This window comes from Microbacterium sp. KUDC0406, from assembly GCF_021582875.1.
GTDB lineage: Bacteria > Actinomycetota > Actinomycetes > Actinomycetales > Microbacteriaceae > Microbacterium.
On record NZ_CP091138.1, the window covers coordinates 1,253,329 to 1,368,671 of the forward strand.

Below are 115,343 nucleotides of genomic sequence, written 5' to 3' on the forward strand. Positions count from 1 at the left end.
GGCTTCGGACTCTTCGACGCCGAACGGTCGCCAGAAGGTGCCGAGATCATCGAAAGCGGACACCAGTTGCGCACGGATGCCCGCACGCTGCTGCGTCGCGGGATCCCGCTCCCACCGACGCTGTCCGCGCAGCAGTTCTGCGCGCACGACGTACGACGCCGCGAACTGGTCGACTCTGCTGATCACGTCGTCAGGGATCACGCCGATGAGCGCGCTCGTGTCGACCATCGCTCTCACGGTGCCGGCTCCTGCCTGTCGCGATCCCGATCACGCGCGAGTTCCTCTCGCTCCTCTTTCACGGCGTCGGAGTCGATGAGTGCATTCAGCAGTCGAAGACGCGCCTTGACCGCCGCGAGTTCCGGATCAGAGGCACTCACGATGGGCACCACTCGCATGCGCGGGCGGTTGTGCACCAGCACCACGGCCCCCGTGTCCGCGTACGCCACGGGGTTCGCCTTGAACACGCTGATCGGCACCCGCGGCTCGTGCACTGCTGCGTCTGACATCGGAGACCCTTCCTCCTGCTTCAGCCCTATTGTCCCATGAATGGTTCTGAATCTGCATGACAGTGCGATTCGAAGCGCAGGATCTCGCCGTGAGGATGCCGCAAAGCCAGCGCCTCGTCGGGTGTGAGTCCAAGCAGCTCGGCGCGCAGCATCCGGCCGATCATCTCGTGTGCGACCACCAGGACAGGTGTGCAGTCGTCGAGCGCTGCAAGGAAGGCCCGCGCGCGCAGGCGTGCGGTCGCGTAGCTCTCGCCACCGGGGAACGTCCAGTTGTATCGATCAGCGCCGCGCGAGGCACGGATCTCGGGATGCTTCTGATCGATCTCGTCCCAGGTCAGCCCAGCGAGCTCCCCGTGGTGCACCTCGGCGAGGTCCTCGGCGTACTCGATCGGAAGGCCGAGTCGATCGCCGATGATCGTCGCTGTCACGGATGCCCGTCCCAGCGGGCTGGAGACGATACGGCCGATGTCGAGACCGTCGAGCTCCGTGGCCATCGCCCGCGCCTGCTCAACGCCCTGGGCCGTCAACGGCGAATCGAGTTGTCCCTGCAGCCGGCCGAGCGTGTTCCACTCGGTCTGTCCGTGCCGTACGACGGAGAGGTTCAGGAGGTGACGCTAGCAGAGCCGTCGCACGCGATCAGCGTGCGCGCTCCCAGTCCGCGGTGCCGCCGGGTACCACGACGAACAGCGGATGCGGATCGGGCGTCCGCACGTCCGCGAGCAGCGCGAGACGTTCGGGGCTGCGCTGCGCGAGTTTGACCATCAGATGACGCCACTCCGCAACGAGCTGGCCCGAGGTCACCTCGATGCTTCCGTCCGGCCGCCCCGGCACGTCTATCCGAGCCCGGTCGAAGCGGTAGCCGCGCGCATCGGCCTCGTCCGCGACCCCGGTCAGGAACATCCCGACGGCGCCGAGCGGGTCCGGCCGATCGCGGAACCGCAGGAGCTGCGGATGGTTCCGATAGCCGGTGGTCCTTTCAGCGAGCACGGCCTGTGCCAGAAGGGCCTCCCGCCAGCAGGCGACGAGCGCCTGACGGTCCAGGTACCGCGGATGCGGCGACCAGAGCCTCACGAGGCCCGGTAGACGTAGACGTCGGTGATCTGCGGCAGGTCGAACTCGTCGCGTCCGGCCGTGTCGGGATCGGCGTCGAGGATGCGCTCGACCTCGGCGACCATCCGGGCGCACTCGTCGTCGGATGCCGCGAGGAACGAACTCACGGTGAGCCAGCGCGCGATGTAGTCGGCGCGTGTGATCCGCTCTGACCAGGCGACCTCGGTGTGTGCGACGAACGTGAAGCCGGGGAGCTCGTCGGCGGCCGAGCTGGTCGTCTCGTCGGTCTCCGACACCGCGGGATGTGCGACACGATGACAGGCGCGATCCCAGGTGCAGCGCGCGTCGGAGTGGTTCCAGAGCAGTCCGAGCGTGCCGCCGGGCACGAGCACGCGTCGGATCTCGGCGCACGCAGGGGCGCGGTCGAACCAGTGGAAGGCCTGCGCGACCGTGACGACGTCGACCGAGGCATCCGCGACCGGGATCCCCTCGGCGGTGCCGACGTGCGACTCCACCGCTGGCAGCTTCGACCGCAGCACGGCGAGCATCTGCTCCGAGGGCTCCACGGCGATCACGCGCGACGCGCGGGAGACCAGACGTTCGGTGAACTTCCCCGTTCCCGCGCCGAGATCGAGCGCCGCCTCCACGGCTGCGGAAATGATCGCATCCGCGGCAGCCACGGGGAACCCGGGCCGATACCGGTCGTATTCCTCGCCCACGTTGAGAAAGGACTTCGCCAGCGTCTCATCGACCATGCTTCGACGCTACCAACGATGCGAGGAGGAACACGCCGGCGGATTGGCCGCCTCAGGTGCAAAAAGCTCCTTGCACCGACGCGGGCAGACGTGCGGCTGCATTGACGCGGAAGGAGGATCAGCCCAGCAGGTCAGGACGCCGGGTGCGGGTGCGTTCCACCTGCTGCTCACGTCGCCAGGCGGCGATCGCGCCGTGGTTGCCGCTGAGCAGGACGTCGGGCACCGCACGATCGCGCCAGATGGACGGCTTGGTGTAGGACGGGTACTCGAGCAGCCCGTCCTCGTGCGACTCCTCCACGAGGCTCTCGGGGTTGCCGACGACGCCGGGGATGAGCCGGCCGATCGCCTCGGTCATCGCCATGACCGCGACTTCGCCCCCGTTGAGCACGTAGTCGCCGAGGCTGATCAGCCGCACCTCGCCGAGCGAGGCGGCGTAGTCGAAGACCCGTTCGTCGATGCCCTCATAGCGACCGCAGCCGAAGATGAGGTGCTCCCGTGTCGCGAGATCACGGGCGGTCGCCTGGGTGAAGACTTCGCCGGCGGGCGAGGGGAAGATGACGGTGGGTCCTTCGACGGGCTCGGGAACCGAGGAGGAGGCCAGTTCATCGAGCGCGAGGCCCCAGGGCTCCGGCTTCATGACCATGCCCGCTCCCCGCCGTACGGGGTGTCGTCGACGGTGCGGTGCCGGTCGTGCGTCCAGTCACGCAGGTCGTGCACGTGCAGGTCGAGGATGCCGGCATCCTGCGCCTTGCCGAGCAGCGACAGCGTCAGGCCGTCGAAGTACGACGGGAAGATCGAGACGACGTCGATGCGCATGATCGCGTCACTCCGCGGCGGAGCCGCCGTCTGCGTCCTTCTCGGGTGAAGCATCCGCCGTCGGGAGCTCCTCGAAGAGCCCGGGCGGCGGGGTGACGACGATGCGACCCGCGGCGACGTCGACCGTCGGCACGATGGCCTTCACGAACGGGACCATGACCTCGCGGTCGCCGGCCCTCACGATCACAAGGTCCTGCGCGGGCATGTGCTCGATGCGCACGACGCGGCCGATGACCTCGTCGTCGCGCACGACGTCGAGACCGGCGAGCTGATGGTCGTACCAGGCGTCGTCCTCGACCTCGTCGACGTCCTGGTCGATCCAGAGGATGGCGCGCACGAGCGACTCGGCGGCGGTGCGGTCCTCGACGTCGTCGAAGAAGACGACGGAGCTGCCGTTCATCACCCGGTACTCGCGGACGGTGATGGTCCTGCCGTGCCAGACGGATGCCTCGGGGACCTGCAGCGTGAACTCGGCACCGGGCACGAAGCGGCGGCCCGGATCATCGGTGTAGAGCTCGAGCTTGAGCCCGCCCTTGAGGCCGTGGGCCTTCAGCAGGCGACCGACGCGAAGCTGATTGCGTTCCTGGGCCACGTCAGTCGTCCGCGACGTCGACGCGCACACGGCGACCGTCGGCGAGGGCTGCGATCAGCGTACGCAGCGCCTTGGCGGTGCGGCCGCCGCGCCCGATCACGCGACCACGGTCATCCGGGTGCACGTGCACCTCGAGGAGGTCGCCACGAGACGACGCGGATGCGGTGATGCGGACGTCGTCCGGGTGATCGACGATCCCCTTGACGACGTGTTCGAGCGCGGCGGCGAGCACAGCGGATTACTCTGCGTCGGCAGCGGCCTCGGCCGCGTCCTCGGCGGGTGCTTCGGCAGGCTCAGCAACCGTCGCAGCGGACTCCTCGGCCTTCTTCTCGACCTTGGGCTTGATGACCGACTTCTTGGCGGAGTCGACCTCGAAGGCCTTCTTCTCGTCGGCGACCTTGAGGGTGGACTTCGCGTCCTTGTCGCCCTTGAACTTGCCCCAGTCACCCGTGATCTTGAGGATGGCGGTGACCTGCTCGGTCGGCTGGGCGCCGACGGAGAGCCAGTACTGGGCCCGCTCGGAGTCGACCTCGATGAACGAGGGCTCCTCGGTGGGGTGGTACTTGCCGATCTCCTCGATCACGCGACCGTCGCGCTTGGTGCGCGAGTCGGCGACGACGATGCGGTAGTACGGCGCACGGATCTTGCCGAAGCGCTTGAGACGAATCTTGACAGACACGATTCTCCTGAATGGTGTGGAAGGAAGACGAACTGATCACCTGGAGCGTGGGGTGCACACCCGGTGGAAGCTCTGCAGGGGGACGGCGCGCTGGATAGAGGGTCGAGCACGACGTCCGACCCACCATTCTGCCAGATCCGGGTTCGACTAGCGAACCGCGCCCGCCCGTCGCGTGTCGCGACGGGCATCGGAACGACCGGCCGTCAGCGCGCATCGAGATCTCTCGCGAGGCCGGCACGGGAGCGCAGACCGCGTTTGTGCAGGATGCGCGACACATGGCTCTCCACCGTCCGGATGCTGAGGTGGAGCCGATCCGCGATCTCGCGGTTGCTCAGACCCTCTGCCGCCAGCTCGGCGACGTCGAGTTCTCTGCGTGTGAGCGACTCCCCCGGTGCGGGCGCCGCCGGGACCCGCGGCGTCGCCGAGTCCAGTCGCCGCAGCCAGGTCTCGGCGCTGCGCGCGTACAGCGGCGCTCTCGCCTCGGCGAACAGCAGCGCCGCCCGGCGGGCGGCGTCGCGCGCATCTCCGATGCTGCCGATGGCGCGGAGCACCTCCGCACGGAACAGCTCGGCCTGGCCGGACAGATAGGGCACTCCGAATCGCGCGCCGAGCGCGCTCGCGCCGTCCGCATGCAGCCGGGCCGTGCGGATGTCGCCGTGCGCGAGAGCGAGCTCGCCGAGCCCGATGTGCTTCTGGATGCCGAAGACATCGCTGCCGTCGACGGCGAGCGCCGAGACGTCCGCCGGGATGCCGAGGCGGATCTCGACTCTGGCACGGAACAGCGCGGTCACCTCTCGCCACCACCAGGTGCGCGGCAGCTCGAGCTGGGCGACACGCCGATACCACGTCTCCGTGGCCGCCCGGTCCGGCGCGGCGACGAGCGCGGCGGTCGTCGCGAGCGGAATCACATCGGGCCAGTCGTATCGCTCCGCGGCGTCGAGTGCCTTCTCGACGAGCTCCTGGATCTCCTCCGGCCTGTCGAGAGGGATGCACAGGAAGGCGAGGATCGAATACAGATGGGGCAGGGCGTGGACTCGCCCGTTGCGCTCGGCGAGCTGGATCGCACGACGCACCAGGGACGCCCCGCCCTCGAAGTCGCCGACCATGTGCGCGCTCCATCCGGCGGCGGTCACCGCCCCGATCACGGGCAGCAGCCCGGAGGCGGGGATCGATGAGAAGCCGTCCCGCGCGGCCGCGTAGTGCACCCGCGCGCTCGGCACGTCTCCGTGTCTCAGATGCGCGAGCGCGGTGAGGGCCGACAGGGCGGCCGCGACTCCCGGCTCCGAGGACGAGCGCGCCGCCTTCTCGATGAGATCCGCGTCCTGGGTGTCCTCGTGCATGACCATCAGGGTCGCCGCCTCGATCGCGACTTCGGGGTGCAGCTCCCAGTCGCTCACCTCCCGCGCCAACTCGACCGCCTCGTCCGGACGTCCCTGGATCCGCAGCGCCTGGATCAGCAGAGCGGTCGCCTCCTTCGAGGAGTCGTCGTCCCCGATCAGCGCGCGCAGCAGCTCTTCGGCCTGACGCGGCCTCCCATCGAGCAGCAGTGCCCTCGCGAGCAGCAGATCGCGCCCGCGATGAGGGATGCGCCTGCTGGGCTGCAGCAGCCTCAACGCGCTCCGCGGTGCGGTCGCGATGACCATCGCTGCCCCCTCCAGCAGGGCATCGACCTCGGCGTCCGAGAGATGCGCGCCGAGATGGCGCAGATGGGCGGCTCGGTCGACCGGACTCGACATCCGATCAGCCGCGATCCTGTGCAGACGTGTCCGGGTCGCGGAATCCATGTCGCGATGGGCCGCAGCTGCGATCAGCGGATGCAGGATCTCGAGCTGAAGCGGATCGCTGAGCCCGCGCGCGGCGAGCAGCTCGGAGGCGTCGAGCAGAGCGTTCTCATCGAGTCCGGTCAGCGCGGACAGCGCCGAAGGCGGCGGGGGCGGGACGAGTGACAGCGCGTGCAGGACACGGCGCGCGGAGAACGGCAGCGCGGCGATCTCCACCCGCAGCGTGTCATCGAGGCCGGCGGATACGTCGAGGGGCATCGGATCAGCCCGATCCGCGACGGGGTTGCCCTCCGCGAGCAGACGGAGGTAAAGGGGATTGCCGCCGCCCAATCGCAGGATCGCAGGACTCACCGCGCCCCAGCGTTCGAGGAGCCGGACGGACTGCTCGTCGTCGAGTGGCGCGAGGGAGATGCGGCAGACTGCGTGCCCTCCCCGCGTCGCCGCACGGGAGAGCTCGCCTGGGGCGAAGGAGCTGCGATGAACGAAGACGAAGCGAAGGTCTCCCCCTGACGGCGTCGACAGGAGCTCGACGAGCAGATCCACCGAGTCCTGGTCCAGCCACTGGACATCGTCCACGACGATCATGGCCTTCTCGGGGATCGCCTCCCGGACGCGGCGCCGCAGGCTGCGCATGGAGGATCCTGCTGCGAGCAGCTCGGGAAGCTCCTCGTCGAGTGCCGCCTCCACGATCCCGCCGACCCCGGCCAGCGGTATGTGCGCAGGCGACTCCGTGGCGCGCGCGAAGAGCAGACGAGTCGGCCTCGATCCGGCGAGGTAGCCGCTGAGAAGCGCCGTCTTGCCGATCCCGATCGGACCGTCGATGAAGACCACCCGGTGCGTCGCCACCGGTGCGCTCTCGTCGAGCAACGCCGTCAGACGCCCGATCTCGGGGTCTCTGCCTATGAGCATTCCTCCCCCTTGAAGCTCGGAAGCAGTACCTGCACCCTAGCGCTCGAGATTCCGTGGTACCACGGATGCCCGGTCCGTGACGGCCCCGTAGCTTCGAAGACGGAAGAGGACGGCGCGGGACGCGGGAGGATGTCCCGGTCCGCACTGTCGATCAGAAGGGGGACGATCATGAAGAGACTGACCAGGGGGCCCGCGGTGCTTCTCGCCGCGGCTTTCGCATCCACCGCGGCGCTCGGCGTCGCAGCGCCGGCGATGGCGAGTTCGCCATCGTCGCAGGTGCCGGCCGCCACCGCCTGCCCGGACAAGGCGTCGTCGACCTTCGGCGAGTTCGAGTACGCGAGGAGCCATGGAACGTCGGTCGACGAGTACTACGCCGGCAACGGAACGGCCATGCAGGTCTTCCGGGTCGACGGGCACTACGAGGTCTACGGCACGAACGGGGCCGCGATCGGACGCATCTGCTACGACAAGCAGCCGCCGCGGCTCGACAACATCAAGCCGGCCGAGCAGCAGCTCGTCGGCGGCGGTGGCGGCGGCAGCGCCATCGGCCACGTCGTGCACGGGGTCAACGCGAACCTGCTGATCACCACGAAGTGGGTCAAGTGGACGGTGCGGGTCGGCTGACACGTCCCGCAGGTCGGGGAGGCTGAACCGCGATGCGCGCCCGATGCATTCGGGCGCGCATCGCGTGTCAGACTGTGCTCGTGACGATCGCCTTCGCCGATTCCGCACGCTCGACCGTCGGAGTCGAGTGGGAGGTCATGCTCGCCGATCCGCAGACCGGCGACCTGGTCGGCCGCGCGCCCGAGCTCCTCGAGGCGCTCGAGGCCGCCAGCGCCGACAGCCGGCACACCGTCACCGGCGAGCTGCTCACGAACACCGTCGAAGTGACCAGCGGTGTCGGCGCCACCGTCGCCGAGGCGATCGGCGACATCTCGTCAGCGATCCGTGAGGTTCGGGCCGCGACCGACCCCGCCGGGATCGAGCTGCTCTCGGCCGGCAGCCATCCGTTCGCGCAGTGGTACGACCAGCGCGTCACCGACAAGACCAGATACCGCGCGCTCATCGATCGCACCCAGTGGTGGGGGCGGAACATGATGATCTGGGGCATCCACGTGCACATCGGGGTGGAGGATCGCGAGAAGGTGCTCCCGATCGTGGGGGCGCTGTCCGCCTATCTGCCGCACCTGCAGGCCCTCGCTGCCTCCAGCCCGTTCTGGGCGGGCGAGCGCACCGGCTACGCGTCCAATCGGGCGCTGGTCTTCCAGCAGCTGCCCACGGCGGGGCTGCCCTGGCCGCTGCGCACCTGGGCCGAGTACGAGGGCTACCTCGACGACATGGTGCGCACCGGCGTCATGTCCGACGCGACCGAGGTGCGCTGGGACATCCGGCCGGCCCCGCGCTGGGGCACCATCGAGGTGCGGGCGTGCGACGGCATGTCGACGCTGCGGGAGCTCGCCGCGATCGCGGCGCTCACCCAGGTGCTCGTCGAGCACCTCTCGCGCCGCCTCGACGAGGGCGAGGAGTTGCCCGTCCTGCAGCCGTGGTATCACCGCGAGAACAAGTGGCGCACGGCACGCTACGGGCTGGATGCCACGATCATCGTCGACTCCTCCGGCATCCAGCGTCCGGTGCGCGAGCACCTGCTCGAGCTGCTGGAGACGCTCGCACCGGTCGCCGTGGACCTGCGCTGCGGCGCGGAGTTCACGCGGGTCGGGTCTATCCTCGACACCGGCGCGAGCTACGAGCGCCAGCTCGCTGTCGCCGACGCGACCGGCGGCGACCTGCGGAAGGTGGTGCAGCACCTCATCGACGAGTTCCGCACCGGGCCGCACCATCATCTGAGCTGAGCCGGACGCTCAGGCCCAGTCGAAGGTGCGCTCCACCGCCTTGCGCCAATGAGCGACGATGCGCTCCCGTTCCTCGTCGTCGATGGCCGGCTCCCAGCGTCCGTCCTCGCGCCACATCGCACGCAGCTCGTCGGGGCCGGACCAGACTCCGACCGCCAGTCCCGCTGCGTAGGCGGCGCCCAGCGCCGTGGTCTCGACGATCGCCGGGCGGATGACGGGGACTCCGAGCACGTCGGTCTGGAAGCGCATCAGCGTGTCGTTGCCCACCATGCCGCCGTCCACACGCAGCTCCTGCACCGGCCGCCCGGTGTCGGCGACCACTGCGTCGAGCACGTCACGCGACTGCAGCGCGACGGCTTCCAGGGCGGCGCGGGCGATGTGTCCCTTGTTCGCGAAGCGGGTGAGCCCGAGGATCGCGCCACGGGCGTCCGGTCGCCAGTAGGGGGCGAACAGTCCGGAGAACGCGGGGACGATGGTCACTCCCCCGTTGTCGTCGACGGTGAGGGCGAGCTCCTCCACCTCCGGCGACTGCGAGATGATGCCGAGGTTGTCGCGCAGCCACTGCACGAGCGACCCGCTCACCGCGATCGAGCCCTCCAGCGCGTAGCGCGGGGCGTCCGTGCCGATCCGGTAGGCGACGGTGGTGATCAGTCCGTTCGAGCTGTCGACGATCTCCTCCCCGGTGTTCACGATGAGGAAGTTGCCGGTGCCGTAGGTGTTCTTGGACTCGCCGGCGTCGAACGCGGTCTGCCCGAAGGTCGCCGCCTGCTGGTCGCCGAGGATCGCGGCGATGGGAACGCCGTCGAGCACCGTCCCCGCAGCAGTCCCGTACACCTCGGCGGACGAGCGTATCTCCGGCAGCATCGCCCGCGGCACCCCGAACTCGCGCAACAGGTCGTCATCCCACTGCAGCGTGCGCAGGTCCATCAGCAGGGTTCGGCTCGCATTCGTGACATCGGTGGCGTGCACGCCGCCCTCGGCTCCCCCGGTGAGGTTCCAGAGCAGCCAGGTGTCCGGCGTGCCGAAGAGCAGCTCCCCTGCCTCCGCACGCACCCGCGCACCGTCGACGTTGTCGAGGATCCAGCGGATCTTGGATGCCGAGAAATAGGTGGCCAGCGGGAGCCCGGTCTTCGCGGCGAAACGTCGCACGCCGCCGTCCGCCGCGAGGGAGTCGACGAAATCCTGGGTCCGGGTGTCCTGCCACACGATGGCGTTCGCGATGGGCTCGCCGGTCGCCCGGTCCCAGACCATGACCGTCTCGCGCTGGTTGGTGATGCCGATGGCAGCGACGTCGGAGGCCGTCACCTGCGCCTGCTCGAGCGCGAGACGGAGCACGTCCTGGACGTTGGTCCAGATCTCCTTCGGATCGTGCTCCACCCAGCCCGGACGAGGGAGGACCTGCTCGTGCTCGCGCTGCCCGACTCCGGCGATACGCCCCTCATCGTCGAAGACGATCGCTCGTGTGCTCGTGGTTCCCTGGTCGATGGCGACGATGTGCATCGGCTCTCCTGTGACGCCCGTGTCCGGGCATCCGGGGCCCGCTGTCCTGCCAGCTTAGGAGGAACCGGCGTGCGCCCCCGACTCCGCGCACGAACGTGCAGCGTCAGCCGACCAGCACCTCGGCGAGGCTCTCGTCGAGGACGAGGTCGGTGATCAGGCCGGCACGGATCGCGCCCTGCAGGCTCGGCAGCTTCTGCAGCCCGGATGCCACGGCGATCCTGCGCGCGACCCGCTTGAGCATGGGCAGCGCCGGTCCTGATGCCCGCTCGTTCAGGCCGATGCCGTCCCACGTGCCGTCCTCCCGGTAGAACACCGTCGCGATGTCGCCGATCACCCTGTCCTCGCGCAGTGTCCGGTAGTCGTCCCTGTCGAGGTACCCGCCGGCGTACACGCGGCTCGGCGCGTCGCCGAACGGCGATCCGAGCCCGAACAGCACCAGGTCCGCGCGATGGTGCAGATCGAGGATGCGGCGGGTGCTGCGCTCCTGCCACATCGCCTGCTTCGTCTCGGCGCGGTCGAAGATCGCCGGCACCGGGAACTGCTGCACGCCCGCGTCGAACGCCCGGCCGAATCGCTGCAGGATCTCACTCGCGTAGTCCACTCCGGAGGTGAACGTGTTGCCTGCGCCGTTCAACTGCACGAACACGGTGTTGTGCGTCTCCTTGTGCACCAGATGACGGCTGATCGCGTCGAGGGTGGTGCCCCAGGCGATCCCCACGATCATGTTGGAGTCGACGTACTGCGGCAGGATCCGCGCGGCGGTCATCGCGATGCGTTCGAACCGCTCCACGTCGCTGAGGTTCTGCGGTGTGGCGACGACGTGCGCGGCGATGCCGTAGCGGTGGCGGATGGTCTCCTCGAGCCTGTTCTGCTGCTCCTGCGGAGCGCGGATGCTGATCTCGACGAGACCGGTGCTCCTGGCACTGCTGAGCAGCCGCGACACCGACGACCGGGAGGTGCGCAGCTCTCGCGCGATGGCGTCCATGGTCATGTCCTGCAGGTAGTACATCTGGGCTGCCCGCAGCACGACCGCCCCCTTCGGGTCCCGCACGTCGTCTGTCATGCCGACATCTTTGCACGTTCGTGCACGCCTGTTGCGCGTGTGTGCCGGCAGAGCGGAGGATGGAGACACGAAGCCGGGGAGGAACTGAGATGAGCACGATCGAGCGCGCTGACGTCCGAGAAGCACGAGAGGTCGGACGTGCCGCCGTCCTGATCATCGGCGGAGGGATCAACGGGATCTCCGCCTTCCGCGATCTGGCGATGCAGGGCGTCGACGTCCTGCTCGTCGAGCGCGAGGACTTCGCCTCCGGCGCATCCTCGGCGTCCAGCCACATGATCCACGGCGGCATCCGTTATCTCGAGAACGGCGAGTTCCGTCTGGTGAAGGAGTCGGTGCAGGAACGCAACGACCTGCTCCGGACCGCGCCGCACTACGTGAAGCCGCTCGAGACGACGATCCCGATCTACTCGACCTTCTCAGGCATCCTCACCGCGCCGTTCCGCTTCGTGTTCCACGGGTCGGGAAAACCGCGCGAGCGCGGTGCTCTCCTGATCAAGACCGGCCTCACGATCTACGACACCTTCTCGCGCGACGGCGGAACCGTGCCTCGGCATCGCTTCCGCGGGCGGAGGAAGTCGCTCGAGGATCTCCCCCGCCTGAACCCCCGGGTGAAGTACACCGCGACCTATTACGACGCCTCGGCCCACGATCCTGAGCGCCTTGCACTCGATGTGCTGCGCGACGGCGAGAAGGCCGGCGGCCGCGTGCTCAACTACGTCGACGCGATCGGGCTGGATCCCGCGGGCGTGCTGCTGCGCGACCGCGAGTCCGGCGAGGAGTTCCGCATAGCCGCCGATGTGGTCGTGAACGCCTCTGGCCCGTGGACGGACCTCACCAACGCGTCGCTCGGCACGCGCACCGCCTTCATGGGCGGGACCAAGGGTTCGCACATCGTGCTCGACCACCCCGAGCTCATGGCGGCGACCGGTGGCCGGGAGATCTTCTTCGAGCACTCCGACGGACGCATCGTGCTGATCTATCCGCTGAAGGGCAAGGTGCTCGTCGGCACCACCGATCTCGAGGCCGACCCGCGCGAGCCCGCCGTGTGCACCGAGGAGGAGATCGACTACTTCTTCGACCTCATCGGACATGTCTTCCCCTCGATCCCCGTGGATCGCTCCCAGATCGTGTACCGGTTCTCCGGCATCCGTCCGCTGCCGCACCACGACGACACCGCACCCGGCTTCGTGTCGCGCGACTACCGGATCGAACGGCGGAAGGATGCCGGGCTGCCGCCGGTGCTCAGCCTGGTCGGCGGCAAGTGGACCACGTTCCGCGCCCTCGGCGAGTCCCTGTCCGACCGCGTGCTCGCCGAGCTCGGTCGCCCGCGCATGACCAGGACGAAGGGGGTGCGCATCGGCGGCGGCCAGGGTTACCCGCGCACTCCCCGACGCACAGTGGAGTGGCTGCGGCAGAACGTGGGCGACTCCGCGCGCGGCCGTGTGCTGTTCGTGCGGTACGGGACGCGCGCGGCGCATGTCGCCGAGTTCCTCGCCGAGGAAGAGGACCGGCCGCTGCTGGGCGACCAGCTGTCCACCCGCGAGCTGCTCTGGATGATCGAGCGGGAGCACGCGCGCCGCGTCTCCGACATCCTGTTCCGGCGCACCAACCTCGTGTTCACCGGCGATGCGGATGCCGCAACCGTGCGCACCGTCGCGGATGCCATGGCAGTGCTGATGGGCTGGGACAGCGTGAAGACGGATGCCGAGGTGGAGGACACCCTCCGCTCGCTGCGCGAGCGACACGGTGTCGAACTCTCGGAGGACGCGCCGCTTCCCGGTCGTTGAGCGAGGGAGCGCAGCGAGTGAGACGAAACGCGCTGCGCTGGCGTCGGGCGCTTCGTCGCTTCGCCTCGCTCAACGGCCGGAAGAGCTCAGCCCTTGCCGAACAGCTTCTGGATCTCGGCCATGTCGGCCTCGCTCGGCGCCTTCTGACCGCCGAGGCCGAAGCCCGAGCCGGTGGCCTCCGCGGGTCCGGTGGCGATCCCGGCGTTCTCGGCGGCGCGCTTGGCCGGGTTGCCCGATCGCGAGCCGCTCTTGCCCTTGGCGCCCTTCTTGCCGCGCTTGGCGGACGCACCCGGCTTGCCCATCGGGCCCATGCCGGGAATCTGCGGGGTGCCGCCGCGGGCGACGGTCTTCATCATCTTCGCCGCCTGCTCGAAGCGCTGCACGAGCTGGTTGACGTCGGTCACGGTCATGCCGGAACCACGCGCGATGCGCAGCCGGCGTGAGCCGTTCAGGAGCTTCGTGTTGCGGCGCTCGGCCGGGGTCATCGAGCGGATGATCGCCTCGGTGCGGTCGATCTCGCGTTCGTCGAAGTCGTCGAGCTGCTGCTTCATCTGGCCCATGCCCGGCAGCATGCCGAGCATCTTCTTCATCGAGCCCATCTTGCGCATCTGCTGCATCTGCTCGAGGAAGTCCTCGAGCGTGAAGGCCTCGTTCGCGAGCTTCTCGGCGACCTTCATGGCCTCGGCCTCGTCGAACGCGGACTGCGCCTGCTCGATCAGGGTGAGGATGTCACCGAGATCGAGGATGCGGCTCGCCATGCGGTCGGGGTGGAACGGCTCGAGGTCGTCGAGGTCCTCACCCGTGGACGCGAAGATGATCGGGCGGCCGGTGATCGAGGCCACCGAGAGTGCGGCACCGCCTCGGGCGTCGCCGTCGAGCTTGGAGAGCACGACGCCGGTGAAGTCGACGCCGTCCTGGAACGCCTTCGCGGTGTTGACGGCGTCCTGACCGATCATCGCGTCGATGACGAACAGCACCTCGTCCGGGTTCGTCGCCCTGCGGATGTCGCCGGCCTGCTTCATCAGCTCGGCGTCGACGCCGAGGCGGCCGGCCGTGTCGATGATGACGACGTCGTGCTGCGTGCGACGGGCATGCTCCACGCCGTCCTTGGCGACCTTGACCGGGTCGCCGATGCCGTTGCCGGGCTCGGGCGCGTAGATGGCGGCTCCGGCCTGCTCGGCGACGACGGTCAGCTGGGTGACGGCGTTCGGGCGCTGCAGGTCACAGGCGACGAGCAGCGGGGTGTGCCCCTCGCCCTCGAGCTGCTTGGCCAACTTTCCGGCGAACGTCGTCTTGCCGGAACCCTGCAGGCCGGCGAGCATGATCACCGTCGGCGGGGTCTTGGCGAACTCCAGGCGGCGCTGTTCGCCGCCGAGGATCGCGACGAGCTCCTCGTTGACGATCTGCACCACCTGCTGCGCGGGGTTCAGCGCCTTGTTCACCTCGTCGCCGAGCGCACGCTCGCGCACCTTGGCGGTGAAGTCCTTGACGACGGGGAGCGCGACGTCGGCGTCGAGCAGGGCGCGACGGATCTCGCGGACGGTGCCGTCGACGTCGGCCGGGCTGAGCTTGCCCTTCGTGCGCAGGTTGCGGAAGGTCTCGGTCAGCCGATCGGAGAGCGTGCCAAAGGTAGCCATGATGCGCTCAAGTTTACGGGAGAGGAGCCGTACGCTTCGCCGTCATGCGCTCATGCCCAGGGAAGATCGTGGATGCAGCGCAGGGCAGCGTCGAACTGCGCCTCGAGCGAGGCCTGTACGGCGCCCTGCTCGGCCCAGACGCGGATCGACGAGAGCACGGCGGCCGCGCAGGCAGCACCGAGGATGTCGGCCGGGATCTCGTCGACGCCGGACGCCCGCGCCGCCGATGCCACCGCCGAGGCGAGTCGTCCGTGCCGCACTCCCCGATCCCGCTGCAGCTCGGCCTCAAGGCCCATCGCCGCTTCGTTGCGGATGGCGAGTGCCAGCGGATCGGGCGCAAAGTCCTTGATCACGTGGGTCAGCGCCGCGCGGACGCCCGGCCCCGTGGCATCCGTGCCCAGTGCGGCCAGCGCGACGAGGGCATCGTCGATGCGAGCATCCAACCCCGACCACAGCACATCGCTCTTCGACGAGAAGTAGTTGAAGAAGCTGGAACGGCTCACGCCGGCGCGCTGCGTGATGTCCGCCACGGACGTCGCGTCGTACCCCTTCTCGAGGAACAGCTCGCACGCGGCCTCGGCGAGCGTCTCCCGCGAGGATGCCCGCGGACGACCTGCTCGCGACCCTGAATCCATGTGCCACAGCGTATCGGTGCCGCGTGATCGCGGAACAGAGGTATTCTTGGACGCGATCCAATAACCGTGACCCGATGGAGTGCGCACATGCTCGACATCCAGATCGCCGGACTCGACCCCGAGTTCGTCCCGTACCTCGACGGCTGGGACCTGCAGCGCAGCGTGCACCGCGACGTCGTCGCCGGCAGCCGCCCAGACACGCTCCTGCTGCTCGAACACGAGGCGGTCTACACCGCCGGCAAGCGCACCGAGCCTCAGGAGCGCCCGCAGGACGGGACGCCCGTGGTCGACGTGGACCGGGGCGGCAAGATCACCTGGCACGGGCCGGGACAGCTGGTCGGATACCCGATCGTGCGCCTCCCCGAGCCGATGGACGTCGTCGCGCACGTGCGGCGCATGGAGCGGCTGCTCATCGGCATCCTGCAGCCCTTCGGCGTGGACGGCTACCAGGTCGATGGTCGCAGCGGCGTCTGGGTGCGCCGACCGCTCAGCGAGGACAAGGTCGCCGCGATCGGCGTGCGCGTGCAGCAGGGCGTGACCATGCACGGTTTCGCGATCAACTGCGACAACACGCTCGCCGGCTTCCGCGGCATCATTCCGTGCGGGATCATGGATGCCGGGGTCACCACGGTCAGCGAGGTCACGGGCCGCGACGTGTCGCCGGTCGACCTCGTGCGGGCCGTCTCCGAGGCGTTCACCGCCGAGTACGCGGAGGTGGTCGCATGAGCGCCGCACCCGAGGGCCGCAGGCTGCTGCGTCTGGAGGTCCGCAACGCCGAGACCCCGATCGAGCGCAAGCCGGAGTGGATCCGCACCAAGGCGAAGATGGGCCCCGAGTACCAGGCGCTGCAGTCGCTGGTGAAGACCGAGGACCTGCACACGGTGTGCCAGGAGGCCGGTTGCCCGAACATCTTCGAGTGCTGGGAGGATCGCGAGGCCACCTTCCTCATCGGCGGTTCGCAGTGCACCCGCCGCTGCGACTTCTGCCAGATCGACACCGGCAAGCCCGACGCCTACGACACCGACGAGCCCCGGCGCGTCGCCGAGAGCGTGCAGCGGATGGGCCTGCGCTACGCCACCGTCACCAGCGTCGCGCGCGATGATCTGCCCGACACCGGCGCCTGGCTCAACGCCGAGAGCGTACGGCAGATCCACGCCATGAACCCGAACACCGGCGTCGAACTGCTCGCCAACGAGCACAACGCCGACCCGGCGTTCCTCGGCGAGATCTTCGACGCCCGGCCCGAGGTGTTCGCGCACAACGTCGAGACCGTACCGCGGATCTTCAAGCGCATCCGGCCGGCCTTCAAGTACGAGCGCTCGCTGAACGTCATCACGCAGGGCCACGAGGCCGGCCTGATCACGAAGTCCAACCTCATCCTCGGCATGGGCGAGGAACCCGAGGAGGTCGTGCAGGCGCTGCAGGACCTGCACGACGCCGGATGCGACATCATCACGATCACGCAGTACCTGCGCCCCTCGCCCCGCCACCTGCCGGTCGCACGGTGGGTGAAGCCGGACGAGTTCGTCGGCTTCAAGGAGGAGGCCGAGCGGATCGGATTCCTCGGCGTGCTCGCGGGCCCCCTGGTGCGGTCGTCGTACCGCGCCGGTCGCCTGTGGGCGCAGTCGATGATCTCGAAGGGCCGCGAGATCCCGCCGCACCTCGCCCACATCGCCGAGAGCGCCGACCTGGGCTTCGCTCAGGCGGTCTGACCCAGCCGGGTGGCGAACCCGACGCCGACCCGTAGAATGACGCGCATGGCGAGCCCTGGGGACAGCCGGACGCGCGAGAACGACGCCGTCTTCGCCTCGGTCGACGCGCCCGCCGACGTCGCACGGGAGTGGCTGACCGCGCAGTTCGATGCCCAGGCCACCCGCGGCGACGCCGATGCTCTCTCCCCTGCGCAGCGCCTCGACCTCACCGAACTGCTCAGCAGCACCTGGTGGCGCGCGGTGTTCGAGGACGAGCGCGACGACGACGCCGAAGCACCCGACCACCTGCTGCGGCGCGCGCTGCCGCCGGCGGTCCGTGCCGCGGCTCGGCTGCCGCTGGGCGGCGTCATCCTCGCCCTCTACATGCGCAACCTGGTCAACGACGCCTGGGCGATGGCCTGGGACCACGAACTGCTCGTCGTCGCCATCGAGACGGCATGTGACGCAGCGGTCGCGGCCCGCGGCGGGGATCGTGCCCCGGAGGATGATCTCGGCGCACTGGCCTGGGCGCTGCTGCGCTTCATGCTCTGCGAGTTCCGGGTCGAGACGGCTCTGCTCACCGGGCGGCTCGACGTCGTCGTCGACGCGTCGGACGCCGCCGTGGCGGCCGTGGCCCCGCTCGTCGAGGCCGTCCGCGCGCAGCCGTCGGGTGCGGCCCGTCACGCGCTGCTCCGCGAGGCCTCGAACGAGGAGACCTATTACCGGAGCGTGCGCGACAGCGCACGGATCGGGCGGCGGATGCTCCGGCGGAGACCGTCGCTCCGCCGCCCGCGACCTCGCTCGCATCCGCTCCGACATCGCCTCCGCCTCGTTCAACCACATGGATGCCAGCGAGCTGCGCGGCCACCTCGCGGCCATCGAGCGGCTCGAGGCGGTGCGGGAGCGGGAGTGGCTGCACGTCGACGACGGACGGGTGCGGATCGTCTACTCGTTCGGCATCCGCACCGGCGTCTGGGACGACCCGATCGGCCTTGTCGCCGCCCTCCACGAGGACGCCGTCGCCATGCGCGACGCTGGCCGGACGATCGGCGGCCTCGACATCGTCGAGGCGCGCGGCCGGCTGGATCTGAGCGACGTCTGGCAGGGCACCGACAACTTCGGGCGCGGCTACCGCGGCGCGACGATCCGCCTCGCCGACATCCGGCTCGAGCGCTCCGATGACGGGACGCCGCTGGAGACCGTGCACACGCGCATCCAGCTTTCGCAGCTGGGCAACCACTCCATCGTCTTCGACATCGACCTGCACGACGCACCCGCCTATCGCGTCGCGGAGGCCGTGCATCTGGCCACACCCGTGTTCGGAGATCTGACCGAGATCGACGGGATGCTCCGGATGCGAGTCTCCGGAGACCGGACGGTCTCCGGTCTGCCGGAGGTCGTCGACGACCTGCTCGAGGGCCTGCGGAGCATGCTCGACGGCATCGCCGGAGCAGTGGACGGCACGCGCCTGGCAGCACGCGAAGGATCGTTCGGCATCGTCGCGACGATCGTGGCGGCGTCGCGGATCGGCCCCCATGGCAGTACCGCACTCACCGACACGCGAGGTCTGCTCGATCTCTGGGGCGTGCAGCCGCTCGTGCATCCGCTGCCCAGCGGCGCGGCGAGCATCGCGGACTGGGCCCTGTACGACCTCGACGCGGTCGAGACCTGGTCCCTGCTGCATCTGAACAGCGAGCTGCTGGCGTCCAACAGCAACGTCACCCTGCTCGCCGCGTTCGGTTCCCCCGACTTCGCTGTGCAGGAGATGGAGAGCTACATCGAGTTCGCGCACAGCATGCACGGCATGTACCAGGGCTGGCAGGACGGCGTCCGGTACTTCGCTGAGCGGATCGCGCGCCTGCTCAGCGAGGCGGAGATCGTGCTGCGCCGCACCGACGAGCTGGACGATCGACGCGAGTACGCGCTCTCGACGCAGCGCGCCGAGGCCATCGCCGACCTCGACCGCCTCGTGCGCGAGGTGGAGCGTACCGAGCTGTCGCTGCAGGCCTTCGTGCAATCGAACGAGGCGATCATGCTCTTCATAGAGTCGCCCTCGATGGTGACATCGCCGCCGCTGCGCACCGACCTCGACACGATCCTGGACTCCAACGGGTACCAGCATCTGCGCGATGGGTTCACCCGAGCCGTGCGCGACGTCCTCGGCACGCGGCTGCAGCCCCTGCTCGAGGTGGTGCATCGCCGGATGGAGCACGCCTACGCCGCAGAGCGCGCACTCATCGAGCAGCAGCGTCGCGACCTCGAGGAGCAGGCGGAACGTCAACGCGAAGACCGCGACCGACGCAACGGACGCGTCTTCGAAGTGCTCGGGATCGTGTTCGCCGTCGTCGGCTTCTCCGGGATCGCCTCCGTGCTGCAGACGGGATATCCCGACTGGGGCGGTCCGGTCGCGTGGTGGCTGGTCGCGATCGTCCTCGCGCTGGCCGCCGCCACCGGGGTGGCACTGGCGGTGCTCTCGGGCCGCCGTATCCTCCGACGCCCAGCGCCCGACGCGGAGCGACCGGAAGAGAGCGATCCATGATCAGGACCGCTGCCGACGCCGAGCTGCTGGGGCTCACCTACGATCGCGTCCTGGCCGCAAGCTTCCCGGAGACCGAGCTCGTGACCCGGGAGGACTTCCTCGACGCCGGGATGCGCGGCGAGCTCGACGTCCTCGTCGCACGCGAAGGCGAGCAGATCGCCGGCACCATCGTCGGCGAGCGGCACGGTTCGGCCGTGCTCGTGGACTGGCTCGCCGTGGCGAGCACCTTCCGGTGCTCGGGAACGGGCACGGCGCTCGTCGAAGCCGGCAACGCGCGCTGGACGGCGTGGGACGGCATACGGCTGGTTGTCGCCGAGGTCGAGCGGCCCGATGTCTTCGCCCCGCACCCGCGGTTCGGCGACCCGGCACGGCGCCTGAGGTTCTACGAGCGCCTCGGCGCAGCCGTGCTGGATCTGCCCTACTATCAGCCCCCGGTCCGCGAGGGCATGCCACGCGTGCGCGGGCTGCTGCTGACGGTGCTCGCAGCCGGCACGTCGTCGGCGCCGCGCATCCTCTCGGCAGAGGAGACCGCCGCCGTCCGAGGCCTGCTGCTGGCGACGATGGGAGCCGCGGACGACGACGAGACCGCCCGGATCTACGACGCGGTGGACGCCCCCGGCGGGCTGGGCCTGCTGCCGCCCGCCGACTACCGCCAGGTACCGCTCTCCGCCCCCTAGCGACTCAGTCGCCGCTCATCACCGACAGCACCGAGCCGTCGGAGGCGAGGTTCACCAGCAGCACGTCGTCGGCGCCGCCCGCGTCGAGGGTGTACTCCAGCACGGCGAAGGGATCGTCGCCGCCGTGCTCGTCCACCAGGATCGTCATGCTGATCAGCGTCAGCGAACGGATGATGTCGACCGCGTCGTCGCCGGAGACGTCGACGAGCACGTCGGCGAGCTGGTCGCCGAACTCCTCCTGCTGCTGCAGGATGAACTCGGTCACCTCGCTGGTGCGGTCGTCGAGCTCGGAGAGCATGGCGCGGCGCGACGTCCCATCCACGTCCTCGAGTCCGCTGATGAGCGCCGCGGCGATGTCGAGCGCGTCGATCGACACGTCGTCCTGGTCCGGCGCCGTGAGGTCGACCGTGACCGACTGGTCGCCGAGGTCGACGCGCTCCGACCAGAAGATCGACCCGTCCGGCCCTGAGGACAGCAGTCCGAAGTAGTCGTGTTCGATCGCCATATCGCTATGCAACCAGCCTTGTGCGCGTTGCGCCAGCCCGACGCGCCAGCGTTACCGGCGAGATCGGATCAGGCGCCGACGAGGGACTGCACGAACACGTGCGGCGTGAAGCCGGTGAGGTCGTCGATGCCCTCGCCCTGGCCGAGCAGCTTCACCGGGATGCCGGTGCGCTCCTGCACCGCGAGGACGAAGCCGCCCTTCGCCGAGCCGTCCAGCTTGGTGATCACGAGCCCGGTGACGCCGGCGTGCTGAAGGAACGACTCCGCCTGCATGACCCCGTTCTGGCCGGTCGTGGCATCGAGCACGAGCAGCACCTCGCTGATCGGCGCCTGCTTCTCGACCACGCGCTTGATCTTGCCGAGCTCGTCCATCAGCCCGCCCTTGGTGTGCAGGCGGCCGGCGGTGTCGATGATCGCGATCTCGATGCCGTTCTGCTTCGCGTAGTCGACGGTCTGATAGGCGACGGATGCCGGGTCCTGTCCCTGCTGCTCCGGCCTGACGATCGCCGCACCGGCGCGCTGGGCCCAGGTCGCGAGCTGATCGACGGCCGCCGCCCGGAAGGTGTCGGCGGCGCCGACGACCACGCTGCGCTGGTAGCCGCGCAGGAACTTGGTGAACTTGCCGATGGTGGTGGTCTTGCCGACGCCGTTCACGCCCACGACGAGCACGACGGCCGGCCGCTCCGAGAGCTTCAGCGTCGTGTCGAACTTCGCGAAGTGCTCCTCGAGCGTCTCGCGCAGCATCCTCTGCAGATCCTTCGGGTCGGTCGTCCGATAGCGCTCGACCTTCTCGCGGAGCTCGTCGACGACGCGCTCGGTGATGTCGGGCCCGAAGTCCGCACCGATCAGCGCGGTCTCGAGGTCGTCCCACGTCGTCTCGTCGATCGTGGGCTTGACGAACATGCCGCGCAGCGCGCGACCGAGGGACCAGGACTTCTCCGCCATGGCTCCAGCCTACGGTGACGGGCGGGCGCGATCCGTCGTGTTCGCCGACGGCTCAGGCGGATGCCGCGGCACGGTCGCCCACGCGCTGGCCGACCACCGCCGAGACGCCGTCCTGCCGCATCGAGACGCCGTAGAGGGCGTCGGCGATCTCCATGGTGCGCTTCTGGTGCGTGATCACGAGCAGCTGCGAACTCTCGCGCAGCTGCTCGAACACCGTCAGCAGCCGTCCGAGATTGGCGTCGTCGAGCGCCGCCTCCACCTCGTCGAGGATGTAGAACGGGCTCGGCCGGGCCTTGAAGATCGCCACCAGCAGCGCCACGGCCGCCAGCGAGCGCTCCCCGCCGGAGAGCAGCGAGAGCCGCTCGATCTTCTTGCCGACCGGGCGCACCGCGACCTCGATGCCGGTGGTCAGCATGTCGTCCGGATTCGTCAGCGAGATGCTGCCGGCGCCGCCGGGGAACAGGAGCGGGAACACCTCTGTGAACGCCTGCTTCGTGTCCTCGAACGCGGCCGCGAAGATCGTCTGCATCCTCTCGTCGAGTTCCGCGATGATGGTCAGCAGATCCTGCCGCGTCCTGGTCAGATCGGAGAGCTGCTCGGTGAGGAACGCGTGCCGCTGCTCCAGCGCGGCGAACTCCTCGAGCGCCAGCGGGTTGACCCGGCCGAGCTGTGCGAGCTTGCGCTCCGCGTCCTTCAGCCGGCGCTCCTGGATGCGGCGATCGAACGGGATCGCGGCGTCCTCGTCCTGGTCCTCTGCACCTGGTTCACGAGGAACCGGCTGGTCCGGACCATATTCCGCAACGAGAATGTCTTCGTCGAGAGCCAGCTCGGACGACACCCGCTCCAGAAGGCTGCTCAGGTGAAGCTTCTTCTCGTGGATCTGCAGCTCGAGACCGTGCACGCTCTCGGTGAGACCGGCGAGGCGCTCGCGCAGCGAGCCCTCCTGAGCGCGCAGCGCGGTGAGCTCCTCGTTCTGCGCCGAGCGCTCGGCCTCGGCCGCGGCCAGTGACATCCGCGCCTCGGTGACGGATCGATCGATCGAGTCCAGCACCCTCGGAAGCTCATCGGCCACGCCGCTCGCGGCCTCGCGCTGGGCACGACGGATGACGGCACGACGAGCGGCGTCCTCGGCCGCGGCGCGTTCCGCCTCGCGCTGGCGCTCGAGAGTCGCGACCCGTGTCTGTGCCGCCCGCACACGCTCGCGGAGCGTCTCGATCTCGAGGCGCGCCCTGACCTCGTTCTCGCGAGCCGTCTCGAGCGACTCGAGCAGTCCGTCGCGTGCGGAGGCGTCGAGCACGGGCCGTGGCTCGCCCTCGGCACCCTCGAGCTCCGCCCTCGCCCTCGCGGTCGCGGTCTCCGCGTCCGCGACCGGCGGACTGCGCCTGCCCGAACCCGGACTCCAGCCGCTCGCACTCCGCGACGGCTGCCTCGTGGCGCACGGTCACGCGGTTCAGATGCTCGGCGTGCGTCGCCAGCGCGGCGTCGTGCTGGCGCAGCCGCTGCAGCGCCTCCCGGGCCTCACGCCTGGTCGTCTCGACTCGTTCAGTCGCCTCGGCGCGCTCCGCGCGCAGGGCGTCGACCGTGCGGCGGACCTCGTCCAGCCGTTCCGTCGCGGCGTCCCGCTCGGCGGCGAGTTCCAGTCTGGAGCGCTCTCCCGAGCCCGCCCGCAGGGTGTGTGCGGTGAGCACCTCGCCGTCGCGGGTGACGATCGTCGTCGTGTCGTCATCGAGCGCATCCAGGGCCGCCCGTGCGATCCGTGCGGTATCGAGGTCGTCCGCGATGAGTACGTGCGCGAGGATGCCGAGCACACCGGGAGGCGCCGTCGCCACCTCGGCGGCCGGCACGGCCCCCGAGACGGCCGGCGCCGCTCCCGCTGCGGACGTCGCTGCGATCACGATGTCGATCGCACCGCGTCCCTGAGCTCGCGGGACGAGCGCGAACGCGTCGTCCGCAGCATCCACCAGCACGCCCTCGGCGAGCGGGCCGAGCACCGCGGAGATGGCGGCCTCGAATCCGACCTTCACCTGCACGGCGTCGCCGACGAGCCCCTGCAGCCCGGGCGCGCCCTCTGCCACGAGATCGGCTGCGCCGCCCGAGAATGAGAGCGCGCTCGTCAGCGCCGCCGCCTTCGCCGTCAGCGCGTCCGCCTCGCGTTCCGCTTCGTGCAGGCTCTCGCGCAGCCGGTCGCGCTCCGTCTCGGCGGCCGCCGCGCTCTGCTGCGCGGTCTCGTAGGCCGCCGCGTGCTCCGCGGCGGAGCCCTCCGGCGCCTCGCCCTCCTCGAAGGCTTCGAGGGCCTCGGCGGCCTCACGACGACGGGTCTGCGCGGCCTCCAGCGCGTTCTCCTGGCGCAGCACCGCGCCGCGGACCGCGGCGAGGGCGGATGCCGTCGGCATCCGCGTTCCCGCGCAACGTGTTCAGCCTCATGTCGTATGCCGACACGAGCGCGCTCTGCTCGGCGATGTCCACGTCGAGCGTGTCGAGCTCGCCTCGGGCGAGCACGACCTCGCGGCTCGCGGCTGCCGCGGCATCCTGCGCGTCGCCGAGTCCCTCCGAGATGCGGGTGATCTCGTCCGCTGCCTCATCGATGGTGTCCTGCGTGACCGTGATCGCCGTCACCGCGTCGTCATCCTCACTGCCCAGCAGCGCGAGACGCTGGTTCGCGAGCGTGAAGAGCCCGCGCATGCGCTCCTGCACCTGCTCCAGGCCGAAGGCCACCCGCCGCGCCTCGTCGACGGCGGCGGAGTTCTGCTCGGCCTCCAGCCGGATGATGCCGGCGTGCACAGCGTCGACCTGTTCCGAGAGCACGAGGCGCTCCGTGTGGCGCTCGTTCTCGGTGCGCGTGTGATCGGCGAGCGTGGTGCGCAGCGCGACGACGTCGTCGGCGAACAGCCGGGCCTTCGCGTCGCGCACGACAGCGGCGATGGTCTGCGCCTCTCGCGCGATCTCGGCCTGCCGGCCCAGCGGCTTCAGCTGCCGACGGATCTCACCGGCGAGATCGCTGAGCCGGGTGAGGTTCGTCTCCATGGCATCGAGCTTGCGGAGCGTCTTCTCCTTGCGCCGCCGGTGCTTGAGGATGCCGGCGGCCTCCTCGATGAACCCTCGTCGGTCCTCGGGAGAGGCCTGCAGCACGGTGTCCAGCCGGCCCTGGCCGACGATCACATGCATCTCGCGGCCCAGCCCGGAATCGCTGAGCAGCTCCTGGACGTCGAGCAGACGGCATCCGGTGCCGTTGATCGCGTACTCGCTGGAGCCGTTGCGGAACAGCGTTCGGCTTATCGTGACCTCGGCGTACTCGATCGGGAGTGCGCCGTCGGCGTTGTCGATCGTGAGCTGCACCTCCGCGCGGCCGAGCGGGCCGCGGGTCGACGTGCCGGCGAAGATGACGTCCTCCATCTTGCCGCCGCGCAGCGTCTTCGCGCCCTGCTCCCCCATCACCCAGGCGAGAGCGTCCACGACGTTGGACTTGCCCGACCCGTTCGGGCCGACGATGCAGGTGACCCCTGGCTCGAACACGAACGTCGTCGGCTGGGCGAACGACTTGAAGCCCTTGAGCGTGAGGCTCTTCAGATGCATGCCGGGGCTTTCGGGGTCGAGGGGATCACGCCCATACGCTACCGGAATCCCGCGGCTCTTCAGGGGATTCCGCGCCGACGGGCAGCCTATCCGCCGAACGCGACACGCCGAGGACACACCCGGATGCTTGACTCGGCTGTGAACTTCCCGCTAGCGTGACTCACCGATCGCTTGAAGGAAAGGAGAGACCGATGATGATCACGAAGTTCGACGCCCGCCTCAATGGCCCAGCCGTGCGTTCGTTCGCATGCTTCGCGCACTCGGTTTCTCCCGTCGGAGCCACCGGGCTGAGTTAACAGGCGCCCCGCCCTCCTCGATCCTCCCGGCACCTCGGTGCCGGTCTTCGATCGCCGCGTCCCTGTCGTCGTACTGATACCAGTCGCACTGACACCACAGGTCTGACGCCTCCCGCGCATCTCGCCGACCATCGGCAGCGCACCCCCGGCATCCGTCGGCCGCCCCGGCCCGCAGACCGCCGTCCTCCGTGGATCCGTCCGCCGCTGAGTGCGCGACGACCGCCCCAGATCGTCCTGTCGATCGACCTTTAAGGAATCAACCATCGTGAACACCTCATTGCTCACCCCCGGCACCCTGCAGCGACAGGGACACCCGCCGGATACCGAGGATCGTCAGATCCTCACCATCCCCGACGCCGACCAGCGTCAGCACCTCACCCCGGCCGACCGCCTGAGGCTGGCCCTCGGCCTGTGGCTGCTGGAACGGACCCTGCGCTCCGACGACGACATCGTCGGCGAGCAGGAACAGCGAGAGCAGATCACGCTCGAGCGCAGCCGACCGACCATCGCAGACGCCCAGGCGCCCATCTACGACCTGCAGCTCCGGCTGCGCTGAGACGAGATCACCATGACCGTCACTCCCCCTGTGCACGCGCTCCCCGCCGGCGCGACCCTGCGTCCGCTCGTTCTCCCCGAACGGGCGGACGCGGGGCCGACCCCGCTGATCCGCGAGTACGCGGAGGCGCGGAACCGGAACATCCTCGAGAGCACCGGTCGCGACGACGACGCCCTCAGCGCGGAGTCGCTGCTGCCGATGCTGCGCAGCACCCCCGACCGGATCCGCCGGCAGTGGTACGTCGAGCAGGACGGCCGGATCGTCGGATGCCGTGCACTCGACGTCCTGCAGGACGACGACGGCCGCACGGCGTTCGTCATCGTCGCCCTGCTCCAGCGGGCGCAGGGCAGGGGCATCGGACGCCAGGCGTACGCCCATCTGGAGTCGGTCGCGCGAGCGGAAGGCGTGCGCAAGCTCGTGCACTTCGCCGAGCATCACGACGACGGCTCCGGGCTCGCCCCCGTCCCATCGCCCACCGGATTCGGCTCCGTGCCCGCCGATCGGGCCGCACGCTTCCTGTCCCGCAACGGCTTCACGCTCGAGACCGTGGAGCGCGGCAGCGAGTTCGCCTGGACCGACGGGAGCCTCACCGAGCTGGAGTCCCGGCGGGCGGACGCCGCCGCCCATGCCTCCGCCTACCGGCTCGTGCAGTGGATGCTGCCGACACCGGCCGAGTACGTCGACGGCTACGCCTGGATGAAGTCGCGCATGTCGACCGACGTGCCCGAGGGCGAACTGGGTCTCCCCGAGGAGGCCTGGGACGCCGCCCGCGTCGCGCAGCAGGACGAACGCACCGCCGCGCGTGGCTACCACCAGTTCGTCACAGCCGCTCAGCACATCGAGACCGGTGAGCTGTGCGCCTTCAACGAGCTCGCCATCGGCCCCGACCCTGCGGGCACCACGCATCAGTACGACACCCTCGTGCTCGCGGACCACCGCGGGCACCGTCTCGGGATGCTCGTGAAGACGGCGGGCCTGATCGCCTGGCGCGAGCGCTACCCGGACTCGCACCGTGTCATCACCTACAACTCGGAGCAGAACCGCCCGATGCTCTCGATCAACGAGGATCTCGGGTTCACCGCCTTCGCCTACGAGGGCGCCTGGAAGAAGGAACTCACATGAGCACAGCGCTCGCCATCGAACAACTCGCGCTTCCGGCATCCGCCGACGGGCCCGACGCGGCCGATCTCATCGCGCTGACCGAGCTGAACAACGCGATCTGCCGCGAGGACGCAGACCTCGCCGACCTCGACTTCACTCCCGCCGAGATGCTGTCCGGTCTGCGCGACGACGCGGACCGCGCGCATCGGGCCTACGTGATCCGCGAGGGAGGGCGCCTCGTCGGCGCCTGCATTCTCAACTACGGCCTCGCCGAGCCCACGGCCGTCGACTTCGACCTGATGGTGCTCGCAGCCGACCGCGGACACGGCGTCGAGGACGCCCTGCTCGCCCGCATCGAGGAGGAGACCAGGTCGCTCGGGCGCACCGTCATGCAGGCCTGGACGCTCCACCGTGGCAGGACATCCGGCCCGACGATCGTGCCGGCGACGGACTGGGGCGTCGTCGAGCGCACGCCCCTGTCCGATCAGTTCCTCACGAACGGGTTCGTCCTCGAGCAGGTCGAGCGCAACAGCACCTTCGACCTGCGCGGTCCGGTCGATACCGTGCAGCACCGGCTCGACGAGTCTCTCGCCGCCGCAGGGCCGGACTACCGCCTCGTGGAGTGGACGATCCCGACGCCGCCCGAGCTGCGTGAGGGCTACGCCTGGGCGCTGTCGCGGATGTCGACGGACGCCCCGTCGGCGGCTCTCGAGATCGACGAGGAGAAGTGGGATGCGGGACGCGTCGAACGCCGGGAGAAGCGGATCCTCGACGGTGGTCAGACGATGTCGGTGTCGGCGGTGCTGCACGTGCCCACCGGCCGCCTCGCCGCCTTCAACGAGCTCGTCATCGGAACAGAGCCCGACGATGTGACACATCAGTACAGCACCCTCGTCCTGAGGGAGCACCGCGGTCATCGCCTGGGGATGCTCGTCAAGTGCGCGAACATCCTGCGCTGGCGCGGGATCGCGCCCCGGTCGCCGAAGATCAGCACGTTCAACGCCGAGGAGAACCGGCCCATGCTCGACATCAACGAGGCGATCGGCTTCGCGCCTGTCTCGTACGCCGGGGTCTGGCAGAAGAAGCTGGTCTGACGACCGGTCATCCCAGCGGATGATCCCTCGTGTGCGGGATCATCCGCTGGGCCGACGATTGTCATGCACGATCCGCGGATGCTGGAATCATGACCGCACCGATCCTGCACGCGAACGCCCTCCAGAAGTCCTATGGCCCCACCCGCGCCCTCGCCGGCGTCGATATCGCCGTGGACCGCGGCGAGTCCGTCGCGATCATGGGCGCCTCGGGGTCGGGCAAGACGACGCTGCTGCACGTGCTCGCCGGGATCATCACCCCCGACAGCGGCTCCGTGCGCTTCACGCCGTCATCGGGCGAGACGATCGAGGTGACCGCGCTCGGCGAGTCCGCACGGTCCAGGCTGCGTCGCGAGCGGTTCGGCTTCGTCTTCCAGCAGGGCCTGCTGATCCCGGAGCTCACGGCGATCGAGAACGTCGCACTCGCTCTCATGATCAATGGGACGAAGCGCTCCGACGCACTGCCGCACGCCGCGGCCTGGCTGCAGTCCCTGGGACTCTCCGGCATGGAGGACCGCCGCATCGGCGAGCTCTCCGGTGGTCAGGCGCAGCGCGTCGCCATCGCCCGCTCCCAGGTCACCGGTGCCGAGCTGATCTTCGCCGACGAGCCCACCGGCGCACTCGATTCCCGCACCTCGTCCGAGGTGATGGACGCGCTGCTGTGGTCGACCACCGGACAGGGCCGCACGCTGGTCGTGGTCACGCACGACCCCGGTGTGGCCGCCCGCTGCTCGCGCACGGTCGCGATGCGCGACGGCAGGATCGTGCCGGCGGAGGTGTCGGCGTGAACGCCGGAGTACTGCGCATGCTGATGCGCCCCGCGCCGGGATCACTCGGCGTGATCGCGATCCCCGCCGTCGCCTTCGGGATCGTCACGGCGCTCGTGCTCACCGTGCTCGGTGGCGCGCAGTCGTTCTGGACATGGGACGACGACTTCGGCTTCATCTACCAGGGGCTCGCCGCGATCGCCCTGGTGCTCCTCGTGGTGCCGATGATGACGCTCGGGGGCGCCGCCGGCACGGCTGTCCGCCCGGCGGCGCGACGAGCGCCTGTCGACGCTGCGCCTGCTCGGGGTGACGCCCGCGGGCGTCTCGTTCGCGACCGTCGTCGAGTCCGCGGTGATCGCCGCGGTCGGGGCGATCGGCGGCATCCTGCTGTATCTCGCGATCACCCCTCTGATCGGGATGATCCCGTTCCGCGGATCCGCCCTCGGCGTGCTCGCGGTGATCCTTCCTGCCTGGCAGATCCTCGCCGTGTTCGGTGGGGTCGTCCTGCTTGCGGTCGTCAGCGCCGCGGTCGGCCTGCGCCGGGTGAACATCTCGCCGCTCGGCGTGCGGATGCGTGCCGATGCTCCCCGGATGGGCGCGATGCGCGCCGTCGTCGTCGTGCTGGTGGTCATCGCCGGTTTCGTCGCAGTGAAGCTCCTGCCGATGATCGCGGGCGCCGTGTACCTCATCGGGGGTCTCGCCGCCGTGTTCGGGATCGTGCTCGCCGTCCTGAACCTCCTCGGCCCGTGGGTTCTGGGCGTGCGCGCCCGCCGGCAGCTGCGGAAGGCCGAGACTCCCGAGCGCATGCTCGCCGCCCGCATGGTGCTGGACGCGCCGAAGGCCGCCTGGCGTCAGGTCAGCGGCATCGCGATGGCGAGCTTCATGGCGGTCTTCGCCGGCACCGGCGTCGCGCTGATGGACGTGATGGGCACGGACGACGCCAGGCCGGAGGATCTCGCCCTCGTCACCGACATGCGCACCGGGCTCATCATCACGCTGATCGGGTCGTTCCTCATGGTCGCGGCATCGGTCGGTGTGAACCAGGCATCCGCGATCGCAGATCAACGCGACCTGCACGCGAGCCTGCACCGGCTCGGCGTGCCGCTGGAGACGGTGGACACCGCCCGCACGCGCGCCATCATGTCACCGCTGATGGTCACCGCGATCGGCTCTGCGCTCTGCGCCGCGATCATGATCTTCCCTCTCCTCGGGATCACGCTGATCGTCGCGCCGCTGTCCCTGGTGACCATCGCGAGCGTGCTCGCCATCGGGATCCTCACCGTGTGGGCGGCGACCCGGGTGACGAGGCTGCTGCTGGCGAAGTCGTTCGTCCTTGCTGCGTGATCGGGCTCAGGGCCGGCGCTGACACCTCGGGCAGAAATGGCTCGAGCGGTTCATGAACGCCTCGCGGAGGATCGGCGTACCGCACCGCGGGCACGCCGATCCCCGCGGCCGTACGCGTTCAGCGAGTGCGCAAAATAACCGGCCTGCCCGTTCACATTGACGTACTGGGCGTCGAAGCTCGTCCCGCCCTCGGCGAGGGCCTTCTCGAGCACGAGACGCACCTCGCCGAGCAGGCGCCGCAGTGCCAGCGCCGAGAGCGCGCGTCCCTCGGTCTCAGGATGGATGCGCGCGGCCCAGAGCGACTCGTCCGCGTAGATGTTGCCGATGCCGCTGATGAGGCTCTGATCGAGCAGGATGCGCTTGATCGCGCTCGACCTCCGCCCGACCGCGGCGATGAAGGCGGCGTCGTCGAAAGCGGGGTCGAGTGCGTCTCTGGCGATGTGCGCGACCTGCGACGGCACCAGCGGAAGGTCGCTGCCCAGCCCCGCGGCACGGGCATCCGGGGTGTCCAGCAGCTCGTCGACGGCGAGCGATCCGAAGGTGCGCTGGTCCGAGAAGACCACGGCCAGACGGCCGTGCGCAGGATGCTCGATGTGCAGCCGCACGCGCTCGTGGCGCTCCGGCGCGGCATCCGGCGTGCGCAGCAGCATCTGCCCGCTCATCCCGAGATGTGCCACCAGGGCCTGCCGGCGATCGGCGATCGGCAGCCAGAGGAACTTGCCGCGCCGCACCGCGGCGACGATGTCCGCACCTTCGAGTTGCGCCACGAAGTCGGCCGCACCGGGAGCGTGGCGCGTCAGTGCACGGTCGTCGAGCACCGAGACGGACGTCACGGTCGCGCCGACCACCGCAGGCGCGAGGCCGGCGCGAACGACCTCGACCTCGGGCAGTTCAGGCATCGACGTGCTCAGGCACGGTCGCTGAGCAGCCGCCAGGCGCTGAGTGCAGCGGCCATCTCGGCCGTCTTCTTGCTCGTGCCCTCGCCGATCTGCGCGACGTCGCCGACCAGCACCGTGGCGGTGAATCGCCGGTCGTGGTCCGGCCCTGTGGCCTGCACCGAATAGCTCGGCGGCGTGGCGCCGAGCCGGGCCGCGAGCTCCTGGAGGCTCGTCTTCGGGTCCATCGCGGCGCCGTACCGCTCCGGGTCGGCGAGAAGCGGCTCGGTGAGTCGCAGCACGAGGGCCGTGGCCTCGTCGGGACCGGCGGAGATGTAGGTGGCCCCGATCACCGCCTCCATGGTGTCTGCGAGGATGGAGTCCTTGTCGCGACCGCCGGTCTGCTCCTCACCGCGGCCGAGCAGCAGGTGCTCGCCCAGGCCGATACCCCGAGCGACCTCGGCGAGGGCAACCGTCGAGACGACGCTCGCACGACGCTTCGCCAGTTCGCCCTCATCGAGCTCGGGATGCGTGGTGAACAGCATCACGGTGACGGCGAGGCCCAGCACCGAGTCGCCGAGGAACTCGAGGCGCTCGTTGTGCGGGGAGCCGCCGTGCTCGTACGCGTAGGAGCGGTGCGTGAGCGCGCGCGTGAGGAGCTGGGGGTCGATGTCGACCCCCAGCGTCTCGCTCAGAGGCGCCGTCCCCCGCACCACCCCGGTCACGATCTGCCGATCGCGATCAGATGTCTGCGACCTTGCGGCCCTTGTACTCCATGAAGAGCTCGGTGCCCTGCGAGTCGGTGACGACCTTCGCCTGGTGCGGGCGGCTGTAGACGGTCTTGCCGTTCTCGACGGTCTTCACCAGAGTGGTGGGCGTCGCCTTCCACTGCGCGCGGCGCGAGCGGGTGTTCGAACGGGAGACCTTGCGCTTCGGGGGGTTACCGGCCATGACTAGCTCTCTTCTTTCTCGGCGGCACGGCTCTCTGCCGCACCGTCCTGGTCTGTGATCTGCTGGAGCGCACTCCACCGAGGATCGATGGGAGCACTGCTCTCTGCGCCGGCGCTCGTGGTCAGCTTCTCGCCCGTACTCGGGTCGAGACCCGGGCAGTCCGGCTGACACACCGGCTGGAAGGGAAGCGACAACACGACCGCATCCCTGACCAGAGTTTCAAGATCCACGTGGTCGTCTTGAACCTCGAAGTCAGTTTCTTCCTCTCCAGGATACGCGAAAAGCTCCTGGAACTCGACTTCGACAGGCGCAGCGATATCGGTCAGGCACCGTCCGCACACCCCGGAGTACTCGGCGTCCGCTGTTCCGGACACCAGAATGCCCTCGTGGACCGACTCCAGACGCACGTCGAGATCGACGACCGCGCCGGCCTCGACCGACACGATCCCCTCTCCCCACCGCTCCGCCAGGGTGACCTCGAACGCATGCTCGCGCATCTCTCCCGGGCGGCGCGTGATGTCGCGCACGGGCAGGACGAAAGGACCGTTCAGTCGGGATTTCACCCAGCCATGCTACCTGCAACAGGCCGTGCGGGGGCCGAGCGGCTCAGATGCCACGTGCTCCCGTGTCGAGGAACTGCGCCACCGACGGCGGCACGAACGGTGACACGTCGCCGCCCAGCGACGCCACCTGACGTACCAGTGAGCTGGAGACCAGGGCGTGCGCGGGGTCGGGCAGCAGGAACACGGTCTCGATGTCGGCCAGGTGCCGGTTCACGATCGCCATCGGCGACTCGTAGGCCACGTCGACCTGCGAGCGGATGCCCTTGACCAGCACGCCGGCGTTGACATCGCGTGCGTAGTCGACCAGCAGGCCCATGCTCCAGGAGCCGACGATGATGCTCCCCTCGAGACCTGCATCCGCGATGGACTGCTCGAGCAGGTTCATGCGCTGCGCGATCGGCAGCATCGCCTCCTTGCCCGGGTTGTGCACGACCAGCACGTGCAGTTCGTCGTACAGCCGCGCCGCACGGCGGATCACGTCGAGGTGCCCCAGCGTCGGCGGATCGAAAGAACCCGGGACGACGGCGATTCGGCTGTTCACTTCGACTCGCTTCGCTCGCTCAGCACGGCGCACTTCGACTCGCTTCGCTCGCTCAGTACAGGCACTTTCGACTCCTCCAGTCGGTCGGCACGGCGCATGGATGTCAGCCTAGAGGACGCCGCTCTCAGTTCTTGCTGAGAGCGGCCCGGTCCTCTTCGGTCACCCGGCGCGCGATCGTGTCGCGCAGCCCGGGGTGCTGTTCCAGGGCCGGATCCTCGGCGAGGATCTGCTCCGCGATCTCACGCGCCCGGCCGATCAGGCCGGAGTCCTTGACGACGCGCAGGAGCCGCAGCGACGACTTCACGCCGGACTGCGACGAGCCGAGCACATCGCCCTCGCCCCGGAGCTCGAGGTCGACTTCGGCGAGGGCGAATCCGTCGAGCGTCGCGGCCACGGCATCGACCCGCTCGCGTGCGACCGACCCCTCTTCGGCCTCGGTGACGAGCAGGCACAGCCCTGGCACGCCGCCGCGCCCCACGCGACCGCGAAGCTGGTGCAGCTGCGAGACGCCGAACCGATCGGCGTCGAGGATGACCATGGTCGACGCGTTCGGCACGTCGACGCCGACCTCGATCACCGTCGTCGCGATGAGCAGGTCGATGTCGCCGCGGGCGAAGGCCTGCATGATGGCGTCCTTCTGATCGGACGGCATCTTGCCGTGCAGCACGGCACGGCGCACCTTCGACAGGGCCGGATGCGTCGACAGCGCCTCATCCAGCTGCACCACGCCCCAGCGCGGGCCCCTGGCGGCGGCGTCGAACAGACTGGCGGCATCGGCCTCGACGGAGTCCTTGGCGGTGTCGATCGCGGCGCACACGGCGAACACCTGACGGCCCTGGGCGATCTCCTCGGCCGAGCGCTCCCAGACCCGCTGCCACCAGCCCGGATGCTCGGCGAGAGGGGCGACGAACGACTGGATGCCTGCGCGTCCGGCGGGCATAGTGCGGATCACCGAGGTGTCCAGGTCGCCGAACACCGTCATCGCCACCGTCCGCGGGATCGGCGTGGCGGTGAGCACCAGCGCGTGCGGGCTGGACCCCTTGGCGCGCAGCGTCTCGCGCTGCTCGACTCCGAAGCGGTGCTGCTCGTCGACGACGACCAGGCCGAGGTCGGCGAACGTGGTCTTCTCGGAGAGCAGCGCGTGCGTGCCGACCACGATGAGCGCCTGCCCGGATGCCACGCGAAGCGCGGCCCTGCGCCGCTCCGGCGCGGACATCTGCCCGGTGAGCAGCGTCGGCATCAGCTGCGGGGCGAGCGCAGGACCGAGCATCTTCGTGATCGATCGCAGATGCTGGCCGGCGAGCACCTCGGTCGGGGCGATCAGCGCCGACTGCCCGCCGGATTCGGCCACCTGCAGCATCGCCCGGAGGGCGACGAGGGTCTTGCCCGAGCCGACCTCGCCCTGCACCAGACGGTTCATCGGCCATTGCGCGACCAGATCGTCCTGGATCGAGGCGCCGACATCCTGCTGATCGAGCGTGAGCGTGAACGGCAGGTGCGTGTCGAACTGCTCGAGCAGCCCGCCCGGCTGTCCGGGACGCGGTGTCGCGGTGAGCTCGCGCACTGCCGCCCGCTGCTGCAGCAGTGCGGTCTGCAGGGTCAGCGCCTCGTGCATCCGCAGCGTCCGCACCGCGGGATCGATGTCGTTGCGCGTCGGCGGCCGGTGCACGTTCTCGAGCGCGGTGCGCGCGTCGAGCAGCCCCTCCTGCACACGCAGGTACTCGGGCAGCGGGTCGGGGATCGGGCCGAGGTCGTTCAGGACGCGCCCGACGAGCTCTGCGATCTTGAAGCTCGCCAGGGTCGACGTCGCCGGATAGATCGGGATCGGCACGGTCACCCGAGCATCCGCCTGCTTCCGCGCCTCGGCCTCGTCATCGAACATCTGGTAATCGGGATGGGAGAACTGCAGGCTGTCCCGATACTCGCCGACCTTGCCGGAGAACACGCCGCGACGGCCGGGCAGCAGCTGCTGACGCCGCCATTCCAGCTGCCCTTCACCCTTTCCGAAGAAGGTCAGCGACATCCGCCCGATGCCGTCGCCGATGGTCACCTCGAGCATCGCTCCCCTGCGGTTGCGCATTCGCCGGACGCCGGAGGAGATCACCTCTGCGACGATCGTGACCGTCTCGCCGATCGGCAGGTCCAGGATCGGCGTGAGCTCGCCGCGGTCGGCGTATCGACGAGGGTAGTGCGCCACCAGGTCACCGACGGTCTGCATGCCGAACGCCTTCTCGAGCGCCTTCGCGGTCGCGCTGCCGAGAGCGGCATCGAGCGGCGTTTCGAGCGTGGACGGCATGCTCACGATTCTAGGGAAGGGCTGAGACGTCGGATGCTGCGGCAGTGCGACCGCGCGGTCGAACAGCCGCGTCGCAGCGACGCGGGGATGCGAGACCGACCGCGCGGTCGAAAGGGCATATCGTGAACGGGTGACGAGGATCATCGCCGGGGCAGCACGAGGACTGCGCCTGGACGTCCCCTCCGCCGGGACCCGGCCCACGAGCGACCGCGTGCGCGAATCGCTGTTCGGCTCGCTGGAGTCGATGGACGCGATCGACGGCGCGCACGTGCTCGACCTGTACGCCGGCAGCGGCGCTCTCGGCCTCGAGGCGTGGAGCCGTGGCGCAGCATCCGTCGATCTGGTCGAGCGGTCCCGATCGGCCGCGGGGCTCGTGCGACGCAACGTCATGACCGTCGCGAAGGCACTCGGCACGCCGGCATCCCATGCCCGGGTACACGAGAGCACGGTGCACGCCTTCCTGCAGCGCGCGGCCGGGCCGTTCGACCTGGTCCTCACCGATCCGCCGTACGACCTCGACGACGCGACGATGACCGCCGATCTCACCGCGCTCGCGCCGCTGCTCTCCCCCGACGCGATCGTCGTGATCGAGCGCGCGAAGCGGTCGACGCCGCCGGAACTGGATGCCGTAGGGCTGACCCCGCTACGGGAGAAGACCTACGGGGACACCCGGGTGTGGTGGGCCGAGCCCGCTCAGCCCACTTGAACTACGGGTTGCGATCGGGTTCGCGCGGCACTCCTCTGCTCAGGCGGCGCGAATACGCGTAGCGCCGGCGAAGAAGTGGCGCGCGAGCTCACGGCTGAACCGGAAAGGACAGCGCGAGCAGAGAACGGCAGCGCGAGGCTCAGACCCCAGCTCAGTCGCCGGCGTGGCCGTCCCAGTCACGGTAGGGGTCCCAGCCGAGCGCACCGACCGGCTCGCCGTCGCAGAGCACCGGGTGCCCGGCACGGGCGACGACCACGCCGATCGCATGGAAGCCCGGCGGCAGGTGGTCGCCCGGGAAGGTCGCGAGCAGGGCGTGGTCCTCTCCCCGGCCAGCGCGCGGCCCGGGTGCAGGCCGAGCGCCGCGCGCTCCAGCGCGATCGTCACGTCCGAGGCATCCGCCATCCGGCCGGCGTCGAGGGCGAGACCGTCCGAGACGTCCATCATCGCCGTGGCGCCGGCCACGGCGGCCACCGGACCCAGGCCGATGGGCGGCACCGGGCGCAGCTGGGCGTCGATCGCGGAGCGCTCCTCGGCGGTCAGCACGGCGGCATCCACCGGGATGGGCGTCTCGCCGTCGCGGAATCGGCCGAAGAGCACGCCGAGTCCCTGTGCGGCGAGGCCCATCTCGCCGGCTATCGCGACGACGTCCCCCGGTCGCGCGCCGGAACGGGTGACCGCCCGCACACCGCCGAGGTCGCCCAGTGCGGTGACTGCGATGGTCAGCACATCGGACACGGTGAGATCGCCGCCGACGACCGCGCATCCCGGCGCGAGCGCGTCGCAGGCGGCATGGAAGCCGTCGGCGAGCTGCTCGACGAACGAGAGGCGCAGATCGCGCGGTACGGCCAGAGCCACCAGCAGCGCCGTCGGCGTCGCCCCCATCGCCGCGACATCCGCGAGGTTCACGGCGGCAGCCTTCCAGCCCAGATCGAAGCCGCTCGACCACGCCAGCCGGAAATCGGGACCGTGCACGAGCGTGTCGGTCGTGGCCACCACGGAGCCCGACGGCGCGGCGATCACCGCGGCGTCGTCGCCGGGGCCGATGATGGTCGCCGTCGCCGGCTTCGTGCGGGACAGGATGCTGCGGAGGACCGTGCCCTCCGAGACGTCTCCCAGGCGCGGATCGTCGGAGGCGGCACGAGAGGGCATGGACTCGAAGGTAGCCTGGATGCATGCCCCTCCGCCGTCTCGCCGCCGCCGTCTGCGTGCTCGCGGCTCTCGTTCTCAGCGGATGCTCCTCCACCGTCTCGATGCAGCCGTCGAACGATGCGAACAACCCGCTCTGCGCCGAGGTGACCGTGCGTCTGCCCGATGCCGTCGCCGGTCAGGACCGCCGTTGGACCGATGCGCAGGCGACCGGCGCCTGGGGCGACCCCACCACCGTGCTGCTGTCCTGCGGCGTGGCCGTTCCCGGCCCGACGGCGAACCTGCAGTGCATCACGCTCGAGGGCATCGACTGGCTGGTCGACCCGAGCAAGGAGCCGTGGATGCGGATGACCACCTACGGCCGGGACCCCGCGGTGCAGGTCTTCGTCGACACCTCGAAGGTCAGCGGCGACGCCGTGCTCGCCAACACCGGCATCGTCAGCGGCGTGCAGTCCATCCCCAAGAAGAGCGAGTGCATCGCGCCGGACGCCGAGCCGAAGGACGTCGAGTAGCGCTTCGTCGAGCAGCGCTCGACAGGCTCAGCGGCCCCTGCTCAGCGACCCTCGCTCAGCCAACCGGGCTCAGCGCTCGAGGCCCTTCTCGATGAGCTCGGTGATCAGGTCGCCGTAGGACAGCCCGGAGGCGATCCAGCACTTCGGGAACATCGAGATCGGCGTGAACCCCGGCATGGTGTTCAGCTCGTTCACGACCAGCTCGCCCGCTGCCGTCACGAAGAAGTCCACGCGGGCGAGGCCCTTGCCGTCCACGGCCTCGAACGCGCGCACCGCGGTCTCACGCAGTCGCTCGATCAGGTCGGCGTCGACGTCGGCCGGACAGACGATGTCGACGCCGTCGCCGCCGAGGTACTTGCCCTCGAAGTCGTAGAAGCTGCGCGAGGTCAGCACGACCTCGCCGGGAAGCGATGCCCGTGCGCGGGCGCCCCGCGGCCGGCCAGCACGCCGACCTCGATCTCGCGGCCCTCGACCCGCGACTCCACGAGCACCTTGGCGTCCTCGGCGAACGCGATCCGCAGCGCCTCGTCGAGTCCCTCGCCGTCGTCGACGCGGGAGACGCCCACGCTCGATCCAGCGCTCGCGGGTTTGACGAACACCACGGAGCCGAGCGCCGCGATCGCCGAGCGCACACTCTCCGGAGCCCGCTCCCACTCCGCGCTGCGCACGGTGATCCCCGGGGACACCGCGATGCCGGCCGCCCGCAGAGCGAGCTTGGTGTAGTGCTTGTCCAGGCTCACCGCGGAGTCGAGGATGCCGCATCCGGCGTAAGGCACCTCGAGCACGTCGAAGAACCCCTGGATCGCACCGTCCTCACCGTGCAGACCGTGCAGCAGCGGCAGCACCACATCGATCTCGCCGAGATCGTCCTCGGATCCGTCACCGTGCAGCACGCGCAGCGTGCGGAGCCCGTCCGGCTCCGGCCAGCGCACCCGCGTGCCGTTGTCGGCGACCTCGGGCAGCCTCGCGGCATCCAGGGCGAACTTCACCGGATCGTCGTCCTCGAGGACGAACGCGCCGTCGCGGGTGATCCCGACCGGGATCACCCGGTAGCGGTCACGGTCGATCGCCGCCAGCACCCCGCCCGCCGTGGCGGAACTGATCGAATGCTCGCTGGAACGCCCGCCGAAGAGCACCGCCACCGTCTGCTTGTCCATGTTCGGTCCTCTCCCCCTGCGGGGTGTCGTCGTCCGTCGTCAGGTGGGGGGCGATGTCACGGGGATCCATCTTCCCGTCCAGCACCATCTTCACCTGCTCGACGATGGGCATGTGCACCTCGGCCTCGTGGGCCAGATGCAGCACGGGGGCGACCGAGGCGAGGCCCTCGGCGGTCTGGTTCATCTGCTTGACCACGTCCTGGAACTTGTAGCCCTGTCCGAGCAGCCGGCCCGGCGGTGTTGTTGCGGCTCAGCGGCGACTGGCAGGTCGCGATCAGGTCGCCGAGACCGGCGAGCCCCTGCAGGGTGCCGGGCTGCGCGCCGTTGGCGACGGCGAAGTCGGTCATCTCGACCAGCCCGCGGGTGATGATCGACGCCTTGGTGTTCTCGCCGTAGCCGACGCCGTCCACGATGCCGATCGCCACGGCGATCAGGTTCTTCAGGACGCCGCCGAACTCGGTGCCGATCACATCGGTGTTCACGAAGGAGCGGAAGTAGGTGTTGCGTGCGGTGCGTGCGACCGCGTCGGCGGTCTCCTCGCTGAGTGACGCGATCACGGCGGCCGTCGGCTGTTCGCGCGCGATCTCGAGGGCGAGGTTGGGCCCGGATGCCACGGCGATGCGCGCAGGGTCGCAGCGCAGCTCCTGCTCGATCACCTGACTCATGCGCAGGCTGGTGGAGCGCTCGACGCCCTTCATCAGGCTGACCAGCGGCATGTCCGTGCCCTCCAGCAGCGGACGCAGGTCCTTCAGGTTGTCGCGCAGGGTCTGGCTGGGCACCGACAGGTAGACCTGCTGAGCACCGTCCAGCGCCTTCGCGAGATCGTGCGTGGCCTCCATCGTGCGCGGCAGATTGATGCCGGGCAGGTACTTGGAGTTGCGCTTGGCCTCGGCGATCTCGTGTGCGAGCTCTGGCCGCCGCGCCCACATCGTGACCTGCGCCCCGCCGTCGGCGAGGATCTTGCCGAAGGTCGTGCCCCAGCTGCCGGCGCCGATCACGGCGACCCGGGGCCCCGCCTCCGCAGGGATGCGCTTAGGAGTCAAGGCGACCGGTCTCCTTCTGCCCGTGATCGGCCGGATTCCAGCGCTCGGCGGGGGCCTTCTCGTCGCGGAGCTGCTCCAGCAGCCCGGCGATGGCGTCCATCAGCCGACGCGTCGCCTCTGTGAGCGCCGCCTGCTCGCCCGCGCGTCCGCGCAGGTCGGACAGGTCGACCGGATCGCCCACGATGATCTGCACGCGCTTGCGCGGCGGCCAGAAGCTGATCTTCTTGCCGTACCTCGGCATGATCTCCTGCGCGCCCCAGTGCGCCATCGGGATGAGCGGGATGTCGCCGGCCAGGGCGAGCCGCACCGCGCCCGTCTTGCCCCGCATCGGCCACAGCTCGGGATCGCGGGTCAGCGTGCCCTCCGGATAGACGATGACGCCCCGACCGTGCTCCACGAGCTCCTTCGACTGCGCCATGGTCTGCTTCGCCGCCGTGGCCGACGACGTGCGCGCGACCGGAACCATGCCGGTGTTCTTCAGCACCCAGCCGACAACCGGCACGCGGAACAGGCTCTCCTTGGCCATGAACCGCGGCAGCCGATGCATCCGCCAGACCGCGAGCGCGACGATGATCGGGTCGAACTCGGTGTAGTGGTTCGGCGCGAGCACGAAGGCGCCCTGCCGCGGCAGTCTGTCGCGGCCGATGAAAGTCAGCTTCGCGAGGTACGAGGCGATGGGCACGACGACCGCGGCGAGCGGCCAGAACAGGCTCGGCCTGCCCTTCTCCGAGGCAGCCATCAGCTCACCGGATGACGTCGAAGTCCGCACCCAGCGCGGCGAGCTTGTCGAGGAACTTCTCGTAGCCGCGGCTGAGGATGTCGACACCGGACACCCGGGACTCGCCCTGGGCGGTGAGCGCCGCTATGACATGGCTGTAGCCGCCGCGCAGGTCGGGCACGACGATGTCGGCGCCGTGCAGGGCGTCGGGCCGGTGATCACCGCGGCCTGCTCGAGCTCGCGGCGCGCCACCCGGCGCGGGCCGTCCTGCAGCCCGTGCGGGTGCACGACGATGTCGGCGCCCATCTTCACGAGCGCGTCGGTGAAGCCCATCCGGTTCTCGTACACCGTCTCGTGCACGATCGAGCGGCCGTGGGCCTGGGTCAGCGCCACGACGAGCGGCTGCTGCCAGTCGGTCATGAAGCCGGGATGCACGTCGGTCTCGACGACGACGGGCTTCAGCTCGCCGCCGCGGCGGAACAGGATGCCGTCCTCCTGGATGTCGAACCAGCCGCCGGCCTTGCGGAACACGTTCAGGAACGTGAGCATCTCCTGCTGGCGGGCGCCGCCGACGAAGATCTCGCCGTCGGTGGCCAGCGCCGCGCTCGCCCACGACGCCGCCTCGTTGCGATCGAAGATCGAGCGGTGGTCGTAGCCGCGGAGCGAGTCGACGCCCTCGATGAAGATGACGCGGTTGGGCTCGTACGAGATGATCGCGCCCATCTTCTGCAGCACCGCGATGAGATCCATGATCTCGGGCTCGATCGCCGCGTTGCGCAGCTCGGTCGTGCCCTTCGCGCGCACCGCCGTCAGCAGGACCTGCTCGGTCGCGCCGACGCTCGGGTACGGCAGATGGATGCTCGCGCCCCGCAGCCCGTCCGGGGCGGAGAGGCGGATGCCGCTGGGCAGCTTCTCCACGACGGCGCCGAACTTGCGCAGGGCGTCGAGGTGGAAGTCGATCGGACGGTCTCCGATGCGGCATCCGCCGAGGTCGGGGATGAACGCCTGACCGAGACGGTGCAGCAGCGGACCGCAGAACAGGATCGGGATGCGGGAGGCGCCGGCATGCGCGTCGATCTCCTCCATGTGCGCGGACTCGACACCGCTGGGGTCGAACGTGAGCGAACCGGGCTCGTCGCCCTCGGCCACCTGGACGCCGTGCACCTCGAGCAGCGATCGGACGACCGCCACATCGCTGAGATCCGGGACATCGCGCAGCGTGCTGGGCGTCTCGCCGAGGAGCGTCGCGACCATCGCCTTGGTGGCGAGGTTCTTCGCCCCCTTCACGTCCACCCGGCCCCGCAGCGGCCGCCCCCGACGGATCGCGAGTTCGGAGACGATCACACTCGTTCCCTCGGCTGCTGTGCGCACAGGTGTCGACATTCGGGCCTCATCCTTCTTCGTTCGGAACGCGGGGCTCGTGGCCCCGGCCCACGGCGCCTCCGGCCTCAGCGGACGGGGAGCGTGCGTGGCCGCCACGATTCGCGGCGGGCCTCGAACTGAGCGATCTTGTCTTCGTTGCGCAGTGTGAGCCCGATGTCATCGAGCCCCTCGAGGAGCCGCCATCTAGTGTAATCGTCGATGCCGATAGCGGTCTGGAAGCCGCCGATCGAGGCGGTTCGCGCCTCGAGGTCGACCGTGATCTCGCGGCCGGGGTCCTCATCGATCAGGGCCCAGATGCGCTCGATGTCGGCCTCGTCCACCTGAGCGGCGAGCAGGCCCTGCTTGCCCGAGTTGCCGCGGAAGATGTCGGCGAAGCGAGGACTCAGCACGACCTTGAAGCCGTAATCGCGCAGCGCCCACACAGCGTGCTCACGGCTGGAGCCGGTGCCGAAGTCGGGGCCGGCCACCAGCACGGACGCCTTCTGGAACGGCTCCTGATTCAGCACGAACTCGGGGTCCTGCCGCCAGGCGTGGAACAGTGCGTCGTCGAAGCCGGTCTTGGTGACGCGCTTCAGGAACACGGCGGGGATGATCTGGTCGGTGTCGACGTTGGAGCGCTTCAGGGGCGCGGCGACACCGGTGTGCGTGGTGAACTTCTCCATGATTCAGACCTCCTCGGCGACCAGGTCGCTCGGGCTCGACAGCGTGCCTCGGATGGCGGTGGCGGCCGCCACCAGGGCGACACCAGGTGGGTGCGACCGCCCTTGCCCTGCCTGCCCTCGAAGTTGCGGTTGGACGTCGAGGCGCAGCGCTCACCGGGGGCGAGTTGATCGGGGTTCATGCCCAGGCACATCGAACAGCCGGCGAAGCGCCATTCGGCGCCGAACTCCTCGACGATCCGGTCGATGCCCTCGGCCTCGGCCTCCAGGCGCACCCGGGCCGAACCCGGCACGACCATTACGCGCACGCCGTCGGCCTTCTTCTTGCCCTTGATGACAGAGGCGAAGGCGCGCAGGTCCTCGATGCGGCTATTGGTGCACGAGCCCATGAACACGGCGTCGACCGCGACATCCTTCAGCGGCGTGCCCGGTGCCAGATCCATGTACTCCAGCGCGCGCTCGGCGGCGGCGCGGGCGTTCGGGTCGGCGATCTCGGCCGGGTCGGGGACGGCGGAGGACAGCGAACTGCCCTGCCCGGGGTTGGTGCCCCAGGTGACGAACGGCTCGAGCTCGTTCGCGTCGATGAACACCTCGGCGTCGAACTCGGCGCCCTCGTCCGTGGGCAGCGTGCGCCAGTAGGCGACCGCGTCGTCCCAGTCCTGCCCAGCGGGAGCGTGCGGACGGCCCTTCACGTACTCGAAGGTCGTGTCGTCGGGAGCGACCATGCCCGCGCGGGCGCCGGCCTCGATCGACATGTTGCAGATCGTCATCCGGCCCTCCATGGAGAGCGCGCGGATCGCACTGCCGCGGTACTCGAGCACGTAGCCCTGCCCGCCGCCGGTGCCGATCTTCGCGATCACGGCGAGGATGATGTCCTTCGCGGTGACCCCGGGTCGCAGCGTGCCGTCGACGTTGATCGCCATCGTCTTGAACGGCTTCAGCGGCAGCGTCTGCGTGGCCATGACGTGCTCCACCTCACTGGTGCCGATGCCGAAGGCCATCGCGCCGAACGCGCCGTGCGTCGAGGTGTGCGAGTCACCGCACACCACGGTGATGCCCGGCATGGTCAGGCCCAGCTGAGGGCCGACGACGTGCACGATGCCCTGCTCCGCGTCGCCCAGCGAGTGCAGGCGCACACCGAACTCCTCGGCGTTGCGGCGGAGCGTCTCGATCTGGGTGCGGCTGGTGAGGTCGGCGATCGGCTTGTCGATCGCGAGCGTCGGGGTGTTGTGATCCTCGGTCGCGATGGTCAGGTCGAGCCGGCGCAGCGGGCGTCCTTCGGCGCGGAGCCCGTCGAACGCCTGCGGGCTGGTGACCTCGTGCACCAGGTGCAGGTCGATGTAGATGAGGTCGGGCTCGCCGTTCTCGCCCTTGACGACGAGATGGTCGTCCCAGACCTTCTCTGCCAGGGTGCGAGGGCGGGCGGATGCGGGGACTGTCATGCGATTCTCCTGGGTACAAGGTGCGGCCCACGCGAGACACCGCGGCGAGAGAGGCCTAGATCGAGGTCTCGCCGCGGCTGCTAAGGAGAAGCTGCACCGCCTGCATGCGGGTCAGTCTACATGCGACCGCACCCGCGCGACGCCGTCGGGGTCACTGTGTGACGGCGGCCTTCCTCTTGTCTCGGGCCGCCGCGATGAGGCTCGCCACGGTCGCGACGGTCATCGAGACGAGGATGACGCCCAGCGACATCCACGTACTGATGTCCGGTGCCCATTCGATCGGCGCGCCGCCGTTGATGAACGGCAGCGAGTTCTCGTGCATGGCGTGCAGGATGAGCTTCACGCCGATGAATCCGAGGATCACGGCGATTCCATAGTGCAGGTAGCGCAGCTTGTCGAGCAGGTCGCCGAGCAGGAAGTAGAGCTGCCGCAGGCCCATCAGCGCGAAGATGTTCGCGGTGAACACGATGAACCCGTTCGAGGTGATCGAGAAGATCGCGGGGATCGAGTCGATCGCGAACATCAGATCGGTCACGCCGATGACGACGAAGACCAGGACCATCGGCGTGAACATGCGCTTGCCGTCGACGACCGTGCGCAGCCTGTTGCCGTCGTAGTGATCGCTGATGTCGACGAAGCGGCGCACCAGGCGGACCATGAAGCCCTCGCGCTTGACCTCGTCGTCATGGTCGCCCTCGGGCATCGCCTGTTTGATGGCGGTGTAGATGAGGTAGGCGCCGAACAGGTAGAACACCGGGGCGAAGTTCTCGATGACGGCCACGCCGAGCAGGATGAAGACACCGCGCAGCACGAGCGCGATGATGATGCCGACCATCAGCACCTGCTGCTGCAGACGTCTCGGCACGGCGAACTGGGCCATGATCAGCACGAACACGAACAGGTTGTCGATCGAGAGGCTGTACTCCAGCGCCCACCCTGTGACGAAATGCGCGGCGACCTCGCCTCCGGCGATCGCCCACAGCAGCCCGGCGAACGCCAGCGCGAGGGTGACGTAGAACACCACCCAGAGCGTCGACTCCTTGGTACTGGGGATGTGCGGTCGCAGCCGGACCAGCATGAGGTCGGCGATGAGGATGACGACGAGGACCACCATCGAGGTGATCTCGAACCAGAGCGGGATGTAATCCACGGACGGGAGGCCTTTCGAGAAGGTTCGGTGAAGACCGAAAGTCTCTCCCCGCACTCTCATGCGGTGCGCGCCCGGAGCAGCGATGGCGATGCTCGTGATGACGGACGCGCGATGACGGGATACTCCCTCTCGCGGTGACCATACTACCGGACCCGGATCCCGCTCGGAGACGTCGACGACTCGCCCAGTTCCCTGATTTTCCGGGGTATACAAGAACCCTTGTGCGAATGGAGGATCGCGCTTAGGTTTACCTGCGTGGAAGAGATCTCCGTCATCACCGCCATCTCGCACCCCCTGCGGCGGCGCATCATCGACCGACTGCTGCTGCACGGTCCGACCCAGGTCGGCACCTTCGCCCGCACACTCGACGCGCAGGTCGGCAGCATCAGCCATCATCTGCGGATGCTGCAGAAGGCCGGCGTCATCGAGCAGGTGGAGGATCCCGACGGCGACCGGCGCACCAGCTGGTGGCAGTTGACCAGGCGGTCGTTCTCCTGGTCGTCGGAGGACTACGAATCGCCCGCCGACGCGCTGCTGGCGCGTGAGGCGCAGCGGGCGAACGTGCGCAATCAGCTCGACCGGCTGCAGCGCTGGTACCGGGTGTCGCCGAGCAGCGAGTGGACGGGATTCAACACCGACACGCTCGGGTGGGCCACGCAGGACGAACTGCTCGACCTGCAGGCCCGGCTGGCCGGCATGCTCGACGACTGGCGCTCGGGCATCGACAGGGATGACGGGCAGGAGCGGAGACCCGTCTACTTCTTCGCCCACGGCTTCCCCACGGAGGTATGACATGACCACTGCCACGGAGCCTCGGATGCTGCGCACCCCGCCGCCGTTCGCGCGGGACCGCATGGTTCAGGCCTGGCTGCTGATCAAGGCGCTGTCGGATGCCGGTGACGCGATCTTCACGATCGCGTTCGCATGGACGGCGGTGCAGATCGCCTCCCCCGCCGTCGCCGGGCTGGTCGTCGCGGCGGGAACCGTCCCGCGCGCCGTGGTGCTGCTGATCGGCGGCGCCTACGCCGACCGGGCGGATGCCCGGCGGCTGATGATCCTGTTCAACGGGCTGCGCGTCGTCGTGCTGGTCACGGTCGCGGTCTGGTGCCTGGCCGCTCGTCCGACGGTGGCGCTGCTGCTGATCGCCAGCGTGGCGTTCGGCCTGTGCGACGCGTTCTTCGAGCCGGCCGCGGGCACCATGCCCCGTCAGCTCGTCGCCCCGTCCGATCTTCCGTCGTACTCGGCGCTCAGCCAGACGCTCTCGCGGCTGGGCACGATGGCGGGCGCAGCGGCCGGCGGATTCCTGGTGGCCGCCTACGGCATCACGGGCAGCGCGGGGCTGAACACGCTCACCTACGTGATCGTCATCGTCTTCATCGTGCTGTGGCTGCGTCCCCGGTTCGCCCTTCCCGGGCCTCGGTCCAGCAGAGCGTGCTGCGGGGCGTCGCCGACGGCTTCCGGCATCTCGGCCAGGAGCGCGCCACCCGCACGCTCGTGATCGCCCTGTCCGGACTGAACCTGGCTGTCGGGCCGGCGATCTCGATCGGGCTCCCCCTGCAGGCGACGTCACGCGGCTGGGGCGCCGGGGCGGTGGGTGTGTTCGAGGCCCTCGTCGGAGGCGGCGCGATGATCGGCGCCCTGATCGTGGTGCGCTGGCGGCCCCGGCACGAGGCGATCGGCGGATTCGCCGCCCTCATGGTGCAGGGCGCCGGGATCGTGGCCCTCGGCCTCGGGTCGCAGATCGTCGTCGGCATCGGATGCCTCGCGATCGGGCTCACCGCGGGCTTCGCCTCCACGCTGCTCAGCTCGACCTTCGCCGCGACGGCCGCACCGGACTACCTCGGCAGGCTCGGCTCGATCCTGCGGCTCGGCGACGACTGCCTGATGCCGGTGGCGATGGCGGCCTTCGGCGCGCTGGCCGGCGTCTTCCCGCTCTGGGTGCCGTTCGCCCTCTACGGCGGGGCGATGACGCTGCTGATGATCGTGCCGCTGCGCAATCCGCAGCTGCGCCAGCTGTCGCTGCGCAGCCCCGTGGAGGAACCCGTCGACGAGGATCAGGACGCCTGATCCGGATACGCAGAAGGCCCCCGGATCAACCGGGGGCCTTCTGATGTTGTGTGACCCCAGCGGGATTCGAACCCGCGTTACCGCCGTGAGAGGGCGGCGTACTAGGCCGCTATACGATGGGGCCGTCCTGCGGAGCGTTTCCGTCCCGCGACAACCGTTCAAGTATGCCACGGCGGTTCGCAGCCGACCAAATTGAGGCGGGCCGAACGCGCATCGCGGGCGTGTCGCACGGGATTGCCTTTGCCCCGTGGAACGCGGTTGACTCCTCTCATGCGCGTCACGAAGTTCGAACATGCCGCCCTCCGCCTCGACGAGGGCGGCGATTCCCTGCTCATCGATCCCGGCTCCTTCACCTCGCCGCTCGACGATCTGCGAAGGGTCGTCGCCGTCGTGATCACCCACGAGCACGCGGACCACTGGACCCCGGCGCATCTCGACGCCATCCTGCGTGCCGTACCCGGCACGCCGATCTTCGCACCGGCCGGCGTCGACGCCGCCGCGGGCGACTACGAGATCACCGTCGTCGCACCCGGCGACACGGTCACCGCCGGCGCCTTCACGCTGCGCTTCTTCGGCGGCGAGCACGCCGTGATCCACTCCTCGCTCCCCCCGGTCGAGAACGTCGGCGTGCTCGTGAACGACGAGCTCTACTACCCGGGCGACTCCTATGCCGTACCGGACGGGGTCGCCGTCGAGACCCTCGCCGCTCCCCTCGGCGCACCGTGGCTGAAGATCGGTGAGGCGATGGACTACGTCCTGGCCGTCGCACCGCGGCGCGCGTTCGGCGTCCATGACATGACGCTTTCGGTGATCGGCCGGGACATGCACCGCGGGCGCCTGCAGTGGGCCACCGAACACGGCGGCGGCGAGTTCTTCGCCCTCGAACCGGGCGATTCCCTCGACCTCTGAGCATGGCGAATTCCCCTGCCGCGGAACGCATCCTCGGGGAGGACGACGTACGCGCTCTCCTGCGCGCCGAAGCCCCGCACCTCGCAGCCCTGCCTCTGACCCTCGTGGCCGACGGCTGGGACAACGCGATCTGGCGCCTCGGCGACGATCTCGCAGTGCGCATCCCTCGCCGAGAACTCGCCGCTCCGCTCATCGCCCATGAGCAGCGAGCGCTGCCCGAGATCGGCCCTCGGCTGGCGGGCGTCGGCGTCAGTACGCCGGTTCCGGTCGTCGCGGGACGCCCGACTGCGACCTTTCCGTGGCCCTGGTCGGTGATCCCGTGGATCGACGCGACGCCCGCTCTCGGCGTCGCACGTTCTGCCAACACGACGTGGGCGCCCGCTCTCGCCTCAGCCCTCGCCACGATGCATGTCCCCGCGCCCCCGGATGCACCGCACAATCCGGTCCGAGGGGGTCCGTTGATATCGCGCGATGCCCCCATGCAGGAGCGCCTGGCGCTCCTGCATGCCTCCCGCCCGCTCCGGGCTGCCTGGGAGGACGGACTCCGATCCGCACGCAGCGACGAGCGGGTCTGGATCCACGGCGATCTGCATCCGGGCAACATCCTGCTGCGGAACAGCGGGCTCGCTGCGCTCATCGACTTCGGCGACGTCACCGCGGGCGACCCCGCCTACGATCTCGCGGCAGGCTGGCTGCTGTTCGACTCTCAGGGCCGACATCGGTTCCGCATGGCGACCGGAAGCCGCTACGACGAACCCACCTGGGTCAGGGCGCGCGCCTGGGCGGCCTACCTCGCTCTGGTGTTCCTGACCCTCAGCGACGACCGTCCCGACCATCGTGCCCTCGGCGTCAGCACCGTCACCGAACTGGCAGGCGGCTGAGACCGACCCCTGCGCAGCGCCGCATCCGGTGGTCTGCTCGTGCGCGCCCGGCGCGGGCGGCGCAGGGCCGAGGACGCACGCGCCGGACTGCGCACGTCACCGGCCCGGGCGCCTCAGCCCTCGGCCGGCTGCGCGGCGCGCACCCGCAGGTCGCGGGCGAGGTGGTCGCGCTGCTCGATCACGATCCGGCGCAGCGCGGCCGGAGCGTCCTCGTGCGCGGCGAGCCAGGCATCGACCTGCTCCAGCGAATCGGAGGCCGGGAACAGGCCCGACACGACGCGCTTGGCCAGTTCGATGCTGCGCTCGGCCCACACGCCCGCGATGCGTTCGAAGTACTCGCCGTCGAAACCGGCGACGAGGTCGCGCCGGCTGCCGGCCCGGAACCCGCTGATCGTCGCATCCAGCTGATCGTTGCTGAGCTCGAGGTCGTTCCAGGCGGCGTCCCAGGCCTCGGCCCTGACCTCGGCGACAGGGCGGGAGGCGAGTGCCTGCCTGCCCGCGGTCCGCCCGGATGCCGTGTCGTCGCGAGCGAGTTCCGCTTCGACCTCCTCGGCGCCGGCGGCACCGGTGGTGGCCAGTGCGATCAGCAGCTGCCAGCGCAGATCGGGGTCGAGGTTCAGCCCCTCGGGCGCTGCGCCCTCGAGCATCCGCCGCACGTCATCGGCCCGTGCGCCGTCGAACGACGCCGCATCCGCGAAGGCGCGCGCCCAGGCCAGCTGCGCGTCGCTGCCGGCATCCGCCGTCTGAAGCCCCTGCCAGGTGAGGTCGAGCCAGGCACGCTGCTCGTCGGCGCGAGCATCGCCCGGCACGTAGTGGCGGACCGCGAACTGCGCGTTCATCAGCACCCCCGGCAGCAGCATGATGTTGCCCTCGCCCTGCGCGTGCCGACGCACGACTGCGAGGTACCGCTTCGCCGGCAGCTCCCCGTCGCGGGTCGCGTTCCACAGCGAGGCCCAGATCAGGCCGCGCGCGAGCGCGTCGTCCATCGCCGACAGGGTCTCCTCCACCGTCGCGAGCGACCTCTCGTCGAGCCGGGCCTTGGCATAGGTGAGGTCCTCGTCGTTCAGCAGCACGAGGTCTGCGTCGGCACGATCGAACGGCGTGCGCTCGTCCGCGACATCCAGTTCGATCCTGTCGCGCAGCACCGGCCGCCCGTCCTGCACGTCGTAACGGCCCACGCGCAGACGATGCGGGCGCGGATCCGTCTGGACGATCGCGACCCGCCCCTCGCCCTCATCCTCGAGCGACAGCGCGGAGACTCCCGAGGTCTCCAGCCAGGCGGCCGACCAGGAGCGCACGTCGCGCCCGGAGACGTCCTCGAGCTGCACCAGCAGATCATCGAGCGTGGTGTTGCCGTACGCATGCGCGGCGAAATAACGCCGCGCGCCCTCGAAGAACGCGTCCTCGCCGACGTACGCCACCAGCTGCTTGAGCACGGACGCGCCCTTCGCGTAGGTGATCCCGTCGAAGTTCAGCTTCGCCGCCTCGAGATCGGGGATGTCCGCGACGATCGGATGCGTGGTCGGAAGCTGATCCTGGGTGTACGCCCACGCCTTGCGACGATTCGCGAACGACACCCAGGCGTCGGTGAACCGCGTCGCAGCGACGGACGCGTGTGCTCCCATGTAGTCCGCGAACGACTCCTTCAGCCACAGGTCGTCCCACCAGCGCATCGTCACGAGGTCGCCGAACCACATGTGCGCCATCTCGTGCAGGATCGTGTTCGCGCGACCGGCCCGCTGTGCGTCGGTCGCCGCCCCGCGCGTGATGTACGCCTCGGTGAACGTCACCAGGCCCGGGTTCTCCATGGCGCCGAGGTTGTACTCCGGTACCAGGATCTGGTCGTACTTGCCCCACGGATAGGGGAAGGCGAATGCGTCGGTGAAGAAGTCCAGGCCCTGCTTCGTGACGGCGAGGAACTCCTCGGACTCGAGGTGCTGCGCCAGGGAGGCACGGCAGAACAGGCCGAGTTCCACCACCTGGTCTCCGCGACGCCACTCGTCATCGATGCGCGCGTAGGGTCCGGCGGCCACGGCCGTGATATAGCTCGAGATCGGCAGGGTGGGAGCGAACTCGACGGTCTGCACGCCGATGCCCTCGACGGCGTTCGCCGTGCGCTGGTTCGACAGCACCTGCCAGCCGGCGGGCGCGGACACCACGAACGTGTACGCCGCCTTCATGTCCGGCTGCTCGAAGCAGGCCATCACGCGACGGGAGTCGGCGGGCTCGTACTGGGTGTACAGATAGGTCGAGCCGTCCACGGGGTCGTGGAAGCGGTGCAGGCCCTCACCGGAGCGGCTGTACGCCCCCATGGCCTCGACGGTGAGGATGTTCTGCCCGGCGAGCCCGGTGATCCGGAGGCGGGCGCCGTCCCAGTCGAGTTGCTGCTCGGCACCGTTGAGGACGACCCGATCGACGCTCTCGCCGATGAAGTCCACCCAGGTCTCGGAGGCGGTGGCGTCGAACTCCAGCGTCGTGACGGTCGGGAATCCGGTGCGAGCGCGCTCCGGGGCGCCGGAGAGGTCGAGTTCGACGCGGACGCGGTGCAGGGTGATGCCCGCGGCCCGCTCGGCGGTCTCTTCCCTTGTGAGGTTGGCGGTGGCGTTCGGAGAGTTCATGCCTCCATCGTTCCACGTGTCGCAGTTCGATCCCGCTGCGCAGGATCATCAGGCCCTCGCGAGCGCCTGGTCCAGGTCGGCACGCAGATCGTCGATGTTCTCCAGCCCGATGGAGAGTCGCACGATGTCGGCGCCGGGCCGCGCCTCGGCGGCGACCGGTCGGTGCGTCAGCGCGGCCGGATGCTGGATCAGGGAATCGACGCCGCCCAGGGACACGGCGTGGGTGAACAGCCGCACCGCGCCGGTGAGCGCCTCCGCCGCGGAGTATCCGCCGCGAAGTCGCACCGCGATCATCGCCCCGGTCCTCGCATCTGTCGTTCGACGAGCTCGCGGTCCTCGGGCCTCGCCCCCGGGTAGAACACGTCCGCGACCGCGGGCTGATCCGCGAGCCACTCCGCCAGGGCGACCGCGTTCTCCTGCTGCGCGGCCAATCGCACCGGCAGGGTCGCCAGCCCGCGATGCAGCAGGTACGCGCCGAGAGGATGCAGCAGCGCGCCCGTGATCGCGCGCACCTGGCGCAGCATGACGGCGGTCGACTCGGAGCAGGCGATCACGCCGGCGATGACATCGCCGTGACCGCCGATGTACTTGGTGGCGCTGTGCAGCGACATCGTCGCGCCCAGATCGAGCGGATTCTGCAGCAGCGGCGTGGCGAAGGTGTTGTCGACGAGTACCGGGACGTCACCGGCCTGTGCGACCACGGCGGCGATGTCGACGAGGTCCAGTGTCGGGTTGGCCGGCGTCTCCAGCACGACGAGACCTGTCTCGGCGGTCACGGCACCGGCGACCTCGTGCGCATCGCAGAACGTGACGCGTGTGCCCAGCAGCGCCGAGTCGAGGAGGTGATCAGTGCCGCCGTACAGCGGGCGCACCGCGACCACGTGATGGCGGCCCGTCGGCTGCGTGTGCGACAGGATCGCCGCCGTCATCGCCGCCATCCCCGAGGCGAACGCGACCGCCGCCTCGGCGTGCTCGAGTTCGGCCAGCGCCTCCTCGAAGCGCGCCACCGTGGGGTTCCAGAGCCTGGCGTAGACGTTTCCGCCGGCGGGCACCGGGTGCCCGCCAGTCGCCATGGACTCGTAGGAGTCTCCGCCGTGCAGGATGTCGGGCAGCGGATTCGTCGTGGAGAGATCGATGGGCGCCGCATGCACGCCCAGGGCGGCGAAGTCGGTGCGTCCGGCGTGGACGGCGATGGTCTCGGGGTGCAGCGGCAGGTCGGACATGTCCCCAGGATGCTCGGAGACGCAGAATCAGTCCAGAGTGCTTGCTCAGGAAGGCCTTGAGCCGCCATGATCTTGTTCGACAGACAAGATCTCCGGGCAGAGAGGCATCGGAATTGGCCGCAGCACAGCCCCCCGCCGTCGATGCGCTCGACCTGCGGATCCTCGGCGCGCTCGCCGACCACCCGGACTCGACGGTCCGCGATCTCGCCGCGGAGCTCGATGTCCCGGCATCGACCTGCGCGTTCCGGCTGCGATCGCTGCGCGCACGCGGCGTGCTGCTCGGCTCCCGGCTTCGGGTCGATCCGACGGCGCTGGGCTTCCCCGTCCAGGCGGTCATCCGGGTTCGACTCGGCAGTCACAGCAAGACGGGCGTGGACGCCCTGTTCGACGCGCTGGCGAGCACACCGGGCGTGCTCCAGGTCTTCCACATCGCCGGCGCAGACGACTTCCTGGTGCACGTCGCGGTCGCGGATGCCGCGGCGCTGCGCGACATCGTGCTCGAGCACATCACCGTGCACGATGTGGTGCGCGCGACCGAGACCCAGCTGGTGTTCGAGCTGCGCACGGGGCCCGGTGTCATATCCTCTTGATCCGGGCCCTGACCTCATTCCGCCGTCGTGAGCGAAGCGGCGCGCGACGCGGGCACCGAGCCCAGCGCCGTGCCCTTGGGCGGCCGCAGTGCCCGGAGTGCGTACAGGATCGTCGCCAGATCGACGAGCTCCTGGATGAGCGCCCCGGCGACGGCCGGGATGACGCCCGTGGTCGCGATGAGCATCAGCCCGATGCTCAGCACGATGCCGATCACGATCGCCGTCGTCGCGACGGCGAGGGTGTGACGGCCGATACGCACGGCGTCGACCAGCCGGCTCAGTGAATCAGCGACGATCACTGCGTCTGCTGCCTCGCCCGCCGCGGTCGCTCCCTTCGCTCCCATCGCCACGCCGACATCGGCGGCGGCGAGCACCGGTGCGTCGTTGACCCCGTCGCCGACCATCAGCATCGGGCGCGGTGCGATCTCGCCCGCGAGACGCACCTTGTCGGCCGGCAGCAGCTCAGCATGCACCTCGGAGACGCCGATCGCCGCCGCCACGGACTCCGCCGTCGCGCGGGCGTCCCCCGTGAGCATCGCGATTCGCTCCACCCCGTGATCTCGCAGCCAGTCCACGACCGCGGCCGACTCCGGTCTCAGCTCATCGGACAGGATGAGAGCGCCCGCGTACCGCCCGTCGATCGCGACATAGGCCGCCGCCTCTCCCGCCCCCAGCTCCTCCCCGACGAGATCGTGCGTCAGCCCGTCGATGTAGGCCGGCTTTCCTACGACGACTGTGCGACCGTCGATCACTGCGGTCACGCCGTTTGTCGCCGCCTCGGCGGCCCGTGATGCGGGGAGCAGCGCGAGCCGCCGGCTCTCCGCCGCGGCGCGGATTCCGTCGGCCAGCGCATGCGTCGAGTACTGCTCCGCGGATGCGGCGTCGCGCAGCACATCATCAGCGACGAAACCGGAGGCGGGCCGGACATCGACGAGCGCCGGGCGGCCCCGCGTCAGCGTGCCGGTCTTATCGAAGGCCGCGGAGCGGATGCGGCCGAACTGCTCGATCACCGCCCCGCCCTTGACGATGACGCCGCGGCGGGAGGTCTGGGAGAGCCCGCCGAGGAAAGCCACCGGCGCGGCGATCAGCAATGGGCACGGTGTCGCCAGCACGAGCACCTCCGCGAAGCGGGCGGCATCGCCGGCCACGATCCAGGCGACGCCGGCGATGAGCAGCGAGACGACGGTGAAGGGCACCGCGTAGCGGTCAGCGAGCCTCACCATCGGTGCGCGGGAGTGCTCCGCCGCGGCCACCAGCCGAACGATCTGCTGGTACTGGCTCTCCGCGGCCGGACGCAGCACTCGCAGACGGACCGCATCGTCGCCGTTGACCGACCCGGACATCACCTCGGCGCCGGCTCTCTTCGAGACCGGAAGGCTCTCTCCGGTCAACGACGACTCGTCGAACTCCCCCAGGTCGTCCACCAGCACGGCGTCGACCGGCACGAGTTCGGAGGGCCGCACGAGCAGCAGGTCGCCCTCGCGGACCTGCTCGACAGGCACCTCCCGCAGCGACTCCTCGGGGTCGAGTAGGTGCGCGCGCTGCGGCGAGCGCTCCAGCAGGGCGTTCAGATCCCTGCGCGCCCGGTACGACGCGAAGTCCTCGAGCGCCTCGCCTCCCGACAGCATCAGCACCACGATGAGGGACGCCACGTACTCCCCCACCGCCAGCGTCGCCCCCATCGCGACGACGGCGAGGATGTCGAGTCCGAACTGCCGGTGGAGCAGGGAGCGCACCATCCCTCCGATCGTCCAGAGCATGAACGCCGCCACGAACACGGTGGCGACGATCTGGGCGACGACGGCGAGTCCTGTCGCGTGGAGCACGAGCACGATCAGCGTGACCAGCACCGTGAGCGGAACGACCGGATAGCGCGTCAGGAAGCGCAGGACGATGTGCATCCCCTCATTCTGGTCCGCCATGCGGGCCGGCGAACGTGATTTCATGGGGGCGGGGGTCCGTCGCCCTCTGACGGGAGCCGCATGTTCAGCACGAGGCCGGATGCCGGATCAGCTCGACGCCGTCGGAGGTCGCCGCACAGCCGGGTGCCCGCATGGCTGCGGATCCTGCTGCCGGCGCTGCTGATCCTGATCTGGTTCGCCGCGGCGGGCGTCGGCGGTCCGTACTTCGGACGCGTGAGCGAGGTGTCGTCGAACGAGCAGTCGGCCTATCTGCCGTCGTCGGCTGAGGCGACCGAGGTGCAGTCGCTCCTCAGCGGCTTCCGCGACTCCGACGCCATTCCGGCCGTCGTCGTGGTGTCGTCCGATGAGGCGCTCAGCGATGACGCGCTGAGCCGGATGTCGGATGCGGTCGCCGCTCTCCCCGATGACGTCGACGGGGTGGGATCCGACCTGTCCCCGCTCATCCCCTCGGAAGACGGGAAGGCCGCACAGGCCTTCGTGCCGATCACCGCCGACAGCGGCGGCCTGCGCGCGGCTGTCGCCGATGTCGATTCCGCCCTGCAGGATGCAGCACCGCACGGCGTCGACGTGCACATCACCGGACCGGCCGGCTTCACCGCCGACCTGGTGAACGGCTTCACGGGGATCGACGGCCTGCTCCTGGGCGTGGCCCTGCTCGCAGTGCTGATCATCCTGATCATCGTGTACCGCTCCTTCCTGCTCCCCGTCGCGGTGCTCACCACGAGCATCTTCGCCCTCACGGCGGCACTGCTCACGGTGTGGTGGCTCGCGAAGGCCGGCATCCTGCTGCTGAGCGGCCAGACGCAGGGCATCCTGTTCATCCTCGTGATCGGCGCGGCCACCGACTACTCCCTGCTCTACGTCTCGCGGTTCCGGGAGCAGCTGCGGGTCAACACCGACACCTGGGTGGCTGCGCTGCGTGCGATCCGCGGCTCGGTCGAACCCATCGTGGCCTCCGGCTGCACGGTGATCGCGGGGCTGCTGTGCCTGCTGCTCAGCGACCTGAAGTCGAACAGCGCGCTGGGGCCGGTGGCCTCGATCGGGATCGTGTTCGCGATGCTCGCCGCGCTCACTCTGCTGCCCGCCATCCTGTTCCTGTTCGGTCGTGCGGCGTTCTGGCCGGCGGCGGCCCGTGTACGAGCCGGACGTGGTCGAGGCCGAGGACGGTGTGCCCTCCAGCGGGCCCTGGGCGTGGCTGGCCGGCTGGATCCGGCGCCGTCACCGCCCGATCTGGATCGTCACCGCCCTCATCCTCGCCGCCGGCATGCTCGGTGCGACTCAGCTGGACGCATCGGGAGTTCCGCAGTCGGACCTGGTGCTCGGTCAGTCCGAGGCGCGTGACGGCCAGCAGATCCTCGGGGAGCACTTCCCTGCGGGATCGGGCAGCCCGGCGTACGTCGTCGCGCCGGAGGAGCAGCTGCAGGACGCCGCCGACGTGCTGCTCGCCGAGGACGGGGTCGCGAGCGTGAGCGTGGTCGCCGCCGACAGCCCGAGCGGGACCGCCCAGGTCACCGCCGACGGCATCATGCCTCTCGGACCTCCCGGAACGCCCGCCCCGGAGCCGACGGTGTCGCAGGGGAACGTGCTGCTGCAGGCCACGCTCTCCGACGCCGCCGACTCGGATGCCGCCGAGCAGACCGTCCGCGGCATCCGGACCGACCTGCACGAAGCGGTTCCCGGCGCCCTCGTCGGCGGAGTGACCGCGACGGCGATCGATACGAACGACGCCTCGATCCACGACCGCGCGCTGATCATTCCGCTGGTGCTCGCCGTCATCCTCGTGATCCTGATGCTGCTGCTGCGCGCCGTCGTCGCGCCGATCCTGCTCGTCCTCACCACGGTGCTGTCCTTCGGCACGGCTCTAGGTGTCGCCGCCCTGTTCTTCACCCACGTCTTCGACTTCCCCGGCGCGGATCCCGCCGTTCCGCTGTACAGCTTCGTGTTCCTCGTGGCACTGGGGATCGACTACAACATCTTCCTGATGACGCGCGTGCGCGAGGAGTCCGTGCACCACGGCACGCGTCCCGGAATCCTGCGGGGGCTCGTGATCACGGGCGGCGTGATCACGTCGGCGGGCCTCGTGCTGGCAGCGACCTTCGCCGCGCTGAGTGTGATTCCGATCCTGTTCCTGGTGCAGATCGCCTTCATCGTGGCGTTCGGCGTGCTGCTGGACACCTTCATCGTGCGCTCACTGCTCGTCCCGGCGCTGGCATACGACATCGGCCGGGCGATCTGGTGGCCGTCACGGCTGTCACGGCGGGATCCCGACGCCGAGAAGTGAACTCCGGTACGGACCGGAGCTGTAACTCCTGCCTCACCCGTAACGGACTATCCCCTGGTGGAACTCTATGAATCCGCTCTAAGGTGGCGAACGTCACCAGTCGCCCAGGGGGGTCCAGACCGATGAAGCGCCAGAACCGGTTTCTCGCCAGTGTCACCGCGCTGCTGCTCGCCGCAGCGTCCATCTTCGTGGCGGCGGTTCCCGCCGCGGCGGCGGACACCGCGCAGTACGGCATCCAGAAGAGTGCGGTCGAACCGGGACCGTTCGCCCCCGGCGACACGATCACCTATCAGATCGTCGTGAACTGCTCCTCGACGAACGAGGGCGGCTGCGACGACACGGTGCTCAGCGACACGCTCCCCGAACCGCTCATGTTCAATCCCGACATCGATCCGGCCGTCACCGTCGAGCTCAATGCTCCGGCAGGCCAGCCGGTCGGCGAGTACGACCGCACGATCGACACCGACGGCAACAGCTTCACCGTCACCCCCGCCACCGACCTGAACGCGACCCCGAAGACCTGGGCGGGCGGCAACAGTATGACCGTGACCGTCAACGCCATCGTGAAGCCCGACGCGGACGGGACCTGGGACGGACAGACGGTCACGAACACCGCCGGCGTCGACGGCAGCAACGCCCCGCCGGCGTCGTCGCCGGCCGACATCACCCTCGATGTCGAGACGACACTGGTGCCCAGCATCGAGAAGGTCGTCTCCCCGACCGGAACGCTCCCCGCCGTTCCCGGGCAGCCGATCGACTGGACCGTCACACCCGGCAACGGATCGAACCAGAACGTCGACACCATCGTCGTGCAGGATCCGGTGTCGCCGCCCGGCACCTTCGGCGGGTACCTCGACGTCACCGGTTACGACGTCACACCGCCGGCGGGAACCACCGGCACGACCACCGAGTACTGGGTGGACGGCGACTGGACCGCGACGGAACCGGATCCGATCTCCGACGCCCAGGGCATCCGCGTCACCTTCACCGGCTCGTTCGCCCCCGGCGCCACGGGCGAGGTCGTCGTGCACACCGAGACGAACGACACGGTGACCGACATCCCGGACGGCTCACAGCAGACCGTGACCAACGACGCCTCCACCACCGTCTCGAAGGGCGACGACACCAGCGACCCGGTGACCGATGACGCGAGCATCGTGCTCGCCCAGCGCAATCCGGATGTCACGATCGAGAAGTCCTTCTCCGACAACACCCTGGTCAGCGGCCAGAGCACGACCGCGAACATCACGGCGACGGTCGGCGAGCAGAACGTGCAGTCGCTGACCATCACCGAGCCGACCGCCGGAACACCGACCTTCACCGAGCAGGGGCTCAGCTTCGACGGCTTCGCCGACGGCGTCGAGTGGCCGGTGGCCGCCACATCGGCGGAGATCACCTACACCTATTCGGACTGCCCTGACAGCACGTCTTCCACGACGACGCAGAACACGCTGCCCGCTGCCGAGGACGGCTGCACGGTCGAGGCGTTCACCGTGGTGTTCTCGGCCGAGGGCGACGACATCGTCTCGGGCGCCTACGCGGCGCTGCCGCTGAACGTCACGGCGCTGCCCACCGAAGAGGCCGTCTCCAGCACGAACGCCGTCGACACCGAGGTCGAGAACGCCAATGGCCAGACCGGCACCGACGACGCGTCCGCACCGTTCACCATCGACCCGCTCACTCTCGACACCAGCGTCACCAAGGCGATCACCCCGGATACGATCTGGGGCGTCCCCGGCACAGACGCGGACATGACTCTCACGGGCAACGTCACTCCCGAGTCGACGGCCGGCTCCGAGAAGCTCGTCATCTCCGACCCCGCTGATCCCACCGCCGACTCCGAGTTCTGGGACAACTTCACGGCGACCGAGATCGACAACACCGACATCCCGGAGTGCACCACCCTGACTGTGCGGTACTGGCCCAAGTCCACCGACGGGCCGTGGACCGACCTGCCCGGAGCCACCGAGGTGCCGGGGCCCGAGCAGCTCTGGTCGTACCAGATCCCCGCCGATCTGCAGGACGACATCGGCGGCATCCAGTTCGAATACCTCCCCTCCGACGCGCCCGGCTGCCCCGCCCTGCTGCCACCCGGGTTCACGGTGGTCACGCACGTGGGCATCTCGGTCACTCAGCCGCAGGACGACGAGGTCACCTACGACAACGTCGCGCAGTCGCTGGTGGACAACCCCGATGCGGGTGGCGAGAAGACCGACACCGCCGATGACGACATCCATCTGCTGCCGATCGACGGCGACGGGCCCGGTCCGGACTTCCTCGACAAGGAGTGGACGCCGGACGACGATGTGCCCGCGCTCTCGGGCGACACCCGCACCGCACGACTGCTGTGGTCGACGGACGGTCTGAACATCACCGAGATGACGCTGTCCGACATCTCCGCGACCGAGGATCCGCAGACCACGGCGGAGACCGTCTACGACGCCTTCGACCTGGTGCGCATCGACCCGATAACGCCCCAGAGCGATCCGCTGATCGTGAACGACGTGATCACCGAGGTGTCCCTCTATCTCGACGGGCAGGGCTGGACCGACATCACGTCACAGGCCTGCGCGAACGGGTGCGACGGCCAGTTCGGCGGCTACACGCTCTCGGACGGGCAGAGCGCCGACGCCCTCGCGATGCGCATCGTGCTGACCGAGAAGACGCCGGGTGCCGGCGTCGGCTCCTCGTACGAGCGCCGTCCCTTCGATCTCGACTTCCGGGTGCGCGACACGCTGCGCAGCGACCCGTCGCAGTTCGTGCTGGGAGACCTGCACCCTTACGGCTACAACACCGGTGAGCCGGGCCTGGTCGACAACACCGCCAGCGCCCAGGGCGTCAACGAGTCGACCGGCATCGACAGCACGGATGTCGCCGACGACACGATCCTCATCGTCGACGAGCCGATCAACGCCGAGATGACCAAGACGTTCGACCAGGATCAGCTGGGTCTGCCCGACCCCGCGCTCGACGTCGATCCGGCCGACTATCCGCTGATCAGCGCGACCATCACGGCGACGAACACCTCAGCGGCCCGGGTGTCGGGCATGGTCATCGACGAGCCCACCGCCGGACAGCCGCTGCCGGACACCGTCTTCGACACCCTCGACCTCTACGACATCGACGCGATCCAGCTGCCGTCCGGCATCACCGAGGATGAGACCACGGTCACGCTGTCCCGCAGCGGAACCGACACGGATTACACCTACGCCGAGGCCCTCGCGCTCGAGCCGGACGACCTCGCCGATGTCACCGGCGTCTCGATCGCGTTCCGCTCCGACGACGGCAGTGCCGTCATCCCGACGAACGGCACGGGCGGCGTCACCCTCACCTGGCAGCTGCGCGAGACGCTGCGGTCCGATCCGAGCACTCCCGTGACGACGACCCCCGCCGGCGACAGCATCGTCAACAACACCGACGCGCAGCTGGAGAGCCCTGTGCTCGAGGACTGCGCCGACAACCAGTGCGGCACCGGGGCGGCGAGCGCGAGCGACGAGTTCGCCATCGTCAACGCGAGCTACGCGATCCAGACCACGAAGTCCATCGATCCGTCGTCCGTCTACGAGGACGAGTCGAAGGACTACACGACGCAGCTCGGCGGACGCCCGAACGGCACTGCACGCACGACGCTGTTCACGCTGACCGACACCACGCCCACCTTCTGGAACACCATGGACTACACGGGTGCGCAGATCGCCGTGCCCGCCCCGGTGAACCAGGTGGCGATGGATGTGCTCGGCGCGGGAGTCACCTACGTCGAGGGTCCCGGCGGCGAGCTGGTCGCGCTCTGCGACGGGCTGCCGCTGAGCGACACCTCGGACTGCTGGGTGCAGGGAGACTGGGTGGACGGCTCCCCCGGCGACACGGTCGTGTTCGATCTGCCGTCCGCGGTGACGGACCCGACCACCGTCGTCGGCGTGCGGTTCCGCGCGCAGCAGGTCGACGGCGACGGCAACGTGCTGCAGTGGGAGCGTCCGTACAACCCGCAGCTGACGTTCGCGGTCTCGACCGAGCGCCGCGACACGCTGCGCAACGATCCGGACACGCTGGTGTCGACCACACGGCCCGACCTGCAGCCGAACCCCGGAGAGACCGACCTCGGAGTGATCAGCGACGACGTGCAGTCGTACAGCGAGGCGCAGTTCGGCGACCAGAAGTTCGACGAGACCGGATACGACGATGCGACGACCACGGTGCTGCACCGCCCGAACGCCGTGAAGGTCACGAAGACCCGCGGTTCGTCGGCGCTCGTCAGCCAGAGCGGCACCATCCCCTATGTCATCACGGTGACGAACGACGGGGAGTGGAACATGACCGGGTTCCACGTCGTCGACCAGGTGCAGACCGACGCCGAGGGCTCGCTGCTCGTCGAACCGGATCCGCCCGCGTACGCCTTCGCGCTGTCCGGCACGGGTGCCCCGTCCGGGGACCCGGACTTCACCGCCTCGCTGAACGAGCAGACCGGCGAGCTCAGCATCGACGGTCCTGACGACTTCGTGTTCAACGCCGGCTGGACGCTCACAGTGAACGCCCCGCTGAAGTTCCGCGACGATGTCACCCCCGACATGATCGTCACGAACGAGGTCACCGTGACCTCCGACCGGCTGTTCGAGACCTGCGAGGGCACCACCGTCGTGAACGGACGGGACCTCACTCCGAAGCCGGTCGAGGACACTCCGCCCGGTGTCGAGGACTGCTCGGCCGACACCTCGATCTCGCCGCTCGCCTCCGCGACGATCGCGGCCAAGAAGTACGTCAAGGGCAGCAGCGCCGGCGATCCGAATGTTCCCGGCGATGACGACCTCGGAGTGCTGAACGTGAACGGCGACGCTGCGGCGTGCGATGCGAGCCAGGACGGCGTCACCGACGACGGCTTCTACTCCTTCCCCTGCTCGCCGGTCACCCGGCCCGGCGGCACGGAGACCTGGCGCGTCGACTTCACCAACACCGGGAACACCAGCGCGCGTGTCGTCGCGGCGGTCGACACCCTGCCGCAGATCGGCGACCAGGGCGTCATCGTGTCCGGTGACCGCGGATCGCAGTTCCCCGTGACCCTGACGGGCCGGATGTCGGGCAACTTCGAGGATCTCACCGCGGGAGACGACGCGGTCTACGGTATCTATCTGTCCCCCGTGCAACTCAGCCAGGCGTGCAACACCAACGCGATCAAGGTCTGGACCGAGAACGCCGCCGAAGATCCCTCCTGCGACTTCGGCTGGGTGCGCGCGGACGCGTCGACTCCGCCGGCGATGATCCAGTCCGCTCGGAGCGTCATGATGGTGCTCGACTTCCTGAATCCCGACGAGGAGTCCCCCGCGCCCGGCTTGGAGCCAGGCGAGACGTTGCGCGTCACGTACGACACGACGACCCCGTACGTGCTGCCGGCGAATTCCGCCGTGCCGGACGGCCTGCCCGTGGCCTGGAACTCGTTCGCCACCGCCTCGCGCTCCAACGCCACGGTGACCCAGCCGGAGCGCGCGTCGCTGGTCGTCGAGCCGCAGAAGGTGGGCGTCGCCGCGGCGACCGGTCAGCTGGAGCTCGCCAAGACGGTCGACGCGCCGGACTACGCCGTCGACATCGACCTGCCCGACAGCTATCCGATGCTCGTCTCCTGCACGTCCGGCGGGCAGGAGACGACCCTGCTGCACGCCGACGGCAGTGACGCGAGCCGGCCGTCCGTGGCGGCGGACGGCACCGTCCTGATCTACGACAGCGCGACCGGTCCGGTCAACCTGCCGCTGTTCTCGACGTGCACCGTCGTCGAAGACCCGGTGAACCCCGGGGTGACGGTGACGGTCGACCCTGAGGACGGGGTGATCGCCGAGCGCGACTTCGCCCAGGACACGCGCGTGTGGGATCCCTACACCGGTGAGACTCAGGAGGCGTCGTTCGAGATCACGAACGAGTACGCGGCCGGCGGCTTCACGGTGGCCAAGAGCGTCGACGCCGGCGGCGCGGAGGACCAGGACGGCGATCCGATCGCCTACGACCGCACGTACGCGTTCGAGGCGAGCTGCATCTACCTCGACCAGGAGACCATCCCCGAGTCCGACCGCACGTTCACGCTCGACGACGGCGACAGCAAGGAGATCTCGAACATCCCGGCCGGCGCCGACTGCACCGTGACCGAGACGGATGCCGGCGGCGCGGCGAGCACGAACGTCGTCATCACCGAGGACGGTGCGGACAGCGCACCGGAGGCCTCTTCCGAGGCATCCTTCACGGTCCTCCCCTACGAGGACGGATCGACGACCGCGCTGACCGCAGTCGGCTTCGAGAACGTCTACACCGTAGGCGCCGTCGAGGTCACGAAGATCATCGCCGGATCCGGCGGCGACGCCTGGGGCGGCAGCACCTTCACTGTCGGGATGACCTGCACGCTGGAGGGCGCGACGCCGAACCCGGTGTTCGAGGACACCGCGACGCTGAGCCGTGACGATCCCACCTGGACCGTGACGAACCTGCCGACCGGAGCCATCTGCGTCGTGACCGAGACCGAGAACGGCGGGGCGAACTCCTCCACCGGAAGCGTCACGGTGACCGTCGGCGACGACCCGGCCGCACCGGTCGAGGCCGACATCACCAACACGTTCACCGTCGGCTCGCTGCAGGTGCAGAAGCAGCTCGAGGGCGCGCCCGCGAACGCCCTCGACCCGGCCACGACCTTTGAGTACGAGGTGAGCCTGGCCTGCACGCGTGACGTCAACGGCGAGGCCGTCGACGTCACCATCCCCGGCGGCGCCACGCGCACGATCGCCGGCGCCGGCACCGCCCTCTACGAGGGCCTCCCGACGGGTGCCGAGTGCACCGTCACGGAGACGGAGGCTGGTCACGCGACCGGGCACACGATCAGCCCCGAGCAGCCCGTGGTGATCGGTGAAGGCCAGACGCCGGTCGTGGTCACGGTGACGAACGAGTTCGACAACGGCGCGGTCTCCATCGCGAAGAGCGTCGACGCACCCGACGGGTTCCCGGTACCGGAGTCGTTCACCGCGACGGTGAGCTGCACCTGGCAGGGCGCAGCGGTGCCGCTGGCGGACGACGGCGCAGTGACCATCGTGCCGGGAGCGGCACCGGTGGTGATCGAGGACGTCCCCGTCGGATCGGTCTGCTCCGTGGACGAGGACGACGCCGGCCAGACCGGCACCACGGTCTCGCCCGAGGAGATCACAGTCACGGAGGCCGACCAGACCTTCGCGATGGACGTCGAGAACACCTACGAATGGGCGTCGCTCGAGGTCGGCAAAGTCGTCGAGTCCACGAGCCCCTACGTACCGACGCAGTTCGGCTTCCACGTGGTGTGCACGTTCGAGGGCGAGACCGTCGTCGACAAGGCCTTCACCCTGGATGCGGGCGAGACCGAGACGATCACCGAGATCCCGGCACGCTCGGAGTGCACCGTCACCGAGACCGACGACCGCGAGGCCGACGGCACCGTCACCGAGGCGGAGGTGCCCGGAGCCGAGGGCGATCTCGCACCCCAGATCGATCAGGAGACGCGAACCGTCGTGATCCCCGAGTTGCAGCCGGACAGCACCGCCACGGTCAACACCGTGACGTACACCAATCTGTTCGATTCGACGGCGCTGGTCCTCGTGAAGGACTTCGAGGGCGCGGGAGCCGATCAGTTCGGCCTCGACCAGGAGTTCACGTTCTCGGTCACCTGCACGTACGCCGGAGAGACCGTGCTCGATGAGCAGGTGGTCCTGAACGCGGCGAACGGCTGGAGCTCCCCTGTTCATGACGCCGTCGCCGGCTCGGTCTGCTCGGTCGTCGAGGACGATCTGAACGGCGCCGATGCGGTGGTCATCACTCCCAACGACGGAGAGAACACCTCGATCGGCACCGGCGTGGTGCCCGAGGGCGGCGGGCTCGTCACGGTGACCGCGACCAACTGGTACCTCACCGGTTCGGTTCAGGTCACGAAGGCCTTCGCCGGCGACGGCGCCGAGAAGTACGGCACCTCCGCCTACGAGCTGCGCCTGCGCTGCGTGCGCGACGGCGAGGTCGTGGACGTCCCGGAGGGGGCCGTCCGCATGGTCAGCGCCGATTCGCCGACCGCGCTCTGGGAGAATCTGCCCACCGGCTCGGACTGCCGTCTGACCGAGGTCGACGACGGCGGCGCGAACTCCACGCAGATCCTGGACGAGAACGGGGACGTCGTCGCCGGTGACGGGGAGGGTTACGACTTCACGGTCGAGACCGATCCGACCATCCTCAGCGTCGACGACCAGCCGCAGCCTTCGCTCACCGTCGAGAACACGTTCAACCTCGCCCAGGTGTCGGTGACCAAGGCCGTCGACGACGGCGGTGCGGTCGACGCGAACGGCGATCCGGTCGGCTACGGCCCGTTCCAGGTCACGCTGGCCTGCATGTGGGACGAGCAGCGCGTCACTGCGGCCGAGCCGATGACGCAGCAGATCCAGGACGGCGAGACCGTCACCTGGACGGAACTGCCGGAGGAGGCCGACTGCACGGTCACCGAGTCCGACACCGCCGGCGCCGAATCCACGACGATGGTCGTGACGCAGGGCGGCGCGGACGGCGAGCCGCAGGCCGTGACGACGACGGAGCTCGCTCCCCTGCCGAACACCGCTGCCGCGGACCAGACCTCTGTGGCGATCACGAACACGTTCGGGGTCAGCGCCCTGAGCATCTCGAAGATCGTGGACGGCTCCGGGGCATCCGCCGTGACGCGCACCTTCCCGGTCGACGTGACCTGCGTGCTCATCGATCCGTCGCATCCGGCTCCCGGGCTGATCGTCAGAGACGAGACCCACCAGGTCGGCGGGCCGTCGCGACAGACGGCCGAGATCGCGGATCTGCCGGCGGGCAGCGAATGCACGATCACCGAGACGGATGCCGGTGATGCCGATCGCACCACCATGACCGTCGACGGCGAGACGCAGAACGGCCCGTCCGGCACCGTCACGCTCGCCTCGGGACACGTGTCGATCGCGTTCACGAACACCTTCATCGCGCCGCTGCCGGCCACAGGTGCCGACACGCGCACCGTCGCGATCGCGGTGACCGGCGGCCTCGCCCTGCTGCTGATCGGCGCGATGCTCATCGCCACGGCACGCCGCCGGCGCCGGCTGAGCTGACGCGCTTCGACAGGCTCAGCGACCCACCTGGTCGGTCCCTGAGCCTGTCGAAGGGCTGAGCCTGTCGAAGGGCTGAGCCTGTCGAAGGGCTGAGCCTGTCGAAGTGCTGCGCCCTCAGGCCGTCGTGGAGGCGTCGCGGCGCGGCAGCACCCACCCCGCACGCGGGAAGTGGCAGGTGTAGCCGTCCGGGTAGCGGATCAGGTAGTCCTGATGCTCGGGCTCCGCCTCCCAGAACGGACCGGGCTGCTCGATCGTCGTCACGGCCGCACCGGGCCACAGGCCGGAGGCGTCGACATCGGCGATCGTGTCCCGCGCGATGCGCTCCTGGCCGGCGTCCAGCGGGAAGATCGCTGAGCGATAGCTGGTGCCGATGTCGTTGCCCTGCCGGTTCAGAGTCGACGGGTCGTGGATCTGGAAGAAGAACGCGAGGATGTCGCGGTAGGTGGTCTCCGCAGGGTCGTAGACGATCTCGACCGCCTCCGCGTGACCCGGGTGGTTGCGGTAGGTGGCATGGTCGTTCTCACCGCCGGTGTATCCCACGCGCGTGCTCAGCACGCCGGGCTGACGACGGATGAGATCCTCCATCCCCCAGAAGCAGCCTCCCGCGAGGACGGCGGTCTCCGCGCCCGACCGGCGCGTGATGGATCCGGTGTCGGTGTTGCCGCTGGTCATGACTGTGCTCCTTCTTGTCGGCTTCTTCACCGTCAACAATCTTCCTCCCTCCCGCGTTCCCCACCGCCCGTGCCGCGTGTGCGACTTCGAACGGCAGATCTCGAGAGGAGTCAGTCGCTGCTCAGGTGCGTGATGAGGGTGCGCGTCAGCCTGTCCAGCTCTGCGCGATCATCGGCCGTGAGCACGGAGGCGATCTCCCGAAGGTTGGCATCGTGCTTGGCCACAGCCTCGTCCACGAGCCGGAGGCCCTCCTCGGTGAGGACGACGTCGAGGCTGCGCCGGTCCTCAGAACGGGGCACGCGCGCGATGAAGCCGCGCTTCTCAAGGCGATCGAGCCGCCCGGTCATCGTGCCCGTCGTCATCAGCAGACCCCTGGCGAGAGCCGTCGGCGACAGACGGAACGGCGCACCGGAGCGGCGCAGTGCGAACATCACATCGCCGTCCCCCTTGTTCACCCCGTACTCCTCCGAGAGACGCTCCGTACGCGCGTTCGCGAGCTCCGCAGCGCGGCTCAGCCGCGCGAGCAGCGCCATCGTGTCTCGATCGATGTCCGGCCGCTGATCCGCCCACTGCCCCACAAGAGCGTCGATCCGGTCGTTGTCGTCCATATCGAGAACTATAGCTTGCATACGAGCTACTTGGGGTATAGCTTTTGTCCAAGTAACTCGCTCACAAGCTAAATTGGAGAACACATGACTGACACACTGACTCTCAACGGCTCCGAGCGGATCGCCGTCCAGAAGAGCGGGCCCGGCCGTTTCGAAGTGCAGGCCACCTATCAGCCACGCGGGGAGCGCCCTCCGATGCACGTGCATCCGGCTCACACCGAGGAGTTCACCGTCCTCTCCGGCGTGCTGCGCGTCGACTGCGCCGGCAGCGTGCGCGACTACCGTGCCGGGGAGTCCTTCGACATCGCCAGCGGCGTCGCGCACCGGATGTGGAACGGCGGAGACGAACCCGCGACCGTCCGGTGGATCAGCGCCCCCGCCGCGCGCGTGGAGTCGTTCTTCCGCGCGATGGACGCCCTGCACCGCGCGGGTACGACGAGCCTCCTGTCGAAGGCCGGCGTGCTCCGCGAGTACAAGGACGTCATGCGGCCGAGCTCGGCCGTGACAAGGCTGCTCGTGAACGTGCTCGGCGCCCTCCGCCCGGCTCCCCCGACTGTTCTCGCTCCCGCCGGGCAGGAGGCGCTCTGATGTTCCGCCGGTACCTTGCGAACACGCTGACCGTGATCCTCGCTCTCATGATCGGCTACGTGGGGGTCAGCTATCTGCTCGATCCCGGCGGGACCGCGCCGAACTTCGGGATGCCCGCCTGGCCCGAGGGAGAGGCCGCGGCGTTCCTGTCCACCAAGGGCGCACGCGACCTCGTCACCGGCATCCTGCCGCTGGCGCTGCTCTTCACCGGCCAGCGCCGCGCGCTGGGCTGGGCGATGTCGATCATCGCCCTCGTCCCCCTGCTCGACGCGATCCTGATCCTGTCCAACGGCGGCTCGACGGCGATGGCCGTCTGGGTCCACCTGCTCACCGCCGTGCTGACGTTCGGGACCGGCCTGCTCCTGCTCACCGAGAAGCCCCGGGCCGCTCGCGAGCGGCCCGCCCGCGCCGAGGAGCACGCGTCTGCATCGTGACAGACTGAACCCATGAGCCGCCGCCGAAGACGCCTGGTCATCATCTCGACGGGCATCGTCGCGACACTCGGGGTCCTCGCGACGCTGGTCTTCACCGGCATCCTCTGGCCCTCACGGTTTCTCGCCTCCGGCTACCCGGCGCGCGGGATCGACATCTCGGCGTGGCAAGGAGAGGTGGACTGGGACGTCCTGGCCGACCAGGACATCGACTTTGCCTACATCAAGGCGACCGAGGGATCCTCGGCCGTCGACTCGCGGTTCGCCGCGAACTGGGCGGGTGCCTCGAAGACCGACCTGCTGATCGGCGCCTACCATTTCGTCAGCTTCGAGAGCAGCGGCGAGGCGCAGGCCGCGCACGTCATCGAGACGGTACCGGTGGGCGGCACGCTCCCGATCGCGCTGGACCTCGAGTACTACGGCGAGTTCTTCACGCACCCGCCGACGCGCGCCGAGGTCGACGCGATCCTCGGCCCGCTGATCGAGCGGCTCGAAGAGCACTACGGATCACCGCCCGTCATCTACGCGACGTCGCAGTCCTACGACCGCTACCTGTCGGGCGCCTATCCGGACGATCCGATCTGGAGCCGCTCGCTCGTCCTGCCGCCGCGACTGAACGACGGACGGGACTGGACCATCTGGCAGTACTCGAACCGAGACCGCCTCGATGGCTACCGGGGCGAGGAGCAGTACATCGACATGAACGTCTTCAACGGCACGAGGGAGGAGCTGGCGAAGCTCGCGAAGTGAGCCCGGACAGCAGAAGACCCCCGCCGGAGCGGGGGTCTTCTCATCTGCTGGGGTACCTGGACTCGAACCAAGAATGGCGGTACCAGAAACCGCTGTGTTGCCAATTACACCATACCCCAAGGGCGAAACCGGGGCCTCGCACCGAGAGTCAAGCTTACCCGACTCCCCAGCAGGCGCCAAACCGGCTCAGCTCCCCGCGCGCGTCGTAGAGTCGGAGCATGGCGCTCACGGTCTGGACGATCGGACACTCCACGCGCCCGATCGAGGAGTTCACCGCACTGCTCGGTGCGAACGGCGTGCGACAGGTCGTCGACGTCCGCACGGTCGCGCGCTCCCGCCACAACCCGCAGTACAACGCGGACACCCTGCCGGAGTCGCTGCGGCAGCACGGAATCGGCTGCCGTCGCCTCGAGGCACTCGGCGGCCTGCGTCACACCACCAAGGCGTCGATCAACACCGGCTGGCGCAACGCCAGCTTCCGCGGCTACGCCGACTACATGCAGACGCCGGAGTTCGCGACCGGGCTCAACGAGCTGATCGGGCTGGCCGCCACACCGACGGCGATCATGTGCGCCGAGGCCGTGCCCTGGCGGTGCCATCGCTCGCTGATCGGCGATGCGCTGCTGGTCCGGCGGCATCCGGGTGATCGACATCATCGGTGCCCGATCGGTGCGCGACGAGACGCTCACGCCGTTCGCGCACGTCGACGGGCTCACGATCACCTACCCACCGCAGGAATGAGCTCAGACCTCGACGCGTCGCCCCGACTGCGCCGGCCGGATCCAGGCGCCCAGTTCGAAGCCCTGCGCCCGCGCCTCGGTGAGGAACTCCGCCTCAGTGTCGGTCGGCATCTCCGCCTCACGGGACAGCAGCCACAGGTGTCTCCGATCCGGTGTGCCGACCAGCGCATGGCGGTAGTCGCCGTCAACCTTCAGCACCCAGTAGTCCGCCTCGGTGAACGGGATCCAGCGCAGCGCCGCGGGCAGGAACGTCACGCGCAGTCGCCCGGGGTGCCCCTCATCCGGCACCGCGCGCCCCAGAGCCTGCACGGGTTCGCCGGACTCGTCGAGACAGCGGTTGTCCACCTGCACCGTCCCGTCATCGTCGAGGGAGTACTCCGCGGTCACGTCGCGCGCCCCGTCGTCCTCGAACCTCAGCGGCAGGCGTCCCACCTCGAACCACAGGCCCAGATACCGCTGGAGGTCGAACTCGGCGACCGATCGCACCGTCAACTCCGTCATGTCCGCTTCCTCTCCGTCAGAGTCCGGTCACGCTATCGGCCTTCCCCGAACGGATGCTGGGCGCCCGTCACATCTCGCCCATGCGGGCCGGCCGCACCCAGCGCAGCAGCACCGTCGAACGGGTGATCCGGGCGAGGTCCGCCAGCAGAGCACCGACCTTGGTGCCGATGCTCAGGCTGAGGAACATCATCAGCGCGGTGGCCACTGCCTGAGGATCGAAGCTCGCCAGCGAGACGAGGCCGATCGTGCCCGGCACGAGCAGCAGGAACGCGGGCTGGAACGACACCGTCGCCGGCACCGCGAGAGTGACGCGCTCCAGCACACGCGCGGCCACGAAGAGCAGGGCGCCGGCGACCCCGGTCGCCACCACATTGCCCATCATCGGGCTCAGCAGCGCGAGCACGGCGTAGGTCCCGGTCATCACCACGACGCACACCACCGTCAGGCGGAATCCCGAACCGAACGCGAGGCCGATGCCGATCGCGAGCACGATCACCGCGAACCAGGCCGCCCAGAGCGGTGGCAGCGCCTGCCATCCACCGTGGTCGTTGGTCAGCTGCACCGCGTCGCCGACGAGTGCGGCGGATGCCGAGTCGATGTGCATTCCGGTCAGCCTGGCTCCCGCGTAGACCCCGGCTGCCATGAAGGCGAGCATGATCAGGCCGTACATCAGCCGCGACGCCCCGGTCACGATGTCGGTCGAGGTGAGCTCGAGCAGCGCGTTGGTCATCAGCGCGCCGGGCACCAGGATGGCGATCGGCGCGCACACGGCGAACAGTGGCACCGGCGACAGGTCGAGTGCATTCGCGGCAGTCCCGACCAGGATCGTCGAGATGAAAGCCGAGACGAAAGGCGCGACGGCGGCCGCGGCGCGCACGCGCATCATGAGCAGGGTCAGCCCTCCCACCAGCAGCCCCACGACCAGCGCGAGCACGATCGCCCACCACGGACAGCGGAACAGCGCGGCGAGGGCGCCCGAGAGCAGTCCGCAGCCGATCAGGCTCTGCAGTCCGGGCCTCCGCCGCCGGCGTCGCCCTGATCGCCGCCATCCGGGCCGGTGCGGCGCTCAGCGGCAGGGCGCCCGACTCGAGCTCGCGCACCAGCCTGCTGGCCTTCGCCGACTGGCGGAAGGTCAGCGCAGCGCCCTTGCCGATCACGGTCGTCGTCGCCGACGCCGCGCCGGGGCGGCTCACCATCACCATCTCGGGCAGGATCGCGAACTCGACCGGCGAGTCCGGCAGGGTGCGTCGGCTCACCTGCTCGAGCGTGCCGCGCACGTCGGTGACCGACGTGCCGCAATCCAGCAGCAGCACGCCGAGGTCGCCGAGGATCACGTCCGTGTCGGACGCCGAGGTCGCGACATCAGCCACAGTCCTCCCCTCTCCCGCTTGCGTGACGCGTTTCGTCTCTGCGTTTCGTCTCTGCGTTTCGTCTCTGCGTTTCGTCTCGCTCCGCTCGCTCAACGACCACCGCTCGCGGGGCGACCATCGCTCGCTCAACGGCCACCGCTCGCGGGGCGGACCATCGCTCGCGGGGCGACCGGGACGCGGATCAGCCCGCGAGCTTGTCCCCCAGCGCCCGCAGCCGGCGCAGCGACTCGTCCTTGCCGAGCAGCTCCATCGACTCGAACAGCGGCGGCGAGACGCGGCGACCGGTGATCGCGACGCGCGGCGGCCCGTAGGCCACGCGCGGCTTCAGCTCGAGACCGTCGATGAGCGCGGAGGACAGCGCCTCCTGGATGACGTCGGGGGTGAACTCCTCGAGCGGCTCGAGAGCGGAGACGGATGCCTGCAGCACCTCGGCAGCGTTCGCGGGAAGCCCCTTCAGAGCGTCGTCCTCATACGAGACCTCGTCGGCGAACAGGAAGCCGAGCATGCCGGGCGCCTCGCCCAGCAGCTGCATCCGCTCCTGCACGAGCGGCGCCGCGCGGAAGGCGAGCACGATCTGCTCGTGCGTGGGCTCGGCTCCGCCGAACACGTCGGCCGCGGCCAGGTACGGCAGCAGACGCTCGGCGAAGTCCTTCGGCTCGAGCATGCGGATGTGGTCGCCGTTGATCGACACGGCCTTCTTCTGATCGAAGCGGGCCGGGTTCGGGTTGACGTCCTCGATGTCGAACGCGGCGACCATCTCGTCGCGCGAGAACACGTCGCGGTCAGGGCCGATCGACCAGCCCAGCAGCGCCAGGTAGTTCAGCAGGCCCTCGGGGATCATGCCGCTGGAGCGGTGCAGGAACAGGTCGGCCTTCGGGTCGCGCTTGGACAGCTTCTTGTTGCCCGTCTCGCCGAGCACCAGCGGCATGTGGCCGAAGCGCGGGACGAACGTGGTCACTCCGGCGTCGATGAGCGCGGCGTACAGTGCCAGCTGGCGCGCGGTCGACGGCATGAGATCCTCACCGCGCAGTACATGCGTGATGCCCATCAGCGCGTCATCGACGGGGTTCACGAACGTGTACAGCGGCACGCCGTTCGGTCGCACGATCACGTAGTCGGGGAACGAGCCGGCCGGGAAGGTCACCTCGCCGCGGATCAGATCGACGTAGGTGAGGTCATGGTCGGGCACGCGCAGACGCAGCGCGGGCTGACGCCCCTCGGCGCGGAACGCGGCCTTCTGCTCGTCGGTGAGGTCGCGGTCGAAGTTGTCGTAGCCGAGCTGCTTCGCGCGGCCGGCGGCCTCGTTGCGGGCGTCGATCTCCTCCGCCGTCGAGAAGCTCTCGTACACCAGGCCGGCCGCGACGAGCTTGTCGAGCACCTCACGGTAGACCTCATGCCGCTGTGACTGACGGTACGGGCCGTTCGGGCCGCCCACCTCGACGCCCTCGTCCCAGTCGATCTCGAGCCAGCGCAGCGCATCGAGCAGCTGCTGGTAGCTCTCCTCGCTGTCGCGCGCCGCATCGGTGTCCTCGATGCGGAACACGAGCTTGCCGCCGTTGTGCCGCGCGTACGCCCAGTTGAACAGGGCCGTGCGGATCAGGCCGACGTGCGGCAGACCGGTCGGCGACGGGCAGAAGCGCACACGGACGTCGGCTCCGGTTGCGGTGGTGGTGCGGGGATCAGGAGTAGCCATAGCCCTTCGATTCTACCGAGAGCGGATGCCCCTCCCCGGCGCGTCAGAACGCGGCATCCTTCCGCCACACCGAGACGTGCGACTCGCTCTCGGCGGTGAACGGCGCGCCGCTCCAGTCGGCCTAGGACGGGACGACGACGCGGTCACGGCCGCTGCGTGCGAGCGGCGAGAGCGCGGTGATCGCGATGACGATCACGAGGGCGGTGGCGCCGAGGCCGCCGTACCCGAAGTTCGTCAGCACCACTCCGGCCAGCGCCGCGCCCACCGCGGCGGTCAGACTCATCAACGAGTCGCTGATGCCCTGGCGGCGCGGACGCTGCAGCGTGGTCGACGACTCGGTCAGCAGCGCGGCACCGGCGACCGTCGCAGCGCTCCAGCCGAGCCCGAGCAGGATGAGCGCGGCCATGACGCCGGCCGGGTTCTCGCCGGCGAAGATCGCGGTCAGCAGCGACGCGGTCAGCAGCGCCTGTCCGAGCAGCACCACGCGGATGCGGCCCCAGCGGTCCGAGAGGATGCCGAACACGGGCGAGAGCCCGTACATGCCCGCCACGTGCAGGCCGATCGTCAGTCCGACCAGCGTGGTGACGTCGGTCTCGGTGGTCTCCATCCCGTGCATCCCGTGCGCCATGTGCGAGAGGTGGATCGGGGTCATCGCCATGACCGACGCCATCACCGCGTGGGAGCCGGAGACGGCGAAGATCGCGTAGCGCGCGGCGACGGGGCGATCGACCGCGGCGCCGAGCACCGCCGCCGCGCCCTCGTCCCGCGCGATCCGCAGCGCGAGCAGCAGGGGGTCGGGCCGCAGGGCGGCCAGGTACAGCACCAGGGCCAGAGCCTGCGCGATCAGCGAGAAGACGTACGAGCCGGTGAGATGCGGCATCCCGAGCGCCTGTCCGACCACTTCGCCGGGAGTGAGCAGGAACGGCCCGGCGACCCCGCCGACCGTCGTCGACCAGACCACCACCGACAGGTCGCGGCCGCGGTGCTGCGCCGAGGCGAGGTCGGTCGCGGCGAACCGGGACTGCAGGTTGCCTGCGTTGCCCATGCCGATGAGGATGACGCCGGCGAGGAGGACCGGAAAGCTGCGCACGGATGCCGACGGTGATGACGATGCTCACGCCGACCAGCGCCAACAGGTTGCCGGCGGTGAGAGACAGCCGCCGCCCGAACCGGGCCGCGAACCGGGCGAGCGGGATGGCCGCGGCAGCGGCGCCGAGCGTGACCGATGCGGTCGCCAGGCCCGACAGCGCATCGTCGCCGGAGAGGTCGGCCGCGAGCAGCGCCCCGAGCGACACCGTGGCACCGAAGGCGATGCCGCCGAGCACCTGTCCGAGGGCAAGGATGCCGACGGTGCGGCGCTGGATGCGCTCCAGGTCCCCGTTCGCGAGCCGGAGTGTCGTCACGAGGCGTCGCGCACGGGATTGCGGAGTGTGCCGATGCCGGCCACCTCGACCTCGACGGTGTCGCCCGCGACGATCGGGCCGACGCCGGCAGGGGTGCCGGTCATGATGACGTCGCCGGGGAGCAGCGTGAACACGGCGGAGGCGTAGGCGATGATGTCGGCGACGGAGTGGATCATGTCCGACAGCGGCGCCTGCTGGCGCACCTCGCCGTTGACGCGGGTCTCGATGCTCGCCGTGGCGGCGTCGAACTCGGTCTCGATGACCGGGCCGAGCGGGGCGAAGGTGTCGAAGCCCTTGCCCCGCGTCCATTGCCCGTCCTTGCGCTGCAGATCGCGTGCGGTGACGTCGTTGCCGACGGTGTAGCCGAACACGTGATCGAGAGCGTTCTCGGCGCTGACGTTCTTCGCGATGCGGCCGATCACGGCGACCAGTTCTCCCTCGAACTCGATGCGATCGGAGAGGGCCACCGGGCGCACGATGGCGTCGCCCGGGCCGATCACCGCGGTGTTCGGCTTGAGGAACAGCAGAGGCTCCTCCGGGGCGACGTTGCCGAACTCGGCGGCATGGTCGTGGTAGTTGCGTCCGACGCAGAGGACCTTCGAGCGCGGGATCACCGGCGCCAGCAGAGCGGCATCCGCCAAGGGCACCCGCTCCCCCGTCGGTTCGTATCCCGCGAACATCGGATCGCCCTCCAGGACGACGAGATCCCCGTCGTCCACGATGCCGAACCGGATGGCGCCCTCATGGCTGAAACGTGCGATCTTCACCCGCCCAGCCTAGTCACCCGACCACGCGGTCGTTGAGCGAGCGGAGCGAGACGAAACGTCTTCAGGCGGCCTGATAGCGTTTCGTCTCGCTCCTTCGTCGCTCGCTCAACGACCGGGGGTGATGTCAGGCGTCCAGGCGGACGAGCCAGCCGTGCGGATCCTCTCGGCGGCCGTACTGGATGTCGGTGAGCTCCTCGCGCAGCGACATCGCGAGCTCCGTCGACTCGGGGCCCTCGTGCACGATCTCGAAGTCGGCCGCCATCAGCTTGCCGATCGGCACGACCACGGCGGCGGTGCCGCAGGCGAAGGCGCCGATGATCTCGCCGGAGGCCGCACCGTCGCGCCACTCGTCGATCGAGATGCGGCGCTGCTCCACGGTCAGACCGCGGTCCTTCGCGAGCTGCAGGATCGAGTCGAGCGTGATGCCCTCGAGGATCGACTCCGACTCCGGCGTCAGCAGCCTGCCGTCCCGTGTGACGAGCACGAGGTTCATGCCGCCGAGCTCCTCGATGTACTCGCCGTCCAGGAACAGCACCTGCTGGCATCCCTTGGCGTACGCCTGCTCCTGTGGAAGGAGACTCGACGCGTAGTTGCCGCCGGTCTTGGCCGCGCCGGTGCCGCCGTGTCCGGCGCGGGCGTAGTCGGTCGAGAGCCAGATGTTCACCGGCTGCACACCGCCCGGGAAGTATGCGCCTGCCGGGCTCGCGATCAGGTAGTAGCCGACCTTCTTCGCGGCCCGCACGCCCAGGAACGCCTCCTTGGCGAACATGAACGGACGCAGGTACAGGCTCTCCTCGGGGTTGCTCGGCACCCACGACGAGTCCACCGCGACGAGCTGCTTGAGCGACTCGATGAACAGTTCTTCGGGCAGTTCCGGCAGGGCGAGCCGGCGCGCCGAGCGCTGCAGGCGTGCGGCGTTGCGGTCGGGACGGAACGTCCACACCGAGCCGTCGGCGTGACGATACGCCTTGAGGCCCTCGAAGATCTCCTGCGAGTAGTGCAGCACAGCTGCGGCGGGGTCGAGCGGAATCGGACCGTAGGGCTGCACGCGGGGACGATGCCAGCCACCCTTCTCGGACCAGCACAGGTCGACCATGTGGTCGGTGAAGTGCACGCCGAATCCGGGGGCGCGCAGGATCTCCTCGCGCTCGGAGTCGGAGCGGGCGCTCTCGTTGCGGGTCACCTGCCACACGAGGCCGGAGGGAGAGGGAGCCTGGAGGGGAAGTCCGATGGTCATGATGTGCTGTCCTGACAGGTCGAAATACTGGCGAGTTGTGCGCCGGAACCCAGATTACGCCCGGAGCCGGGCGATGATCGCGTCGCCGATCTGCGCGGTCGTGCGCGAGGCATCCCGCTCGGCGATGTCCTGCTCGACCGCCTGCTGCACGCGGGCGGCCTCGTCGCTCAGCCCGAGGTGGTCGAGCAGCAGTGCGACGGAGAGGATGGCGGCGGTCGGATCCGCCTTCTGCTGGCCCGCGATGTCGGGAGCCGAGCCGTGCACGGGCTCGAACATCGAGGGGAAGGCGCCGGAGGGGTTGATGTTGCCCGAGGCTGCGAGTCCGATGCCACCGGTGACGGCGCCGGCCAGATCCGTGAGGATGTCCCCGAAGAGGTTGTCGGTGACGATCACATCGAAGCGCGAGGGGTTGGTGGCCAGGAAGATCGTGGCCGCGTCGACGTGCAGATAGTCTACGGCCACGCCGGGGTGCTCCTGCGCCACTTCGTCGACGACGCGCTTCCACAGAGCGCCGGCGTTCACGAGCACGTTGGTCTTGTGCACCAGGGTGAGCCGGTTGTCGCGCCGCTCGGCGAGCTCGAAGGCGTAGCGCACCACACGCTCGACGCCGTACGCGGTGTTCACGCTGGTCTCGTTCGCCACCTCGTGCGGCGTGCCGCGACGGATGCCGCCGCCGTTGCCCACGTACGGACCCTCGGTGCCCTCACGCACGACGACGAAGTCGACCTCACCGGGGTCGGCCAGCGGCCCTGGCGCCCCGGCGAACAGCTTGGACGGCCGCAGGTTGACGTAGTGGTCGAGCTCGAAGCGCAGCTTCAGCAGCAGACCGCGCTCGATGTTCGCGTCCTTGAGCCGCGGGTCGCCGGGCTGACCGCCGACCGCTCCGAGCAGGATGGCATCGTGCGAGCGGATCGCGTCGAGGTCGTCATTGGTGAGGGTGTCCCCGGTCTCGAGGTAGCGAGCGGCGCCGAGCGAGAAGCGGGTCTTCTCGAACGTCGTCTCGCCGCCGGCGGTGACGGCGTCGAGCGCCTTCTCAGCCTCGGCGATGACCTCGGGTCCGATGCCGTCACCGGGGATGACGGCCAGCTTCACGACACGCGACATGACACTCCTTGCTCGGGGACCGCCCCGCCACGCCTCAGGAGCGGGTGCGTGTTTTCAGCGTAGTCGCCGCGATGACGGCCGCGAGAACGACGAGTCCTGCGCCGATCAGCGAGGTCACACCCACGCCGGAGCCGAACGCTGCGGTCGCGGCTTCCCAGACCTGGGTGGCGGCGGGCTCGCCGAGCCCGTGCGACACGGAGTACGCCCCGGCCAGCGTCTCGCGCGCGGCATCCGCCGCTCCGGCATCCAGGCCCTGCGGCAGCACCAGGGCGCCGCGGTAGAAGGCGGTGATGATGCCACCGAGGATCGCCGTGCCGAGCACCGCACCCAGCTCGTAGGCCGTCTCGGAGACCGCGCTGGCCGCTCCCGCCTTCTCGGGCGGTGCGCTGGCGAGGATCAGCTCGTTCGAGATGGTCTCGGCCGCGCCGATCCCGATCCCGAGCGAGACGAACGACAGCACGAGAGCGGCGATCGACCCGCTGGTGAACGCGACCAGCAGGTATCCGAGCACCGAGAACATCAGCGCCGCAGGGATGAGGATGTGCGGCGAGATGCGGCGCGACACCGGCACGATCGCCAGACCCGACACGATCATCGCGGCCATGCCCGGAACCAGGGCGAACCCGGCGACCATCGGCGTCAGCCCCAGCACCAGCTGCAGATGCTGCGACACGTAGTAGAGGAAGCCGACCAGCGCGACGACGCTGAGCAGGTTCACCAGGATGGCTCCCGAGAACGAACCGCGACGGAACAGCGCCATGTCGAGCATGGGGATGTCGGCGCGCAGCTGACGTCGCACGAACAGCGCGCCCATCAGGATGCCGAGCACGGCGAACGCTCCGGCGGCCCACGTGGGCCCCTCGACCGCGAACGAGGTGATCGCGTAGACGAGCGGGGTCATCGCCGCGATCGAGAGCAGGATGCTGATCGGGTCGATGCGCCCCGGGTTCGGGTCGCGACTCTCGGGCACCAGCAGCGGCGCGCAGATCAGCAGCGGGATCAGCACCGGCACCGCAATGAGGAAGACCGACCCCCACCAGAAGTGCTCGAGCAGGAAGCCGCCGACGATGGGACCGAGCGCGGATCCCGCCGAGAAGGCCGAAGCCCACACCGCGATGGCCATGCGGCGCTGGTCCCGGTTGGTGAAGATCGAGCGCAGCAGCGACAGCGTCGACGGCATCAGCATCGCGCCGAAGAAGCCGAGCAGCGCGCGAGCCCCTATCAGGGTGAGCGCCGTGGGTGCGAAGGCGGCAAGCGCAGACACCGCAGCGAAGCCGGTGGCGCCGATGAGCAGCATCCGGCGCCGGCCGAACCTGTCGCCCAGCGTGCCCATCGTCACCAGCAGTCCGGCGAGCACGAGCGGATACACGTCGATGATCCAAAGCTGCTCCGCGCCGCTCGGCGCGAGCGCGAGCGAGATCTCGGGCAGCGCGAAGCTCAGCACCGTGTTGTCCACCGAGACGAGAAGCACCGGGAGCATGAGCACGATGAGCGCCCACCAGCCGCGCGCTCCGGCGCGGGGGCCGTCGGTCTCCTGCACGGGGATCGATGCGGTGGTGGTCATGCTGTCACTTCTCCTTGTCGCGGATTATCAGATAACTATACCGTCTGGTTGGTATAGTAATGGGAGTGCTTCTGAGCATCCACTGAGCAGCGCCCGTCGAGCAGAGGAGTCCGCATGTCCCGCCCGCCCCGAGCCAAGGAGGGCGTCCTCGACGCGTACGAGCGACTTCTCATCGAGGAGGGCGAGCGCGCCGCGACCCTCGACGCCACAGCCAGGGCCGCGGGCGTTTCGAAGGGCGGGCTGCTGTACCACTACGCCTCGAAGGAGGACCTCGCCACCGGGCTGCTCGCACGGCTCTCGGACCTCGTCGACGCCGATCTGCGGCGCATGACGGACGCACCGGACGGGGCCGTGTCGTACTATCTGCGCACCTCCGTGACGGTCGACGATCCGCTCGACCGCGCGCTCATCGCGACCTCCCGGCTCGCACAGGGCGGGCACGCCCCCGCCTCGGCGGCCCTGAACGGGGTGCGCCGGCGATGGGCCGCGGCGATCGCCCCGCACGTGCGAGACGACGCCGCGCTCGACCTGGTGATGATGCTCAGCGACGGGCTGTACTTCAACAATGCACTCGGCAGCGACGGCGGAGAGCGCCTGATCCCCGATGAGGAGCGGATGCAGGCGCTCATCGCGCTCGTGCTCAGGGCGACCTCCTAGTCGCGGACATCGGTCAGGCGGCGCAGGGTGAACGGTTCGGCGAGGATCTCGTCCAGGGCTGCGGCCACCCGGGTGAAGTGCGGCAGGCTGAAGTGGTACTCCAGCGCTTCCGCGTCGATCCACTCCTCCACGATGAGCATCCGGTCCGACCGGGTCGAGTCCACGTACGGGTGATAGGCCAGGCATCCCTCCTCGGCCAGCGAGGGCTCGATCATCGCGGCCAGTTCGACGCGCAGCCGCTCCTCGTGTCCCGGCTTTGCGACGAAGCTGGCGATGATGGAAAGCGTGTTCGACATGGATGACTCCTCGTTCGTTCAGTGGATGGATGCCGCGTCATTCAGCGACTCGACCCATCGTGTCGGCGGGCGACGGATGCGCCCAGTGCCCTGATGAACCGCGGTTGATCCTGCCTAGGACCACCAGGGCCAGGCAGGACCGCCGGCGGCTGATGGATACTGTGCGTATGGATCGCGCCCTACAGCTGAGTGAGTTTCTCAAGAGCCGCCGCGCGCGGCTGCAGCCCGACGACGCCGGCGCCGTCGACTTCGGCGGCCGGCGCCGGGTACCCGGGCTGCGACGCGAAGAACTCGCCCTCCTGGCCGGGGTCAGCGTCGACTACTACACGCGCTTGGAACAGGGCCGTGCCCGAAACGTGTCCCCGGCGTCCTCGACGCCGTCGCCCGCGCGCTGCAGCTCGACGCTGATGAACGAGCACACCTGAACAATCTGGCGGAACCGGTGGTTGCACGAAAGCGTCTGGATCGGCCCCAGCACGTCGGGCCTGAGACGTGGCAGGCCCTCGACGCCCTCGGCGCGGTTCCCGCGTACATCGTGGGCCGCCGTCTGGACATCCTCGCCTGGAATGACCTGTCTCGACTGCTGATCGCCGACTTCCCCGCGCTTCCCGACGAAGAGCGCAACATGGCACGTCTGGTCTTTCTGGACGAGGGGTCGCGAGACCTGTACCCCGACTGGGAGATCAAGGCACGCGACACCGTCGCCAACCTGCGCTACGACGCCGGCCGCCACCCCGATGATCCGCGGCTGGAGAGGCTCGTCGGACAGCTCTCCCTGGCGAGCAGCGATTTCCGGCGCATGTGGGCGGATCAGAACGTCCGCGCGAGATCTCGCGGTCGCAAGCGGTTCCGTCACCCGCAGGTCGGAGAGCTCGAGCTCGACTACATCGCCATGCGCGCTCCCGACGATCCGGATATGACGATGATGATCTACAGCGCACCCGCCGGATCCGGCTCCGCCGCCGATCTGGGGCTGCTGGCCGCCCTCAGCGCATCGACTCCCCGGTCGGTCGAGCCGCGTGGAGTCGCGTCCTGACGGCGACCCGCTAACCGCCGGACTCCCCCAGTCGCCGCTCGAGGTGTCGTCGCACGGCGGGATCGGCGACGCGCCCGATCGCCTCGTGCAGATCGCGCCGTGCCCCGGCATCGTCTCCGGCGCGCAGACCGAGCTCGGCGCGCACCGCGAACGCCTGTGCGGCGAGCGACCCGCGGAACAGCTCCTCGTCGGCATCCAGCTCTAGTCTCGCACCGGCCGCGCCGATGCCGTCCGCATATCCGCGCGCCACGATCCTGGCCAGCCGTGCCGAGGGCGACGGCCACTGCGCGACCAGACCGTCGTAGAGCCGGGCGATCGCCGACCAGTCGGTGCCGTTCCAGTCGGTCGCGATCGCGTGCACCCCCGCGATACCCGCCTGCAGGGCGAAGCGACCGGTTCCGCCGTTGAGCGCCTCCGTGGCGAGCGCCTCCCCCTCGGCGATGAGAGCACGATCCCAGAGACCGCGGTCCGCCTCGGCGAGGACCACCAGCTCCCCCGCCGGATCCACGCGAGCCGGATGCCGAGCCTCGGTGAGCACCAGCAGGGCGACCAGCCCTCGAGCTTCGGAGTCGTCTCCGGCGATCCGCAGCGCGTCGCGCGCCAGCTCCACGGCATCCGTGCACAGCCGGCGCCCGTCCTCGCCCGTCGGCGCCGCATATCCGGTGGTGTACAGGAGCGAGATCACCGAGAGCGCGTCCGGGAGCCGTGAGCGAACCTGCGCGCCATCCGTCATGGCGAAGCGCACGCCGGAGTCGTGCAGCCGCTTCTTCGCTCTGGTGAGCCGTGCCGCCATCGTCGGCTCCGACACCAGCAGCAGGGCCGCGACCTCGCGGGTGCCGATCCCGCAGGCGAAGCGCAGCGCCAGCGCGAGCCGGGTCTCCTCCGCGAGATCCGGATGGCACACGGTGAGGATCAGCTCCAGGCGCTCGTCGCCGGTGAAGGAGAACTCCGCCGGCATCCGGCGGTCACCATGGCCGTGTCGGCGGCGAGAGCCGGCAGCGCCTTCGCCGCCGTGCGCTCCCGGCGGATCATGTCGACGGCAGCACGCCGCGCAGCCGTGGTGATCCACGCTGCAGGGTTGGCGAGCACGGTGCCCGATCGCTCCTGCGCGACCGCGCGCAGGAAACCCTCCTGCACGGCGTCCTCGGCGAGCTGCAGGTCGCCGGTGTACGCGGTCACGGCACCGAGGATGCGCCCCGCATCTGCGCGGAACGCCTCCTCGATGCGATCCGTCATGGTGTCAGGACGACGCGGGGCGGACGGCGGTCATGTCGAGCACCGGATGCACGTCGAGCCAGCCGCCGGTGGGCACCAGCGTGGCGAGTTCACGCGCCTGTTCAGCCGAGTCGGCGGTGAACACGTAGAACCCGGTGACGACCTCGCGGGTCTCGCCGAACGGACCGTCGGTGAAGACCGGGCCGTCGGCGGCGGGCGTGATGCGGAACGCTTCGGCCTGGGCCCGCAGCGGCACGCCGGCGGTGATGCGCTGGCCCGCGGCCGCGACCGCGGCCTGGAACGCCTTGTGCCCCGCCAGATCGGCCTCGAGCTGCGCCGGCGAACTGCCGGAGTAGTCCCACTCCGGCTCGCGGATGATGATCATGTACTCGTCGGACATCGTCACTCCTTCGTCGGGCGGACCGGCGGCCCGCTGAGGTGTCGAACACCGATACGACGTGGAGCATCTCTGGAAATCGACAGCCCGCCAGATTCTCGCAGAACTTCGTCCCCGGTGGAACGTCGAACGGCTCGTCCTCGCACGAGGACGGGCCGTTCGACGAAGGATCAGAGCGCGGTGATCTCGAGCTGGCGGAACAGATCGGCGTCGATCGCGTCACGGATCTCGTCGAGCAGCTCGTCGCCCACCGGGGAGTCCAGGGTCAGCACGCTGAGCGCCTGATCCCCGGCGGCGCGGCGGGCGATCTGCATGCCGGCGATGTTCACGCCGGCCTCACCGAACTTCTGGCCGTACACGGCCACGATGCCGGGCCGGTCGGTGTAGAGCATCACGACGTGGTGCTGCTCGATCGGCAACTCGAGGGCGTGGTCGTTGATGCCGACGAGCTTCTCGACCTGCTTCGGTCCTGTGAGCGTGCCGGACACCGACAGCTGCGACCCATCGGACAGCGCGCCGCGCAGCGTGATCACGTTGCGGTACTCGTCGCTCACGTCGTCCTGCAGCAGCCGCACTGCGACGCCGCGCTGCTCGGCCAGCAGCGGTGCGTTCACGTACGACACGGTCTCGCTGACGATGTTGGCGAACACGCCCTTCAGCGCGGCCAGCTTGAGCACGCTCACGTCGTAGTCGTTCAGCTCGCCGTGCACCTCGACGTCGAGGCTGGTGAGCGGCGCCTGCGCGAGGCCGGAGAAGACCTGACCCAGCTTCTCGACCAGCGGGATCCCGGGGCGCACGTACGGGTCGATCACGCCGCCGGCGACGTTGACCGCGTCGGGCACCAGGTCGCCACCGAGCGCGAGCCGCACCGAGCGCGCCACCGAGACTCCGGCCTTCTCCTGCGCCTCCTCGGTGCTGGCGCCGAGATGCGGGGTGACGACCACGTTCGGCAGCTCGGTGAGCGCGCGTGCGGTGCTTCCCTCGGCAGGCGGCTCGGAGGTGAACACGTCGAGGCCGGCGCCGGCGATCTCACCGGTCTGCAGGGCTGCGAGCAGCGCCTCCTCATCGATCAGGCCACCGCGGGCGACGTTGACGACGTAGGCCGACGACTTCATCGCCTTGAGCTGCTCGGTGCCGATCATCCCGGTGGTCTCCGGCGTCTTCGGCATGTGGATGGTGAGGAAGTCGGCTTCGGCCAGCAGCTCGTCGAGCGAGACGAGCTGCACGCCGAGCTGCTGCGCGCGAGCGCTGGTGACGTAGGGGTCGTACGCGATCAGGCGCACGTCGAAGCCGCTCAGGCGTGCGGCGATCAGCGCGCCGATGCGGCCGAGGCCCACGATGCCGACCGTCTTCTCGAGCAGTTCGGTGCCGGTGAAGCTGGAGCGCTTCCACGCACCGGCGGCGAGCGAGGCGTGCGCTGCAGGGATGTGCCGGGCGAGGCTGAGGATGTGGCCGACGGTGAGCTCGGCCGCGGAGACGATGTTCGAGGTGGGCGCATTGACGACCATGACGCCGGCGGCCGTGGCCGCCTTGATGTCGACGTTGTCCAGGCCGACGCCGGCACGGGCGACCACCTTGAGCTTCGGGGCGTGCGAGAGCGCCTCTGAATCGATCTTCGTGGCCGAGCGGACCAGCACCGCATCGGCGTCGGCGAGGGCGGCGAACAGCGCCTCGCGGTCGGTGCCGTCGACGTCGCGGACGTCGAAATCGGGCCCGAGGGCCTCGATCGTGGCAGGAGAGAGATCTCGGCGATCAGCACGACGGGCTTCGGCGCGGAGTTGTTCGGCACAGTGGATCCTTCGGGGCAGCACGACAGGCGGGAGAGAGCCGATGCGCCGCACGCCGTCGGGGGCGCGATCGACGACAACGATACCCGAGCGCGAGGGGTGCTCCTGTCCGTATGACGCCGGGAGACTCAGCTCAGCGCGATGCTGCGCATCATGTACGACAGCACGTTGAGCCAGAACACCGCCGCCAGGCCGAGCCCGGCGAGCAGGACGATCGCGTACTGCCACAGCGAGCGGCGGCGCGCGAGCACGATGGCGGCGGTGAAGACCAGGGCGGGGAGCACGGCGGCGAACAGCAGCGCCACCCAGTCCATGGCCTGCAGGCCGAACGGCGCCACCGAGATGAGGAAGGCGATGGCGTTCCAGATCAGATACGCGTAGGCGAGGCCCGCGACACCGGTGACGAAACCGGACAGGACGGAGCGGAAGCGCGAGGGCGTGTTCCCGGCTGTTTTCTCGGCGGTGTTCATGCGGCCATCCCTCCTGACATCACGAACGGCCACGGCACCAGAAGCACGACACCGGCGATCAGCGCCAGAAGCCGCACCCAGCTGCGCGCTCCGCGCGTGAGCGTCCACGACGCGGCGAACCACAGGGCGGGTGCGGCCACCGCGATCACCAGTGTCGCGGTGTACATCACGCTCGGGATGAGGAACAGCGCACCGGCCTGCATCCGCAGTCCGCCGATCAGCCACCCGACGGTGTACAGCAGGTAGACGCCGCCGATGGCGCCGAGCGCCAGCAGCATCCCCGTCGAGAGACCCTCGAGCTCCTCGTCGACCTCAGGAGCGGATGCCGCAGCCGCGGCATCCTCCGAAGGGGGAGCCTCCGCGACCTGGTCCGCCACCGCTGCGGAATCGACCCCGTCGCTTCCCCGGCCGACCGCATGCCAGCCCTTCGGCAGCGTGGGGCGCTCCGCCTCGGAGTCGCCGTCCCAGCTCAGAGCGTCGTCATCGGGGTCGGATGTCATCCTCCCAGCGTAGCGATCGGTTTCCGGTCGCCAGTAGGCTCGGGGCGTTCAGTGAGCGTCCAGGAGGGGAACATCGTGGCGGAGAACGAGAAGAAGTCCGCAGCGCCGGAGACCACCGCTGCGACGGCACCGGGCTGGAAGCCCACACCCGAGGCGAAGAAGAAGGCCACGACCTTCCGCTGGATCGCCGCCGTGCTGTGGTTCTTCGCGATCGTCGGCGAGGCCGTCGGCATCTTCTGGCTGCTGCGTCAGCGCGTGTACGTCGGTGAGGAGGGCACGTTCACGCGTGATCCCGACACCGGCCTGCTCACCGAGCAGGGCGTCACCGCGATCTTCCCCCAGTGGGCGTTCATCGCACTGCTCGTGCTGCTCGTCGTGATCGCCGCGCTGTCGATCACCGGGTCGGTGCTGTGGAAGAAGGCGAACCGCCTGGATCCCGCCCCGAAGTCGGACAAGCTGCGGTTCTTCGTGCAGAACCAGCTCGGTGCGATCATCGCGATCGTCGCGTTCCTGCCGCTGGTGATCATGATCTTCCTGAACAAGGACATGGACAAGGGTCAGAAGGCCACCGCCGGCATCGTGGGCATCGTGCTCGCCGTGCTCGCCGCCGTCATCGGCATCGACTTCGCTCCTGCGTCGGTCGAGCAGTACACCGCCGACCAGTCCACCGTGATCCAGATCCTCGGCGAGGATCAGGTGGTCTGGGTGGACGGCGGCAAGGTCTACCACGTGTGCGATCAGGTCTCCGACGTGCAGACGGGCAGCGACATCCGCACCGGCACGACCGCCGAGGCCATCGAGGCGGGCAAGCCTCGCCTCACGCTGGAGTTCGCCTCCGAGCTGAGGAAGTGCGGGATGGCCGTGCCGGAGAACTCCGCCGACATCGTCACGGCTCTGCGCGCGATCCGCGACGGCGCCACGGACACCGAGCTCCCCGCCCCGGTGTGGGCCGATCCTGCCGACGCACCGATCGAGATCGAGGAAGAGGCTCCGGCGCAGTAGTCGTCGCCTTGCCCGCGTGAGGCCGTTCCCGGATGCCGGGAGCGGCCTCACCCCTCTGTCATGACGCGGAGTTCGCGCGATCGAGTGCTGCGCGCGCGGCGGCCACGATGGTCTCGTCGGTCACATCGAACCCCGAGTCGCCCCCACCGGGCCCGCTCGGCGCGCGGTCCCCGGAGGGACGACGGGCGGACAGATGCACGGCATCGACGCCCGCCCCGACGAGCGCGGGGATGTCGTCGACCCGCACTCCCCCGCCGGACATGATCTGCACGCGGCCGGCCGCCCGGCGCGCGAGCGCCGAGATCGTCGGCAGCCCGTCGATGCTGCGCGGGGCTCCACCGCTGGTCAGCACCCGCCGGATCCCGAGCTCGGCGAGCTGATCAATGGTGGCTTCCGGCGCCGACAGCGTGTCGATGGCCCGGTGGAACACGACATCGGCACCGTCCGCGGCATCCGTCCAGCGGGAGAGGGCCTCGACGTCGATCCGTCCCCCGGCATCCAGTGCACCGACGACGACCGCTCCGGCGCCGCGGCGCACGAGCTCACGGACATCGGCGGCGATCAGGGCGATCTCGTCCGTGTCGTACACGAAGCCGCCCGGTCGCGGACGCACCAGCACCGCGACACGGTCCGCGCGCCGCGCGGCCTCGAGCACCGCATCCACGGCGGCCGCCGACGGGGTGAGACCGCCGGTCTCGGCGAGGGCCTGGCACAGTTCGACGCGGTCGGCGCCCATGGCGAACGCCGTGCGCGCGCCCGCCGCATCCTGCACCGCGATCTCGAGCCGCAACGGATGCGAGCGCTTCGCGGGCGCGGTCATCCGGCTGTCGCCACGGCGACGGCCGCGCCGCGCAGCCCCTCGGGGATGCTCAGCGTCACGGTGCCGTCCGGGTGCGACGCCTTCCGGGCGGCCGAGCCGTCGGCCCAGCGGATGTCGCGTCCGGCGAGTTCGGCGGGCAGGGCGACCTCACCGGTCGACGGGTCGAGCGCATGCACGTGCACGCCGGCAGCCGACGAGGTGTACCGCACCGGTGCGAGCGGCTCGCCGAAGCGGATCCACGGGCGGGTGCCGTAGATCGCGTCGCCGTTCTCGCCCAGCCAGGCGCCCATCGCCCGCATGGCCGCCAGCTGCAGCGCGGGTATCGTGCCGTCGGCGGCGGGCCCCACGTTGATCAGCAGGTTGCCGTTCTTCGAGACCACGTCGACGAGCATCCTGATCAGCTCGTCGCCCGAGAGCGAGTGCCGGTCGTCCTCCGCCTGGTTGAAGCCGAACGAGTACCCGAGGCCGCGCGTCGACTCCCAGGGGTGCTCGAGGATGTCGGGGATGTTCCGGTACTCGCGCGTGAGGAAGCCGTGGTACGGCACACCCCAGCGGTCGTTCACAACCCCCTGCGGAACCGCGTCGAAGTAGCGCCTCAGCAGCGCGGCGACGGCGTAGTCGTCGTCGCCCTTGCCGCCGTCCGGCCACTCGATGTCGTTCCAGAGCACATCGGGCGAGAAGCGCTCCACCAGCTCCTCCAGCTGTGCGGCGGCGTAGCGGGAGAAGTGCTCGTCGTTGCGGCGGAAGCGGAACAGATCGGTGTCGGACTCGATCGGCGGGAAGTCGCTGACATGCCAGTCCAGCGCGCCGGAGAAGTAGACCCCGAAGCGTGCGCCGGCACGACGGGTGGCGTCGTGGAACTCGCGGATGAGATCGCGCCTGGGCCCGCGCGCGGCGGCGTTGAAGCCCGTCGTCGCGGTCTCCCACAGGCAGAAGCCCTCGTGATGCTTCGTGGTGGGGATCACGTACTTCGCGCCCGCACCGACCAGTTCTCCGACGAAGGCGTCGGCGTCGAACGCCGAGGCGTCCCAGCGATCGGCGAGGTCCTCGTACGAGGTTCCGGGGCCGTACAGCTCCTGATGCCTCCGCCAGGTCGGACTGCCCTCGATCCTCACGGTGTTGCCGTACCACTCGGCGTACTGGTGCCAGGCGTACGCGTCCTCGGTCGGGATGTTCACGCCCTCGCCGTGCTGCACGGCCCAGGCGGGCACCGAGTACAGGCCCCAGTGCACGAAGAAGCCGAGCTTCGCGTCGCGGTACCAGTCCGGGACGCCGTTGGTCGGATACTGCGGCGCTGCGGATCCGAAGTCGGGTCCGGTGCGCATCTCGAAGTTCAGCATGCGGTGGTGTCCTCTCGGCGGCGGCCCACCACGGCGGTCAGCGCCGGGGTGCCTGTGGTGTCGAACGGGTAGACGCCGGGCTGGAGGTGGCTGTGACCCAGGCGCAGCAGGTCCTGGTCGACACCACCCGGCGTGAGCGCCAGGGTCCAGTCCGCGGCCAGGTCGTAGAGCTCCGGCTCGAGGTAGCCGATCTTCACCACGACGATGTCGGCGGCTTCGGGATCGAGGCCGAGCATCCGGAAGTCGTCCAGGTGATGGAACGGCTTCCGGCGCGAGGTGATGATGGCGTGCAGGCCGCCGACGGCGATGACCGCCTGGGTGCCGGCATCCGGGTCGCCCTCGGTGATCGAGAAGACCGTGCCGGTGATCCGCGCCGGCCCGCTCGGGCCGTCGTCGACCCGCGCACCGGCTTCGAGCGTGACCGTCGAACCCACGCCGGCGCTCTCAGCGGCGGCCACTGCCTCCGCGTCGAAGATCGACGCGACGAGAGTGGTCCGGCTGCCGTCGGTCAGCTCCGAGCGGGCGAGCAGCCGGCCGAGTGTCCAGGTGACATCCCCCGCGCCACCGGCGGTCGGGTTGTCGCCGGAGTCGGAGATCAGGTAGGGATGCGCGGCGTCCGGTGCGAGCGCCTTCTGCAGGGCACCGTCGAGCGACGCGGTCTCGGCCACGAAGACGAAGTCCTCGCGGGCCTCCCAGAACATCCGGGCGATCCGCTCGGCCTCTGCGGCGATCAGCCGTCGGTCGTCGCCGGTGACGACGACGTAGGCCTGGCAGCGCGGCTCGTCCGCCCACGCATAGCCGATCCACACCGAGGCGTCCACGACGCCCTCCATCGCCTCGATGCCGGGCAGCTCGGCGTATATCCCGCGCGCCGGCTCCAGCCGGGTGCTGGTCTTCTCGCCGGGGAGCAGCACCGGCACTGGCACCCAGGCCTTGTACGGACGACGCTGCAGCGGGTCCGCGCCGTGCGGTCCCCGAAGCCTGTCCAGCAGGTTCCACACCGCGCGCTCCTTGGTGTTCATCCAGTCCTCGTGGGGCGCCATGCGGTAGCACGTCAGCAGGTCCACCTCGTCGCGCAGCAGCTCGGAGACGTTGCCGTGCAGATCCATCGACGTGGTGATCAGCGTGTCCGGACCGAGCTCGGCGCGCACCGCACGCGCAAGATCGCCCTCGGCGTCCTGCATCCCGATCACGCTCATCGCGCCGTGGATGTCGAAGAAGAAGCCGTCGAAGCCCCCGCCGTCCCGGATCGCGTCACGGATGCCGGTGACGATCGCATCCTTCATCCGTCGGTATGTCTCGGGTGCGACGGCGCCGCCGGGCAGGGAGCGTCCGTGGAAGATCGGCACCCACCGGGCCGCCTCGCGCAGCTCCCGGCCGGCGTCGAGGAACGGGTAGTACCCGATCAGATCGTCACCCGTGCGGATCGTGAACGCCTCGTCGCCGGAGACGTGCGGCGAGAACGTGCTGGACTCGATCGAGATGCCGGCGATGCCGATCCTCGGTGCGGTGAGTCCTCCTTCGGAGACGGGGGGCAGCGGCCCCATCCAGATCTGGCTCGCGTCCGGACGCTCGGTCATGTGTCCTCCTGTACGACTCGGGTTTCAGTATGCGACGACGGCGCGTGCGCGCCGTGCGGACTCGATCGCGCCGAGGGCGACGGCATCGCCGCCCTTCTCCGCGGGGATCACGCGCAGCGGGATCCCGGTGATGGGGGCATCCGTGCGCAGCGCCTCGTCGACGGCGGGCGCGAGCAGATCCCAGGCGTGGGCGACTCCGCCGCCGACGATCGCGAGCGGGATGTCGAGCAGCGTCGCCGCGCTCGCGCAGGCGAGCGCCAGTGCACGGCCCGCGTCGCGGAAGACGGCGATCGCGTCGGCGTCGCCCGCCCTGGCGCGCTCCGCGACGCCGGAGGAGTTCAGCACGTCGCCGGTGCGCTCGCCGTATCGCGCCCCGATCGAGGTCCCGGATGCCAGGGTCTCCAGGTGGCCGGTCTGGCCGCACGTGCAGCGCAGGTCGCTGTACCCGGGAGTGTGCCCGATCTCGCCGGCCGCGCCGTGCGGGCCGTGTCTGAGATCGCCGTCGACGATGAGCGCACCGCCGACGCCCGTGCCCAGCATCACACCGAGCACATCCCGGTCGGCGCGTCCCGCCGCCTCGCCGAGCAGGAACGCATTGACGTCGTTCTCGATCCGAACCGGCACGCCCAGGCGGTCGGACAGCTCGTCGCCGAGAGGGAAGCCCACCCAGTCGACGAACATCTCGGATGCCGCCCGGATCGTGCCCGTCGCGTGATCGACGACGCCGGCGGCACCCACGCCGGCGGCACGCAGCGAGACCCCGGCCTCGGCGGCGAGCCCGGTCACGAGAGCCGCTGCGGCATCCGCCATCGCCGCACCGCCCTCCCGCGCCGGTGCCGGGGCGCTCCCCCGGGCCAGCACGGTGCCCCGCTCGTCGACGATGAGCGCGGCGATCTTGGTGCCGCCGATGTCGATGCCCGCGTCGGCGGGCACTCCTGAGGGCACAGCGGTGCCCCGGTCCTGCATCGTCTTCACGTCAGCGACCGCCCAGACCCGCCATCGCGATGCCCTTCACCAGGTGCTTCTGCAGCGCGATCACGAGGATCGTGGTCGGGATCATCGAGATGATCGACGCCGCCATCTGCAGGTCCCAGCGCGTTCCGGTCAGCCCGGAGAAGCTCGCGAGGCCCACGGGGAGCGTGCCATGCGCGTTGTAGTCGACGGTCACGATCAGCGGCCACAGGTAGCTGTTCCAGAACGACAGGAACGTGAACACCGCGAGGACGGCGACCGCGGAGGTCGACAGCGGCAGGATGATGCGCAGGAACGTGCGCACCGCACCGGCGCCGTCGACACGAGCCGCCTCCTCGAGCTCGTACGGGATGCCGCGGAAGAACTGGCGCATGAGGAACGTGCCGAAGGCGGTGAAGGCGAACGGGAAGATCAGCGCCTGGAAGGTGTCCACCCAGTCGAACCACTGCATGACCTGGAACATCGGGATGACGAGCACCTCCGCCGGCACCATCAGCGTGGCCAGGAACAGCACGAACACGGCGTCCCTGCCCTTCCAGCGCAGGCGGCCGAAGGCGTAGCCGGCGGTCGTCGAGACGATGAGCACCACGAGCGTGCCGGCGACCGCGACGAACAGGGAGTTGAAGATGTAGGTCCAGAACGGACCGTACTCGAAGACCTCGGCGAAGTTCGACCAGCGCACCTCCGAGCCGATCAGGCGCGGTGGCATGGCGAACATCTCGCCGTTCGGCTTGAGTGCCGAGAAGAAGGCGTAGATCAGCGGCAGCAGGAAGATGCCCGCGGCGATGTAGACCGCGACGTGCTGGAAGACCAGGCGCACGCGCCCTGCGGCGTTCTGCGGCGCGCGCCCGCGCGTGCGCTCGACCTCGACATCCCCGGCGTCCTCCGGGTCGCTCAGGACGAGGGGTTCCCTGATGTCAGTGCTCATAGTGCACCCACTTCTTCTGCGCGCCGAACTGCAGCGCGGTGATGATGATGATGAGTGCGAACAGGATCCACGCGCCGGCCGCGGCCAGACCCAGGTCCTGGAACTTGAAGCCCTGGTTGTAGATCCACATCACCAGCGGAAGCGTGGCGTTGCCCGGCCCGCCGCCGGTGAGCATCTGCGGCTGCACGAAGACCTGCAGCGAGGTGATCATCGTCATGATCGTGGCGAAGAAGATCGCCGGCGAGATCATCGGGATCATCACGCTCCAGGTGAGACGGAATCCCCTCGCACCGTCGATCACCGCAGCCTCCATCACGCTCTCGGGAAGCTGTTCGAGAGCTGCGGAGAAGATCAGCATGTTGTAGCCGATGCCCTGCCACACGCTCATCACGACGACCATGATCATCGCCCAGTTCTTGTCGGCGAGGAAGTTCGGGAGCTCCACACCGAACCAGGTCTGCGCGAGACCGTTGAACAGGCCCTGCGGCTGCAGCAGCATCTTCCACACCAGCACGTTCGCCACCATGGGTGTGACGACGGGGATGAAGAACAGCACGCGCAGTGCGCCGCGGCCGCGGATCCGCGGTCCGAGCGCGAGCGCCAGCAGCAGCGAGAGCGCGATGCTTGCCGGGACGTACAGGACGGTGAACACCAGAGTGTTCCCCAGCGCCGGCAGGAAGTTCGGGTCCTGGAAGAGCCTGGCGTAGTTGGCGCCGCCGTTGAAGGTGCGCTCGCCGAACGTCGGCCAGTCGAAGAAGCTCATCACGATGGACAAGACGACCGGCACGATCGTGAACAGGGCGAGGCCCACCAGGGCCGGGCTTGCGAAGCCCAGCGCCTGGCGCGCCTCGACCTTGGCGAGAGCACCGCGACGACGCCGAGGAGCGATCGTGGTGGTCATCTCGGTGTGTATCCCTTGCTGATTCGGTGGTGGGTCAGTTGCCGAACTGCTGCTGAGCGGACTCGAGCACGTTCTTCATCGACTCCTGGCCGTTGTACACGCTGACGAGCTGCGGCTGCACGAAGGTGCCGACCTTGGCCCAGTCGTCGGAGACGTACTGGCCCTGCACGTTCTCGAACGCGGCGTCGAAGACGGCCTTGACCTGGTCGCGGTACGACTCGTCGAGCGACTCGAAGTACAGCGGCTGGCTCTCGGCGCGCGCCGGGTAGCTACGGCCGGACGAGGCGATGTAGTCCTGCGCGTCCTTGCTGAGCAGCGAGCCCAGCACCTTCAGCGCGTCCTCCTTGTTCTCGCAGCTCTTGGCGATGCCGAAGCCCGAACCCAGCACGAGGCTGAGGTCGCCCTTGTCACCGGCGGGCAGCGGCGCGAGGCCGGCCGTGAAGCCGGCGTCGTTCTTCAGATAGCCGACCGCGTTCCAGGTGCCGTCGACCGCCATGGCGGCGTTCTCGCCGGTGAACTGGTTCTCGCCCCAGCCCGTGTCGGAGGCGGATGCCACCGGGGCGGCCACCTTCTGGTCGGTGACGAGGCCCGCGTACCACTCGGACGCCTTCAGGAAGCCGGGGTCGGTCAGCTGCAGAGTGCCGTCCTCGGAGACGGGCTGGGTGCCGGACTTCGCGATCGGGAGTGCCTGCCACTGGAAGTCGCCCATCCCGATTCCGAATCCGTACTTGCCTCCGGTGGTCGCCTTCTTCGCGATCGCCTCGAAGTCGTCGAACGTCCAGCCCGTCTTCGGCAGGTCGGCGCCGGCGGCGTTCAGCATGTCCTCGTTGTAGTAGGCGACCATCGTCGACACGTCGAACGGAAGGCCGTACAGGTCGCCCTTGTTCTTCAGGATCTCGGTCGCACCGGACGCGAAGTCGCTCTCGGAGAGGCCGGCGGTCTTGAGGTCCGCATCGGTGAGCTTCACGAATCCGTCGGTGTAGCTGGCGAGCATGCCCGAGTTCATCCCCGTGACACAGGCCATGTTGCCCGACGCCATGTTCGTCGTGAGCTTGGTGAAGAAGTCTCCCCAGGGAGCGGTCCGCAGCTCGATCTTGAGGTCGGGATTCTGCTTCTTCGCGACATCGATCTGCGCCTTCAGCGCGGCCGTGTCGTCCTCGCTGCCCGCCCACATGTCGACGACGATGGTGTCGCCGTCGGCGTCGCCACCGGTGCTCGGGCCGTTCGAGCAGCCGGTCATCGCCACCGCGACGCCGGCGACCGCGATGACGGCCCCCATGCGCTTCATCTTCATTGATTGCCTCCTTGCAGGCGGTTATTTCGATGCTCGAACTAACCTGGTAACGTTGTGAACGAAGTTACGGTTTCATATTTCGCGCACTGATGCAAGATGAACATCCGATGTCTCGGGAGTTCATCGCCTCAGCGCCGGCGCCCCACCCCGGGAGACACACATGCTCAGCCCAGACGACGCCTCCACTCGCCGCATCATCGAGCTCATCGCCAGCGGCGCCGCGCGCTCCCGGAGCGAGCTGGCCGCCGAACTCGGCGTCGCGCCCTCGACGGTGGGGATGCGCGTGCAGGCTCTGCTCGATGCGGGGCTCCTGCGCGAAGCAGGAGACGGAACCTCGCGCGGCGGCCGACGCCCGCGGGTGCTGCAGCTCGCGGAGGCCGGCACGATCCTCACCGCCGACCTCGGGGGCGGGCACGCGCGCATCGGGCGGCACACTCTCGGCGGCGCTCTCGATCAGGTCGAGACCATAGCCATCGATCTCAGGGAGGGTCCTGAGGCGACTCTCGAGCGCATCAGCACCGTGTTCGATCGCCTCGGCGAGAACGCCTCGGTCAGAGCCATCGGCGTCGGGCTGCCAGGTCCCGTGGACATCGCGACGGGTTCGGTCGATCAGCCCTCTCGCATGCCGGGCTGGCCGGGCTTCCACGTCGGCGACCACCTGCGCACCCGGCACGACGTTCCCACCGCCGTAGACAACGACGCGAACCTGGCCGCCCTCGGCGAGCACACCGCGCAGTTCGGGACGGAGAAGCACAGCATCACCGTCAAGGCGGGCACGGCGATCGGCAGCGGCATCATCGTCGGGGGTCGCGTGCATCGCGGGGCGACGGGGGCCGCGGGCGACATCACGCACACCCGGATCGACGGCAGCGGTGACATCCCCTGCTCCTGCGGCAACACCGGATGCCTGGAGACCGTCGCCAGCGGTGCGAGTCTGGTGCGGCAGATGAACGAGCGCGGCTACGGCTCCGTGCAGACCACCGAGGACGTGCTCGCCCTCGCGAGGGACGCCCACCCCGATGCGACCACGCTCGTGCGCACCGCGGGCACGCACCTCGGACAGGCGCTGTCCGGTGTCGTGAACTTCTTCAACCCGCATGCCGTCTTCCTGACCGGCAGCATGAGCGCCTCGGAGCCGTTCCTCGCCGCGGTGCGCAGCCGCGTCTACGAGGCGTGCCACCCCCTCGTCACACAGACGCTCCGCATCGAGGCTGCCCGCACAGGGGCCGACGCGATCCTGCAGGGAGCGGCACGGCTGGCGATGGACGGCCTGGAGCTGCCGGTCGCCTGATCTCAGTCCGCGAGCGTCAGCTCGATCACCGGGATCAGCACGTCGGGGCGCTGAACCGGCAGGTGGACGGTCAGCGTGTCCGCTGCCTCGCCCGCGGGCGTCATGTGCGAGGCTCGCCGCGCCGGATCGCTGACAGAGGTCCTCAGCCACGAGCCGTCGTTCAGCAGGCGCGCGAAGGTCACTCTTCCTGCCAGCCCCGGGAGATGCACGAACCCCAACGGCCAGGAGAACAGGTGCAGGTAGAGACGGCCTCCACGACGGGTGTAGACGCCCTCGCGCGGCGGGACGAAGTCGGCGTGGCCTGCTCCGACGATCGCGTCGCGGTGCAGACGCATCCACTCACCGATCTCGCCGAGCGTCGCCTCGTCGCGCGGAGCGATCGCCCCGCGCCCGTCCGGGCCGACGTTGAGCAGCATGTTGCCGTCCATCGACACGGAGTCCGCGAGCATCTGCGTGAGCAGGGTCGCCGACTTCTGATCGTGGTTGTCACGGTGATACCCCCACGAGCCGTTCAGCGTCTGGCACGCCTCCCACACCTGCGCCACGCCCTCGGAGTCGACCAGCGGCGACGTCGGCTGATACTGCTCGGGGGTGACGAAGTCCGCGGGAATGCCGAGACGGTCGTTGACGAGCATCTCGGGCTGCAGCTCGCGGCACATCGCCAGCAGCGTCTCGGAGTCCCAGTCCTCCGGCCCCTTCCCGGCCCAGCCGTCCCGGACCTCGGGATACGTGAAGTCGAAGAACAGGTAGTCGATGGCACCGTAGCGGGTGAGCAGCTCCCGCACCTGCGCGTGCAGGTGGGACCGGTAGCGCGCCATGTCGCGACCCTCGTTCAGTGCGGCGGCATCGGCATCGTCACGGCGCGGGTGGTTCCAGTCCACGGTGAAGTCGGGGTGGTGCCAGTCGATCAGCGAGTGGTAGAGCCCGACGCGCAGTCCCTCGGCGCGCACCGCGTCGACGAATTCGCGCACGATGTCGCGGCCGCATGAGGTGATCGACGAGAAGCCGGTCACGTCGGTGTCCCACAGGCAGTAGCCGTCGTGGTGCTTGGTGGTCAGCACCACGTAGCCCATTCCGGTCTCCTTGGCGCGCCGCGCCAGTGCTCGGGCATCGAAGAGGTCGGGGTCGAAGTGCTCGGTGTACGGCCGGTACTCCTCGTCGCTCAGCCGCTCGTAGCTCTGCACCCACTCATGCCGCGCCGCCACGCTGTACGCACCGAAGTGCACGAACATCCCGAACCGGGCCTCATCGAACCATCGCTGCCGCATGCCTCCCATCCTGGCACAGACATCGGATGTCTGGAGACGAAGAAGCGGGTGCCACCCGAGGGTGGCACCCGCTTCCGTCGATCAGCGGATCCGAGGATCAGCGCGCAGCGCTGCCTTCCACGTAGTCCTCGTCCGACTGCTTCCAGGCGAACAGAGCACGCAGCTCCTTGCCGGTCGCCTCGATCGGGTGGCCCTGCTCCTTCTCACGGAGGGCGAGGAACTCGGTGGCGCCGTTGTCCTGGTCCTCGATGAAGCGCTTCGCGAAGGCGCCGGACTGGATGTCGGCGAGCACCTCGCCCATGCGGGCCTTCACGCCGGCGTCGATGACGCGAGGGCCGGAGACGTAGTCACCGAACTCGGCGGTGTCGGAGATCGACCAGCGCTGCTTGGCGATGCCGCCCTCCCACATCAGGTCGACGATCAGCTTCAGCTCGTGCAGCACCTCGAAGTAGGCGATCTGCGGCTGGTAGCCCGCCTCGGTGAGGGTCTCGAAGCCGGCCTGCACCAGGTGGCTCATGCCACCGCACAGCACGGCCTGCTCGCCGAACAGGTCGGTCTCGGTCTCCTCGGTGAAGGTGGTCTTGATGACACCCGCGCGGGTGCCGCCGATCGCCTTGGCGTACGACAGGGCGACGTCCCAGGCCTGGCCGGACGCGTCGCGCTCGACCGCGATGATGTCGGGGATACCGCGGCCGGCGACGAACTCGCGGCGCACGGTGTGGCCGGGAGCCTTCGGGGCGATGAGGATGACGTCGACACCCTCGGGGGCGTCGATGTAGCCGAAGCGGATGTTGAAGCCGTGCGCGAACGCCAGGGTCTTGCCCGCGGTCAGCTTGTCCTTGATCGAGTCGGCGTAGATACCGCGCTGGTGCTGGTCCGGCGCGAGGATCATGATGAGGTCGGCCCACTCGGCGGCATCCGCCACGGACTTGACCGGGAAGCCGGCCTCCTCAGCCTTGGCGATCGACTTCGAGCCCTCCTTGAGGGCGATGGCGACCTCGACGCCCGAGTCGCGCAGGTTCATCGCGTGCGCGTGGCCCTGCGAACCGTAGCCGACGATCGCGACCTTCTTGCTCTGGATGATCGACAGGTCCGCGTCAGCGTCGTAGAAGATCTCGGTGCTCACTTGTGTTTCTCCTTGATAGTGGTTTGTCGGGCCCTTCGGCAGGCTCAGGGACCCAGAAGTTCAGTCGTGCGAAGGGATCAGCCGCGCAGCACGCGTTCGGTGATGCTCTTGCCGCCGCGGCCGATGGCGACGAGGCCGGACTGCGCCAGCTCCTTCACGCCGAACGGCTCGAGCGCGCGCAGCAGCGCCTCGACCTTGCCCTTGTCGCCGGTGACCTCGATCACCAGGGCGTCGGGGGCGTAGTCGACGACGGAGGCACGGAACAGGTTCACGACCTCGAGCACGTTCGAGCGGGTGTTGTTGTCGGTGCGCACCTTGATCAGCATGTGGTGGCGCTGCACCGAGGCCGACTGCTCGAGCTCGACGATCTTGATCACGTTGATCAGTTTGTTCAACTGCTTGGTGACCTGCTCCAGGGGCAGATCCTCGACGTCCACCACGACGGTGATGCGCGAGACGCCGGGCACCTCGGTCACCCCCACCGCGAGGGACTCGATGTTGAAGCCGCGGCGGGCGAACAGCCCCGCGACACGGGTCAGCAGACCCGGGCGGTCCTCGACGAGCAGGCTCAGCACGTGCTTCGACATGGTCAGTCCTCCTCGTCGAACGCCGGCGCGTGGTCGCGCGCGTACTGGACGTAGCTGTTGCTGACGCCCTGCGGCACCATCGGCCACACCATCGCGTCGGCGCTCACCACGAAGTCGATCACCACGGGGCGGTCGTTCGTCTCGAGGGCCGTCCGGATCGCGGCATCCACGTCCTCCTCCTTCTCCACCCGCAGTGCGAGGCAGCCGTATGCCTCGGCGAGCTTGACGAAGTCAGGGATGCGGGCGGTGCCGTGCCCGGTGTTCAGGTCGGTGTTCGAGTGGCGGCCGTCGTAGAACAGCGTCTGCCACTGCCGCACCATTCCGAGCGACGAGTTGTTGATGATCGCGACCTTGATCGGGATGTTGTTGATGACGCAGGTCGCGAGCTCCTGATTGGTCATCTGGAAGCATCCGTCGCCGTCGATCGACCACACCACACGGTCGGGCTCGGCGACCTTCGCGCCCATCGCCGCCGGGACCGAGTAGCCCATGGTGCCGGCGCCGCCGGAGTTCAGCCACGAGTTCGGCCGCTCGTACTTGATGAACTGCGCCGCCCACATCTGGTGCTGGCCCACGCCCGCGGCGTAGATCGCCTCTGGGCCGGTCAGTTCACCGATCCGCTGGATCACGTACTGCGGCGACATCAGGCCGTCCTCGGGCTGCGCGTAGCCGAGCGGGAACTCGGTACGCAGCCCGTCGAGGTACGACCACCACTCCTCGATGTCGGGCTTCGCGCCCGAGGTGATCCCGCGGTACGCGGTGTCGAGGTCGACCAGCACGTCGCGCAGGTCGCCGACGATCGGCACGTCCGGCGGTGCGGATCTTCGAGATCTCGGCAGGGTCGATGTCGACGTGGACCACCTTCGCGTTCGGAGCGAACAGCGAGGCCTTGCCGGTCACCCGGTCGTCGAACCGAGCACCCAGCGAGACGATCAGGTCGGACTCCTGCAGCGCCAGCACCGCCGGGACGGTGCCGTGCATGCCGGGCATGCCGAGATGCTGAGAGTGCGAATCAGGGAACGCGCCGCGCGCCATCAGCGTGGTCACGACCGGAGCCCCGGTCGACTCGGCCAGCGCGTGCAGCTCGCGCGACGCCTTGCCGCGGATCACGCCGCCGCCGACGTACAGCACCGGCTTCTTCGACTCGGCCAGCAGCGCGGCCGCGGCCTGGATCTGCTTGCCGTGCGCCTTGGTCACCGGTCGGTAGCCCGGCAGGTCGACCTTGGGCGGCCACACGAACGGCGCGACCTGCTGCTGCGCGTCCTTGGTGATGTCGACCAGCACCGGGCCGGGTCGACCGGTCGAGGCGATCTCGAACGCCGCGGCGATGGCGCCGGGGATCTCGGACGCGTCCTTCACCAGGAAGGAGTGCTTGGTCACGGGCATGGTGATGCCGACGATGTCGGCCTCCTGGAACGCGTCGGTGCCCATCAGCGTGGAGAACACCTGACCGGTGATCGCGACGATCGGGATCGAGTCCATGTAGGCGTCCGCGATCGCGGTGACGAGGTTGGTCGCGCCGGGACCGGAGGTCGCGATGGTCACGCCCACCTTGCCGGATGCCGTGGCGTAGCCCTCGGCCGCGTGGCCACCGCCCTGCTCGTGCCTGACGAGCACATGGCGCAGCCCCGAGGCATCCATCAGCGGGTCGTAGACGGGCATGATCGCACCGCCGGGAATGCCGAAGACGTCGGTGACGCCGAGCTTCTCGAGGGAGCGGACGACCGCCTCGGCCCCGGAGATCTCCGGGGCTGCGGCAGGACGGGCGGGAGGCCGGGGCACGGCCGGGGCGGAATCAGCAGTCATGTGTCATTCCTTGATGGTCGATCTGCACTCTGACGGGTTGGGTCCCTGAGCATGTCGAAGGATCAACCGGTCGTGGCTCCTTCTGCAGCGGAGCGCACGAGTCGGGAGTACTTGGCAAGAACGCCTCGGGTGTAGCGCGGAGGAAGCGGCTCCCAGCCGTCGCGGCGGGAGCTCAGCTCGGCCTCATCGACGAGTAGGTCGAGAGTACGAGCCGCGATATCGACCCGAATAAGATCACCATCGCGCACGAAGGCGATGGGACCTGCGTCCACCGCTTCGGGTGCTATGTGGCCGATGCACAGGCCGGTTGTGCCGCCTGAGAATCGTCCGTCCGTCAAGAGTAGTACATCTTTTCCGAGCCCCGCGCCCTTGATGGCCGCGGTGATCGCGAGCATCTCGCGCATGCCGGGGCCGCCCTTGGGCCCCTCGTAACGGATGACGATCACCGTGCCCGGCTCGATCGAGCCCTCCGCGACGGCGTCCATCGCCGCCCGCTCCCGCTCGAAGACCCGTGCCTTGCCCTCGAACACGGCCGCGTCGAAGCCCGCGGTCTTCACGACGGCCCCCTCCGGGGCGAGGGTGCCGTGCAGGATGGTCAGTCCGCCGGTGGCGTGGATCGGGTTGTCGAAGGTGTGGATGACCTCGCCGTCGATCGGCAGCGGGTCGAGCTCGGCGAGGTTCTCGGCGAGGGTCTTGCCGGTGACGGTGAGCGCATCTCCGTGCAGCAGGCCCTCGTCGAGCATCGCCTTCATGATCACCGGGATGCCGCCGTGCCGGTCGACGTCGTTCATGACGTATTTGCCGAACGGCTTCATGTCGGCGACGTGGGGCACCCTGTCGCCGATCCGGTTGAAGTCGTGCAGGCTGAGGTCGACCTCGGCCTCGCGGGCGATCGCGAGCAGGTGCAGCACGACGTTGGTCGAGCCGCCGAGGGCCATCGCCAGGGCGATCGCGTTCTCGAACGCCTCCTTGGTGAGGATGTCGCGGGTGGTGATCCCCTGGCGCAGCAGGTTCACCACCGCCTCGCCGGAGCGGTGCGCGAAGTAGTCACGCCGGCGATCGGCCGACGGCGGGGCCGCGGAGCCCGGCAGGCTCAGTCCGAGCGCCTCGGCGACGGACGCCATCGTGTTGGCGGTGTACATGCCGCCGCAGGCACCCTCGCCCGGTGCGATCGCGCACTCGATGCGCTTGAGGTCCTCCTCGCTCATCAGACCGGCACGGCAGGCCCCGACCGCCTCGAACGAGTCGATGATCGTGACGTCCTTCTCGGTGCCGTCGGAGAGTTTGACCCAGCCGGGCGCGATCGAGCCGGCGTACAGGAAGACGCTGGACAGATCGAGTCGGGCGCTGGCCATGAGCATGCCGGGGATCGACTTGTCGCAGCCGGCCAGCAGCACGGTGCCGTCGAGGCGCTCGGCCATGATGACCGTCTCGACGGAGTCGGCGATGACCTCGCGGGACACCAGCGAGAAGTGCATGCCCTCGTGGCCCATCGAGATGCCGTCCGAGACGGATATGGTGCCGAACTGCAGCGGATAGCCGCCGCCGGAGTGCACACCTTCCTTCGCCCCCTGCGCGAGGCGATCGAGGCTGAGGTTGCAGGGGGTGATCTCGTTCCAGCTGGACGCGATGCCGATCTGCGGCTTGTCCCAGTCCTCGTCGCCCATGCCGACCGCGCGGAGCATGCCGCGGGACGTGGTGGCCTCGATGCCGTCGGTGACGACGCGGCTGCGGGGCTTGATGTCGATCTCGGGAGAGGCGCCGGGCGCGCCGGAGGATGCTTCGTGGGAGGACATGACGGAAGTCTATTCCCGACCGGCGCCCCGCTCGTCCGCGATGACGTCGAGGAGCGCGGCGATCTGTTGTGGGTTCTCCACACGCAGCTCCGCTGCGCTCTCCCCGATCCGACCCGCACACCGAGGTCGCCGTCGCGCAGGGAGCGAAGCGCGTCCTCGTCGGTGATGTCGTCGCCGGCGAAGACGACCGCGGTGGCGTCGAAGCGCTCGCGCAGGGCCGCGATGGCGGCATCCTTGCCTTCCTGCCGGGACGAGAACTCGAGGATGCGGCTGCCCGTCCGACGCCGCCAGTGCGAGGCGCGGCGCGCCATCAACTCGTCGACGACGGCGAAGGCCTGTGCCTCCACCTCGGGTTCCGCGGCGCGACCATGGATGCCGAGACCGTAGGTCTTGCGCTCCAGCTCGACGCCGGGATAGGGCGTGAGAAGCTGCTCGACGTCGTCCCAGAGCTGTTCCCGCAGTGCGCGCTCCTCGGGCGGGTCGGCCGGCTCGGTCTCCCCCGTCCCGGGCATCCACTCCTGCGCGCCGTGCGATCCGGCGAGGGCGACCGGCGAGTCGTCGTCATGCTCGGCGATGATCCGGAGATGGTCGAGGCTGCGACCGGAGACCAGGGCCACCAACGTGTCCGGCAGGGCGGCGAGGCGCTGCACCGCGGCGGCCGCCTCGGGCACGGCGCGGGCGCTCATCGCGTCGACGACGAGCTCGGAGAGCGTCCCGTCGAAATCGAGAGCGACGAGCAGTCGCGGCGTGCGGGCGATCGCGCCGAGCGCGGCATCCGCCGATCCGGGAATCCAGGTTCGGGTCATCCCCTCACCCTCTCATCCCCGGCCGCGTATCGCACCACGGATGCCGGCTACGCGCGGCGCCGGGCGCGCGCCTCGTCGAGTGCGTCGAGGAACGAGGTGGACCAGGCATCCACGTCGTGCTCCAGGACGCGCTTGCGCAGCGAGCGCATCCGCCGGCCCTGTTCGGCGGGCGGCATCTCGATCGCCGTCATGATGGCCTCCTTGAGGCCCTCGATGTCGTGCGGGTTCACGCGCACGGCCTGCCGCAGCTCGTCGGCGGCGCCGGTGAACTCGCTGAGCACCAGCGCTCCCCTGTTGTCGAACCGGGTGGCGACGTACTCCTTGGCGACGAGGTTCATTCCGTCACGCAGCGCGGTGACGAGCATGACGTCGGCCGCGAGGTAGAGCGCGACCATCTCCTCGCGCGGATATCCCTGGTGCAGGTAGCGGATCGCCGTATGCCCCGTCGTGTCGTAGTCTCCGTTGATGCGCGCGACGGCGAGCTCGATCTCGTCGCGCAGCTGCATGTAGGCGTTGACGCGCTCCCTGCTGGGACTGGCGACCTGCACGAAGGTGACGTCCTCCACCGAGAGACGACCCTGATCGAGCAGCTCACCGTACGCCTTGACCCGGTGCCGGATGCCCTTGGTGTAATCCAGCCGGTCCACACCCAGCAGAATGCGCTTCGGATGCCCGAGCTCCGCGCGGATCTCTGCGGCTCTGGCCCGGATGTCGGGGCGCTGGGCGAGTTCGCGGTAGGGCGTGGTGTCGATGGAGATCGGGAACGCCTTCACCAGGGGCGTGTGACCGTCGGCCTTGTTGACCGTGGATGCCTTGACCTCGTGCCGCAGCCGACGACGCACGGCGGTGAGGAAGTTGGTGGCGTCCTGCGCGCGCTGGAAGCCGATCACATCGGCACCGAGCAGGCCGTGCAGCACCTGGTCGCGCCAGGGAAGCTGGGCGTACAGCCCGTGAGTCGGGAACGGGATGTGATGGAAGTATCCGATGGTGACGTCCGGCCGCAGCTCCCTGATCATCGCCGGCGCGAGCTGCAGCTGGTAGTCGTGCACCCAGATCGTCCCCCCTCGGCGCATGCGGCGGCTGCTGCCTCCGCGAACCGGCGGTTCACCCGCACGTAGGCGTCCCACCACTCACGGTGGTACTGCGGCGGCGCGATGACATCGTGGTAGAGCGGCCAGATCGTGTCGTTGGAGAACCCTTCGTAGTAGTCGGCGATCTCCTCACCGCTCAGCCTGACCGGGATCAGCCGGATGCCGTCCGCGATGAACGGCCGGATCTCCAGGTCGGGCTGGCCGGCCCAGCCCACCCAGGCACCGTCGACGCTGCGCATCATCGGCTCCAGGGCGGCGACCAGTCCGCCCGGCGACGTGCGCCAGCTCTCCTCGCCGTCGGGGGTGACGACCCTGTCCACGGGCAGCCGATTGGCCACCACCACGAACTCCGCCCGTTCGCTGCGCGACACGGATCCTCCCGTCCTGTCGCCGACGCCGGCGACCTCCCTTACAGGTCTACAGGTTATCGAGCGAGCCGGCGCGGCGAGTTCAGGATGTGGTTGGCGACACCGGCGCCCACCACGATCGCCGCCGCGACGATCGGCAGGAGCAGAGCCGCGGCCGTTCCGGCCTTCTCGGCCAGGCCGCCGGTGACCGCGGCGCCGAGGGACTGCCCCACGATGATCGATGATCCGAGCATCGTCATCACCGTCGCCGAGCGGCCGGCCGGCGTGTGTGCCGCGCCGAAGCTGTACTGCGTGACCAGGGTCGGACCGATGCCGATGCCCATGAGACCGAGCGCCAGGCTCATGCTCGGCACGTCGTCCACGAAGAACAGCAGCAGCGTGCCGGAGAACAGGATGCCGGAGAAGACCAGCCAGCGGCCTCGCAGGCTGAAGCCCTGCGGCAGGAAGGCGACGCCGAGAGCGAGGACGGCGGAGCCGACGCCCATCACACCGTAGAGCAGGCCGGCCTGCTCGGGGTGGCCGCGGTCCTCCATGAAGCTCGTCAGCGCCGTGAGCATCGTCCCGAAGAAGAGGCCGACGCCGAACATGCCCAGCACGACCACGAGCAGCCGCGCCCGGAACAGCTCGCGCGCGGGCGCGATCGAGACACCGTCGGCCCTGCGCGCGGCAGCGATGTGCGAGCCGCTCGGATGCAGTGCGAAGGCGCCGACGAACAGGATCGTCAGTGCGGCGCCGATCACCAGCGGAGCCCACGGCGCGATCATCGAGGCGAGCAGCCCCACCAGGAACGGCCCGAACACGAACACGGTCTCATCGGCGGCGGACTCGTAGGCCATCGTCGACCCGATCACCCTGGGCTGCCTCGAGCGGGGCATGTTCTCGGTGATCATCGTCACGAGGCGGGAGCGCGACATCGGTGCGACCTGCGGGGCGGTGGCACCGATTGCGAACGCCGCGATCAGCATGACCGCGTCGGGCGCCTCGCTGTACGCCGCAAGGGTGAAGAGCACGAGCGCCGCGGCGTTCGCCACGGCGATGATCAGCAGCACCGGGCGCTGTCCGAACCGGTCGGCCGCCGCCCCCAGCAGCGGGCCGATGCAGGCGGTGCCGAGTCCGACGGCGGCGGAGGTCAGGCCGCCCAGTGAGATGGAGCCGCGCACCGCGACGGCGAGGGTCAGCACACCGACGACCATCATGGCGAACGGCAGTCGCGCGATGAACGCGATGAGGAAGTACGGGATGCCTGCCAGGCGGATCAGGCTCGGTGACGACGTGGTCTGTGTCATGGCTCTCGCGCGCCGGATCGGCGCGGGGTCGGGTGCCGCCGCTATCCGTCGGGGTGCCGACGGCCGGAAGATACACAGCGGGCGGATGCGTGGCATCCGCCCGCCATTCTACCGGGCGCATACGATCCGAACCCGCTAGCGTGGATCCATGCGCTACCTGTTCAGCACCGGCCTGTTCGCCGCGATCACCGCAGGAATCTCGCTGCTGCGCGGCACCCGCGATGCGCCGATCACCTGGCGCGCGCTGCTCGCCTGGACGAGCTGGGCCATCACCCTCGCCTTCGCGATCGGCGCCTTCGTCGACATGCGCCGTGATGAGCGCGGAGTCGCCGTCGCGATCGACTCCCCGATCGCCCCTGTCCAGGCGAAGCGGGCCAAGAAGCAGGCGAAGCAGGTCGAGAAGGCCGAGAAGAAGACCTCCAAGGGTCGTTGAGCGGGACTCAGCGCGTGAGGATGAGCGCCTCGCCCTGACCGCCACCGCCGCACAGGCCGACCGCCGCCGTGCCGGAGCCGCGCCGGGCCAGTTCGTGGGCCATGTGCGCCACGAGCCGGTTGCCGCTGGCGCCGATCGGATGCCCGATCGCGATGCCGCCGCCGTGGATGTTGACGACCTCCTCGCCGAGGCCCAGTTCCTGCTGCGATCGGGCGACGACGGCGCCGAAGGCCTCGTTGATCTCGACGAGGTCGAGGTCGGCGGGTGTGATGCCCTGCTTCGCACATGCGCGCTCGATCGCCCGCGCGGGCTGTGCCTGCAGCGAGTTGTCCGGGCCGGCGGTCTGTCCGCTGGTGCCGACGACGGCGAGCACCGGCCATCCCTTGGCCTCGGCGTTCTCCCGGGTGGTGAGGATCACCGAGGATGCACCGTCGGAGATCTGAGAAGAGTTGCCGGCGGTGATCGTGCCTCCCTCGGCGAAGGCCGGACGCAGCTTCGCGAGAGTCTCCATCGAGGTCTCGGGGCGCACGCCCTCGTCGCGCGTGAGCACGATCGCATCGCCCTTGCGCTGCGGCACCTCGACGGCGACGATCTCGTCGTCGAAGACACCGGCCCCGGCCGCCGCGGCGGCACGCTGGTGGGAGAGCTCTGCGACCCGGTCCTGGGTCTCGCGGGTCTGCTCGTACCGCGGGTTGTGCCGCTCGGTGGACGCCCCCATGCTCTCCCTGTCGTAGACGTCCGTGAGGCCGTCGTGCGCCATGTGGTCGAGCACCTCGACGCTGCCGTACGTCCAGCCGTCGCGTGAGCCCATCAGCAGGTGCGGTGCGCGGGTCATCGACTCCATGCCCGCGGTGACGACGGTGGTGGCATCCCCGACGCGGATCATCCGCGCGGCGTCGATGATCGCGGTCAGGCCGGACAGGCAGACCTTGTTCACCGAGCTGGCCGGGACGTCCCATCCGATACCGGCGCCGATGGCGGCCTGGCGGGCCGGGTTCTGCCCCGAACCGGCGGGCAGCACCTGACCGACGATCACGGCGTCGACCTCGGAAGGATCGATGCCGCCCTGTGCCAGAGCGCCCTTGATGGCGAGCGAGCCCAGCTGCGGTGCGGTGAAGTCCGCCAGCTGCCCCTTGAGCCGCCCCTGCGGGGTGCGGGCCGCGGCGACGATGACGATGTCGCTCATGAGTTGTCCTCCAGTTCGTGCTCTTCGACCAGCGCAGGCGAGACGATCAGCTCGGGTTCGGTGGCCTCGATCACATCCGCCGCCGTGACACCGGGTGCGGTCTCGACCAGCACCAGCCCGGCGTCTGTCACGTCGATGACGGCGAGATCCGTGATGATCCGGTGCACCACACCGCGCCCGGTGAGGGGCAGCGAGCAGTCGTTCACGATCTTCGCGCTGCCATCCTTGGCGACGTGCTCCATCAGCACGATCACACGGCCCGCCCCGTGCACGAGGTCCATCGCGCCGCCGGGGCCCTTGACCATCTTGCCGGGGATCATCCAGTTGGCCAGGTCGCCGGCGGCCGACACCTGCATCGCGCCGAGGATCGCGGCGTCGATCTTGCCGCCGCGGATCATTCCGAAGCTCGTCGCGGAGTCGAAGTACGCCGCGCCCGGGAGCGTCGTGACCGTCTCCTTGCCGGCGTTGATGAGATCGGGGTCGACGCGCTCCTCTGTGGGATACGGACCGACGCCGAGGATGCCGTTCTCGGACTGCAGCACCACGGTGACGCCCTCGGGGACGTAATTGGGCACCAGGGTCGGCAGACCGATGCCGAGGTTGACGTACGCGCCGTCCTGCAGCTCCCGGGCGGCACGGGCGGCCATCTCGTTGCGGGTGAGCGCCATGTCAGACTCCTGTCTGGGTTCCTGAGCCAGTCGAAGGGCGGACGGTGCGCCGTTCGATGCGCTTCTCGATGCCGGTGCCGACCTCGACGATGCGGTGGACGTAGATGCCGGGCAGATGGATGCTGTCCGGCTCGAGCTCGCCCGGCTCGACCAGCTCCTCGACCTGCGCGATGCAGATGCGGCCGGCCTGCGCGGCGAGCGGGTTGAAGTTGCGGGCGGCCTTGTTGAAGACGAGGTTGCCGTGCCGGTCGCCGCGCCAGGCGTGCACGAGCGCGAAGTCGGTGACGATGGACTCCTCCAGCACATAGGCGCGCGGTGAGCCGGTGACGGCGAAGCTGCGCACCTCCTTCACCGGCGATTCCACGGCGACGCCGCCCTGCCCGTCGTAGCGGCGCGGCAGACCGCCCTCGGCGACCTGCGTGCCGACGCCGGTCTGGGTGAAGAACGCCGCGATGCCGGCGCCGCCGGCCCGCAGCTTCTCGGCGAGGGTGCCCTGCGGAGTGAGCTCGAGTTCCAGCTCGCCCGAGAGGAACTGCCGCTCGAACTCCTTGTTCTCGCCGACGTACGACGAGGTCATCTTGCGGATGCGCTGCGCGCCGAGCAGGATGCCGAGCCCCCAGTCGTCCACGCCGCAGTTGTTGCTGACGATGCTGAGGTCGGCCGTGCCCTGCGCGTGCAGAGCCTCGATGAGCTTCATCGGGTTGCCGGACAGGCCGAATCCGCCGACCGCCAGTGAGGCTCCGTCGGGGATGTCGGCGACCGCCTCGGCAGCCGATGCCCATTGCTTGTCGATCACGCGTCACTCCTTCGTGATGGGGTACTCCTCCAGCATCCGCCTCCGTCGGAGGCTGCGGCAAACGGATGCTTGCGATGTGGTCGTCACGACGACTAGCGTCCACATTATGGAACCTTCCTCGGTGGCCAGGCGCACCGTCCCGGGCGCGCAGGCGATCGCGCGCGCCTCGCGTCTGCTGCGACTGGTGACCGCGGCGTCCGACGGCGCCTCGCTGCAGACGCTCGCGCGCGACGCCGACCTCAGCAGATCGACGGCGCACCGCCTGCTCACCGCGCTGCAGGTGGAGGGCCTCGTCGATCAGGATCGTGGCACCGCCCTCTGGATGCCCGGTCCGGAGCTGTATCTCATGGGAACCATCGCCGCTGCACGCTACGACGTCACCGAACTCGCTCGCGACATCGTGCGGTCGCTGGCTGTGAAGACCGAGGAGAGCGCGTTCCTCTCAGTGCGGCGAGCCGACGAGACGGTCTGCCTGCTGCGTGAGGAGGGATCGTTTCCGATCCGGTCCTTCGTGCTGAGCGAGGGGGTGCGCTTCCCGCTGGGCGTGGCAAGCGCAGGACTCGCCATCCTCTCCTTCCTCCCCGACCACGATGTGGATGCATACCTCGACCGGCATCCGGAGCTGCCGGAGCGATGGGGACGCACGCATGCCTCGCATCCGCTGCGCGCTCGACTGTCCGAGACCAAGGCGCGCGGCTACTCCGTCAATCCCGGGCTCATCGTCGAGGGTTCCTGGGGCATGGGCGCAGCGGTGTTCGATCGCGACGGACGTCCCGAATGGGCGCTCAGCCTGACCGGTGTCGAATTCCGGTTCGGATCGGATCGACTCCCCCAGCTGGGCCGCACGCTGCTCGCGCACGCCCACCAGCTCTCCTCGCGGATCGCCGGCTCGCGACGCTGATCACCCGCGCGGCAGATGCGGCGCCAGTGCCTCCGCACCACGCGCGCTCATCACGACCGTGTAGTGGTTGAGATCGTCGAGTCCGACGTGGCGCACCTGCGGGAACGCCTCCAGCAGGCGCCGCTGGTGCGCCGGCGGGTAAAGCCCAGGCGACTCGTTCTGCAGCCCGCGCGGCACGGTGAGCAACAGCGTCGGCTTCGAGAGCGCGGCGAGCGCCTCCGGCAGCGCGGTTCCCGTGTTCATGTCGAGCGTGTCGTCCACCGTCGTGCGGTAGCTCGTCGCAGGACGGTAGGCGTCACCGTCTGGCACCAGATCGTAGGCGATGTAGGCCTCCAGCTCCGCGCTCCAGTCCTCGGCGAATGCCGGGTGCGGGCGCCAGAACTCCTCGGTGTACTCCGTCACGCCCGACCAGCGCCGGGAGAGCCGCTCGGCTGTCGGCCCGAGGATCAGCTGCACCAGGACCTCGGGCTCGACGCCCGCAGGTACGTCGAGCGGCAGACCGCCGTCGATCAGCAGCAGCTCGGTGACCCGCTCCGGATGCCGGTGCGCGAGCACGACGGCGACGAAGGCGCCCATGGAGTGCCCGATGACCGGCAGCCCGTCGACGCCGAGGTCGTCGAGCACTGCGACGAGGTCGTCGGCGTGCGCGCTCATGCCCGCCGGCCCCTCCACGTCGTTGCTGGCTCCGCGGCCGCGGAGATCGGGGGCGATCACGCGGATGCCGGGGAGCTGCTCGACCACGAACGGCCAGGCCAGGTGCGACGAGGTCACGCCATGGATCACCAGGACGGATGCAGCGGCAGCCGCCCCGACCGGATCCCAGATCCCGACGCGCAGCATGCCCCCGAGACGGGAACGTCGGTCGTGCGATAGGTGTGCGACGTCGTCATCAGCGCGCGCTCCATCCACCGTCCATGGTGTACGAGGCGCCGGTGACCATGCCGGAGCGCTCGGACGCGAGCCATCCGGCCAGCGATCCGACCTCGGCGGGGTCGACCAGCCGCTTGATCGCGCTCTCGGTGAGCATGACCTTCTCGACGACCTCGCTCTCGGGGATGCCGTGCACCTTCGCCTGATCGGCGATCTGCTTCTCGACCAGCGGCGTGCGCACGTAGCCGGGGTCGATGCAGTTGCTGGTGACGCCGTGCGGTCCGCCCTCGAGAGCGGTCACCTTGGACAGTCCCTCCAGACCGTGCTTGGCCGCGACGTAGGCGGATTTGAACGCGCTGGCGCGCAGCCCGTGCACGCTCGAGACGTTGATCACGCGACCCCAGCCCCGCTCGTACATTCCCGGCAGCACTGACCGGATCAGCAGGAAGGGCGCCTCCAGCATGATGCGCTGGATCAGCCGGAACGCTGCCGGGTCGAACTCCTCGATCGGTGCGACGCGCTGGATCCCGGCGTTGTTCACCAGGATGTCGGTGTCGAGCCGCAGCGTCTCCAGCGCCTCGGTACGTGAGAGGTCGACGGCCCAGGCCTCTCCCCGATCTCGTCCGCGGCCGCCGCGGCGGCCTCGGCGTTGAGGTCCGCGATGACGACGTGCGCACCCCGCGAGGCGAACTCCCGCGCGCAGGCGAGACCGATCCCGCTCGCGCCGCCGGTGACGACGGCGCGTCGCCCGGCCAGATCCTGCTCGGTCATCTGCTCTCCCCCTTCGCCGCTGCGGCCGTGTCGGGTCGCAGCGCCCTGTTGATGAATCCGCTCATCGCGTCCAGCACGGACGGATCGATGACGACCGGCGGACGACCCGCCGCGTCGCGCTCCCAGAGCAGGTAGCGCATGCCGATCAGCTCGCCGGCGCCCATCAGTGCCCACGCGACGACCTCGGTGTCGAGCTCCCCGGCGATCTCGCCCTGCCGCTGCGCGGCGGCGAGGCCGTCGCGATAGCCCTCGACGATCCGCTCGTAGTGCAGCCGCAGCACCTCCGGCGACACGAACTCGGCCTCGCGCACCACCCGGTACAGCGCCGGATGCTCGGCGGTGAAGCGGAAGAACCCCTCGAAACCGCGACGCTCGGCCTCGATGCGGTCTGACGCCCCCTCCATCGCCTCGGACATCGAGTGCCGCACGCGCCGGTTCAGGTCGACGACCAGCGCCTCGAAGATCGTCTGCTTGCTGTCGAAGTACAGGTAGAACGTGCCGAGAGCGACACCGGCGTGCTCGGTGATCTTCACGATCGAGGCCTCGTGATAGCCGTGCTCGGCGAACACCGCCTCAGCGGCCTCGAGCAGCCGGCCGCGCGTGGCCTCGCCGCGCTTGGTCAGCGGGCGGCCGGTCGCGGGCGAGACCGGGGTCTCCGGGGCGTCAGCGGATGCGCTCATGGGCGTCGTCCTCTCTCAACTGCTGTGCCATCGCCCGCAGACGCGGGCGGGCGATCTTCTCGATCGTGGACCGCGGGAGATCCTCGACGAATGCGACGCGCACCGGGAGCTTGAAGGCGGCCAGCCGTTCCCGTGCGAACGAGAGCAGTTCGTCGGCCGAGAGCGGACCGCCGGCGACGATGAAGGCGACGCCACGCTCGCCCCACACCTGATCGGGCACGCCGACGACGGCGCACTCCCGCACGAGCGGATGCGCGCGCAGGATTCGCTCCACCTCGGCCGGCGCGACGTTCTCGCCCCCGGAGACGTAGATGTCCTTCAGCCTGTCGATCACGGTGTGCGCACCGTGCTCGTCGCGATGCACGAGGTCGCCGGTGCGCAGCCAGCCGTCCGCGATGGCGCGGGCCGTGGCATCCGGGTCGTCGAGGTAGCCGGAGAAGATGCTCGGACCACGCACCTGCAGCTCGCCGGCCCCAGGACCCTCGATCTCCAGCCCGCTGTCGGGGTCGACCAGGCGCACCCCGACGGACGGATACGCCCGGCCGACCGCGCCCCGGTGCCGCGCGGCGTCCGCCGCATCACGGTAGAGCACGTTCGGGCCGGCCTCGGTGAGCCCGTAGCCCTGGGTGAGCGGCACTCCCCTGGCCGCCCAGTCCTCGGCGAGCTCAGCGGGCATGGTCGCCCCGCCCACCACGACCCGTCGCAGCGAGGAAAGATCGGCATCCGCCCAGCGCGGGCTGTCGCACAGCATCCGGTACTGGGTGGGCACGCCCATCATCGTGGTGACCCCGCGCTCGGCGATCAGTTGCAGCACACGGCCGGGATCGAAGGAGCGCTCCAGCACGACGGTGGCGCCGGTCCACCAGGCCAGCAGTGGCTGCACGTTCCACGCCGCGACGTGATACTGCGGCAGGATCGACAGCACGACGTCATCGGCTGCCATCGGCATCGCCTGACCGAGCGCGAGGTTGTTCCAGAAGCAGTTCTCGTGGCTGAGTACGACGCCCTTCGGCGCCGCCTCGCTGCCCGAGGTGAAGATCACCAGCAGCGGGTCGTCGTCGCGCACCGCACGCGCCAACGCGGGGTGCGGCGGTGCGGGCACCGCCGCCTCCACACCGGTCGCGCCGAGCCCCGCAACCCGAGGCGCCTCAGCGTCGAGGTGCCGCACCGCAGCGGCGGCGAGCGCCGCATGCTCATCATCGATCAGCAGCAGCGCAGGCCTCGCCCGCTGGATCAGCTCTCCCAGCTCGATCGGCGTGAGCCGCCAGGACAGGGGCACGAACGCCATCCCGGTCATCGCACAGGCGAAGAACGCCACGACATGATCGGCGGAGTTCCCCGAGACCGTCGCGACGCGCAGCTCAGGGCCGTAACCGGCATCCGTCCAGCGGCGCGCGAGACGCTCGGCGCGGGCGGCCAGCTCCCGGTAGCTGGTCGTGACGCCCCGGTCGTCGATCGCGATCCGCTCCGGTGTCGCCGATGCGCGGTCATGCAGCCAGCGGCCGACGGTGTGCACTCCGTCCGCGGCGCTCATCGAGCGACCTCCGCCGGTTCCGCACCGAACGAGTCCGAGGACTCCAGGGCACTCAGCCCTGCAGCATCAGCCGTT

91 protein-coding genes, 2 tRNA genes and 17 pseudogenes (2 of these 110 only partly in view) are annotated in these 115,343 nt (G+C 69.5%); 34 read left to right on the forward strand and 76 right to left on the reverse strand.

Features of this window, described 5'->3' with window-relative positions; genetic code table 11:
• From L2X99_RS06370 to L2X99_RS06415, 10 genes and pseudogenes are all read right to left on the reverse strand, one after another.
• A protein-coding gene (locus tag L2X99_RS06370; protein ID WP_236124529.1) for a type II toxin-antitoxin system VapC family toxin crosses the window boundary here: on the reverse strand, positions 1-228 show its 5' portion. The gene continues 147 nt to the left of window position 1, outside the view; the window shows 228 of its 375 coding nt (coding positions 1-228); the start codon lies at positions 226-228; its stop codon lies beyond the left edge, outside the window.
• 5 nt (positions 229-233) lie between these two features.
• On the reverse strand, positions 234-506 hold the full coding sequence (locus L2X99_RS06375) for a hypothetical protein (RefSeq protein ID WP_236124528.1): 273 nt from the start codon (positions 504-506) through the stop codon (positions 234-236).
• Between the two features lie 26 nt (positions 507-532).
• Complete coding sequence (locus L2X99_RS06380) at positions 533-1,111, reverse strand: histidine phosphatase family protein (protein WP_236135915.1); 579 nt, start codon at positions 1,109-1,111, stop codon at positions 533-535.
• Between the two features lie 31 nt (positions 1,112-1,142).
• A complete protein-coding gene (locus L2X99_RS06385; protein WP_236124527.1) occupies positions 1,143-1,577 on the reverse strand; it encodes a pyrimidine dimer DNA glycosylase/endonuclease V in 435 nt (144 codons plus the stop codon).
• The gene (locus tag L2X99_RS06390; RefSeq protein WP_236124526.1) at positions 1,574-2,311 is read right to left on the reverse strand and encodes a class I SAM-dependent methyltransferase; all 738 of its coding nucleotides are present in this window, start codon (positions 2,309-2,311) and stop codon (positions 1,574-1,576) included. Before L2X99_RS06390 ends, L2X99_RS06385 begins: the two co-directional genes overlap by 4 nt.
• A 118-nt stretch (positions 2,312-2,429) precedes the next feature.
• A pseudogene (trmD, locus tag L2X99_RS06395) lies at positions 2,430-3,127 on the reverse strand (tRNA (guanosine(37)-N1)-methyltransferase TrmD).
• Between the two features lie 7 nt (positions 3,128-3,134).
• On the reverse strand, positions 3,135-3,719 hold the full coding sequence (gene rimM / locus L2X99_RS06400) for a ribosome maturation factor RimM (RefSeq protein WP_236124525.1): 585 nt from the start codon (positions 3,717-3,719) through the stop codon (positions 3,135-3,137).
• 1 nt (position 3,720) lies between these two features.
• On the reverse strand, positions 3,721-3,951 hold the full coding sequence (locus L2X99_RS06405) for an RNA-binding protein (protein ID WP_116242719.1): 231 nt from the start codon (positions 3,949-3,951) through the stop codon (positions 3,721-3,723).
• A 6-nt stretch (positions 3,952-3,957) separates the two neighbouring features.
• A complete protein-coding gene (gene rpsP / locus L2X99_RS06410; protein WP_236124524.1) occupies positions 3,958-4,398 on the reverse strand; it encodes a 30S ribosomal protein S16 in 441 nt (146 codons plus the stop codon).
• 203 nt (positions 4,399-4,601) lie between these two features.
• Positions 4,602-7,088: a helix-turn-helix transcriptional regulator gene (locus L2X99_RS06415; RefSeq protein ID WP_236135766.1), complete on the reverse strand. Its 2,487-nt coding sequence runs from the start codon at positions 7,086-7,088 to the stop codon at positions 4,602-4,604.
• A 168-nt stretch (positions 7,089-7,256) separates the two neighbouring features.
• On the opposite strand from L2X99_RS06415, the gene L2X99_RS06420 reads away from it, so the two are divergent.
• Both L2X99_RS06420 and L2X99_RS06425 read left to right on the forward strand, forming a co-directional pair.
• A complete protein-coding gene (locus tag L2X99_RS06420; protein ID WP_236124521.1) occupies positions 7,257-7,712 on the forward strand; it encodes a hypothetical protein in 456 nt (151 codons plus the stop codon).
• An 80-nt stretch (positions 7,713-7,792) separates the two neighbouring features.
• Positions 7,793-8,938 (forward strand): glutamate--cysteine ligase, encoded by a 1,146-nt coding sequence (locus L2X99_RS06425; protein WP_236124520.1) that lies wholly within the window; start codon positions 7,793-7,795, stop codon positions 8,936-8,938.
• Positions 8,939-8,947: 9 nt separating this feature from the next.
• On the opposite strand, the gene glpK is transcribed toward L2X99_RS06425, so the two are convergent.
• Both glpK and L2X99_RS06435 read right to left on the reverse strand, forming a co-directional pair.
• Positions 8,948-10,438 (reverse strand): glycerol kinase GlpK, encoded by a 1,491-nt coding sequence (gene glpK, locus L2X99_RS06430; RefSeq protein WP_236135767.1) that lies wholly within the window; start codon positions 10,436-10,438, stop codon positions 8,948-8,950.
• 103 nt (positions 10,439-10,541) lie between these two features.
• The gene (locus L2X99_RS06435; RefSeq protein ID WP_236135768.1) at positions 10,542-11,501 is read right to left on the reverse strand and encodes a sugar-binding transcriptional regulator; all 960 of its coding nucleotides are present in this window, start codon (positions 11,499-11,501) and stop codon (positions 10,542-10,544) included.
• Between the two features lie 89 nt (positions 11,502-11,590).
• Between L2X99_RS06435 and L2X99_RS06440 the strand changes: the two genes are divergently transcribed.
• Positions 11,591-13,288, forward strand: coding sequence for a glycerol-3-phosphate dehydrogenase/oxidase (locus tag L2X99_RS06440; protein ID WP_236135769.1), 1,698 nt, complete (start codon positions 11,591-11,593; stop codon positions 13,286-13,288).
• An 86-nt stretch (positions 13,289-13,374) separates the two neighbouring features.
• On the opposite strand, the gene ffh is transcribed toward L2X99_RS06440, so the two are convergent.
• Both ffh and L2X99_RS06450 read right to left on the reverse strand, forming a co-directional pair.
• Complete coding sequence (gene ffh, locus L2X99_RS06445; protein ID WP_236135770.1) at positions 13,375-14,925, reverse strand: signal recognition particle protein; 1,551 nt, start codon at positions 14,923-14,925, stop codon at positions 13,375-13,377.
• A gap of 50 nt (positions 14,926-14,975) precedes the next feature.
• Entirely contained in the window at positions 14,976-15,560 is a 585-nt protein-coding gene (locus tag L2X99_RS06450; protein ID WP_236124519.1) for a TetR/AcrR family transcriptional regulator, read from the reverse strand.
• An 87-nt stretch (positions 15,561-15,647) separates the two neighbouring features.
• On the opposite strand from L2X99_RS06450, the gene lipB reads away from it, so the two are divergent.
• From lipB to L2X99_RS06470, 4 genes are all read left to right on the forward strand, one after another.
• Complete coding sequence (lipB, locus tag L2X99_RS06455; protein WP_236124518.1) at positions 15,648-16,286, forward strand: lipoyl(octanoyl) transferase LipB; 639 nt, start codon at positions 15,648-15,650, stop codon at positions 16,284-16,286.
• A complete protein-coding gene (lipA, locus tag L2X99_RS06460) occupies positions 16,283-17,272 on the forward strand; it encodes a lipoyl synthase (protein WP_236124517.1) in 990 nt (329 codons plus the stop codon). The genes lipB and lipA overlap by 4 nt, the downstream gene beginning before the upstream one ends.
• A 649-nt stretch (positions 17,273-17,921) precedes the next feature.
• On the forward strand, positions 17,922-19,790 hold the full coding sequence (locus L2X99_RS06465) for a hypothetical protein (protein WP_236135771.1): 1,869 nt from the start codon (positions 17,922-17,924) through the stop codon (positions 19,788-19,790).
• Positions 19,787-20,467 (forward strand): GNAT family N-acetyltransferase, encoded by a 681-nt coding sequence (locus tag L2X99_RS06470; RefSeq protein WP_236135772.1) that lies wholly within the window; start codon positions 19,787-19,789, stop codon positions 20,465-20,467. The genes L2X99_RS06465 and L2X99_RS06470 overlap by 4 nt, the downstream gene beginning before the upstream one ends.
• Positions 20,468-20,471: 4 nt before the next feature.
• Here the strand turns inward: L2X99_RS06470 and L2X99_RS06475 are convergent, their stop codons facing one another.
• The 3 genes and pseudogenes from L2X99_RS06475 to smc all read right to left on the reverse strand — a co-directional run bounded on the left by L2X99_RS06475 (position 20,472) and on the right by smc (position 25,489).
• Positions 20,472-20,972 (reverse strand): DUF2004 domain-containing protein, encoded by a 501-nt coding sequence (locus tag L2X99_RS06475; RefSeq protein ID WP_236124513.1) that lies wholly within the window; start codon positions 20,970-20,972, stop codon positions 20,472-20,474.
• A 68-nt stretch (positions 20,973-21,040) separates the two neighbouring features.
• The gene (gene ftsY, locus L2X99_RS06480; RefSeq protein WP_236124512.1) at positions 21,041-21,916 is read right to left on the reverse strand and encodes a signal recognition particle-docking protein FtsY; all 876 of its coding nucleotides are present in this window, start codon (positions 21,914-21,916) and stop codon (positions 21,041-21,043) included.
• A 52-nt stretch (positions 21,917-21,968) separates the two neighbouring features.
• A pseudogene (gene smc, locus L2X99_RS06485) lies at positions 21,969-25,489 on the reverse strand (chromosome segregation protein SMC).
• A gap of 561 nt (positions 25,490-26,050) precedes the next feature.
• Between smc and L2X99_RS06490 the strand changes: the two are divergent.
• The 5 genes from L2X99_RS06490 (at position 26,051) to L2X99_RS06510 (ending at position 30,644) form a co-directional block, all read left to right on the forward strand.
• Positions 26,051-26,341 (forward strand): hypothetical protein, encoded by a 291-nt coding sequence (locus L2X99_RS06490; protein WP_236124510.1) that lies wholly within the window; start codon positions 26,051-26,053, stop codon positions 26,339-26,341.
• A 12-nt stretch (positions 26,342-26,353) separates the two neighbouring features.
• Positions 26,354-27,463, forward strand: coding sequence for a GNAT family N-acetyltransferase (locus L2X99_RS06495; RefSeq protein WP_236135773.1), 1,110 nt, complete (start codon positions 26,354-26,356; stop codon positions 27,461-27,463).
• The gene (locus L2X99_RS06500; RefSeq protein ID WP_236135774.1) at positions 27,460-28,536 is read left to right on the forward strand and encodes a GNAT family N-acetyltransferase; all 1,077 of its coding nucleotides are present in this window, start codon (positions 27,460-27,462) and stop codon (positions 28,534-28,536) included. The genes L2X99_RS06495 and L2X99_RS06500 overlap by 4 nt, the downstream gene beginning before the upstream one ends.
• Positions 28,537-28,625: 89 nt before the next feature.
• Entirely contained in the window at positions 28,626-29,321 is a 696-nt protein-coding gene (locus L2X99_RS06505; protein WP_236135775.1) for an ABC transporter ATP-binding protein, read from the forward strand.
• 285 nt (positions 29,322-29,606) lie between these two features.
• A complete protein-coding gene (locus L2X99_RS06510; RefSeq protein ID WP_236135776.1) occupies positions 29,607-30,644 on the forward strand; it encodes a permease in 1,038 nt (345 codons plus the stop codon).
• 6 nt (positions 30,645-30,650) lie between these two features.
• Here the strand turns inward: L2X99_RS06510 and mutM are convergent.
• The 6 genes and pseudogenes from mutM to L2X99_RS06540 form a co-directional block, all read right to left on the reverse strand.
• Positions 30,651-31,543: pseudogene (mutM, locus tag L2X99_RS06515) on the reverse strand (bifunctional DNA-formamidopyrimidine glycosylase/DNA-(apurinic or apyrimidinic site) lyase).
• 8 nt (positions 31,544-31,551) lie between these two features.
• Entirely contained in the window at positions 31,552-32,244 is a 693-nt protein-coding gene (rnc, locus tag L2X99_RS06520) for a ribonuclease III (RefSeq protein ID WP_236124505.1), read from the reverse strand.
• Between the two features lie 16 nt (positions 32,245-32,260).
• Entirely contained in the window at positions 32,261-32,470 is a 210-nt protein-coding gene (gene rpmF / locus L2X99_RS06525; RefSeq protein ID WP_236135777.1) for a 50S ribosomal protein L32, read from the reverse strand.
• Positions 32,471-32,472: 2 nt separating this feature from the next.
• Positions 32,473-33,021, reverse strand: coding sequence for a YceD family protein (locus L2X99_RS06530; protein WP_236126892.1), 549 nt, complete (start codon positions 33,019-33,021; stop codon positions 32,473-32,475).
• Between the two features lie 55 nt (positions 33,022-33,076).
• Positions 33,077-33,574 (reverse strand): pantetheine-phosphate adenylyltransferase, encoded by a 498-nt coding sequence (coaD, locus tag L2X99_RS06535; protein WP_236124504.1) that lies wholly within the window; start codon positions 33,572-33,574, stop codon positions 33,077-33,079.
• Between the two features lie 124 nt (positions 33,575-33,698).
• Positions 33,699-35,870, reverse strand: a complete 2,172-nt coding sequence (locus L2X99_RS06540; RefSeq protein ID WP_236126891.1) for an ATP-dependent DNA helicase RecG — start codon at positions 35,868-35,870, stop codon at positions 33,699-33,701.
• 130 nt (positions 35,871-36,000) lie between these two features.
• On the opposite strand from L2X99_RS06540, the gene rsmD reads away from it, so the two are divergent.
• The gene (gene rsmD / locus L2X99_RS06545; RefSeq protein WP_236135778.1) at positions 36,001-36,576 is read left to right on the forward strand and encodes a 16S rRNA (guanine(966)-N(2))-methyltransferase RsmD; all 576 of its coding nucleotides are present in this window, start codon (positions 36,001-36,003) and stop codon (positions 36,574-36,576) included.
• Positions 36,577-36,615: 39 nt separating this feature from the next.
• On the opposite strand, the gene thiL is transcribed toward rsmD, so the two are convergent.
• Positions 36,616-37,725: a thiamine-phosphate kinase gene (gene thiL / locus L2X99_RS06550; RefSeq protein ID WP_329608138.1), complete on the reverse strand. Its 1,110-nt coding sequence runs from the start codon at positions 37,723-37,725 to the stop codon at positions 36,616-36,618.
• A 23-nt stretch (positions 37,726-37,748) separates the two neighbouring features.
• Between thiL and L2X99_RS06555 the strand changes: the two genes are divergently transcribed.
• Positions 37,749-38,234 (forward strand): DUF3515 family protein, encoded by a 486-nt coding sequence (locus L2X99_RS06555; protein WP_236124503.1) that lies wholly within the window; start codon positions 37,749-37,751, stop codon positions 38,232-38,234.
• 69 nt (positions 38,235-38,303) lie between these two features.
• On the opposite strand, the pseudogene L2X99_RS06560 reads toward L2X99_RS06555, so the two are convergent.
• The 7 genes and pseudogenes from L2X99_RS06560 to L2X99_RS06590 form a co-directional block, all read right to left on the reverse strand.
• A pseudogene (locus L2X99_RS06560) lies at positions 38,304-39,391 on the reverse strand (D-alanine--D-alanine ligase family protein).
• Positions 39,291-40,434 (reverse strand): annotated as a pseudogene (locus L2X99_RS06565) (NAD(P)H-dependent glycerol-3-phosphate dehydrogenase). The pseudogenes L2X99_RS06560 and L2X99_RS06565 overlap by 101 nt, the downstream one beginning before the upstream one ends.
• Complete coding sequence (locus L2X99_RS06570; protein WP_236124502.1) at positions 40,424-41,173, reverse strand: lysophospholipid acyltransferase family protein; 750 nt, start codon at positions 41,171-41,173, stop codon at positions 40,424-40,426. The pseudogene L2X99_RS06565 and the gene L2X99_RS06570 overlap by 11 nt, the downstream one beginning before the upstream one ends.
• Positions 41,174-41,177: 4 nt before the next feature.
• Positions 41,178-42,535, reverse strand: a pseudogene (gene murA, locus L2X99_RS06575) (UDP-N-acetylglucosamine 1-carboxyvinyltransferase).
• A gap of 65 nt (positions 42,536-42,600) precedes the next feature.
• Positions 42,601-43,197 (reverse strand): 3-isopropylmalate dehydratase small subunit, encoded by a 597-nt coding sequence (gene leuD / locus L2X99_RS06580; RefSeq protein ID WP_236124501.1) that lies wholly within the window; start codon positions 43,195-43,197, stop codon positions 42,601-42,603.
• A 3-nt stretch (positions 43,198-43,200) separates the two neighbouring features.
• Positions 43,201-44,636 (reverse strand): annotated as a pseudogene (gene leuC / locus L2X99_RS06585) (3-isopropylmalate dehydratase large subunit).
• A 151-nt stretch (positions 44,637-44,787) separates the two neighbouring features.
• Complete coding sequence (locus L2X99_RS06590) at positions 44,788-45,786, reverse strand: TerC family protein (protein WP_268928559.1); 999 nt, start codon at positions 45,784-45,786, stop codon at positions 44,788-44,790.
• 255 nt (positions 45,787-46,041) lie between these two features.
• On the opposite strand from L2X99_RS06590, the gene L2X99_RS06595 reads away from it, so the two are divergent.
• From L2X99_RS06595 to L2X99_RS06605, 3 genes are read left to right on the forward strand one after another with little or no spacing between them, the layout of a single operon-like run.
• Positions 46,042-46,578 carry a winged helix-turn-helix domain-containing protein gene (locus tag L2X99_RS06595; RefSeq protein ID WP_236124500.1) on the forward strand — a complete coding sequence of 179 codons (537 nt, stop codon included), beginning with the start codon at positions 46,042-46,044 and terminating at the stop codon, positions 46,576-46,578.
• A gap of 1 nt (position 46,579) precedes the next feature.
• Positions 46,580-47,284, forward strand: coding sequence for an MFS transporter (locus L2X99_RS06600; protein ID WP_236135779.1), 705 nt, complete (start codon positions 46,580-46,582; stop codon positions 47,282-47,284).
• Positions 47,218-47,853: a hypothetical protein gene (locus tag L2X99_RS06605; protein WP_236124497.1), complete on the forward strand. Its 636-nt coding sequence runs from the start codon at positions 47,218-47,220 to the stop codon at positions 47,851-47,853. The genes L2X99_RS06600 and L2X99_RS06605 overlap by 67 nt, the downstream gene beginning before the upstream one ends.
• 51 nt (positions 47,854-47,904) lie before the next feature.
• On the opposite strand, the gene L2X99_RS06610 is transcribed toward L2X99_RS06605, so the two are convergent.
• Positions 47,905-47,977: transfer RNA gene (locus tag L2X99_RS06610), tRNA-Glu, on the reverse strand.
• A gap of 146 nt (positions 47,978-48,123) precedes the next feature.
• Here L2X99_RS06610 and L2X99_RS06615 point away from each other — a divergent pair.
• Together L2X99_RS06615 and L2X99_RS06620 are read left to right on the forward strand one after the other, a co-directional pair.
• Entirely contained in the window at positions 48,124-48,762 is a 639-nt protein-coding gene (locus L2X99_RS06615) for an MBL fold metallo-hydrolase (RefSeq protein ID WP_236135780.1), read from the forward strand.
• 2 nt (positions 48,763-48,764) lie between these two features.
• Positions 48,765-49,643, forward strand: coding sequence for an aminoglycoside phosphotransferase family protein (locus tag L2X99_RS06620; protein WP_236124496.1), 879 nt, complete (start codon positions 48,765-48,767; stop codon positions 49,641-49,643).
• 113 nt (positions 49,644-49,756) lie between these two features.
• On the opposite strand, the gene pepN is transcribed toward L2X99_RS06620, so the two are convergent.
• Positions 49,757-52,261 carry an aminopeptidase N gene (pepN, locus tag L2X99_RS06625; protein WP_236124495.1) on the reverse strand — a complete coding sequence of 835 codons (2,505 nt, stop codon included), beginning with the start codon at positions 52,259-52,261 and terminating at the stop codon, positions 49,757-49,759.
• A gap of 48 nt (positions 52,262-52,309) precedes the next feature.
• Positions 52,310-53,484: pseudogene (locus L2X99_RS06630) on the reverse strand (trans-sulfuration enzyme family protein).
• Between the two features lie 113 nt (positions 53,485-53,597).
• Between L2X99_RS06630 and L2X99_RS06635 the strand changes: the two are divergent.
• Positions 53,598-54,074 (forward strand): Lrp/AsnC family transcriptional regulator, encoded by a 477-nt coding sequence (locus tag L2X99_RS06635; RefSeq protein WP_236124494.1) that lies wholly within the window; start codon positions 53,598-53,600, stop codon positions 54,072-54,074.
• Between the two features lie 14 nt (positions 54,075-54,088).
• On the opposite strand, the gene L2X99_RS06640 is transcribed toward L2X99_RS06635, so the two are convergent.
• Positions 54,089-55,975, reverse strand: coding sequence for a heavy metal translocating P-type ATPase (locus L2X99_RS06640; protein WP_236124493.1), 1,887 nt, complete (start codon positions 55,973-55,975; stop codon positions 54,089-54,091).
• An 81-nt stretch (positions 55,976-56,056) separates the two neighbouring features.
• Between L2X99_RS06640 and L2X99_RS06645 the strand changes: the two are divergent.
• A pseudogene (locus L2X99_RS06645) lies at positions 56,057-58,277 on the forward strand (MMPL family transporter).
• 122 nt (positions 58,278-58,399) lie between these two features.
• Positions 58,400-67,381 (forward strand): DUF5979 domain-containing protein, encoded by an 8,982-nt coding sequence (locus L2X99_RS06650; RefSeq protein ID WP_236135781.1) that lies wholly within the window; start codon positions 58,400-58,402, stop codon positions 67,379-67,381.
• A gap of 114 nt (positions 67,382-67,495) precedes the next feature.
• On the opposite strand, the gene msrA is transcribed toward L2X99_RS06650, so the two are convergent.
• Positions 67,496-68,053 (reverse strand): peptide-methionine (S)-S-oxide reductase MsrA, encoded by a 558-nt coding sequence (msrA, locus tag L2X99_RS06655; protein ID WP_236124489.1) that lies wholly within the window; start codon positions 68,051-68,053, stop codon positions 67,496-67,498.
• Between the two features lie 110 nt (positions 68,054-68,163).
• A complete protein-coding gene (locus L2X99_RS06660; RefSeq protein WP_236124488.1) occupies positions 68,164-68,661 on the reverse strand; it encodes a MarR family winged helix-turn-helix transcriptional regulator in 498 nt (165 codons plus the stop codon).
• Positions 68,662-68,745: 84 nt separating this feature from the next.
• On the opposite strand from L2X99_RS06660, the gene L2X99_RS06665 reads away from it, so the two are divergent.
• Genes L2X99_RS06665 through L2X99_RS06675 form a run of 3 tightly spaced genes read left to right on the forward strand, consistent with a single transcriptional unit; the run spans position 68,746 to position 70,430 of the window.
• Positions 68,746-69,249 carry a cupin domain-containing protein gene (locus L2X99_RS06665; RefSeq protein WP_236124487.1) on the forward strand — a complete coding sequence of 168 codons (504 nt, stop codon included), beginning with the start codon at positions 68,746-68,748 and terminating at the stop codon, positions 69,247-69,249.
• A complete protein-coding gene (locus tag L2X99_RS06670) occupies positions 69,249-69,683 on the forward strand; it encodes a DUF4267 domain-containing protein (protein WP_236124486.1) in 435 nt (144 codons plus the stop codon). The genes L2X99_RS06665 and L2X99_RS06670 overlap by 1 nt, the downstream gene beginning before the upstream one ends.
• Before the next feature lie 12 nt (positions 69,684-69,695).
• Positions 69,696-70,430, forward strand: a complete 735-nt coding sequence (locus tag L2X99_RS06675; protein ID WP_236124485.1) for a GH25 family lysozyme — start codon at positions 69,696-69,698, stop codon at positions 70,428-70,430.
• Positions 70,431-70,477: 47 nt separating this feature from the next.
• On the opposite strand, the gene L2X99_RS06680 is transcribed toward L2X99_RS06675, so the two are convergent.
• Positions 70,478-70,549, reverse strand: a tRNA-Gln gene (locus L2X99_RS06680).
• A 99-nt stretch (positions 70,550-70,648) separates the two neighbouring features.
• Here L2X99_RS06680 and L2X99_RS06685 point away from each other — a divergent pair.
• A pseudogene (locus L2X99_RS06685) lies at positions 70,649-70,993 on the forward strand (DUF488 domain-containing protein); the annotation flags it as partial.
• Between the two features lie 52 nt (positions 70,994-71,045).
• Positions 71,046-71,171: a hypothetical protein gene (locus tag L2X99_RS17840; protein ID WP_268928560.1), complete on the forward strand. Its 126-nt coding sequence runs from the start codon at positions 71,046-71,048 to the stop codon at positions 71,169-71,171.
• Between the two features lie 2 nt (positions 71,172-71,173).
• Here L2X99_RS17840 and L2X99_RS06690 read toward each other — a convergent pair whose 3' ends face one another.
• The 8 genes and pseudogenes from L2X99_RS06690 to L2X99_RS06725 all read right to left on the reverse strand — a co-directional run bounded on the left by L2X99_RS06690 (position 71,174) and on the right by L2X99_RS06725 (position 80,809).
• Positions 71,174-71,671 (reverse strand): lipocalin family protein, encoded by a 498-nt coding sequence (locus L2X99_RS06690; RefSeq protein ID WP_236135782.1) that lies wholly within the window; start codon positions 71,669-71,671, stop codon positions 71,174-71,176.
• A gap of 67 nt (positions 71,672-71,738) precedes the next feature.
• Positions 71,739-72,686, reverse strand: a pseudogene (locus L2X99_RS06695) (threonine/serine exporter family protein); the annotation flags it as partial.
• 536 nt (positions 72,687-73,222) lie between these two features.
• The gene (gltX, locus tag L2X99_RS06700) at positions 73,223-74,734 is read right to left on the reverse strand and encodes a glutamate--tRNA ligase (protein WP_236135783.1); all 1,512 of its coding nucleotides are present in this window, start codon (positions 74,732-74,734) and stop codon (positions 73,223-73,225) included.
• 121 nt (positions 74,735-74,855) lie between these two features.
• Positions 74,856-76,137 (reverse strand): annotated as a pseudogene (locus L2X99_RS06705) (MFS transporter).
• A complete protein-coding gene (locus L2X99_RS06710; RefSeq protein WP_236124482.1) occupies positions 76,134-76,904 on the reverse strand; it encodes a fumarylacetoacetate hydrolase family protein in 771 nt (256 codons plus the stop codon). Before L2X99_RS06710 ends, L2X99_RS06705 begins: the two are co-directional and overlap by 4 nt.
• 124 nt (positions 76,905-77,028) lie before the next feature.
• On the reverse strand, positions 77,029-78,141 hold the full coding sequence (locus L2X99_RS06715; RefSeq protein ID WP_236124481.1) for a branched-chain amino acid aminotransferase: 1,113 nt from the start codon (positions 78,139-78,141) through the stop codon (positions 77,029-77,031).
• A 54-nt stretch (positions 78,142-78,195) separates the two neighbouring features.
• The gene (locus tag L2X99_RS06720; protein WP_236124480.1) at positions 78,196-79,245 is read right to left on the reverse strand and encodes a 3-isopropylmalate dehydrogenase; all 1,050 of its coding nucleotides are present in this window, start codon (positions 79,243-79,245) and stop codon (positions 78,196-78,198) included.
• Positions 79,246-79,279: 34 nt separating this feature from the next.
• Complete coding sequence (locus L2X99_RS06725) at positions 79,280-80,809, reverse strand: MFS transporter (protein WP_236124479.1); 1,530 nt, start codon at positions 80,807-80,809, stop codon at positions 79,280-79,282.
• 114 nt (positions 80,810-80,923) lie between these two features.
• Between L2X99_RS06725 and L2X99_RS06730 the strand changes: the two genes are divergently transcribed.
• A complete protein-coding gene (locus L2X99_RS06730) occupies positions 80,924-81,466 on the forward strand; it encodes a TetR/AcrR family transcriptional regulator (RefSeq protein WP_236124478.1) in 543 nt (180 codons plus the stop codon).
• On the opposite strand, the gene L2X99_RS06735 is transcribed toward L2X99_RS06730, so the two are convergent.
• Positions 81,463-81,762: a putative quinol monooxygenase gene (locus L2X99_RS06735; RefSeq protein WP_236124477.1), complete on the reverse strand. Its 300-nt coding sequence runs from the start codon at positions 81,760-81,762 to the stop codon at positions 81,463-81,465. The two genes, L2X99_RS06730 and L2X99_RS06735, sit on opposite strands and share 4 nt — an antisense overlap.
• A 167-nt stretch (positions 81,763-81,929) precedes the next feature.
• On the opposite strand from L2X99_RS06735, the gene L2X99_RS18230 reads away from it, so the two are divergent.
• Together L2X99_RS18230 and L2X99_RS06740 are read left to right on the forward strand one after the other, a co-directional pair.
• Entirely contained in the window at positions 81,930-82,187 is a 258-nt protein-coding gene (locus L2X99_RS18230) for a helix-turn-helix transcriptional regulator (protein WP_329608139.1), read from the forward strand.
• Between the two features lie 17 nt (positions 82,188-82,204).
• Positions 82,205-82,798 (forward strand): MmyB family transcriptional regulator, encoded by a 594-nt coding sequence (locus L2X99_RS06740; protein WP_329608140.1) that lies wholly within the window; start codon positions 82,205-82,207, stop codon positions 82,796-82,798.
• Positions 82,799-82,808: 10 nt separating this feature from the next.
• Here the strand turns inward: L2X99_RS06740 and L2X99_RS06745 are convergent, their stop codons facing one another.
• The 6 genes and pseudogenes from L2X99_RS06745 to L2X99_RS06770 form a co-directional block, all read right to left on the reverse strand.
• Positions 82,809-83,756: an RNA polymerase sigma factor gene (locus L2X99_RS06745; RefSeq protein ID WP_236135784.1), complete on the reverse strand. Its 948-nt coding sequence runs from the start codon at positions 83,754-83,756 to the stop codon at positions 82,809-82,811.
• A complete protein-coding gene (locus tag L2X99_RS06750; RefSeq protein ID WP_236135785.1) occupies positions 83,711-84,034 on the reverse strand; it encodes an RNA polymerase sigma factor in 324 nt (107 codons plus the stop codon). The genes L2X99_RS06745 and L2X99_RS06750 overlap by 46 nt, the downstream gene beginning before the upstream one ends.
• Positions 84,035-84,038: 4 nt before the next feature.
• Positions 84,039-84,413 (reverse strand): YciI family protein, encoded by a 375-nt coding sequence (locus L2X99_RS06755; RefSeq protein WP_236124475.1) that lies wholly within the window; start codon positions 84,411-84,413, stop codon positions 84,039-84,041.
• Between the two features lie 167 nt (positions 84,414-84,580).
• A pseudogene (gene serA / locus L2X99_RS06760) lies at positions 84,581-86,199 on the reverse strand (phosphoglycerate dehydrogenase).
• Positions 86,200-86,325: 126 nt separating this feature from the next.
• On the reverse strand, positions 86,326-86,667 hold the full coding sequence (locus L2X99_RS06765) for a hypothetical protein (protein ID WP_236124474.1): 342 nt from the start codon (positions 86,665-86,667) through the stop codon (positions 86,326-86,328).
• Positions 86,664-87,167, reverse strand: a complete 504-nt coding sequence (locus L2X99_RS06770; RefSeq protein ID WP_236124473.1) for a hypothetical protein — start codon at positions 87,165-87,167, stop codon at positions 86,664-86,666. The genes L2X99_RS06765 and L2X99_RS06770 overlap by 4 nt, the downstream gene beginning before the upstream one ends.
• Before the next feature lie 75 nt (positions 87,168-87,242).
• On the opposite strand from L2X99_RS06770, the gene L2X99_RS06775 reads away from it, so the two are divergent.
• Positions 87,243-88,169 carry a hypothetical protein gene (locus tag L2X99_RS06775; RefSeq protein ID WP_236135786.1) on the forward strand — a complete coding sequence of 309 codons (927 nt, stop codon included), beginning with the start codon at positions 87,243-87,245 and terminating at the stop codon, positions 88,167-88,169.
• 58 nt (positions 88,170-88,227) lie between these two features.
• On the opposite strand, the gene L2X99_RS06780 is transcribed toward L2X99_RS06775, so the two are convergent.
• From L2X99_RS06780 to L2X99_RS06810, 7 genes are read right to left on the reverse strand one after another with little or no spacing between them, the layout of a single operon-like run.
• A complete protein-coding gene (locus L2X99_RS06780; protein WP_236135787.1) occupies positions 88,228-88,989 on the reverse strand; it encodes a copper homeostasis protein CutC in 762 nt (253 codons plus the stop codon).
• The gene (locus L2X99_RS06785) at positions 88,986-90,329 is read right to left on the reverse strand and encodes an alpha-L-fucosidase (protein WP_236124471.1); all 1,344 of its coding nucleotides are present in this window, start codon (positions 90,327-90,329) and stop codon (positions 88,986-88,988) included. Before L2X99_RS06785 ends, L2X99_RS06780 begins: the two co-directional genes overlap by 4 nt.
• Positions 90,323-91,909 carry a M81 family metallopeptidase gene (locus L2X99_RS06790; protein WP_236135788.1) on the reverse strand — a complete coding sequence of 529 codons (1,587 nt, stop codon included), beginning with the start codon at positions 91,907-91,909 and terminating at the stop codon, positions 90,323-90,325. Before L2X99_RS06790 ends, L2X99_RS06785 begins: the two co-directional genes overlap by 7 nt.
• A gap of 24 nt (positions 91,910-91,933) precedes the next feature.
• Positions 91,934-92,875, reverse strand: coding sequence for an ROK family protein (locus L2X99_RS06795; RefSeq protein WP_236126888.1), 942 nt, complete (start codon positions 92,873-92,875; stop codon positions 91,934-91,936).
• A gap of 10 nt (positions 92,876-92,885) precedes the next feature.
• Positions 92,886-93,809, reverse strand: coding sequence for a carbohydrate ABC transporter permease (locus L2X99_RS06800; protein ID WP_236124470.1), 924 nt, complete (start codon positions 93,807-93,809; stop codon positions 92,886-92,888).
• A complete protein-coding gene (locus L2X99_RS06805) occupies positions 93,799-94,710 on the reverse strand; it encodes a carbohydrate ABC transporter permease (protein WP_236124469.1) in 912 nt (303 codons plus the stop codon). The genes L2X99_RS06800 and L2X99_RS06805 overlap by 11 nt, the downstream gene beginning before the upstream one ends.
• A 34-nt stretch (positions 94,711-94,744) precedes the next feature.
• A complete protein-coding gene (locus tag L2X99_RS06810) occupies positions 94,745-96,004 on the reverse strand; it encodes an ABC transporter substrate-binding protein (RefSeq protein ID WP_236124468.1) in 1,260 nt (419 codons plus the stop codon).
• 160 nt (positions 96,005-96,164) lie between these two features.
• Here L2X99_RS06810 and L2X99_RS06815 point away from each other — a divergent pair, with 160 nt between their 5' ends.
• Complete coding sequence (locus L2X99_RS06815; protein WP_236135789.1) at positions 96,165-97,295, forward strand: ROK family transcriptional regulator; 1,131 nt, start codon at positions 96,165-96,167, stop codon at positions 97,293-97,295.
• 2 nt (positions 97,296-97,297) lie between these two features.
• Here the strand turns inward: L2X99_RS06815 and L2X99_RS06820 are convergent, their stop codons facing one another.
• From L2X99_RS06820 to L2X99_RS06855, 8 genes and pseudogenes are all read right to left on the reverse strand, one after another.
• Positions 97,298-98,572 carry an alpha-L-fucosidase gene (locus L2X99_RS06820; RefSeq protein ID WP_442923502.1) on the reverse strand — a complete coding sequence of 425 codons (1,275 nt, stop codon included), beginning with the start codon at positions 98,570-98,572 and terminating at the stop codon, positions 97,298-97,300.
• An 88-nt stretch (positions 98,573-98,660) separates the two neighbouring features.
• Entirely contained in the window at positions 98,661-99,731 is a 1,071-nt protein-coding gene (gene ilvC / locus L2X99_RS06825) for a ketol-acid reductoisomerase (RefSeq protein ID WP_268928572.1), read from the reverse strand.
• 35 nt (positions 99,732-99,766) lie between these two features.
• Positions 99,767-100,276 (reverse strand): acetolactate synthase small subunit, encoded by a 510-nt coding sequence (ilvN, locus tag L2X99_RS06830; RefSeq protein ID WP_157311940.1) that lies wholly within the window; start codon positions 100,274-100,276, stop codon positions 99,767-99,769.
• Positions 100,277-100,278: 2 nt separating this feature from the next.
• Positions 100,279-102,082: pseudogene (locus tag L2X99_RS06835) on the reverse strand (acetolactate synthase large subunit).
• Positions 102,083-102,144: 62 nt separating this feature from the next.
• Complete coding sequence (gene ilvD / locus L2X99_RS06840; RefSeq protein WP_236124465.1) at positions 102,145-103,878, reverse strand: dihydroxy-acid dehydratase; 1,734 nt, start codon at positions 103,876-103,878, stop codon at positions 102,145-102,147.
• Between the two features lie 134 nt (positions 103,879-104,012).
• Positions 104,013-104,684, reverse strand: a pseudogene (otsB, locus tag L2X99_RS06845) (trehalose-phosphatase); the annotation flags it as partial.
• A 47-nt stretch (positions 104,685-104,731) separates the two neighbouring features.
• Positions 104,732-106,146, reverse strand: a pseudogene (locus L2X99_RS06850) (alpha,alpha-trehalose-phosphate synthase (UDP-forming)).
• A gap of 53 nt (positions 106,147-106,199) precedes the next feature.
• The gene (locus tag L2X99_RS06855) at positions 106,200-107,429 is read right to left on the reverse strand and encodes an MFS transporter (protein ID WP_236124464.1); all 1,230 of its coding nucleotides are present in this window, start codon (positions 107,427-107,429) and stop codon (positions 106,200-106,202) included.
• Between the two features lie 148 nt (positions 107,430-107,577).
• Between L2X99_RS06855 and L2X99_RS06860 the strand changes: the two genes are divergently transcribed.
• Positions 107,578-107,862 carry a hypothetical protein gene (locus L2X99_RS06860; protein ID WP_236124463.1) on the forward strand — a complete coding sequence of 95 codons (285 nt, stop codon included), beginning with the start codon at positions 107,578-107,580 and terminating at the stop codon, positions 107,860-107,862.
• Positions 107,863-107,869: 7 nt separating this feature from the next.
• Here L2X99_RS06860 and L2X99_RS06865 read toward each other — a convergent pair whose 3' ends face one another.
• From L2X99_RS06865 to L2X99_RS06875, 3 genes are read right to left on the reverse strand one after another with little or no spacing between them, the layout of a single operon-like run.
• Complete coding sequence (locus tag L2X99_RS06865; RefSeq protein WP_236135791.1) at positions 107,870-109,048, reverse strand: acetyl-CoA C-acetyltransferase; 1,179 nt, start codon at positions 109,046-109,048, stop codon at positions 107,870-107,872.
• Positions 109,045-109,716, reverse strand: a complete 672-nt coding sequence (locus L2X99_RS06870; RefSeq protein ID WP_236124462.1) for a CoA transferase subunit B — start codon at positions 109,714-109,716, stop codon at positions 109,045-109,047. Before L2X99_RS06870 ends, L2X99_RS06865 begins: the two co-directional genes overlap by 4 nt.
• Before the next feature lies 1 nt (position 109,717).
• A complete protein-coding gene (locus L2X99_RS06875) occupies positions 109,718-110,512 on the reverse strand; it encodes a CoA transferase subunit A (protein WP_236135792.1) in 795 nt (264 codons plus the stop codon).
• 106 nt (positions 110,513-110,618) lie between these two features.
• On the opposite strand from L2X99_RS06875, the gene L2X99_RS06880 reads away from it, so the two are divergent.
• The gene (locus L2X99_RS06880) at positions 110,619-111,413 is read left to right on the forward strand and encodes an IclR family transcriptional regulator (protein WP_236126885.1); all 795 of its coding nucleotides are present in this window, start codon (positions 110,619-110,621) and stop codon (positions 111,411-111,413) included.
• Here the strand turns inward: L2X99_RS06880 and L2X99_RS06885 are convergent, their stop codons facing one another.
• The 5 genes and pseudogenes from L2X99_RS06885 to L2X99_RS06905 all read right to left on the reverse strand — a co-directional run.
• Complete coding sequence (locus L2X99_RS06885; RefSeq protein ID WP_236124461.1) at positions 111,414-112,253, reverse strand: alpha/beta fold hydrolase; 840 nt, start codon at positions 112,251-112,253, stop codon at positions 111,414-111,416.
• 49 nt (positions 112,254-112,302) lie between these two features.
• A pseudogene (locus L2X99_RS06890) lies at positions 112,303-113,054 on the reverse strand (3-hydroxybutyrate dehydrogenase).
• Complete coding sequence (locus L2X99_RS06895; RefSeq protein ID WP_236135793.1) at positions 113,051-113,734, reverse strand: TetR/AcrR family transcriptional regulator; 684 nt, start codon at positions 113,732-113,734, stop codon at positions 113,051-113,053. The pseudogene L2X99_RS06890 and the gene L2X99_RS06895 overlap by 4 nt, the downstream one beginning before the upstream one ends.
• On the reverse strand, positions 113,718-115,268 hold the full coding sequence (locus tag L2X99_RS06900; protein ID WP_236124460.1) for a class I adenylate-forming enzyme family protein: 1,551 nt from the start codon (positions 115,266-115,268) through the stop codon (positions 113,718-113,720). Before L2X99_RS06900 ends, L2X99_RS06895 begins: the two co-directional genes overlap by 17 nt.
• Positions 115,265-115,343: the 3' end of a branched-chain amino acid ABC transporter permease gene (locus L2X99_RS06905; RefSeq protein ID WP_236124459.1), read on the reverse strand. The gene runs 1,031 nt beyond the window's last position; the window shows 79 of its 1,110 coding nt (coding positions 1,032-1,110); its start codon lies off the right edge, out of view — the gene reads right to left on this strand; its stop codon occupies positions 115,265-115,267. Before L2X99_RS06905 ends, L2X99_RS06900 begins: the two co-directional genes overlap by 4 nt.

Coding starts and splice junctions, on each gene's coding strand:
- gltX (WP_236135783.1), bottom strand. CDS start 74,734: ATGGCTACTCCTGATCCCCGCACCACCACCGCAACCGGAGCCGACGTC.
- L2X99_RS06815 (WP_236135789.1), top strand. CDS start 96,165: ATGCTCAGCCCAGACGACGCCTCCACTCGCCGCATCATCGAGCTCATC.
- L2X99_RS06675 (WP_236124485.1), top strand. CDS start 69,696: ATGAGCCGCCGCCGAAGACGCCTGGTCATCATCTCGACGGGCATCGTC.
- lipB (WP_236124518.1), top strand. CDS start 15,648: ATGCTCGACATCCAGATCGCCGGACTCGACCCCGAGTTCGTCCCGTAC.
- L2X99_RS06725 (WP_236124479.1), bottom strand. CDS start 80,809: ATGACCACCACCGCATCGATCCCCGTGCAGGAGACCGACGGCCCCCGC.
- pepN (WP_236124495.1), bottom strand. CDS start 52,261: ATGAACTCTCCGAACGCCACCGCCAACCTCACAAGGGAAGAGACCGCC.
- L2X99_RS06660 (WP_236124488.1), bottom strand. CDS start 68,661: ATGGACGACAACGACCGGATCGACGCTCTTGTGGGGCAGTGGGCGGAT.
- L2X99_RS06820 (WP_442923502.1), bottom strand. CDS start 98,572: ATGGGAGGCATGCGGCAGCGATGGTTCGATGAGGCCCGGTTCGGGATG.
- L2X99_RS06620 (WP_236124496.1), top strand. CDS start 48,765: ATGGCGAATTCCCCTGCCGCGGAACGCATCCTCGGGGAGGACGACGTA.
- L2X99_RS06880 (WP_236126885.1), top strand. CDS start 110,619: ATGGAACCTTCCTCGGTGGCCAGGCGCACCGTCCCGGGCGCGCAGGCG.
- L2X99_RS06555 (WP_236124503.1), top strand. CDS start 37,749: ATGCCCCTCCGCCGTCTCGCCGCCGCCGTCTGCGTGCTCGCGGCTCTC.
- L2X99_RS06730 (WP_236124478.1), top strand. CDS start 80,924: ATGTCCCGCCCGCCCCGAGCCAAGGAGGGCGTCCTCGACGCGTACGAG.
- lipA (WP_236124517.1), top strand. CDS start 16,283: ATGAGCGCCGCACCCGAGGGCCGCAGGCTGCTGCGTCTGGAGGTCCGC.
- L2X99_RS06900 (WP_236124460.1), bottom strand. CDS start 115,268: ATGAGCGCCGCGGACGGAGTGCACACCGTCGGCCGCTGGCTGCATGAC.
- L2X99_RS06765 (WP_236124474.1), bottom strand. CDS start 86,667: ATGAACACCGCCGAGAAAACAGCCGGGAACACGCCCTCGCGCTTCCGC.
- L2X99_RS06755 (WP_236124475.1), bottom strand. CDS start 84,413: ATGTCCGACGAGTACATGATCATCATCCGCGAGCCGGAGTGGGACTAC.
- L2X99_RS06865 (WP_236135791.1), bottom strand. CDS start 109,048: ATGAGCGACATCGTCATCGTCGCCGCGGCCCGCACCCCGCAGGGGCGG.
- L2X99_RS06650 (WP_236135781.1), top strand. CDS start 58,400: ATGAAGCGCCAGAACCGGTTTCTCGCCAGTGTCACCGCGCTGCTGCTC.
- msrA (WP_236124489.1), bottom strand. CDS start 68,053: ATGACCAGCGGCAACACCGACACCGGATCCATCACGCGCCGGTCGGGC.
- ilvD (WP_236124465.1), bottom strand. CDS start 103,878: ATGTCCTCCCACGAAGCATCCTCCGGCGCGCCCGGCGCCTCTCCCGAG.
- L2X99_RS06805 (WP_236124469.1), bottom strand. CDS start 94,710: ATGACCACCACGATCGCTCCTCGGCGTCGTCGCGGTGCTCTCGCCAAG.
- L2X99_RS06790 (WP_236135788.1), bottom strand. CDS start 91,909: ATGACCGAGCGTCCGGACGCGAGCCAGATCTGGATGGGGCCGCTGCCC.
- L2X99_RS06475 (WP_236124513.1), bottom strand. CDS start 20,972: ATGGCGATCGAACACGACTACTTCGGACTGCTGTCCTCAGGGCCGGAC.
- L2X99_RS06440 (WP_236135769.1), top strand. CDS start 11,591: ATGAGCACGATCGAGCGCGCTGACGTCCGAGAAGCACGAGAGGTCGGA.
- ftsY (WP_236124512.1), bottom strand. CDS start 21,916: ATGGCGGAGAAGTCCTGGTCCCTCGGTCGCGCGCTGCGCGGCATGTTC.
- L2X99_RS06750 (WP_236135785.1), bottom strand. CDS start 84,034: ATGACGGATCGCATCGAGGAGGCGTTCCGCGCAGATGCGGGGCGCATC.
- L2X99_RS06390 (WP_236124526.1), bottom strand. CDS start 2,311: ATGGTCGATGAGACGCTGGCGAAGTCCTTTCTCAACGTGGGCGAGGAA.
- L2X99_RS06870 (WP_236124462.1), bottom strand. CDS start 109,716: ATGGCGCTCACCCGCAACGAGATGGCCGCCCGTGCCGCCCGGGAGCTG.
- L2X99_RS06375 (WP_236124528.1), bottom strand. CDS start 506: ATGTCAGACGCAGCAGTGCACGAGCCGCGGGTGCCGATCAGCGTGTTC.
- L2X99_RS06735 (WP_236124477.1), bottom strand. CDS start 81,762: ATGTCGAACACGCTTTCCATCATCGCCAGCTTCGTCGCAAAGCCGGGA.
- ilvN (WP_157311940.1), bottom strand. CDS start 100,276: ATGTCGAAGCACGTGCTGAGCCTGCTCGTCGAGGACCGCCCGGGTCTG.
- L2X99_RS06420 (WP_236124521.1), top strand. CDS start 7,257: ATGAAGAGACTGACCAGGGGGCCCGCGGTGCTTCTCGCCGCGGCTTTC.
- L2X99_RS06470 (WP_236135772.1), top strand. CDS start 19,787: ATGATCAGGACCGCTGCCGACGCCGAGCTGCTGGGGCTCACCTACGAT.
- L2X99_RS06795 (WP_236126888.1), bottom strand. CDS start 92,875: ATGCAGGACCGGGGCACCGCTGTGCCCTCAGGAGTGCCCGCCGACGCG.
- L2X99_RS06770 (WP_236124473.1), bottom strand. CDS start 87,167: ATGACATCCGACCCCGATGACGACGCTCTGAGCTGGGACGGCGACTCC.
- L2X99_RS06615 (WP_236135780.1), top strand. CDS start 48,124: ATGCGCGTCACGAAGTTCGAACATGCCGCCCTCCGCCTCGACGAGGGC.
- L2X99_RS06665 (WP_236124487.1), top strand. CDS start 68,746: ATGACTGACACACTGACTCTCAACGGCTCCGAGCGGATCGCCGTCCAG.
- L2X99_RS06670 (WP_236124486.1), top strand. CDS start 69,249: ATGTTCCGCCGGTACCTTGCGAACACGCTGACCGTGATCCTCGCTCTC.
- L2X99_RS06690 (WP_236135782.1), bottom strand. CDS start 71,671: ATGACGGAGTTGACGGTGCGATCGGTCGCCGAGTTCGACCTCCAGCGG.
- L2X99_RS06415 (WP_236135766.1), bottom strand. CDS start 7,088: ATGCTCATAGGCAGAGACCCCGAGATCGGGCGTCTGACGGCGTTGCTC.
- L2X99_RS06860 (WP_236124463.1), top strand. CDS start 107,578: ATGCGCTACCTGTTCAGCACCGGCCTGTTCGCCGCGATCACCGCAGGA.
- L2X99_RS06450 (WP_236124519.1), bottom strand. CDS start 15,560: ATGGATTCAGGGTCGCGAGCAGGTCGTCCGCGGGCATCCTCGCGGGAG.
- L2X99_RS06855 (WP_236124464.1), bottom strand. CDS start 107,429: ATGACACAGACCACGTCGTCACCGAGCCTGATCCGCCTGGCAGGCATC.
- leuD (WP_236124501.1), bottom strand. CDS start 43,197: ATGGAGAAGTTCACCACGCACACCGGTGTCGCCGCGCCCCTGAAGCGC.
- glpK (WP_236135767.1), bottom strand. CDS start 10,438: ATGCACATCGTCGCCATCGACCAGGGAACCACGAGCACACGAGCGATC.
- L2X99_RS06810 (WP_236124468.1), bottom strand. CDS start 96,004: ATGAAGATGAAGCGCATGGGGGCCGTCATCGCGGTCGCCGGCGTCGCG.
- thiL (WP_329608138.1), bottom strand. CDS start 37,725: ATGCCCTCTCGTGCCGCCTCCGACGATCCGCGCCTGGGAGACGTCTCG.
- L2X99_RS06720 (WP_236124480.1), bottom strand. CDS start 79,245: ATGTCGCGTGTCGTGAAGCTGGCCGTCATCCCCGGTGACGGCATCGGA.
- L2X99_RS06500 (WP_236135774.1), top strand. CDS start 27,460: ATGAGCACAGCGCTCGCCATCGAACAACTCGCGCTTCCGGCATCCGCC.
- L2X99_RS06785 (WP_236124471.1), bottom strand. CDS start 90,329: ATGCTGAACTTCGAGATGCGCACCGGACCCGACTTCGGATCCGCAGCG.
- rpmF (WP_236135777.1), bottom strand. CDS start 32,470: ATGGCCGGTAACCCCCCGAAGCGCAAGGTCTCCCGTTCGAACACCCGC.
- L2X99_RS06540 (WP_236126891.1), bottom strand. CDS start 35,870: ATGCCGTCCACGCTCGAAACGCCGCTCGATGCCGCTCTCGGCAGCGCG.
- L2X99_RS06715 (WP_236124481.1), bottom strand. CDS start 78,141: ATGACCATCGGACTTCCCCTCCAGGCTCCCTCTCCCTCCGGCCTCGTG.
- ffh (WP_236135770.1), bottom strand. CDS start 14,925: ATGGCTACCTTTGGCACGCTCTCCGATCGGCTGACCGAGACCTTCCGC.
- L2X99_RS18230 (WP_329608139.1), top strand. CDS start 81,930: ATGGATCGCGCCCTACAGCTGAGTGAGTTTCTCAAGAGCCGCCGCGCG.
- L2X99_RS06780 (WP_236135787.1), bottom strand. CDS start 88,989: ATGACCGCGCCCGCGAAGCGCTCGCATCCGTTGCGGCTCGAGATCGCG.
- L2X99_RS06505 (WP_236135775.1), top strand. CDS start 28,626: ATGACCGCACCGATCCTGCACGCGAACGCCCTCCAGAAGTCCTATGGC.
- L2X99_RS06570 (WP_236124502.1), bottom strand. CDS start 41,173: ATGGCTGCCTCGGAGAAGGGCAGGCCGAGCCTGTTCTGGCCGCTCGCC.
- L2X99_RS06800 (WP_236124470.1), bottom strand. CDS start 93,809: ATGAGCACTGACATCAGGGAACCCCTCGTCCTGAGCGACCCGGAGGAC.
- L2X99_RS06885 (WP_236124461.1), bottom strand. CDS start 112,253: ATGCTGCGCGTCGGGATCTGGGATCCGGTCGGGGCGGCTGCCGCTGCA.
- L2X99_RS06745 (WP_236135784.1), bottom strand. CDS start 83,756: ATGCCGGCGGAGTTCTCCTTCACCGGCGACGAGCGCCTGGAGCTGATC.
- L2X99_RS06640 (WP_236124493.1), bottom strand. CDS start 55,975: ATGCACATCGTCCTGCGCTTCCTGACGCGCTATCCGGTCGTTCCGCTC.
- L2X99_RS17840 (WP_268928560.1), top strand. CDS start 71,046: ATGCGCTGCTGGTCCGGCGGCATCCGGGTGATCGACATCATCGGTGCC.
- L2X99_RS06895 (WP_236135793.1), bottom strand. CDS start 113,734: ATGAGCGCATCCGCTGACGCCCCGGAGACCCCGGTCTCGCCCGCGACC.
- L2X99_RS06495 (WP_236135773.1), top strand. CDS start 26,354: ATGACCGTCACTCCCCCTGTGCACGCGCTCCCCGCCGGCGCGACCCTG.
- L2X99_RS06600 (WP_236135779.1), top strand. CDS start 46,580: ATGACCACTGCCACGGAGCCTCGGATGCTGCGCACCCCGCCGCCGTTC.
- L2X99_RS06435 (WP_236135768.1), bottom strand. CDS start 11,501: ATGACAGACGACGTGCGGGACCCGAAGGGGGCGGTCGTGCTGCGGGCA.